The organism is Larkinella punicea, assembly GCF_003334855.1.
Lineage (GTDB): Bacteria > Bacteroidota > Bacteroidia > Cytophagales > Spirosomataceae > Larkinella > Larkinella punicea.
The window spans coordinates 57,672-148,076 of record NZ_QOWE01000023.1 but is presented as its reverse complement, the minus strand read 5'-3'; the positions used below and the strand labels follow the sequence as shown (position 1 = coordinate 148,076).

70 protein-coding genes, 1 tRNA gene and 1 pseudogene are annotated in these 90,405 nt (G+C 51.5%); 33 read left to right on the top strand and 39 right to left on the bottom strand.

Annotation, left to right across the window (positions count from 1 at the left end; genetic code table 11):
- Window positions 1-361: 361 nt before the first annotated feature.
- Complete coding sequence (locus DUE52_RS24625; protein ID WP_114408733.1) at window positions 362-934, bottom strand: DNA-3-methyladenine glycosylase I; 573 nt, start codon at window positions 932-934, stop codon at window positions 362-364.
- A gap of 182 nt (window positions 935-1,116) precedes the next feature.
- Between DUE52_RS24625 and DUE52_RS24620 the strand changes: the two genes are divergently transcribed.
- Window positions 1,117-1,836 (top strand): RluA family pseudouridine synthase, encoded by a 720-nt coding sequence (locus DUE52_RS24620; RefSeq protein ID WP_114408732.1) that lies wholly within the window; start codon window positions 1,117-1,119, stop codon window positions 1,834-1,836.
- Window positions 1,837-1,899: 63 nt separating this feature from the next.
- Window positions 1,900-2,199, top strand: coding sequence for a Dabb family protein (locus DUE52_RS24615; RefSeq protein ID WP_114408731.1), 300 nt, complete (start codon window positions 1,900-1,902; stop codon window positions 2,197-2,199).
- 53 nt (window positions 2,200-2,252) lie between these two features.
- Here DUE52_RS24615 and DUE52_RS24610 read toward each other — a convergent pair whose 3' ends face one another.
- Window positions 2,253-3,461 carry a PSP1 domain-containing protein gene (locus DUE52_RS24610; protein WP_114408730.1) on the bottom strand — a complete coding sequence of 403 codons (1,209 nt, stop codon included), beginning with the start codon at window positions 3,459-3,461 and terminating at the stop codon, window positions 2,253-2,255.
- A 465-nt stretch (window positions 3,462-3,926) separates the two neighbouring features.
- Between DUE52_RS24610 and DUE52_RS24605 the strand changes: the two genes are divergently transcribed.
- On the top strand, window positions 3,927-5,372 hold the full coding sequence (locus DUE52_RS24605) for an APC family permease (protein ID WP_114408729.1): 1,446 nt from the start codon (window positions 3,927-3,929) through the stop codon (window positions 5,370-5,372).
- Window positions 5,373-5,381: 9 nt separating this feature from the next.
- On the opposite strand, the gene DUE52_RS24600 is transcribed toward DUE52_RS24605, so the two are convergent.
- Together DUE52_RS24600 and DUE52_RS24595 are read right to left on the bottom strand one after the other, a co-directional pair.
- The gene (locus tag DUE52_RS24600; RefSeq protein ID WP_114408728.1) at window positions 5,382-6,257 is read right to left on the bottom strand and encodes a helix-turn-helix domain-containing protein; all 876 of its coding nucleotides are present in this window, start codon (window positions 6,255-6,257) and stop codon (window positions 5,382-5,384) included.
- 448 nt (window positions 6,258-6,705) lie between these two features.
- Window positions 6,706-7,920 (bottom strand): proline dehydrogenase family protein, encoded by a 1,215-nt coding sequence (locus DUE52_RS24595; protein ID WP_222930321.1) that lies wholly within the window; start codon window positions 7,918-7,920, stop codon window positions 6,706-6,708.
- 145 nt (window positions 7,921-8,065) lie between these two features.
- Between DUE52_RS24595 and pruA the strand changes: the two genes are divergently transcribed.
- From pruA to DUE52_RS24565, 6 genes are all read left to right on the top strand, one after another.
- The gene (gene pruA / locus DUE52_RS24590; RefSeq protein ID WP_114408727.1) at window positions 8,066-9,697 is read left to right on the top strand and encodes an L-glutamate gamma-semialdehyde dehydrogenase; all 1,632 of its coding nucleotides are present in this window, start codon (window positions 8,066-8,068) and stop codon (window positions 9,695-9,697) included.
- Between the two features lie 333 nt (window positions 9,698-10,030).
- Entirely contained in the window at window positions 10,031-13,186 is a 3,156-nt protein-coding gene (locus tag DUE52_RS24585) for a SusC/RagA family TonB-linked outer membrane protein (RefSeq protein WP_114408726.1), read from the top strand.
- Between the two features lie 33 nt (window positions 13,187-13,219).
- Window positions 13,220-14,743 carry a SusD/RagB family nutrient-binding outer membrane lipoprotein gene (locus DUE52_RS24580; RefSeq protein WP_114408725.1) on the top strand — a complete coding sequence of 508 codons (1,524 nt, stop codon included), beginning with the start codon at window positions 13,220-13,222 and terminating at the stop codon, window positions 14,741-14,743.
- Between the two features lie 33 nt (window positions 14,744-14,776).
- The gene (locus tag DUE52_RS24575; RefSeq protein WP_114408724.1) at window positions 14,777-17,674 is read left to right on the top strand and encodes a tetratricopeptide repeat protein; all 2,898 of its coding nucleotides are present in this window, start codon (window positions 14,777-14,779) and stop codon (window positions 17,672-17,674) included.
- Window positions 17,675-17,869: 195 nt separating this feature from the next.
- Window positions 17,870-19,357, top strand: coding sequence for a S10 family peptidase (locus DUE52_RS24570; protein ID WP_114408723.1), 1,488 nt, complete (start codon window positions 17,870-17,872; stop codon window positions 19,355-19,357).
- Window positions 19,358-19,390: 33 nt separating this feature from the next.
- A complete protein-coding gene (locus tag DUE52_RS24565) occupies window positions 19,391-20,962 on the top strand; it encodes a S10 family peptidase (RefSeq protein ID WP_114408722.1) in 1,572 nt (523 codons plus the stop codon).
- Between the two features lie 156 nt (window positions 20,963-21,118).
- Here the strand turns inward: DUE52_RS24565 and purD are convergent, their stop codons facing one another.
- On the bottom strand, window positions 21,119-22,408 hold the full coding sequence (gene purD / locus DUE52_RS24560) for a phosphoribosylamine--glycine ligase (RefSeq protein ID WP_114408721.1): 1,290 nt from the start codon (window positions 22,406-22,408) through the stop codon (window positions 21,119-21,121).
- A 101-nt stretch (window positions 22,409-22,509) separates the two neighbouring features.
- Entirely contained in the window at window positions 22,510-24,720 is a 2,211-nt protein-coding gene (gene recQ / locus DUE52_RS24555) for a DNA helicase RecQ (RefSeq protein ID WP_114408720.1), read from the bottom strand.
- A gap of 87 nt (window positions 24,721-24,807) precedes the next feature.
- On the opposite strand from recQ, the gene DUE52_RS24550 reads away from it, so the two are divergent.
- Window positions 24,808-25,785, top strand: coding sequence for a KpsF/GutQ family sugar-phosphate isomerase (locus tag DUE52_RS24550; RefSeq protein ID WP_114408719.1), 978 nt, complete (start codon window positions 24,808-24,810; stop codon window positions 25,783-25,785).
- 89 nt (window positions 25,786-25,874) lie between these two features.
- Here DUE52_RS24550 and DUE52_RS24545 read toward each other — a convergent pair whose 3' ends face one another.
- Complete coding sequence (locus DUE52_RS24545; protein ID WP_114408718.1) at window positions 25,875-26,348, bottom strand: DUF4293 domain-containing protein; 474 nt, start codon at window positions 26,346-26,348, stop codon at window positions 25,875-25,877.
- A 30-nt stretch (window positions 26,349-26,378) separates the two neighbouring features.
- Here DUE52_RS24545 and mnmC2 point away from each other — a divergent pair, with 30 nt between their 5' ends.
- Window positions 26,379-27,059, top strand: a complete 681-nt coding sequence (gene mnmC2 / locus DUE52_RS24540; RefSeq protein WP_114408717.1) for a tRNA (5-methylaminomethyl-2-thiouridine)(34)-methyltransferase MnmC2 — start codon at window positions 26,379-26,381, stop codon at window positions 27,057-27,059.
- A 27-nt stretch (window positions 27,060-27,086) separates the two neighbouring features.
- On the opposite strand, the gene msrC is transcribed toward mnmC2, so the two are convergent.
- The 5 genes from msrC to DUE52_RS24515 all read right to left on the bottom strand — a co-directional run bounded on the left by msrC (window position 27,087) and on the right by DUE52_RS24515 (window position 31,724).
- Window positions 27,087-27,572 carry a free L-methionine (R)-S-oxide reductase MsrC gene (gene msrC, locus DUE52_RS24535; RefSeq protein ID WP_114408716.1) on the bottom strand — a complete coding sequence of 162 codons (486 nt, stop codon included), beginning with the start codon at window positions 27,570-27,572 and terminating at the stop codon, window positions 27,087-27,089.
- Window positions 27,573-27,640: 68 nt separating this feature from the next.
- Entirely contained in the window at window positions 27,641-28,153 is a 513-nt protein-coding gene (locus DUE52_RS24530; RefSeq protein ID WP_114408715.1) for a hypothetical protein, read from the bottom strand.
- Window positions 28,154-28,172: 19 nt separating this feature from the next.
- The gene (locus DUE52_RS24525) at window positions 28,173-28,973 is read right to left on the bottom strand and encodes a (Fe-S)-binding protein (protein ID WP_114408714.1); all 801 of its coding nucleotides are present in this window, start codon (window positions 28,971-28,973) and stop codon (window positions 28,173-28,175) included.
- A gap of 6 nt (window positions 28,974-28,979) precedes the next feature.
- Entirely contained in the window at window positions 28,980-30,254 is a 1,275-nt protein-coding gene (locus DUE52_RS24520) for a hypothetical protein (RefSeq protein WP_114408713.1), read from the bottom strand.
- Between the two features lie 129 nt (window positions 30,255-30,383).
- Entirely contained in the window at window positions 30,384-31,724 is a 1,341-nt protein-coding gene (locus DUE52_RS24515; RefSeq protein ID WP_114408712.1) for a 4Fe-4S dicluster domain-containing protein, read from the bottom strand.
- 65 nt (window positions 31,725-31,789) lie between these two features.
- On the opposite strand from DUE52_RS24515, the gene DUE52_RS24510 reads away from it, so the two are divergent.
- The 5 genes from DUE52_RS24510 to DUE52_RS24485 all read left to right on the top strand — a co-directional run bounded on the left by DUE52_RS24510 (window position 31,790) and on the right by DUE52_RS24485 (window position 37,735).
- Window positions 31,790-31,862: transfer RNA gene (locus tag DUE52_RS24510), tRNA-Phe, on the top strand.
- A 610-nt stretch (window positions 31,863-32,472) separates the two neighbouring features.
- Entirely contained in the window at window positions 32,473-34,872 is a 2,400-nt protein-coding gene (locus DUE52_RS24500) for a TonB-dependent receptor (protein WP_114408710.1), read from the top strand.
- 35 nt (window positions 34,873-34,907) lie between these two features.
- Window positions 34,908-36,245 carry an MFS transporter gene (locus DUE52_RS24495; protein WP_222930320.1) on the top strand — a complete coding sequence of 446 codons (1,338 nt, stop codon included), beginning with the start codon at window positions 34,908-34,910 and terminating at the stop codon, window positions 36,243-36,245.
- A gap of 40 nt (window positions 36,246-36,285) precedes the next feature.
- The gene (locus DUE52_RS24490) at window positions 36,286-37,188 is read left to right on the top strand and encodes a helix-turn-helix domain-containing protein (RefSeq protein WP_114408709.1); all 903 of its coding nucleotides are present in this window, start codon (window positions 36,286-36,288) and stop codon (window positions 37,186-37,188) included.
- 106 nt (window positions 37,189-37,294) lie between these two features.
- On the top strand, window positions 37,295-37,735 hold the full coding sequence (locus tag DUE52_RS24485; RefSeq protein ID WP_114408708.1) for a hypothetical protein: 441 nt from the start codon (window positions 37,295-37,297) through the stop codon (window positions 37,733-37,735).
- 58 nt (window positions 37,736-37,793) lie between these two features.
- Here the strand turns inward: DUE52_RS24485 and DUE52_RS24480 are convergent, their stop codons facing one another.
- Entirely contained in the window at window positions 37,794-38,777 is a 984-nt protein-coding gene (locus DUE52_RS24480) for a glycoside hydrolase family 43 protein (RefSeq protein ID WP_114408707.1), read from the bottom strand.
- Window positions 38,778-39,004: 227 nt separating this feature from the next.
- Entirely contained in the window at window positions 39,005-39,295 is a 291-nt protein-coding gene (locus tag DUE52_RS32510; protein WP_165841023.1) for a hypothetical protein, read from the bottom strand.
- A 27-nt stretch (window positions 39,296-39,322) separates the two neighbouring features.
- On the opposite strand from DUE52_RS32510, the gene DUE52_RS24470 reads away from it, so the two are divergent.
- Window positions 39,323-41,794: an ABC transporter permease gene (locus DUE52_RS24470; RefSeq protein WP_114408705.1), complete on the top strand. Its 2,472-nt coding sequence runs from the start codon at window positions 39,323-39,325 to the stop codon at window positions 41,792-41,794.
- A 90-nt stretch (window positions 41,795-41,884) separates the two neighbouring features.
- On the opposite strand, the gene DUE52_RS24465 is transcribed toward DUE52_RS24470, so the two are convergent.
- A complete protein-coding gene (locus DUE52_RS24465) occupies window positions 41,885-42,739 on the bottom strand; it encodes an outer membrane beta-barrel protein (protein WP_229312292.1) in 855 nt (284 codons plus the stop codon).
- Between the two features lie 347 nt (window positions 42,740-43,086).
- On the opposite strand from DUE52_RS24465, the gene DUE52_RS24460 reads away from it, so the two are divergent.
- The 3 genes from DUE52_RS24460 (at window position 43,087) to tnpA (ending at window position 46,276) form a co-directional block, all read left to right on the top strand.
- Window positions 43,087-43,608: a gluconate 2-dehydrogenase subunit 3 family protein gene (locus DUE52_RS24460; protein WP_114408703.1), complete on the top strand. Its 522-nt coding sequence runs from the start codon at window positions 43,087-43,089 to the stop codon at window positions 43,606-43,608.
- 13 nt (window positions 43,609-43,621) lie between these two features.
- On the top strand, window positions 43,622-45,340 hold the full coding sequence (locus tag DUE52_RS24455) for a GMC oxidoreductase (protein WP_114408702.1): 1,719 nt from the start codon (window positions 43,622-43,624) through the stop codon (window positions 45,338-45,340).
- 474 nt (window positions 45,341-45,814) lie between these two features.
- Window positions 45,815-46,276: an IS200/IS605 family transposase gene (gene tnpA / locus DUE52_RS24450; protein WP_114408701.1), complete on the top strand. Its 462-nt coding sequence runs from the start codon at window positions 45,815-45,817 to the stop codon at window positions 46,274-46,276.
- Window positions 46,277-46,811: 535 nt separating this feature from the next.
- On the opposite strand, the gene DUE52_RS24445 is transcribed toward tnpA, so the two are convergent.
- Window positions 46,812-48,446, bottom strand: coding sequence for a carboxylesterase/lipase family protein (locus tag DUE52_RS24445; protein ID WP_114408700.1), 1,635 nt, complete (start codon window positions 48,444-48,446; stop codon window positions 46,812-46,814).
- A gap of 165 nt (window positions 48,447-48,611) precedes the next feature.
- On the opposite strand from DUE52_RS24445, the gene DUE52_RS24440 reads away from it, so the two are divergent.
- From DUE52_RS24440 to DUE52_RS24430, 3 genes are all read left to right on the top strand, one after another.
- On the top strand, window positions 48,612-49,670 hold the full coding sequence (locus DUE52_RS24440) for an alpha/beta hydrolase (protein WP_114408699.1): 1,059 nt from the start codon (window positions 48,612-48,614) through the stop codon (window positions 49,668-49,670).
- Window positions 49,671-49,781: 111 nt separating this feature from the next.
- A complete protein-coding gene (locus tag DUE52_RS24435) occupies window positions 49,782-51,245 on the top strand; it encodes a leucyl aminopeptidase family protein (protein ID WP_114408698.1) in 1,464 nt (487 codons plus the stop codon).
- A gap of 292 nt (window positions 51,246-51,537) precedes the next feature.
- On the top strand, window positions 51,538-52,752 hold the full coding sequence (locus DUE52_RS24430; RefSeq protein ID WP_114408697.1) for an ATP-grasp domain-containing protein: 1,215 nt from the start codon (window positions 51,538-51,540) through the stop codon (window positions 52,750-52,752).
- Here the strand turns inward: DUE52_RS24430 and DUE52_RS24425 are convergent.
- The 4 genes from DUE52_RS24425 to gldB all read right to left on the bottom strand — a co-directional run bounded on the left by DUE52_RS24425 (window position 52,749) and on the right by gldB (window position 57,985).
- Window positions 52,749-54,557 carry a MutS-related protein gene (locus tag DUE52_RS24425; RefSeq protein WP_114408696.1) on the bottom strand — a complete coding sequence of 603 codons (1,809 nt, stop codon included), beginning with the start codon at window positions 54,555-54,557 and terminating at the stop codon, window positions 52,749-52,751. The two genes, DUE52_RS24430 and DUE52_RS24425, sit on opposite strands and share 4 nt — an antisense overlap.
- Window positions 54,557-54,988 (bottom strand): Fur family transcriptional regulator, encoded by a 432-nt coding sequence (locus DUE52_RS24420; RefSeq protein WP_114408695.1) that lies wholly within the window; start codon window positions 54,986-54,988, stop codon window positions 54,557-54,559. Before DUE52_RS24420 ends, DUE52_RS24425 begins: the two co-directional genes overlap by 1 nt.
- 25 nt (window positions 54,989-55,013) lie before the next feature.
- Window positions 55,014-56,828 (bottom strand): ABC transporter ATP-binding protein, encoded by a 1,815-nt coding sequence (locus tag DUE52_RS24415; RefSeq protein WP_114408694.1) that lies wholly within the window; start codon window positions 56,826-56,828, stop codon window positions 55,014-55,016.
- 179 nt (window positions 56,829-57,007) lie between these two features.
- Window positions 57,008-57,985 carry a gliding motility lipoprotein GldB gene (gene gldB, locus DUE52_RS24410; protein WP_114408693.1) on the bottom strand — a complete coding sequence of 326 codons (978 nt, stop codon included), beginning with the start codon at window positions 57,983-57,985 and terminating at the stop codon, window positions 57,008-57,010.
- Window positions 57,986-58,059: 74 nt separating this feature from the next.
- On the opposite strand from gldB, the gene DUE52_RS24405 reads away from it, so the two are divergent.
- Window positions 58,060-58,917, top strand: a complete 858-nt coding sequence (locus DUE52_RS24405; protein ID WP_229312291.1) for an outer membrane beta-barrel protein — start codon at window positions 58,060-58,062, stop codon at window positions 58,915-58,917.
- On the opposite strand, the gene DUE52_RS24400 is transcribed toward DUE52_RS24405, so the two are convergent.
- The 5 genes from DUE52_RS24400 to DUE52_RS24385 all read right to left on the bottom strand — a co-directional run bounded on the left by DUE52_RS24400 (window position 58,914) and on the right by DUE52_RS24385 (window position 61,933).
- Window positions 58,914-59,615 carry an SCO family protein gene (locus DUE52_RS24400; RefSeq protein WP_165841022.1) on the bottom strand — a complete coding sequence of 234 codons (702 nt, stop codon included), beginning with the start codon at window positions 59,613-59,615 and terminating at the stop codon, window positions 58,914-58,916. The two genes, DUE52_RS24405 and DUE52_RS24400, sit on opposite strands and share 4 nt — an antisense overlap.
- Entirely contained in the window at window positions 59,521-60,081 is a 561-nt protein-coding gene (locus DUE52_RS32505) for a toxin-antitoxin system YwqK family antitoxin (protein ID WP_165841021.1), read from the bottom strand. Before DUE52_RS32505 ends, DUE52_RS24400 begins: the two co-directional genes overlap by 95 nt.
- 13 nt (window positions 60,082-60,094) lie before the next feature.
- Entirely contained in the window at window positions 60,095-60,862 is a 768-nt protein-coding gene (locus DUE52_RS24395; protein ID WP_114408691.1) for a YHYH protein, read from the bottom strand.
- 76 nt (window positions 60,863-60,938) lie between these two features.
- Window positions 60,939-61,610 carry an ATP-binding cassette domain-containing protein gene (locus DUE52_RS24390; RefSeq protein ID WP_114408690.1) on the bottom strand — a complete coding sequence of 224 codons (672 nt, stop codon included), beginning with the start codon at window positions 61,608-61,610 and terminating at the stop codon, window positions 60,939-60,941.
- Window positions 61,607-61,933, bottom strand: coding sequence for a hypothetical protein (locus DUE52_RS24385; protein WP_133299939.1), 327 nt, complete (start codon window positions 61,931-61,933; stop codon window positions 61,607-61,609). The genes DUE52_RS24390 and DUE52_RS24385 overlap by 4 nt, the downstream gene beginning before the upstream one ends.
- A 164-nt stretch (window positions 61,934-62,097) precedes the next feature.
- Here DUE52_RS24385 and DUE52_RS24380 point away from each other — a divergent pair, with 164 nt between their 5' ends.
- The 3 genes from DUE52_RS24380 (at window position 62,098) to DUE52_RS24370 (ending at window position 66,852) form a co-directional block, all read left to right on the top strand.
- Window positions 62,098-63,828, top strand: a complete 1,731-nt coding sequence (locus tag DUE52_RS24380) for a serine hydrolase (RefSeq protein ID WP_114408688.1) — start codon at window positions 62,098-62,100, stop codon at window positions 63,826-63,828.
- 64 nt (window positions 63,829-63,892) lie between these two features.
- Window positions 63,893-65,359, top strand: coding sequence for a TonB family protein (locus tag DUE52_RS24375; protein WP_114408687.1), 1,467 nt, complete (start codon window positions 63,893-63,895; stop codon window positions 65,357-65,359).
- 50 nt (window positions 65,360-65,409) lie between these two features.
- Window positions 65,410-66,852, top strand: coding sequence for a TonB family protein (locus tag DUE52_RS24370; RefSeq protein ID WP_114408686.1), 1,443 nt, complete (start codon window positions 65,410-65,412; stop codon window positions 66,850-66,852).
- 24 nt (window positions 66,853-66,876) lie between these two features.
- On the opposite strand, the gene DUE52_RS24365 is transcribed toward DUE52_RS24370, so the two are convergent.
- Window positions 66,877-67,779 carry a diacylglycerol/lipid kinase family protein gene (locus DUE52_RS24365; RefSeq protein WP_133299938.1) on the bottom strand — a complete coding sequence of 301 codons (903 nt, stop codon included), beginning with the start codon at window positions 67,777-67,779 and terminating at the stop codon, window positions 66,877-66,879.
- 75 nt (window positions 67,780-67,854) lie between these two features.
- On the opposite strand from DUE52_RS24365, the gene surE reads away from it, so the two are divergent.
- Window positions 67,855-68,592: a 5'/3'-nucleotidase SurE gene (gene surE, locus DUE52_RS24360; protein ID WP_114408684.1), complete on the top strand. Its 738-nt coding sequence runs from the start codon at window positions 67,855-67,857 to the stop codon at window positions 68,590-68,592.
- Window positions 68,593-68,633: 41 nt separating this feature from the next.
- Here the strand turns inward: surE and serS are convergent, their stop codons facing one another.
- The 7 genes and pseudogenes from serS to pdhA form a co-directional block, all read right to left on the bottom strand.
- Window positions 68,634-69,905, bottom strand: coding sequence for a serine--tRNA ligase (gene serS / locus DUE52_RS24355; protein ID WP_114408683.1), 1,272 nt, complete (start codon window positions 69,903-69,905; stop codon window positions 68,634-68,636).
- 5 nt (window positions 69,906-69,910) lie between these two features.
- A pseudogene (locus DUE52_RS24350) lies at window positions 69,911-70,165 on the bottom strand (HEPN domain-containing protein); the annotation flags it as partial.
- A gap of 128 nt (window positions 70,166-70,293) precedes the next feature.
- Window positions 70,294-70,611, bottom strand: coding sequence for a nucleotidyltransferase domain-containing protein (locus DUE52_RS24345; protein ID WP_114408681.1), 318 nt, complete (start codon window positions 70,609-70,611; stop codon window positions 70,294-70,296).
- Between the two features lie 88 nt (window positions 70,612-70,699).
- The gene (locus tag DUE52_RS24340) at window positions 70,700-72,034 is read right to left on the bottom strand and encodes an aspartate kinase (RefSeq protein ID WP_114408680.1); all 1,335 of its coding nucleotides are present in this window, start codon (window positions 72,032-72,034) and stop codon (window positions 70,700-70,702) included.
- A 110-nt stretch (window positions 72,035-72,144) separates the two neighbouring features.
- Window positions 72,145-72,642 carry a 6,7-dimethyl-8-ribityllumazine synthase gene (gene ribH, locus DUE52_RS24335; RefSeq protein ID WP_114408679.1) on the bottom strand — a complete coding sequence of 166 codons (498 nt, stop codon included), beginning with the start codon at window positions 72,640-72,642 and terminating at the stop codon, window positions 72,145-72,147.
- Window positions 72,643-72,830: 188 nt separating this feature from the next.
- A complete protein-coding gene (locus tag DUE52_RS24330) occupies window positions 72,831-73,532 on the bottom strand; it encodes a tetratricopeptide repeat protein (protein WP_114408678.1) in 702 nt (233 codons plus the stop codon).
- A gap of 186 nt (window positions 73,533-73,718) precedes the next feature.
- Window positions 73,719-74,777, bottom strand: a complete 1,059-nt coding sequence (gene pdhA, locus DUE52_RS24325; RefSeq protein WP_114408677.1) for a pyruvate dehydrogenase (acetyl-transferring) E1 component subunit alpha — start codon at window positions 74,775-74,777, stop codon at window positions 73,719-73,721.
- A gap of 169 nt (window positions 74,778-74,946) precedes the next feature.
- On the opposite strand from pdhA, the gene recF reads away from it, so the two are divergent.
- Together recF and DUE52_RS24315 are read left to right on the top strand one after the other, a co-directional pair.
- Window positions 74,947-76,032 (top strand): DNA replication/repair protein RecF, encoded by a 1,086-nt coding sequence (gene recF / locus DUE52_RS24320; protein WP_114408676.1) that lies wholly within the window; start codon window positions 74,947-74,949, stop codon window positions 76,030-76,032.
- Between the two features lie 89 nt (window positions 76,033-76,121).
- Window positions 76,122-77,252: an ATP-binding protein gene (locus DUE52_RS24315; RefSeq protein ID WP_114408675.1), complete on the top strand. Its 1,131-nt coding sequence runs from the start codon at window positions 76,122-76,124 to the stop codon at window positions 77,250-77,252.
- A 4-nt stretch (window positions 77,253-77,256) separates the two neighbouring features.
- Here the strand turns inward: DUE52_RS24315 and DUE52_RS24310 are convergent, their stop codons facing one another.
- Window positions 77,257-78,798 carry a YifB family Mg chelatase-like AAA ATPase gene (locus DUE52_RS24310; RefSeq protein WP_114408674.1) on the bottom strand — a complete coding sequence of 514 codons (1,542 nt, stop codon included), beginning with the start codon at window positions 78,796-78,798 and terminating at the stop codon, window positions 77,257-77,259.
- Between the two features lie 229 nt (window positions 78,799-79,027).
- Here DUE52_RS24310 and DUE52_RS24305 point away from each other — a divergent pair, with 229 nt between their 5' ends.
- Window positions 79,028-80,200, top strand: coding sequence for a galactokinase (locus DUE52_RS24305; RefSeq protein WP_114408673.1), 1,173 nt, complete (start codon window positions 79,028-79,030; stop codon window positions 80,198-80,200).
- 246 nt (window positions 80,201-80,446) lie between these two features.
- Window positions 80,447-80,671, top strand: coding sequence for a hypothetical protein (locus DUE52_RS24300; protein WP_114408672.1), 225 nt, complete (start codon window positions 80,447-80,449; stop codon window positions 80,669-80,671).
- A 48-nt stretch (window positions 80,672-80,719) separates the two neighbouring features.
- Here the strand turns inward: DUE52_RS24300 and DUE52_RS24295 are convergent, their stop codons facing one another.
- Together DUE52_RS24295 and DUE52_RS24290 are read right to left on the bottom strand one after the other, a co-directional pair.
- Complete coding sequence (locus DUE52_RS24295; protein ID WP_114408671.1) at window positions 80,720-82,168, bottom strand: Gfo/Idh/MocA family protein; 1,449 nt, start codon at window positions 82,166-82,168, stop codon at window positions 80,720-80,722.
- A 212-nt stretch (window positions 82,169-82,380) separates the two neighbouring features.
- A complete protein-coding gene (locus DUE52_RS24290; protein ID WP_114408670.1) occupies window positions 82,381-83,889 on the bottom strand; it encodes a M20/M25/M40 family metallo-hydrolase in 1,509 nt (502 codons plus the stop codon).
- 158 nt (window positions 83,890-84,047) lie between these two features.
- Here DUE52_RS24290 and DUE52_RS24285 point away from each other — a divergent pair, with 158 nt between their 5' ends.
- The gene (locus DUE52_RS24285) at window positions 84,048-86,120 is read left to right on the top strand and encodes a S9 family peptidase (RefSeq protein ID WP_114408669.1); all 2,073 of its coding nucleotides are present in this window, start codon (window positions 84,048-84,050) and stop codon (window positions 86,118-86,120) included.
- Between the two features lie 94 nt (window positions 86,121-86,214).
- Here DUE52_RS24285 and DUE52_RS24280 read toward each other — a convergent pair whose 3' ends face one another.
- The 3 genes from DUE52_RS24280 to DUE52_RS24270 form a co-directional block, all read right to left on the bottom strand.
- Complete coding sequence (locus DUE52_RS24280) at window positions 86,215-87,522, bottom strand: serine hydrolase domain-containing protein (RefSeq protein ID WP_114408668.1); 1,308 nt, start codon at window positions 87,520-87,522, stop codon at window positions 86,215-86,217.
- 77 nt (window positions 87,523-87,599) lie between these two features.
- Window positions 87,600-88,820, bottom strand: a complete 1,221-nt coding sequence (locus DUE52_RS24275; RefSeq protein WP_114408667.1) for a serine hydrolase domain-containing protein — start codon at window positions 88,818-88,820, stop codon at window positions 87,600-87,602.
- Between the two features lie 65 nt (window positions 88,821-88,885).
- On the bottom strand, window positions 88,886-90,094 hold the full coding sequence (locus DUE52_RS24270) for a serine hydrolase domain-containing protein (protein WP_229312293.1): 1,209 nt from the start codon (window positions 90,092-90,094) through the stop codon (window positions 88,886-88,888).
- Window positions 90,095-90,405 lie beyond the last annotated feature (311 nt).

Here is a 90,405-nt window from a genome sequence, read left to right as displayed (position 1 = left end):
CACATAGGTAACGGTGTCAGGCACCTAAGGCACTGCTGTTTTTATCCATCCCCTACCGCTCAGCCGAGTGACTACCAAAGATAATTCGGTTAATGGTAATCAGATAGGGTAGTGAGCAAAGGTATGAACGGCACGATGGAGCACGCGGGGAACCTGTTCTACAAACATCTCGTGCCGCTGGCACGTAATCAATTGGCGTAAACTAAACTATATTGCCTAATGGCATGATTTTAACGAGAGTACTTCAGATCAAATGTCACCGAAGTTCTCCATTGCTATACCAAAGCTAATTTGGTGTAAAAAAAAACGTAACAGCCCTGCCCTAAAGGGGGCTTAAATATCCAGATTTCAAAAGCCCCCTTCAGGGGTCGGACCGTCGCACGGTTGGGGGTAAACTCCACAACGGTTTTTTCTCCAACACTTTTTCAAACACCGGACAGTCGGGCGCGTGGGCGCCGGGCAGATAGCCGATGCTCATCAGGAACTCGTTCACGATTTCCCCACCGGTGAAGCGAAACGTTTTTTTGAACAGCTTCACCCATTCTTCCCTGATTTTGGGATGGTGGAGTTCCAGCCAGCTTTCAAACGAACCGTGTTCTTTTTGCAGTTGCAGGATGGTTTTGGCGTTTTCGATGGCGGCATTGATTTTCAGCCGGTTGCGGATGATACCCGCATCGGCCAGCAGCCGCTCTCGGTCGGCGTCGGTATAAGCCGCTACTTTGGCAATGGAGAAATTATCGTATGCTTTTCGAAAACCGGCTTCCTTTTTCAGAATCGTTTCCCAGCTCAACCCAGCCTGATTGATTTCCAGCACCAGCCGGCAAAACAGCTCGTCGTCGTCGTGGATTGGAAAACCGTAAAGATGGTCGTGGTAGGCTTTGTGGAGAGCCTTTCGTTCGGCGGGCATGAAATCGATAGCGGTGCAGTAGGACATGTTGGGTCGGTGGTTGAAAAGGAAAATACGGATGGGTTTCCCACTAATTTCAACCTTTGGGCGTTAGGTTAAGTTCTTTTCCCACGGTTCTTCCCTCCAAAATGGCGACACTATTCACCCGGTTTTTCGACAGGGAATCTTTTTGCCTTGGATAGCATTCTGTTGTTCAGGACATTTGTACTATGAAACTGAATTTTGAAGATCTGATTGTTTTCGAGAACGACGACTATATTTTAATCAATAAACCGGCGAATATCGCTTCGCTCGACGAACGGAATGCCGATAAGTCACAGAGTATCTTACGCTTAGCCAAAGCCTACCATCCGGATGCGCAACTCGGCCACCGCCTGGACAAAGGCACGTCGGGCATTCTGGCGATTGCCAAAAACCCGGCGGCCTACCGCCACCTGGCCATGCAGTTCGAACACCGGGAGGTGACCAAACGCTACCACGCCGTTGTAGATGGCATTCATGATTTCGAAGGTATTTCGGTGTATCTGCCCATTTCGCCCATCAAAGACGGAACGGCGGTGAAAATCGACCGGCAGAAAGGGAAAGAGGCCGAAACCATTTTCAATACGCTGAAAGTATACCGGATGCATACCTTGATGGAGTGTCTGCCAATTACGGGCCGGATGCACCAGATTCGGGTTCACCTGATGTGTTTGAAAGCCCCCATTGCCAATGATCCGACCTACGGCGGAAAACCGGTTTTTCTGTCGGATCTGAAGCGGAAATTCAACCTGAAAAAAGACACCGAAGAACAGTCGCTCATTCAGCGTGTGGCCCTGCACGCCCGCTCACTCACGTTTACGCTGCTGGATGGCGAACGAACGATTTTTGAAGCGCCCTATCCGAAAGATTTCGAAGTATTGGTGAAGCAGTTAGAGAAAAATAGTTAGTTTTCAGGCTCAATTTGGCGTTAACTCCTAAAACCGTACCGGCGAACCGGTCGAAAAACAAGCATGTTTGTTCATACCGTATATTTCTGGCTCACGAACCCCGAAAGCGACGACGACCGCCAGGCGCTCCGCGCCGGCCTTGAAACGCTCAAAGGCATCACGCATTTTGAAGCGTTGTACATTGGCAAGCCCGCCGACACCCGTCGGCCCGTCATCGATCATTCCTACGACTGGTCACTGACCTATATTTTCAGTGATCAGGCATCCCACGACGCGTATCAGGAAGACCCGATCCACCTGAAATTTGTGGAAACCTGCGCGCGGTACTGGAGCAAGGTTCTGGTGTATGATGCCGTGGAATAAAAACCACATTCGATAAAAAGAAAAAACCGGCCTTCCGACCGGTTTTTTCTTTATTAAGCTTTTCCGTTCTCCGGGCGGCCGTTCGAAGCCGTCGGCTCACCACCACCGGCTGACGGTTTTTTCTTCTTCCGTTTCTTCTTCCGATCGCTGCGGTCGCTGAATTTTTTGTCCAGTTTTTCCAGATCACTGTTGAGTGAACTCAGCCCTTTGGCGGTTTCTTTCCGCTCGGCCATCGGTTCCAGCAGGTCGAACGATTCGGGAATAATGCCCTTTTTGTTCAACTCCTGAATCTCCATGACGCGCGCGATGGGCAGCGGATACCAGGTGCTTTCGGTGCTGTAACCAAACCACATGATCCGCCGGAAAATGTCGGTTTTCTGGAGCGACGCCCGGCCTTTCTGGGTTTCCAGCGGTTTTTCCACCTGCGGAATATCGCGCAACGCATCCACATACGTTTCGAGTTCGTAATTCAGGCAGCACTTCAAACGGCCGCACTGACCCGATAACTTACTGGGATTCAGCGACAAATTCTGATAGCGAGCCGCCGAGGTCGTAATGTTTTTGAAATCGGTCAGCCAGGTCGAGCAGCACAATTCGCGGCCGCAGGAGCCAATCCCGCCCAACCGCCCGGCTTCCTGCCGCAGGCTGATCTGCCGCATTTCGACCCGAATTTTGAATTCGGCGGCCAGAATCTTGATCAGTTCCCGGAAATCGACACGCTCGTCGGACGAGTAGTAAAATGTCGCCTTCGTGTTATCCGACTGGTATTCAACGTCGGACAGTTTCATATTCAGCTTGAGTTCCTTCACCACTTCGCGGGTGCGGTACATCGTCGTCAGATCGCGGGCGATGGCCTGCTCGTGTTTTTCGAGGTCTTTCTGCGACGCCACGCGGTGAATCACTTTCAGGTCGTCGGAAAACGGGATGTTTTTCTTCAACATCTGCAAGCGAACCAGTTCCCCCTGGAGCGACACGCAGCCAATGTGATAGCCCGTTTGCATTTCACAGACAACGTAGTCACCCGTCGTCAGATCGATCTGGTGCGGGTTTCGGTAGTATTCCTTCCGGCCACCCTTAAACTTTACTTCTACGGCTGCATCGTACCGGCGTGTGGAGGGCGTCTCCATGTTGCTCAACCAGTCGAACACATTCATTTTATTGCAACCACCGGTGCCACAGGCCCCATTATTCTTGCATCCGCCCACGGCTCCGGTCGCGGTTTTGGTCCCACAACCGCCGGTCGTACATGATTTGCATCCCATAACTCTATCTATAGTTAAGAGTTAAGAGTTAAAAATTAAGAGTTAAAAGTGAAAAGCAGGATAGCGACCCGTTTACTTTTAATTTTCAACTCATAACTTTTAATTCATAACTCGTGATCGTGCGGGCGGCCCCGCTTCTTTTTGTGCCTTCATTCAGATCACATTTTATATAGATCCAAATTGGGCGGTGAACACTATACTCAACCGGTTCACGCCGTTCATGAACCGGTCAACCTCAAAATTATACCCTAAATTAATAAAAAAAGGCATAAACGGCTGCATGAACCCAACGACTCCGGGCAGGTTGGGCAGAAACCCCATCCATGATCACATGAAAACGGTTAAAATATGTTTAGGATTGACTAAAACCGGAGATATTTGGCGGTTGCAGGTCACTTACCTTTGGATAAATAGTTAAGACATCCACTTTATCCGGCGTCGACACCGTTTCCCCGCTTCTCTTTTATGCAAGAACATTCGGCCTTTAAGCCTTCCCTGCGATTAATCGATGCCACGATGCTGGTGGCCGGCAGCATGATCGGTTCCGGTATTTTTATTGTCAGTGCCGACATAACCCGCAACACCGGCAGTGCGGGCTGGCTGATGGCCGTCTGGCTGATCACCGGTTTCATGACCCTAACGGCCGCTTTAAGTTACGGGGAATTGAGCGCCATGTATCCGAAAGCGGGCGGGCAATATGTATACCTGAAAGAAGCCTACAATCCCCTCATCAGTTTCCTATACGGCTGGAGTTTTTTCACCGTCATTCATACCGCCACCATTGCCGCCGTAGGCGTAGCGTTTGCCAAATTCACCGCGTACTTATGGCCACAGTTCAGTGAAGACCACATTATCTTAGATCTGAATTTCCTGCAAATCTCGGCGGCACAGCTCCTTTCGATTCTGATTATCATATTGCTCACCTTCATCAACACCCGCGGGGTCAACAGCGGGAAACTCATTCAAACGACCTTCACCCTGGCCAAACTGCTGAGCCTGCTGGGTCTCATCGTATTCGGGTTTTATGCCATCAAATCCGATGTCTGGCAAACCAACTGGACGAACGTCGACATCTGGAATTTACAAAAACTCAGCCCCGACGGAAGCGTTGAATCCTACACAACGCTGGCGGCTTTCGGTGCCATTGCGGCCGCGATGGTCGGATCGATTTTCAGCAGTGATTCGTGGCATACCGTCACCTTCATTGCCGGCGAAATCAAAAATCCGCAGAAAAACATCGGGCTCAGTCTGGCCCTGGGCACCATCATCGTAACGGTTATTTACCTGCTCACCAACGTCATGTATACCGGGGTGCTGTCGTTGCAGGAGATTGCTTCGGCCGACAAAGACCGGGTGGCCGTAACGGCTTCTCACGTTATTTTCGGTAACGCCGGAACCACCATCATTGCCATTATGATCATGGTTTCCACCTTTGGCTGCAACAACGGCCTGATTCTGGCCGGAGCGCGGGTGTATTATTCCATGGCCAAAGACGGTTTGTTTTTCCGGCAAGTGGGGCAACTGAACAAAAATTCCGTACCCGGTTTTGCCCTCTGGATTCAGTGCATCGTGGCCTGCATCTGGAGCCTGAGCGGCCGCTACGGCGATTTACTGGATATGATTTCGTTCGTGGTCGTGGTTTTTTACATGCTGACGATTGCCGGGATCTTCATCCTGCGAACAAAACGCCCCGACGCGCCGAGACCCTACAAAGCCGTTGGCTACCCGGTTTTGCCGGTTCTATACATTCTGATGGGCCTCGCGTTTTGCCTCCTGCTGATTATCTACAAACCCACCTATACCTGGCCCGGACTTATCATTACCCTCACCGGCATTCCGATTTATTTCCTGATCAGAAAAAACCGGAATACCGGTGAGAAGCTCCCGGAAACGTTCGAAAAACAGATCTAAACCGTTGCCTTACTTGCTCTTGTATTCCCGAATGTAGTCGCTGGGCGACATGCCGGTGGTTTTCCTGAAAACCCGGTTAAAATTGGTGGCGCTGTTGAACCCCGTCGAATAGGCAATGCTGGAAATGCCGTCGTTGCTGCTGTTGATGATTCGTTTACAGGCTTCGTTGATCCGGATTTCGTTCAAAAACGTGTTGTACGTTTTGCGGGTGTGCTTCTTGAAGTATTTGCAGAACGCGTGCGGAGTAATGTGGGCGATGTCGGCAATTTTGTCGAGCGTGATGGGCTCGGCATAATGATCGAGCGTATACTGGAAGACGTCATTCATCCTCATGCCGTCCGAATCCGAAAACGAATAATCGGCGAACCCCGTTTGCAACGACTTCCAGCCTTTTACTTCCTTCGAAAAATATTGAAACAATTGAATAACCGCCAGCAGCCGATCCAGATTGGTCTTGTCTTCCAAAGATTTCAGGATTTTGGCAACGTATTCGGTGTGTTCGGCCGGAAGTTGCAGGCCATTCTGGATGAGGTCGAGAAACCGGCTGATCGACTCCATTTCTGGCAAAGCCAGAAAGGCTTTCGGAATCCGTTCCAGATCGAAAAAAATGTGAATCGCGTGGGCATTCCCAAGCCGTGGATTCGTAAAATGCCCCGGCTCCGATTTAAACATGTGGGGCTGGTTCGGCCCCAGAATGTAGACTTCATTGGGCCGGAAAGCCTGGCTGTAGTTACCCACCATCAAGGTACCTTTCCCTTTGAGGATGAGCGTGATCTGGAGTTGTTTATGCCGGTGAAAATGGTTGTAGAAATGGGTCAGAAAATCCTCGTCTACAATTACGGAATCCTCTTTGGGGGCAGGCGGAGTAAATTGTAGTACTTTCATACAGTCAAATCAGGTAATTGTTTAACCATTAAACATCAAAATAGTACAATTAGAGATGGCAAGGGCTTTACAATGACCGGCAAAAGGAACGGTTTTACAACTTTACTTCATTTAACGGTTGTTTTGTGAAGTATATACCAATATTATCATTATTCTATATATTTTACAAACTAGCGGATAATATTTGTTGATTATTGGTTAATACTGTTACAAAAGTTCGTTCAGAAACCGTATATCGGAATAGTGTCACAGTATCGATGATGTTCATTTTTTACTCTTGAAATGATTACAATTTTCAAAGTTCACCAGGCGTCCTGAAAACGGGAGTAAATCGCTTTGTAAAGGCGGTATTATCATACTGAGAGGGCTACGATACCGCTGACAGGGTCTTTGACCGCTGTCGGGGTATCGTAGCCCTCTCAGTATGATAATACGAAAACCGAGCCAGTTATAACTTCCTTCTGGCCACTTCTTTCCGGATCAAAAACAACTCCCGGCTGGTTTGCCCGGCCACCGAACTGTTTTCCTGCGCCCGTCTCATCAAATACGGAATAACGTCGGCGATGGGTCCATACGGAAGATACTTGCTCACGTTGCAACCCATTTTGGCAAGATTGAACGTGATGTGGTCGCTCATGCCAAAAAGCTGGGAGAAATGAATGTGCGGGTGGTTGAGCGGTAGGTCGGCGTCGAGTAGTTTCTGGACGGTGTGCTGCACGCTGTATTCATTGTGCGAGGCTACAATCAGCGAAATCCGGTCGAGATGGTCCAGGCAAAAATCAATCGCAGCGTCGAAGTCCCGGTCACTGGCCGCTTTATCGGGCTGGATCAAAACGGTTTCGTTGCGCTCTAACGCCCGTTTTCGTTCTTTCTCCATGTAGGCCCCCCGAACGATTTTGACACCCAGAATGGCGTTGCGGTTTTGGGCCAGCGCAAAGCTCCGTTCCAGAAATGAAAGCCGGTCGTGCCGGTATAGCTGGACGGTATTGAAAACGACAGCGTCCTTTTGGTTGAAAACCGTCATCACCTGCATTGTCAACGCATCGATCGTATCCTGAATCCACGATTCTTCAGCATCTATTACTATTCCAATGTTGAGATTAGCTCCCGTTTCGCAGACTTCAACCGTTCGGCTGACCACCCGCTCCCATTCCTGCTTTTCGGAAGGGGTCAGCGAACTGGTATCGATATCGACGGTCTGATCGGTTAGCCGAACCAACGGGTTCAGCTTTTCCAGTAAGGCAAACCGCGCCAGGCCCGTAATCTTGATGCCCATCAACGGCACATTGGGGCGGGTAGCGGCAAACCGAACGACCCGAATGAACTCTTCCTTCGTCCGGTCGAAGTCGGCTTCGGTTTCCTTGCCTTCCGCGCCATAATCCAAAATGGCCTGCACGTTGAACCGATCGAGCGTTTTGATGGTATCTATCGTTTGATCAAGGCTTTCCCCACCAACAAATTGCTCAAAAATGGTGGACCGGATCAGGCCTTTGACCGGCAGATTCCATTTCACAGCCAGGGAGGTAAGCCCCGCTCCCAGGCTCACCAGCCAGTTTTGATTCATCAGGGTGAACATCACCTGCGCTTTCCGCAACTGCTGATCGGTTTTATAAGCGAAGGCATCGGCAGTATTATCCAGGTCTATTTTCGTTCCGTTTTTCATCGTCGGTATTTTGTCCCCTAATGTATAACGGGAATTTCGGGTATGGCGGTTTTGGCAATTTTGGATGACATTTGGACAATTTTGGATGCAAAGGAAGAACCGGGGCATAATACCTTTGAAGGACTGATTTTATCACCTATTGTTTATGTCAAAAGGATTTTTCCGTGTTCCGGAACCACAAAACGAACCGGTTTATTCGTATGCACCCGGGACGCCCGAACGCGCTAAATTGAAGGAAGCCCTGGCAAACGCCCGAGCGCAGGAAGTGGACATTCCTCTCTACATCGGGGATCGTGAAGTCCGAACGGGTACCAAACGAGCCATTCGCCCCCCCCACGACCATCACCATATTCTGGGTTACTACCACGAAGGCGATGCCAGCCACGTTCAGGAAGCCATCGAAGCCGCCCTGACCGCCAAACCCCGCTGGGAAGCCTTGCCCTGGGAAGAACGCGCGGCCATTTTTCTGAAAGCCGCCGAACTGATCGCCGGACCGTATCGCTATAAAATCAATGCCGCCACCATGCTCGGCCAGTCAAAAAACGCCTACCAGGCCGAAATCGACTCCGCCTGCGAACTCATTGACTTTCTGCGGTTTAACGTTTCGTATATGGCGAAAATTTACGACATCCAGCCCAATTCGTCACCGGGCGTCTGGAACCGGCTGGAACAACGCCCCCTGGAAGGGTTCGTGTTTGCGCTAACGCCCTTCAACTTCACGGCCATTGCCGGCAATCTGCCAACCTCGGCAGCCATGATGGGCAATGTGGTGGTCTGGAAACCGTCTGAAAACCAGGTGTATGCCGCTCAGGTGATCATGGATGTGTTGAAAGAGGCTGGTTTGCCCGGTGGCGTCATCAACCTGATCAACGTGGATGGTCCTGTTGCGGGAGACGTTGTTTTTAGCCATCCTGACTTTGCCGGTATTCACTTCACGGGCTCGACGGCGGTTTTTCAAACGATCTGGAAAACCATTGGCAATTCCATCGCTACCTATAAAAGCTACCCGCGCATTGTGGGCGAAACCGGCGGGAAAGATTTTATTCTGGCGCACCCCAGCGCCGATGTAGAAGCCGTGTCAACCGCTCTGGTACGCGGGGCGTTCGAATACCAGGGACAAAAATGCTCGGCGGCTTCCCGGGCCTATTTACCGGCATCATTGTGGGCGGCAATCCGGGAAAAAGTGGTTCAGGATCTGAGTACCATCCAAATGGGACCGGTCGAAGACTTTGGCAATTTTGTGAATGCCGTGATCTCTGAACGCTCGTTCGACAAGCTGGCCCGCTACATCGATCAGGCTAGAAACGACGAGGGAGTTGAGATCGTAGCCGGTGGATCGTATGACAAAACCGTTGGGTATTTTATTCAACCGACGGTTTTGCGGGTCGACGATCCGCAGTACGTAACGATGTGCGAAGAGCTGTTTGGCCCGGTTTTGACAGTGTACGTCTACGACGATGACGAATATGAAGCCATGCTTGATATCATTGATAAAACGTCCATCTACGCGCTCACCGGGTCGATCCTGTCCCGCGACCGGTATGCCATCGAACTGGCAACCACTCGTTTGCGGAATGCCGCAGGCAATTTCTACATCAACGACAAGCCGACCGGTGCGGTGGTGGGGCAACAACCTTTTGGGGGCGCGCGCGGATCGGGGACGAACGACAAAGCCGGTTCGGAGCTGAATCTGCTGCGGTGGGTATCGGCCCGGACCATCAAGGAAACCTTTGATGCTCCCAAAAACTACCGCTATCCTTTTTTAAATCCCGATTGATCGCACCAGCGGTTTATTCCGGACTGCGTTACAATCTACCGGTATGACAGGATCGTCATACCGGTATTTTTTTTAGATAAAATAGGGATTTGCTTTTATATTTTTCCAATTAGTCGGGTATTTGGAAAAAGCGGGAGTTGATAAATTTTAAGCGATTCACTTTTCTAAAATAGCCGAATATTATTCTACAATAAAAGTAGTTGGTGAGCAATTCTTTGGGGGCTTAACAAAAATTATCTATTGATAAATAGATTTTAGCCGAATCCCACTACCCCTATTTTGGGAAGGAAAATGTTGCTTTTCTTTGTTTGAGACCACTAAACCGTAGTGACTATGAAGCAATCTATCCTATCAACTCGTGGCTTCCTGCCCATTCTTATCGTTTTTTTCTGCCTGCTGGCAGGAAGTAGGGCCATCGCAGGTGGGCTTCCCGCAAAATTGGCTGACATTGAAGTCAATGGTGTCGTCACCTTCAAAGAAGATGGCAACCCGCTGCCGGGGGCGTCTATTTTAGTGAAAGGCACCACTAATACCGGAACCATCACGGATGCGAACGGTAAATTCCGGCTTTCCGTCCCCGAAAACGCCACGCTGGTGGTGAGCTACATCGGTTTTCTGCCGCTGGAAATTCCTGTCAACGGACGGAGTACGATTTCCATTGCGCTGGAATCAGATGCAAAGCAACTGAGTGAGGTGGTCGTCACGTCCTTCGGGATTGCCCGCGACCGGAAAACGCTGGGTTACGGCGTAAGTGAAGTGAAAGCCGAACAACTCAGCCAGGCCCCGACCACGGATGTAACCAACTCGCTGGCCGGAAAAGTGGCCGGGGTGCAGGTCACCGGTGCGGGCGGAGGTTTTGCCGGTTCCAACGTAACCATTCGCGGTTTTTCCACCTTTACAGGCAGCAATCAGCCGCTGTACGTGGTCGACGGGATTCCACTGGACAATTCCGGGGGAGGCAACTCCGTCAATACCGGCGTGGTGAACTCCAGCCGGATTTCGGACATTAACCCGCAGGACATCGAGAGCGTCAACGTCCTGAAAGGGGCGGCTGCTACGGTTTTGTACGGTTCGCGGGCGGCTTCGGGTGCCATCCTGATCACTACCAAAAAAGGCAAGAAAGGCGTTAAGAAACAGATTTCGTTCTCAACCAATGTCGCCGTCGGAACAGTGAGCCGATTCCCGAAATTCCAGAATGAATACGCGCAGGGCAGCAACGGAAATTACATCAACAACGTGGCCGGTTCCTGGGGACCCCGGATTGCGGGACAAACCGTAACGAACTGGTTTGGCGAGTCGGAAACCCTGCAGGCCTATCCGGACAACATTCGGGATATTCTCCAAAGCTCCATTTCGTCGCAGAATAACCTCAGTTTTTCGGGCGGAACGGATAAGTACGATTACCGGGTTTCCTACGGTTTTTCGGCCGAAACCGGTCTGGTTCCGAACAACAAACTGAACCGGAACAACCTCTCGGTGAATGCCGGTACGCAATTGACCGACAAATTCAGAATCTCGACCTCGTTCTCCTACGCCAACAACGTTTCGGACCGGACGCAATCCGGGAACCAGGGAGCCAACTCACTCTGGCGGGGGATTTATACGCCCCGCAGCTACGATCTGACCAACAAACCGTTCCAGGATGCCGCCGGAAACCAATTGTGGTTTGCCGCTGAAGATCACCCCTACTGGTCGCTGGAGCACATCAAGAACCACCAGGAAGTGAACCGGTTTTTCGGAAATGTTAACCTGAAGTATGACATTCTGGACTGGTTGCAGGCCGATCTGAAAATTGGTACGGATATTTTCAACTTCACCACCAAAGGGTTCGACGATAAAGGTGTACGCAGCAACGCCAACACCAACTCGGCGGGAGCCGGTGGGGTGCTGGACCGCTCGCAACTGATCCGCAACCTGAACTCGTATTTCACACTGACCGGAAACCGGAAAATTACACCCGACATCAACTTGATTGCAACGGTCGGGAATGAAATCATTTCCAACTACAACAGCGAAATGCAGAACATCGGTCTGGGGATCGTTGTGCCGGGTTTCGACAACATCAAAAACTTCCTGACGTTCAACCCTACCTCTTCCGTTACCGAACAACGGGCCGTCGGGGTGTTTGCTGACCTTGTTTTCGACTACAAAAGCTGGCTTTCGGTGAACGCCAAAGCGCGGAATGACTTCTCTTCTACGCTGGCGCCGGGCTATCGGTCCATCTTCTACCCGGCCGTTGCCCTCAGTTTTGTGCCAACGGAAGCGTTTCCATCCCTGAAATCGAAAATCCTGTCCTCGGCCAAAATCCGGGCCAACATGGGCGAAGTGGGCAAGGGAGCCAGTCCGTACGCCATCAACACCTACTACGGCAAAGCAAGTGCTGGTGACGGTTTAGGCTCGACGGCGGTCAACTTTCCGTTTGGCGGGCTGGCGGGCTATACCTACGACAACAGCACGGGGAATCCGCAGTTAACGCCGGAATTTACGCGTGAAATCGAACTGGGCGCAGAAGTAACACTGTTTAACGGTCGTCTTTTCATCGACGGATCGGTTTACAAACGCGACAGCCGCAACCTGATCTTCTCGGTTCCGGTGCCTTCGACCTCCGGTTTCACCAGCCTGGTAACGAACGCGGGTAAGCTTTCGACCAAAGGGATCGAGTTGCTGATTTCGGGCAATCCGGTCCAGAAAGAGAACTTCACCTGGGAATCGTCGCTCAACTTCACCAGTTTCCGGTCCATCGTGAAAGAACTGGCACCGGGCGTCGCCAACATCTCGATCGGCGGATTTACGTCACCCAACATCCGGCTGGTGTCGGGCGAAGAATACGGTCAGATCTGGTCGAATGCCTATCAGCGGGATGCGCAGGGCCGCATGATCATCGGCGCCAACGGCTTGCCGAAAGTAACGACAGCAGTGCAGCGGGTCGGAAATCCGAATCCACGGTTTACGGCCGGTTTTACCAACACGTTCAACTACAAGAACTTCAGCCTGTCGTTTCTGCTCGACTACAAACACAAAGGCGATCAGCTTTCCCGCACCATCGGCGATTTGCAAATCAACGGGGTAGCGGCCGAAACGGCCGAGTTTCCCCGGTTTAACGCCGACGGTACGCCCAACCGGCCCTACATTTTCGATGGCGTTCGGGAAGATGGCACGCCAAACACCATTGGCGTAACGGCGCAGCAGTACTACAGTTTGCAGGGCAAATATGTGGCCTGGGAAGGTTACGTGCTGGACGCTACGTACCTGAAACTGCGGGAAGCGAACCTGACCTACAAAATTCCGGCATCCGTTCTGGATCATGTAAAATTCATCAAAGGGCTTCAATTGTCGGTATACGGTCGGAATCTCTTTATTCATGCCCCGAATTACCCCCACCTCGATCCGGAACAAAACCTGCTGGGTGTCAGCAACGCCCGCGGTCTGGAGTTTGGCATCCAACCCACCGCCCGGACCATCGGCGGAAGTTTGAGAGCGACGTTTTAAAGGGTGATTACGAATCGAAAAAACATTGAGATCATGAAGAAAGTACTCTATACTTCCATTCTTGCCACGGGGCTCTTTTTCAGCTCCTGCAGTTCTTACCTGGATGTCAACGACGACCCGAACAACATTCAGCGTGTTCAGGTGTCGCAGTTGCTTCCTTCCGTCACGGTCAACATCGGCTACATGGGCGCCAGTGACCTTTTCCGCTACGCCAGTCTGCTCTCGCAGCAGTTCAGTGGTCAGGGTCCCAACACCGGTTTCGGGACCTTTAAAGAATACGAGCGGTATAACATCAACGACTCCGATGTCAATAGCCAGTGGGTTCGGATTTTCGGCACAACGGTGAGTGACCTGGAGTTGATGATTGCGCAGGCCACCCGCGAAGGCAGCCCACATTATGCCGGAGTCGGCAAAATCCTGAAAGCGTATGTCTATCAGATCATTGTCGATGCCTGGGGCGATGTTCCTTATACGCAGGCCGGCAAACACAGCGAGAATTTCTACCCGGCTTTTGACGACGACGAGGTGATTTACAAGGACCTGACCCGCCTGATCGACGAAGGACTGACGGATGTCAATGCCGCCACCTCGGCGCTGTCGCCCAACCAGTTCAGCACGATTTACAGCGGAACGACCTGGGCGGTTTCCAAAGACAAATGGATCAAGTTTGCCAATACGCTGAAACTGCGGATCTTCCTGCACTATTCGGCCAAAGACCAGGCTTATGCTTCCCAGCAGATTACGGCGCTGGTGAACAGCGGAGCCAAATTCATGGAAAGCCCGGCGGATAATTTTCAGATGGCGTTTCTGGCCGAATCGCAACGGCAGAATCCACTGTACAGCATGGAAAACGGCCAGTTCAAGAACCAGTTTTTTCCGAACCGGTTTATCGTTAACCTGATGAATGGCAAGAGCGACCCCCGCCGGTCTTCGTATTTCATTCCGTTTCCGTTCAACTCCAGCCCGGCTACGTTCAAGGGGGCCAGTGTGCTTGATACCGATCCATCATCGGCCTATTCCCGGAACTATCAGTATCTTTATGGAACGGCTTCGGCACCCAATACGGCCATGATCAATCCGGACGGAAGCCTGCGGGACGGTGCCATTACATTCTCCGGGGCAGGTCCGGCGCGGTTACTGACCTTCGCCGAATACAACTTTATCCGGGCCGAAGCGGCTTTGCTCTACGGCGCACCCGGCAATGCGCAGTCGTTTTTCGAAGCCGGTATCCGGGCGTCCATGACCGACGCAGGCGTGGCCGCAGCGAATGTGACGACCTACCTGGCGACTCAGGGAACCCTGACCGGAACCAACCAGCAAAAACTGGAGCAGATCATTACGGAGAAATATGTAGCGAACCACGCGGTTTTGATGGAACCCTGGACAGATTACCGCCGGACGGGCTATCCGGCCCTGACTCCCCACAAAACACCAATGGCCATTTACGACGAAGTGCCCCGGTCGCTGTTTTACGCGCAATCGGAGATCAACAACAATCCGAATGCGAAGCAAAAGGCATCCATGCTGGATCGTGTTTTCTGGGATACCCGCAAGTAAGCTTGTTCCGATTGGACCTAAACCTTTTTTTACATGCTGAAAAAGTCTATTTCGCTTCTTTTCCTGCTCGCCATTACCACTGCGGTAATGGCGCAGCAGGTTGGTGATACACGCCGGGTGCAGGCCGATCTCGAAAAAACACGCGCGGAGTTGCTCAGTCAGGTGAACCACACGACGGGCAAGGCCAAAACCGTCAAAAAAATGCTGGACCTCGGGCTGTGGCCGCAAGCCCTGGCCGAGATGAAAACCGGAAAAGGGCTGACGGTGGTTGAAAAGCTGTTGCTGCAAGCCGAATACGACTGGTTGAACAATGACTTCAAAAAGGCCGAAAGCTCCGTCACAAAAGCCCTGTCGCTGGATAAAAATAACCGCTGGGGTCGGCAATTGAAAGCGGTTTTGGCCATTGAAGCCTGGGATTTGCAAAACGCGGTCGAGCAGTGCCGGTCTATTCTGGCCAGCCATCCGACGGATGCGGAAACGTCGATCGTGCTGGGCCGCGCGTTGCTGTTGCAGAAGAACTATACCGAGGCTATGGCCGTCGCCAAAAAGCTTCAGAAGCAGAATCCGTCGCTGGCAGCCGCCTACCAACTGGAAGCGAACGTATATTTCTGGGATCAGCACTCCGAAAAAGCCGAAGCGCCCCTGGTGAAATCGCTCACGCTCGATCCGTTCAATGCCGATGCCCGTTTCAGTTACGGCTACGCCATCTGGCGCCGGATCGATGCCACACAGCTCAACGACATGGCGGCTCAATGGCAACTCGCCCTGAACATCAATCCCCTGCATTTCCAGACGCACTGGCATTGGGGCAACGGCCACACCAACCTGACCTATGCCGACTATGCCGACAAGGATGAGAAAGAAATCCGGGAAAAACTGAAGGAAGCCGACCGACTGTTTCGGACGAACCAACTGGCCAACGCCCTGGCCGTGACGCACCGGGTCGGCAAGGAATATCCGCAGTCGGTTTTGCCCGCCATGCACCGCGCATCGCTTTATTACAGTGATTTTGACAACCCAAACCGAAAGAGCAACCTGGATTCGGCCGAAACCATTTTCCGCTCCATTCTGGCGGCCAAAACCCATTACGGCCCGGCCCACAACGGCTTGTCGGCGGTGATCAAATCCAAGCGAATTCCGTATCTGATGACGTATGATTCGACCACGAATGTATTGAAAACCACCCGCATCAGCGACCCGGAGAACTTTGTCAATGTGTTTCCCGACCTGAGCTATTATCCCGGCGACCGGGCCAAAGCGATGGTCTGGAATCAGATGTACACCAGCGTGGTGTATTTCCCCTTTCTGTCCAAACAGGATAACGCCTTTGTGGTGCCGCCCCTGCACATCGACCTGGCGCTGGCCATGCGCGCCCCCCATTTTCGGTACAACACCACCTTTGACAACCGCCAGTGGATGGACATTCGGGGCGTGGGAAGCGGGGCTGCGGCCATTGAATACGTCGAGCGGGGCGCGTATCAGGAACGGAATGTCGTTTTGCACGAATACGTCCACCTGTTCCACGGCCGCGTGTTGACCGACGCCGAAAACCGGCAGATCCGGGCCTTGTATTACAACGCCATGAAAAACGGATTGACGCTGGATTATTACTCTCAGAACAACGAATCGGAGTATTTTGCCCAGACCTACCCGGCGTATTTCGAACCCATGAAAGTGCATCCGCTCGACTTCAAGTCGATGAACACGACGGCGGAGTTGAAAAGCCGGGACCCGAAAATGTATGCTTTTCTGGATGCGCTGGTGAAAAAGGAACGGGCGTATCTCAACGGCGACAAGGCGGTGATGGCTTCCAACTGGGCGCAGGTTTACCTGAACATGAGCAACAAAGTTGTCAGAACCGATCCGGCCAAAGCCGCTGCGTTTCTGGATACGGCGTTGGTTTATGATAAAAAATACCAGCCCGCCTATCTGGCGTATGCCCGTCTGAAACAGCAGCAGAAAGCGTTTGATCAGGCCTATACATACATCAAAACCGCCGAAGAAATCGACCCGAACTACGCGCCGGTGTATGCCGCCTATGCGCAGTGGGAAGAAGCGAGCCATACGCCGGACAAAAACCACGACGAGTTGATCAAAACCCAGGCGCGTTGGCTGCAAAAGGCGCTGGATCTGGAAAAAGATTACCAGACCCGGGCCATGCTGTCCATTCAGTTGCGGGAAATGTATGTGCAAAATGCCCTGCTGGGACCGGCCATCAAAGCGGCTGAGGACTACGCAGCCAACGGGCCGGACGTTTCGACTTACCTGCGCGACCGGCGCGACGATGCTCGGGCCTTTGCTGCGGCCCGACGCGCCATGCTGGGCCATGCCGACCAGCTCGATGGGCTGAGAAAACTGGTGTTGCAACGGCCCCAGAATTATGAATTACGGGGTTTGTATGCCGACGCCTTGCTGGCGAATGGCCGCTACCAGGAAGCCATTGAAACCATGAAGCAGGTGCAGCGGATTCTGGATGCGGGGAAAAACGCGCGCCCGGATTTTGATCTGCGGATTGCGGAGGGCTATGCCAAACTGCAAAAACCGGATTCAGTATCGTACTTCCTGACAAAAATACTGGCGGACAAGCAAACCCTGACGGGGCTGTATAAACAACGCCTGGTGCGGCTACTGGCCGAATCCAACCGGTTGCCGGAAGCCGAAACGCTGTATAAAACCCTTTCGACGGAGGGCGATGCGGTTTATCGATCGGCGGCTTTGCAATCGGATGGCGTGTTACAACTTCTGAATAAAAAAACCGAAGAGGCTGTGGCTGCCTTTAAAAAGTCGCTGGCGCAAAATCCGTATAATACTGAAAGTTATGTAGCACTGGCAAAACTGTATAAGCAAACGGGCCAGCAAACCGAGTTCGACGTCCTGAACGCAACGGTCAATCAACTGGACATCAAACCCGGAAAACTGACGGGCTTATAAACATAGGACTTTCGTTTTTGCCCCTAAATCCCCTAAAGGGCGGTCGGCCGCTGCCGGACTTTTTGCATCCGGATTAAGCTGCGTCCAAGTCCCCTTTAGGGGATTTAGGGGCAAAAGCGAAAGGGTGATAGAATTATCAGACGTAAGTCCTGGAACCGTAACAACAAATAATCAGTCCTTTTAACCCACTATACCATGAAACACCTTGCTCCCATCCTGTGGGTGTATTTTCTGACTACTTTTTCTTCCTTTGCCCAAAACCGCACGCTGAAACTGGATGCGGCCGTAACGACCACCGATCAGGTTACCATTAAAGGCAAAGTAGTTCCCTACAAAGCTACCGCCGGTACGCAACCGGTTTATGACGAAAACGGAAAACCCATCGCCAGTTTGTTTTACGTCTATTACGAGCGTTCCGATGTGACCGACCGGACGACGCGGCCCTTGTTCATTTCCTTCAATGGCGGGCCGGGCGCAGCTTCCTGCTGGATGCACATTGGCTACACGGGTCCCAAACGCGTCAAAGTCGATAGCGAAGGCTACCCCGTTCAGCCGTACGGCGTTACGGACAATCCGCATTCCATTCTGGACGTGGCCGACATTGTGTACGTAGAACCCGTCAACACGGGTTTTTCGCGGCCCGTCAATGATTCGATTCCAAGATCGAAGTTTTTTGGCGTCAATGCCGACATCAAATACCTGGCCGAGTGGCTGAACATGTTTGTGAGCCGTAAAAACCGCTGGCCGTCGCCCAAATACCTCATCGGCGAAAGCTACGGAACGACGCGGGTATCGGGCCTGGCGCTGGAGTTGCAAAATGCCAACTGGATGTACCTCAACGGCGTGATTCTGGTGTCACCGACGGATCTGGGCATCGACCGGAAAGGGCCGGTGGCGGCTGCCAACATGCTGCCGTATTATGCCGCCACGGCCTGGTACCACAAGGTATTGCCCACCGATTTGCAACAGAAAGACCTTGATGCCATTCTGCCGGAAGTAGAGCAGTTCACCATCAATGAACTGACACCGGCTATCGTCAAAGGCGGTTTTCTGGAGCCGGAAAAAAGAAAGCAGATGGCAGCTAAAATCGCCCGGTATTCCGGTTTGTCGGAGAAGGTGGTGCTGGAACACAACCTCGCGGTTCCTTCGTCTTTTTACTGGAAAGAGCTGTTGCGGGATAAAGGCTTCACGGTGGGTCGGCTGGACTCCCGGTATCTGGGGATCGATCGGCAGGGAGCGGGTGAGCGGCCCGACTATGCGGCTGAGTATGATTCCTGGAAGCATTCGTTCACGCCCGCCATCAATTATTACCTGCGCGAAAAACTGAATTACAAAACCGACCTCAAGTATTTCATTTCCGGCCAAACCGGGCAGTGGGATCGCGCCGGGCAGAACACCGACCGGACGGGCGAAAACCTCCGGCAAGCCGTGGCCCAGAATCCGTATCTCCACGTGATGATTCAATCGGGCTATTACGACGGCGCGACTGATTATTTCAACGCCAAATACAACCTCTGGAACATGGACCCGAGCGGCAAACTGAAAAACCGCCTGCAATGGAAAGGCTACCGGGGCGGCCACATGATGTACCTGCGCGACGAAGACCTCGCCACCTCGACCGAAGACATCCGCGAATTCGTCAAAAAAACCTTGCCAAAACCGGATCAACCCGCCAAATACTAAACCTAACTACTTGATTTATAACCCCAACAACACATGAAACGAATTGTAGTTTTACTCCTGCTGGCTATTACCACGGGTTCCTTGTCTTTTGCACAACGCCGACAGGGCGGTCCGCCACCGGCGGCTGCGGAAGCCGCTCCCCGACCAGCGGGTGCGCCTTCGGCCAAACCCGGCCCCAATGATTTGAGGCTCCCGATGGACTCCACCATCACGACATCGCACACCGTTACGATCAAAGGCGTCAAAGTGCCTTATACGGCGATGGTGGGAACACAGCCGGTTTGGGACGAAGAGGGCAAGCCCATTGCCGGGGTGTTTTATACCTATTACGAACGGACGGACGTCAAAGACCGCACCACCCGCCCACTGGTCATTTCGTTCAACGGGGGGCCCGGAACCGCATCGGTGTGGATGCACCTGGCCTATACGGGGCCTAAATTGCTGAACATCGACAGCGAAGGCTATCCGTTGCAGCCTTACACGCTCAAAGACAATCCGAATTCCATTCTGGACGTGGCCGACATCGTGTACATTGATCCGGTCAACACGGGCTATTCCCGCCCGGCCAGCAAGGACGTACCCCGTTCGAAGTTTTTCGGCGTGAATTCCGATATCAAATATTTGGCCGAATGGCTGAACACCTTTGTAAGCCGCAAAAACCGCTGGCCGTCGCCCAAATACCTCATCGGCGAAAGCTACGGAACCACGCGGGTTTCGGGTCTGGCGCTGGAATTGCAAAACGCCAACTGGATGTATCTGAATGGCGTAATTCTGGTGTCACCGACCGATCTGGGGATTGAACGGTCCGGCCCGGTGGCGGCTGCCAACATGCTGCCTTTTTATGCGGCCACGGCCTGGTATCACAAAGTGTTGCCCGACGATCTGCAAAAGAAAGACCTGACGGCCATGCTGCCGGAAGTGGAGCAATTCACTATTAACGAGTTTATTCCGGCACTCACGATGGGCGGTTTTCTGGATCCGCAGAAGAAAAAGCAGATTGCCGCCAAAGTCGCCCGGTATTCCGGTTTGTCGGAAAAGGTGGTGCTGGAGCACAACATGGACATTCCGGCGTCTTTCTTCTGGAAGGAGTTGCTGCGTGACAAAGGCCACACCGTTGGTCGGCTGGATTCGCGCTATCTGGGAATCGACCGGGAAGATGCGGGCGAGCGTCCGGATTATTCCCCGGAGCTGACGTCCTGGCTGCACTCGTTTGCGGCTCCCATCAACTACTATTTCCGGGAATTCCTGAACTACAAAACCGACCTGAAATACTACATGTTCGGGCCGGTGCATCCCTGGGATCGGGCGGGTCAGAATGCCGACAGGTCGGGCGAAAACCTGCGGCAGGCAATGGCCCAGAATCCGTACCTGCATCTGCTGGTCCAATCCGGCTATTACGACGGCGCCTGCGATTACTTCAATGCCCAGTATAACATGTGGCAGATGGACCCCAGCGGAAAACTCAAAACCCGGATGGACTGGAAAGGCTACCGGAGCGGGCACATGATGTATCTGCGTCAGGAAGATCTGGTGACGTCCAACGAGGACATCCGGAATTTCATCAAAAAATCAACACCGAAGCCCAATCAGCCTGCGAAGTATTGAGGTTGAAGCGGTTTTATTCAACCCATCAACTGACTTCAATTCATAGTAGCTAGCTTCAGGACATTTATCTGATCAGAAGAAAGGCCTGAAGCTAGCTGAAAGCCAACAAAAAAACCGCCCCACTTTAAGGCGGTTTTTTTGTATAAACGAGTCTGATTAATCCTGATATCTAATCAGGTCCAGCCCAATATCTTTCCGGTAGTATTTCCCCTCGAACTGCACCGCACGGGCTGCTTTCTGCGACTTCATCACCGCATTTTCGAGTGAGTTGGCGACGGCCGTCAACGCCAGCACGCGCCCCCCGTCGGTCAGCACGTGTCCGTTGAAACCCGGTTTGGTGCCGGCATGAAAAGCCGTTACGTCGTCCAGCATCGTGAGTTCGGTGATCGACTTGCCTTTCTCGTACGCATCCGGGTAGCCCCCCGACACAACGACAGTGGTCACGGCGGTTTGCGGGGAAATCTGGAGCTGAATTTTATCCAGTTCGCCATCGGCCGTTGCCACCATCAATTCCACAAAATCATTCTGAATCCGCGGCAACACGACTTCTGTTTCCGGGTCGCCCATCCGGGCGTTGTATTCAATGACGTAGGGTTCTTCTTTAACATTGATCAAACCGACAAAGATAAAACCCTGATAGCGAATCTCTTCCTTTTGCAAACCCGCCAGCGTCGGCTTGACAATCTTCTCTTCAACCTTGTTTAAAAACTTGGCCGTGGCAAATTTTACGGGCGAAACGGCACCCATGCCGCCGGTGTTCGGGCCAGTATCGCCCTCGCCGATGCGCTTGTAATCTTTGGCTTCGGGCAGGATTTTGTAGTTGACACCATCGGTCAACACAAAAACCGACAGTTCAATGCCCTTCAGAAATTGCTCGATAACGACTTTATTGCCAGCTTCGCCAAAGCGTCCGCCGGTCAGCATATCGGTCAACACCGCACGGGCTTCGGCAATGGATTCGGCAATAATAACGCCTTTTCCGGCCGCCAGACCGTCGGCTTTCAACACCACCGGCAGTTGATGCGTGTCCAGATAAGCCAGCCCTTCTTCCAGCGTTTCGGCGGTAAACGTCCGCGATGCCGCCGTCGGAATACCGTGCCGCTGCATGAATTGCTTTGAAAAATCCTTGCTGCCTTCGAGTTGGGCACCGCGCTGATCCGGTCCGACAATTCGCAGTTTTTCCAGATTTTTTCGAGTCCGCAGGTTATCAACCAGCCCTTTCACGAGCGGTTCTTCCGGGCCAATAATCAGCAAATCGATTTCGTGTTGTTGAATGGCCTCCGCGATGGCATCGGCATCGTTGAAGGCAATCGGCAAATTGGTGGCGACTAAGGCTGTTCCGGCATTACCGGGTGCGACAAACAACGTGCTACACAGTGGACTTTGCGCTATTTTCCAGGCAAATGCGTGTTCCCTTCCGCCCGATCCAAGTATTAGTATATTCATTCTCTGAGTTAAGAGTTAAGAGTTAAGAGTTAAGAGTTAAAAAGCGCTGCTGCGGTTGAATGCGTCAGCCAACTCTTCACTCCTAACTCTTCACTCTTAACTTAATTAGCTACTTCCGATAAAAACTTAATACGCATTAACCGCAATTCTTCTTCTGAATAATCGTCGTTGGCAAACTCCCGCATGGCCACCCCGATGTTGTCGGTTTCGGCCCGCATGAAGTAGTCATAAATATCATCCTGCCGGTCGCTGTCCATGATCTGGTTGATGTAATAATCCAGGTTCAGGCGCGTTCCCGAATAACAGATGTGTTCGATTTCTTCAATCAAATCTTCCATCGTCAGGCCCTTCGACTCCGAGATTTCTTCCAGATCCACCTTCCGGTCGATCTGCTGAATGATGAAAATCTTGACCTTCGACTTATTGACCATCGACTTCACCACGACATCCTTCGCCGTTTCGATGTCGTTTTCTTCAACGTATTTGGCAATCAGGTCGATGAACGGTTTGCCAAATTTCACCACTTTCCCCATGCCGACCCCGTTGATCTGGGCCATTTCTTCCCGTGTGGTCGGGTAGGTCGTTGCCATTTCCTCCATCGACGGGTCCTGGAAAATGACGTACGGGGGCAGATTCTTTTCTTTGGCGATTTTCTTCCGCAGGGCTTTGAGCAGACCCAACAGGGCTTCGTCGTAGGCACTGCCCGACGACATGCCGTTGTCCTTGTCTTCGTCCTCGGCCTTTTCCTCGTCGATTTCGTAGTTGTGATCTTTCGACAGGGTGATGGAATACGGGTCTTCGATGTAGTGTTGCCCTTTGGCCGACAGTTTCAGAACGCCGTAGTTATCGACATCTTTATCCAGATACCCATAAATCGTAATCTGCCGAATGAGCGAACACCAGAACTCAACGCTTTCGTTGAACTCTTTGCCTTTGCCGTAAACGTCGAGCTTATGGTGCTCATAACTCGTAATATACTGGTTTTCAGTACCCGTCAACACGTCGGCGAGGTGGGCAGCATCAAAACGATGATCGGTTTGCAAAACCGCCTGAAGTGCCAGTACGATTTCGTCCTGTGCTTTAAACTTTTCGGTCGGTTTCATGCAATTATCGCAGAAACCGCAGTCTTTGTCCTGGTATTCCCCGAAATAGCTCAACAGTTGCCGGCGACGGCAGACGCCCAGATTCGCATACGACACCATTTCCATGAGCAGGTGTTTGGCGTTGTCGCGTTCCGTGACCGACTTGTCTTTGTTAAATTTCTCCAGTTTGACGATGTCATCGATGCTGTAGAACATCAGGCAGTTGCCTTCCAGCCCGTCGCGGCCCGCCCGACCGGTTTCCTGGTAATAGCCTTCCAGCGACTTGGGCGCATCGTAGTGAATCACAAACCGGACGTCTGGTTTGTCGATACCCATACCAAACGCAATCGTAGCCACCACCACATCCACGTCTTCGTTCAGAAAGGCATCCTGGTTGTGCATCCGCGTCTGCGAATCCAGCCCGGCATGATACGGCAGTGCCTTAATGTCGTTGACATTCAGCAGTTCGGCAATCTCTTCCACCATCTTCCGGCTCAGGCAGTAGACAATGCCTGACTTGCCTTTGTTGTTTTTGATGTAGCGGATGAGTTGCTTTTTTGCGTCGGCTTTCGGGCGAATTTCGTAGTAAAGATTCTTGCGATTGAAGGACGTTTTGTAGATGTGGGCATCCTCCATTTGCAGGTTTTTCTGGATGTCCAACTGTACTTTCGGCGTTGCTGTGGCTGTCAAAGCAATCACCGGCAGATTCCCAATGTTGTCGATGATGCCCCGGATTTTGCGGTATTCAGGCCGAAAGTCGTGGCCCCATTCCGAAATACAGTGCGCTTCGTCGATGGCCACGAACGAAATATTGGCTTTTTTCAGAAAGTCCAGGTTTTCTTCTTTCGTCAGCGATTCGGGGGCGATGTAAAGCAGTTTCAGCGTACCGTTCAGGGTATCTTTCTTGACTTTGTTCATCTCCGCCTTGCTCAGCGTCGAATTCAGAAACTGGGCGTTGATACCAAAGGCATTCATTTGATCGACCTGGTTTTTCATCAGGGCAATCAGGGGAGAAATGACAATGGCCGTTCCCTCTGAGGAAATGGCCGGAAGCTGGTAGCACAGGGATTTGCCGGCTCCAGTAGGCATAATTACAAATGAATTGATCCCTGCCAGAATATTGTGGATAATCGCTTCCTGGTCGCCCCGGAATTGGCTGAATCCGAATATATCTTTTAGCTTCTCTTTTAGAGATACCTGCACCGATGGATCTAACTGCGTCGTCGTCATCTCAAAATTGCGGAAGGTTACTACACTTTATTTGGTTGTATCTTTGCCTTTATAAAATTAGTCAAAAACCGATTGACAAAAGCAACATTGAAATTAGTTAAAAAAAATATTCAGTCTACCGCCCGAAATGTGCTGCTGGCTGAGTCGGAAGCCATTCGGCAGGCAATGGACTGCATCGACGACCAATTTGAACAAATCGTTGAAACGATTCTGCAAACTTCCGGCCGGGTGGTGGTCACCGGTATTGGAAAGAGTGCAATAATCGGACAAAAAATTGTCGCCACCCTCAACTCCACCGGAACTCCCTCGCTTTTTATGCACGCAGCCGACGCGATTCACGGCGACCTGGGAATGATCCAGGCCAACGACGTGGTGCTTTGCATCTCCAAAAGCGGGAACACCCCCGAAATCAAAGTTCTGGTTCCACTTTTGAAGCGAACCGGTGCCAAATTGATCGCCTTGGCTTCCCAAACCAGCTCGTATCTCTGTGTACAGGCCGATTTTGTTCTGAAAGCCTACGTCGAACACGAAGCCGACCCGCTCAATCTGGTTCCGACCACCAGCACCACCGTGGCCCTCGCACTCGGCGATGCGCTGGCGGTTAGCCTCCTCAACGCCCGGGGATTTACCAGTCAGGACTTTGCCCGTTTCCACCCCGGCGGGTCATTGGGCAAAAAGCTGTACCTAAAAGTTAGTGATATTTATCCACATCACGAAATTCCGACCGTTCCTCTCAACGCGACGGTTCACGAAGTGATTATCGAGATGACCTCGAAACGGCTGGGAGCCACCGCCGTGGCCGACGAAAACGGTCAACTGGCGGGTATTGTCACCGACGGTGATTTGCGACGGATGCTAAACCGCTTCAATACGCTGGATCTCGGGCATCTGCGGGCCTGTGACATCATGACCCCTTCGCCCCTCTCCATCGCCCCCGACGAATATGCTACGCACGCCCTTAAAATCATGCAGGATCGCAGCATTACGCAGTTGATTGTCGCCGTCGATAACCAGATCAAAGGCTTCATCCACCTCCACGATCTGCTGAAAGAAGGCTTGGTTTAAATTAAAAATTAAGAGTTAAAAGTTAAAAATAGGGTGACACATCACACTCTACATTACTTTTAATTTTTAACTCTTAATTTTTAACTCCTCTAGCGCAGGCGGTTCGACTCCTGGACAAGTTTTTCGTCCCGGCGGATAAACCGGTTGGCCAACATGTTGAAAATCAGGGCGGCTACGATGGCGAAAAAACCGTAACGGAAATGGCCCTGGTCATCCGGGTTGAAAAAATCCTTGCCTTTGTAGAGCGTCAGGTACAGGACAAAGCCCATCAGGGCGGTCAGCACAATGGCATTGATGGCGCAAAGACCCATTTGCAGCAACCGGTTCCGGTATTTGAAAATGGTGAATAACGATACCCCGGCCACCACCAGCGCCATGAGAGCGAGGTAATAAACCGGCGTAATTTGTGAGCTAATGCCTTGGGTATAGACCAGTTGCCAGGCCGTCAGGCTGGCGGTTTCGGTGGGAGCCGCACCGGTTTTTTCCCAGATCGGGAAGCCCAGTAGCAACGCCATTGAAACAACAATGAGGAACAGAAATATGGTTTGGATGCGTTGAAGCATAGTATTGAATTTTTGAGCTTGCGAAGATACATGAGGAATCCTGAAAAGAAAACAGAAACTCGTATCGTTCTGACCCACGACGGTTCTAGTTCGGCCTACAATTCGGAATTTAACCAGCATTATCACTCCGTTTTTGGTGCCTTGCAGGAATCTCAGCGGGTTTATATCGAACTGGGTTTATATGAAGCTTTTAAACGGTTTGAGCACATTAGCGTATTTGAAATGGGTTTTGGCACGGGTTTGAATGCTCTTTTGACGCTGTTGGAGGCCGAAAAGTCACAACGGGCCGTTACGTATACAGCCGTGGAAACCCAACCACTGTCGCTGGAGGAAGCCAGCCAGCTTAATTTTGATGCTTTATTGGGAAGTCACCACCTGAATTTGGTACACGAAGCGCCGTGGAATCGCCCGGTTGCGATCACGCCTTTTTTTCAAGTCCTGAAACACGAAGGCCGTTTGGAGGATTTTCGAACCGAAAACCGGTTCAATCTGATCTATTTTGATGCTTTTGCCCCGGAAGCACAACCTGAACTCTGGACGCAGGCGGTTTTTGAACAACTGGCCGCCATGCTGCATCCGGGCGGGTTATTGACGACCTACTGTTCAAAAAGTTCGGTGAAGCGGAATCTGAGAGCAGCCGGTTTTCTGGTTGAGAAACACCGGGGGCCAGCCCACAAGCGGGATGTGTTGCGGGCGGTTAAACTCGCCTGAACGGACGGTTTTAAACGCGGCTGTTTTTTATAAAAGCGAGGTGATGAGTGCGGCTATTTTCTCCAGCTCCCGTACGTCCACCTCGCTGAAGTCGTTCAGTTGGTCGCTGTCAACGTCCAGCACCATCGCGACAGCACCGGTTTTGTCGAAAACCGGCACGACCACTTCCGATTTTGAAGCGGAACTGCACGCAATATGACCCGGAAACTGCTCCACATCCGGCACCAGAATCGTTTCTTTCCGCGAATAACTGGCCCCGCAAACGCCTTTGTCAAACTGAATCCGGGTGCAGGCAATCGGTCCCTGAAATGGTCCCAACACGAGTTGGTTGCCTTTTTTGAGGTAAAAACCGACCCAGAAAAAACCGAAGGCTTCTTTTAATGCCGCCGAAATATTCGCCAGATTGGCGATCAGATCCGGTTCACCGTCGGTCAGGGCACGGAGTTGCGGCAGCAAACTTTCGTAGATTTCCTGCCGCTGGGCGGTTTTCGGAAGTACCAGCGTTTCGGCCATAATTCGATGGGAAAAGGAAGATGGATGAGCGGAGAAAGGAAAAAGAAATGGCTTAGTGCCTTCTCCTTTCATCCTGCTATCCTTTCCTCCTTCATGATTTTGAAATACCGTTTCAGCCACGAATCGGCGGCTTTGATCTGCCAGTTGCTGAGCAATTCCGCTTTGGTAGCCACGAGGTTGTTGAAAACCGTGGTGTCGGGCGTCAGGCGTCCTTCGGCCACTGCGGTTTTGATCTGTGGCAGGGCAACGGTTTCAATCGACCCATCAGCCGTTACAAAAGCCGCCGAGCGATCAAAAAAATCGGTATTGAGCGTCTGCCCGATTTCCCGCACCCAGCGAACGGACGAATCGATGGAGCAACCGCTCGGCAGGTGATGGCCTTCATCGACGGCAACGATCAAAAACCGGTTGTTCAGCAATTGGGCCGAACCCAGCAGCGGTGTTCCGTGAGCGGCCCAGCCATCGACGGCGGGTTGCAGATCGGTTTCAATGGCCGCCACTTCGGCGTCGGTCAGCGGGCGGGCAGACTGATAAACCCAGACGCGGGCCGTATCAGGAAGTTGGTTGAATGGAATCCACATAGCGTTTTCAAATCTTACTTTACAAACTCTGCGCCTGTGCAACGAGTTCCGCGAGGTCGTAGACTTTGACCGAATCCTCCCGGTCTTTGTTCTTGATGCCGTCGGTCATCATCGTCATACAGAACGGGCAGGCCACGGCAATGGTGTCGGCACCGGTCGAAAGCGCTTCTTCGGTGCGTTCCACGTTGATGTCTTTCCGGCCGGGTTCCGGTTCCTTAAAATACTGCGCACCTCCGGCTCCGCAACACAGCCCTTTCGTTCTGGAGCGTTTCATTTCCACCAGATCGGCATCCAGCGCCTGCAACACCTCGCGGGGCGCTTCGTAGACTTTATTGGCGCGGCCCAGGTAACACGAATCGTGGTAGGTAATCCGGCGACCTTTAAACGCCCCTCCTCCTTTCAGTGTCACTTTGCCTTCGTTGATGAGTTGTTGCAAAAACTGCGAATGGTGGATCACTTCGTAGGTACCGCCCAGTTCCGGGTATTCATTTTTGAGCGTATTGAAGCAATGCGGACAGGCCGTCACGATTTTTTTGATCCCGTAGCCATCCAGCACCTGAATGTTGGCCACGGCCTGCATCTGAAACAGAAACTCGTTGCCCGCCCGACGTGCCGGGTCGCCCGTACAGGTTTCTTCCGTTCCCAAAACGGCGAATTTGATGCCGACGTGGTTCAGGATTTTGACGAAAGCGATGGTCACTTTTTTATACCGGTCGTCGAACGAACCGGCACAGCCCACCCAGAAAAGCACTTCCGGGGTTTCGCCTTTGGCGGCCAGGTCGGCCATCGTCGGCACCTGGTAGTTGGTTTCGGTGTTCATCGTTGGTTATCGGGTTGTTGGAAACTCTGCCGGTGTATTGGCGTGCTGGAATTGATTGTGACTGATCATTTGGTAAAGGTGGTGCAGAAAATACACCAGACAGCCCATAATGGTCAACTCCATGGCGTATTCGATCAGGTTCGCCATCGACGTTAGATCGCTCCATTGGGTGAAAATCGGATTTCCCATCCGCCACCAGTACGAAGGCTGGATCACCACGAGCGCATTGAACAGGATCAGCACCGCCACCTGTCGGCGGCTTCTGAGATCGACGGTATTGAGCAGCATGGGCATCAGAAAGATAAACGCGTAATTACTGAACGAGTTTTTGTGGATAAACATCATAAAGCAAAAACACAGGGTCCACAAAACCGGTAAGGCTTTGGCATACGACATTCGCTGCTTCAATATCATGGCACCCAGGGTGGTGACTATTACGGTCAAGCCAACGCCCCCCCACAGCAACAGACTGGAATAGCTCCGGAAATCGCCGGTGATCGGACTCAACACCGTCCAGAGATTGGGCGCAAAAGGCAGCTCGGCAATCGACATGGGCGTCGTGAATTTGGTTCCCACGAGCGCCACCAGAATTCCCAGCGCGGGCAAACCGGTGATGGCTAATCCGATGATGTATCGCACCGGTTTTTCGACCAGAAACAGCAGCGGAATAACCAGTAAAACCGGCAGGGCTTTGGTGAATATCAGGGCCAGGGCCAGCACCACGCCAATCCATAAACTGTCATTGGTGCGTTGCCAGACCAGCACGGACAGCGCCCCAAAGAGCCACATCCAGATGTCTTCCTGACCCCCTAACACACAAAGTACCATCGGGCCGACCAACGTAAGATACGTCAGCATTCGCAGAAAAAGGCCCCGAATCTCAGTTCGGTATGCGCGCCAGGTCAGCCAGAGGGCCACGCCTTCCATGAGAATCATCAGCAGCACAATCGCGTTCGGGCTATTCCAGAAAGGCAGCAAAAGCGTGGTAACATACGGAAATAGCGGGCTATAGGGCGTCCAGAAATCCCGATACACCACTTTTCCCTGCATGGCCTGGAGGGCGGCATCGTAGAAAACCGGGATGTCGGAACCCGATTTCTGCCCCATCAGCATGTAGACGACGATAAACGGGAGGATTCGCAGCAGCACAAAAACCGTCAGCAGAATCGGTCCCTGCTGGCGCATGCTCACCTGATCAATCGTTTTCCGGAAACGCACGACCCCGATCGTCACCAACGAACCAGCCAACGCAATAGCGATCTTCAAAAAAAGTACGGACATACAAAAGTGGCAACGACCCCGGGAGTTGTTATTTACTCCCTAATTTTAGTTAGGGAGTAAAAGTAGCCAGTTTTTTCAGGATGGCGCAGAGGCTCCCTAAAAATCCAGCCGACGGGCAGTGTCCCTGGTCTACTGATTAACCTGATCGGCCCAGTTGAACCGGTCGCCGGGCGAAAATTTCCACGGCGCCATGTTGTTTTCGACGTTGCTGAACATGGCGTTCCACGAAGCCGGAGCCTGAGCCTCTTCCATGATTTTGTACCGCCGGAGTTGCAGAATAATGTCCAGGGGATTGATGTTGACGGGGCATTCCTGCACACACGCCTGGCAGGTCGTACAGGCGTTGATTTCTTCGGCGGTGATGTAATCGCCCAGCAACGTTTTGCCGTCGTCATGCTCAGGACCGTTTTGCTGCCAGCCGCGCTGAATATCTTCCAGCCGGTCGCGGGTATCCATCATGATTTTGCGCGGAGACAGTTTTTTGCCGGTAATGTTGGCCGGACAGGCGGCTGTACAGCGTCCGCATTCCGTACAACTGTAAGCGTCCATCAGGTTTTTCCACGTCAGATCCCGTACGTCTCTGGCACCAAACCGCCCCGGTTCGGCCGGAGTTTCGTTCGGATCGGCCTGTGTAATGCCGAGCGCCAGTTGCACCTCCTTCGTGATGTCGGCCATGTTCTTCATTTCGCCTTTGGGTTTCAGGTCGGAGAAGTACGTGTTCGGAAAAGCCAGCACAATGTGCAGGTGTTTGGAGTAGGTCAGATACACCGCAAAGAAGAGAATGCCCAGAATGTGGAACCACCACGTAAATCGCTCGAAAGCTACCAGAGCCGCATCGCTCCAGTTGGCAAACAACGGCATCAGAAACTGGCTGACGACAAACGTGCCGACGTTACTCAACTCGCCATAATGCCCCACTTCGCGTTCGCGCAGAACACTATCCGACGCATTCCAGGTCAGGAAAGCCGTCATGAGCAGAATTTCAAGAATCAGAATCAGAGCCGCATCGGTGCGGGGCCATCGGGTCATTTCGCGGTGTTGTTCCGGTTGGAAACGCGGCACTTTCGTCACAAACCGCCGGATCAGAAAAACCACGCAGACGATCCAGACGCCCAGCGCCAGGATTTCGAAGGTGTTGATCAGAAACGGATAAAGGGCTCCGGTGTAGGGCGCAAAAAGCCGATGGGTGCCCAGAATGCCGTCGAGCACAATTTCCAGTACCTCGATGTTAACAATGACGAAGCCGACATAAATGACGAAGTGCATGAGCCCGACGGTGAGATTAGTCATCATTTTTTTCTGTCCGAAGGCCACGCGCAACATGATGGAAAACCGCTCATTCGGCCGGTCGGTGCGGTTTTCCAGTTGCCCGAGTTGGATGGCGCGCCGGATCAGTCCAGCGCGTCGGATGAGAAACCAGGCCGCCGTTGCCAGGGCGGCTACAAATAAAATCTGCTGAAGAATTGCCATACTATTTGGTATAAAAGAAAAAAGCCTTACATTTGCACCCACAAAAATTACTACCGACAGTACCTGGTGATGTAGCTCAGTCGGTAGAGCAAAGGACTGAAAATCCTTGTGTCGGCGGTTCGATTCCGTCCATCACCACTTCAAAATCAGGCAGTTATGACGAAAGTTGTAACTGCCTTTTTCTTTTCGTAAACAATATTGTGAAGTGCCCATTGAAGCTTTTTCTCTTTGAGGTTAGATGGCGGCAATTTGAAAAAAAGTTATAAAAGAAAATGACCTTACAAGACCTTTTCTTTCGGACAATCTTTCTGCCAGTTACATAGATTCCGTCATTATGATGACAATCTGTGGGTTAAACGTTTTCAGGACAAGTTTATAGTTTTTTTTGCGATAAAAAGACCGATGGAAGTTATCTTTCCTGAAAAGCTGCTGAAGCAAATAAACGGATGGCGGCTCCAGGTAAAGATTCCAAGCCCAACCTCCGTGCGATATAGGTAGAGTCTACTGGCAAGAATTTTCTGCACTGCTCCGGCCGGTAGTCCGGTTCGACTTTCAAGGCGAGATCCTATTTTCGCCGTGATTCTTTGTTCGTTCGGGGCCGTATAGCCTTGTGAATGAAGCAACTTCGGCGGCTTGCAAAACCCGCCCCCCTCAAACATCCTCCCTTTTGGCTAAAACATTCCGACTTTCGGCTAAATCCATCTTCTGAAGCTATTGCAACTTTGCACTACCAACAAAAAGCAGAAAAATGGAATTAAAAAAAAGTTCGAACCGCTTTATTATCTTGCTAGCCCTGTGTTTGAGTAGTGTGCTTTCCGCTGCCCAGACAACCGGCGAATTCAAAGGGAAAATCATAGAGCAGTCGACCAAGCAGCCCATTATAGGTGCTAGTGTACGCATAGACAACACCCAACTCGGAGCGTCTACCGATACAAACGGCGTATTCGTAATCCGGAACATACCCACGGGTACACACGCTGTAACGATATCAAGTATCAGTTTTCAAACAAAAAGTATTGCTGAAATAACCATTATAGCCAATAAAACCTATTATTCAGAAATCGAGCTGCTGGAAGATGCATCCTCGCTGAACGAAGTCACCATTAGCGCGTTCAAAGGGGAAGTCAACCCGCTCACCCCGGTTTCTGCCTTTTCCTATTCGAGAGAAGAAATTTTCAGGAATCCGGGTGCGCAAGGTGATATCATGCGGGCGCTTTCCAGCTTGCCGGGTGTGGTCAGCAGTGGTTCACAATTTTCGGCCATTGCCGCACGGGGACAAGGCACGCAGGACAACATCTACCTGGTTGACGACATACCGATGTTTAATCTCTCGCATTTAGAAGCCGAGGGGTTCAACTCGGGGTTCAACGATCCAAACGGAGGGCGATACAGCATTTTCGCCCCACGAATCATTGATAATGTGCAGTTCCAGAACGGCGGGTTTGACGCGGTAAACGGACGGCGCTCCTCCTCCTACCTGAATCTCGGCGTCAAGGAAGGCAATCAGGAAACCTGGTCATTTAGCGGGCAATTTGATTTGCTGGGTGCGACCTTGATTGCTGATGGGCCGGTGTCCAAAAAAACAAGTGTGTTTGCTTCTGGCCGATATCACAACTTTGCCATGCTGCTCAATCTTTTGGGTGAAACGCCGTCAACCATTTCCTTCGGCGATTACATCCTGAAAACCACCACACAACTCAATGCGAAAAACAAGCTTTCGGTTATTGCCATGTATAATCCCGAAAGAACCAGCAAAACCAGGGATGATATAGAAGCCGGAATCAATATCAACGACGACAATAGCGGCCGTACCATCCTCTGGAATCACCGGGATAGCAAAACGGTCGTAGGCCTTAACTTGCGAACCCTCATCGATACCAGCAGCTATTTAAAAAATGTGCTTTATTACCGGGCATCGACTGTCGACAACAACTTTGGCCGGTTTAATCCATCGCTTGACCCTGAGGGCGTTATCATTGACCCTGGTTATGGCACCTACGAAACGAATTTAAGGCGTATCAAAAATAACCAACAGGAATTTGGGTACCGTTCCATCTACACCAGGCGTTTCGATAAGCTAACGCTTACGGCCGGGATCGATGCGATGGTGATCGGTTTGGATTATGCAAGAAGTTTAAGCCGTACGGACACAATGTATACGTTCCGCAGCAGAGACATCAGCACCAACCCGGCGCGCTATTATCAACTCGTAGACCCCTCCCTTTTTAATTCTGCTTTTGATGACAGGGCCTTTAACGGATCAGGTTATGCCACGCTGTCATGGCGAATTACGGAACGAATTACACTGAATCCCGGTCTGCGTTACGATTATACCGGTTTTACCCAACAACACACGTTATCGCCACGACTGAGCGGCAGCGTCGCATTGAACGACAGGCACAGCCTGAATTTTGCCAGCGGTATCTACTACCAGGATGCGGCTTACTCGGATGTTGCGGGACAGCGTGCGGCTAACAAACTTAAAAATGAACGCTCCATTCAAACGATTCTTGGCTATAAAATCCAGTTTTCAAGCGATTTGAAATTGGTGGCCGAAGGTTGGCACAAGCAATTTGACGACGTGGTCGTGCAGCCCAACCGGGCACAAAGCTATTTAACCAACGATGGAACCGGCTATGCCTACGGAGCGGATATAAGTCTGACCAAAAGGCTGTCCAAAAATTATTACGGGCAAATAAGCTATTCCTACATGGAAAGTAAAAGAGATGACCAGAATGGCTTAGGCGAATACAATTACATTTTCAATATTCCGCACACAATCAGTTTGTTGGGAAGCTATAAGCCCAGTAATAAATGGGTTTTTTCCGGAAAGTTTCGATACAGCACTGGTCGCCCAACGGACCAATTCATCGTTCATTCCAACGTGTTGAATGATCCCAATATGATGCGGTATTCTCAGGAAATAACCGCAGTAAATGGTGCAAGCCTACCGGACTTTATCAGTTTGGATTTACGAGCGGATTACAATGTGCAACGGACATGGGGTACGTTTTCAGCCTTTGTCGATTTGGTAAACGTCAGCAACCGGTTTAATGTCAACTCCGAGCAATTCGTTCCCGAAACGGGCCGAATTTCGAATGTCGGACTCGGTGTATTTCCCACTTTTGGCGTAAGGGTCGAGTTATAACAGCTCGTTAAACAGGTTTTGTTATAAGCCCTAAAATGAGCCAAATTGCGCCAGATACCCTACTTAAATTTGGACACCGGGAATTCCAGAAAAAAATGAGCCATGAAGTCACATCACTGACAACAGCGGAAAGCCAATGGGTCTATGGCTGGCGCAGAACACTACTGCTAATAACGCTGTTGCTGGTAAGCATTTTCAGTCAGATCGACCGGATTCTACCCTTTATCCTGGCCGAGTCCATCAAAGCGGATTTGGGGCTGAGTGATACCCAGCTTGGACTCATTACGGGCATGGCATTTTCGATTTGTTATTCACTCGCGTCGTTGCCTCTTGCGCGTTTTTCTGATCACGGCTGGGCCAAGCAGGTTTTGGTAGGCTGTATCCTTATTTGGAGTGCCATGACCGGTTTAGGCGGTTTAGCAACCGGATTTGCGGCTCTGGCGCTTTCTCGGATTGGGGTAGCCCTTGGGGAAGCCGGAGGAACTCCTGCCAGCCACGCCCTGATCGTCCACAAAATTCCGGAACAACTCCATGGGCGTGCCATCGGATTATACGCTATGGGGATTCCTTTGGGGACGATGTTGGGATTCGCCCTGGGCGGATGGGCAAGCGACAACGTTGGCTGGCGCAATGCGCTTTTTGGGGCAGGCACTTTCGGTGGGTTGGTGGTGATTCTGGTTCTACTTTTTACCGAAAAGAATAACGTGATAAAGCGCGATGCAGGTGAAGACTTTTTTAGATCGGCCCGCACTTTGTTGTCAAAACCGGCATTCTTTTGGCTCTTCATCGCCACGAATCTCCTGGGATTCGCATCCGCTCCTTTTTACACATTTGCCGCTCCCTTTTTGATCCGAACGCATGGGCTGACGGCGAGCGAAGTCGGTATTTCGTTCGGGCTCCTGCAGGGATTAATGGGTATTGCCGGGACACTCCTCGGAGGCAGGCTGTTTGATAGGGCTGTAAACCGTGGGAGCCTTACGTTGCTGAACCCGCCTGCCATTGTTTTCGGCCTGTCAGCCATAACGACCCTGGCGGGACTGTTCGCACCGGTAAGCTGGATGTCTATTGCCCTGTTTGTGCCCGGCATGTTTTCATTCGCATTCCTGTTGCCATACGGTTTTGGAGCCGGGCATCTGGTTGCGGGGCCCGGAAAACAAGCCCTGGCTTCAGGGTTATTGATGTTGGGTTCAGGGCTGTTTTCAGCAACCTTATCCCCGCTTTTAGTTGGCATGATCAGTGACGCAGCAACAGCAACAGGGGTTGAGAATGGTTTACAAGCAGGCCTGCTGGTAGCACCTGTTTTCATTCTGTTTACGGCTGCTGCCTGTTTCGTAGTAAGCAGGCGGTTAGCAGTATATCATAGTTGGCATTGATCCGGCTGAAATATCCCTTTTAATTTTAATCTTTAAAAAGATGAATAAACCCCTGATAAGAGTCAGTTCAATATCCCAGGCTCATAAAATGCGGGAATTGCCGCCACCCCTACATCCGCTCATCAGCATTGTAGAAACCAGCGAACTCAAAAGTACGCCGAATATTAGTGCGGTTCTCGATTTCTATATGATCTCCGTAAAGAGAAACTGCGATACGTTAGCCTATGGGCAACAGAAATACGATTTTGATGGCGGGGTGATGTCTTTCGTTGCACCCAACCAGATCATAAGTGGCCAGGAGCACGAACCCGATAATAAGCCCACAGGTTGGATTTTGTTGGTACACCCCGACTTTTTTTGGGGCACCCCGCTTGCAAAAAAAATAAAGAAGTATGACTATTTTGGGTACGCTGTAAATGAAGCTTTGTTTCTTTCAGAAAAGGAAGAATCGATCATTCATGCAATAGGAGAAAACATCAAGCTAGAGTGTAATTCAAATATTGACAAATTTAGTCATGATATTATTATCTCGCATCTTGAAACGTTTCTGAATTATGCAGAACGCTTTTACCAACGTCAATTTCTGACAAGAAGAATAACAAATCATCAACTATTGGACCGATTGGAGAAGCTGCTTAATGACTACTTCAATAGCGATGATTTAGCGCAAAAAGGCTTACCGACCGTTCAGTACATCTCCGATAATCTGAATATTTCCAGCAAATACTTAGGCAGTATGTTGAAACAGCTTACAGGCCTGACAACCCAGCAACACATTCATGAAAAGTTAATTGATAAAGCAAAAGAAAAATTATCATTAACCGACCAATCCGTTAGCGATATTGCCTACGAACTAGGCTTCGAGCATTTGCAATCATTTAGTAAACTGTTCAAGGCAAAAACCAAACGCTCTCCGTTGGAATTCAGAGATTCCTTTAATTAATTATCCTACCCTTTGGTATTCTGTTTTATCAGTCCAGCCTTTTTTATTTCCGACACTTTGTTCTTGCTGTGTGCGTAAGTATAACGTGTAGCAGACGTATAAATCTATGAAATTCCCAAAGCAATATATTGCTTTACTGTCTACATTGATGATTGTATACTTGTATACAGTATTTAAACACCAAACGGAGAGCCCTAAAAAAGAATTTATTAAAACAGATGGTGTGCAGGAAAAAAAATATTACGAGAATTTAAAGAAAATTGATGCGCTGTTATTAAATTTAACTAAGGAAGCGATTGGCAATGAGGATGGTGCTATTATCCAAAATACATTTCTTGATTTAAGACAGGAATGGATATTCCAAGACGTTCTAGCCGAAACAACAAAAAGTAAAAAAATACAATCAGGACATTATCCATCTGACAGTTTAAAAACTATTTATCATTTGTTATTTCCGGAATACAATTACTCAAATAAAGAAAAATTAATCTCCGAGATTAAAAGAATCAAAAAGAGAATTTTAGAGCATTATAGATCCGCGAGTTAATCCGTGATAAATCCCATTTCTTTCTTGCGATGGCTGGTCGAAGCGACAGAAAAGCCCCTTATTTTTCGGCCAGTACAGGTACAATTACCTCGTTCCCTTTTACACTAAACGTATAAACTCCGGCTTTTTTGGCCCATTGTTTTACGACCGGCACGATGCGGGTTCTGCGCGGGCTTACTTTGTCGGATGAGTTGTGAATGTGGTATACATAATACAATTGCTTGTCTATCCCTTCAAACAGGTCACCATGGCCAGATCCATTCTCGCCAACGATAGAGCGATGCACGATGGGGTTGTTCTTATATTTTACCCAGGGCCCGTAGGGAGAATCGGCCACGGCATAGCCAATGGCATAATCGATGTTCTGGAAATGGTTGGCCGAATAAAACAGGTAATATTTATTTTTCAATTTTAGAACGGTTGGACCCTCCATAATGGGTGCTGATTTATAATTGGGCGTTGCCTCCCAGGGCTCCGTTTGGTCAAAACATCGTTTCAGGGTTTGGGGATTTATCTTGCCGGTTTTCATATCAAACTCGGCGACATACAGGTAATTGCCTTTATCGAAACGGACACAGTAGAGGTAATGTTTACCATCGGTATCCTTGAAAATATAGGAATCGATATTTTTCTCAGACCCATCAATCGGCCCAACTTCTTTCTGTCTGTAGGGGCCCAATAACGATTTTGACTCTGCCACTGCGGTTTGCTCATCGGCCGTATAGGTAAGATAATACGTGCCCTTCTCTTTGAGGATTTGTGGTGCCCAGAAGCCCCTGGTGCCGAAGGTGTGGTCGCCTTTGGTCAGGATCATACCCAGCGAATCGTTTGACCTGGCAGGTACTGCCCATGTTTTGAGATCCTTTGACTCTAAAAAGGCAAATCCCTGCGGCCCACCGCTCCCACCTTTAGACCCGGTAAGGTAATATTTGTCTCCCTCAACATACATGGTTACATCGGCAAAAAAAATCTCTCGCTTTGCCTGTGCTGATGCGTGCAATGCCGAGAATAAAAGGATTGAATAAATCAGAATTGATTTCATTTTTCAGGTTATAATTTTTTATCGATTAAACAAAGTTGTACCTCTAAAAGCAGTTGACATGACCTATCTAACCGTCAGTTAATGTCCTCGATCGCAGGAGCAAAAATCCTCCAGACAGATTAGCCGGTCATCATCCAGAGAATGACGGCTATCAAAACGTTCAACGATCAGGCTCACTTGCCGAAACATGGCCAGCCAAGTTGGAAGGACCTGGACGGAAGATGCTGTTACTGAAAGATTTCCCGCTGAAATACGACCGAAAAAACCTGCCAGGATTGTCTATTGGCGGTTCCGTTTTCAGCAACGTTCTTCTTCTTTTCAAGGCTTTCCCCGTTAGACAAAGTCGGGATTTCCATCCAAGCGTTCATCCCATTTTTGGCTTGGTTTACATCATTTTTCCATTCGGCTTCAACTACTTTCGTATGCTTGCCACAGGAAATGATTGCATCGCGGAATAACGCCTGAAAAGATGAAAACCGGGCATTGAATTCAATGCCTAAACAACACAAAGACCCCAATCTATTAACCTTTTTATCAACCGGATCATGATCGGAAGCTACCTCAAAACATCGGGACGCGGCCTAATGCGCAACAAGCTCTTCTCGTTCATCAATATGGTTGGCCTGGCCATCAGTATGTCCGTCGGATTATTGCTGATTGCGTTCGTGCTCGACCTGCATTCGTACGACCGGTTCCATAAAAACGGGGAAAGAATCTATCGCATCACCAGCGTACTCACTGAAAACCGTGAACAAAGCCGATCGCGGCCCGACCGTTCGCGGCCGGGCGACAAGTTTGCAACCACATCCATAAAAACCGGAAAGCTGATCCGGCAGAAAGTGACCGGCATCGACGAAGTGGCGATTGTGCGCAACGACTTTTCGCAGGACGCGAAGATTGGCTCCGCGATTGTTCCCATCAAGGGCTTCTGGGCAGATCCGTCACTGTTCAAAGTCTTTACATTTCCGATGCTGGAAGGCAATCCCGAAACGGCGCTGAAAAATCCTTACTCGATCGTTCTGACGGAGACGGCAGCCAAAAAGTTATTCGGCAACCAATCGGCGCTTGGCAAAGCCATCCGATTCGATACACTCGATTACCAGGTGACCGGTGTCATGAAGGACGTTCCCTTTTTTTCGCACATCAACTTCGAAGCCTTGGTATCGCTGTCGACGGCCGAGCAGCTCAACAGGCACAACGACAGCTTCTACAACTGGACAAACATGTCGTCGAACTACGTATACCTCCGGCTGGCTCCAACGGCCGACCCCGCTTCCATCCAGTCGCAGCTCGACGCCCTCGCAAAGGAGGAAAACCGCGCCGAAAAAAAGACAACGATTCAACTCGAGTTGCTTCCTTTATACCAGATTGTGGTCGGAGAGTCGCTCAGTCGCTCCGAAGGAGGGCCTGGCTCCCTAGGCCCTCACATGCCTCCGGTTGTGCTTTGGATACTCGGCGGGCTGGCTCTCGTGGTGATCCTGTCGGCGTGTTTCAACTACACCAACCTCTCGATGGCACGAGCCATGCGACGCTTTAAAGAAGTAGGTATTCGCAAAGCGATCGGTGCCGGAAAGAGCCAGGTATGGCAACAGTTTCTGGTAGAAGCGATCCTGATCTCCCTGGCAGCCCTTCTTCTTTCGTTCTTTATTTTTCTCGTATTGCGGCCGCTGCTGATCAATCTGGCTCCGGAGATGCAGGCCACGGTAAAACTTGAGCTTACTCCTTCGATGATCGTGGCTTTTATTGTCTTTTCGGTTACCGTTGGTGTGATTGCCGGTTTCATGCCCGCCCTATTCTTTTCAAAAGTCAGCGCGATCAATGCGCTCAGGAATGTAGCCTCGGTGAAACTATTGAAACACGTCACACTGGGGGCCGCGCTCGGTCGACGCGCTTTGGTGGTGATTCAATACACACTCACCCTGATCTTTATCACAACAACCGCCGTTGGCTATGTGCAGTATAAAAATATACTGGCATTCGACCTGGGATTCAACACGGAAAACATCCTGAACATTACGATGCAGGGGAACAAACCCGATGGGTTTCTGAAGGAACTGAGCGAGATGCCGGAAGTAACCGCAGTGTCCCGGTCGTTAATCATTACCAGCGTTGGGAATGCCTGGGGCGGTTTTATGAAATACAACGATTCGCGTGACTCCGCCTTGATCATGACCAACCACGTCGACGAAAACTACTTGTCGCTGCATGAATACAAGCTCATTGCCGGGGGAAATTTTAAAGCCCGACCCACTACAGCCGAAGCCGTCACGGAGGTGATCGTGAACCAGCAACTGCTAAAAAGATTTAACATTGGTAACAACGACCCCGAGAAAGCAATCGGGAAGGAGATCACATTTACCCGTTTCAAATTGCATGGACGCAGGATGAACATTGTTGGCGTGATGAAAGATTTTCACTACGGCAAGGTCGACAACCTCGTCGGACCGGTGGCCTTCATGCCCTGGACACCTGAAGACCGGGCGGTCATTAATGTTAAAATACAAAGCACGGACCTGCTGGCGACCAGGGCCAGAATCGAAGCCGCCTGGAAGAAGTTCGATCGGGTTCATCCTTTTCAGGCTGAATTCTATGACGAAGCCATAGAAGATGCCTACAGCGAATTTTCCATCCTGATCAAAATCATCGGTTTCCTTTCATTCCTCGCCATTTCGATCGCATCAATGGGATTGTTCGGGATGGTGGCCTATACAACCGAAACCAGGCTGAAAGAGATCAGCATCCGCAAAGTGATGGGCGCCACTTCCGGCAACCTGATCTACTTATTGAGCCGTGGTTTTCTCCTATTGCTGTCCATATCGGCTCTCATTGCGCTGCCCGTAACGTACTTTTTCTTCGAAAACGTCGTACTCACCAATTTCCCGTATCACACCCCCGTGCAAATCGTCGAGCTATTCGTTGGCTTGCTGGCGGTTTTACTGATTGCCTTCATCATGATCGGATCACAGACGATGACGGCGGCAAGGCGTAATCCGGCGAAAGTTCTGAGGAGTGAATAAAAGAAAACCCACGATCCTCCCCTACAAAAAAATAACCTAAAGCGTCCCTTTCGGCACACTTTAGGTTACAGAAAAAAGTTGCTCGGTTACTTAAAAGCGGAAACCGAGGTTAACAGCAAACGTCCGGCGCTTGGCATCGGCATCATCGAACACATTCTGAAAACCGTGGTTATACACCGCATCCAGTGTCAAAGGGCCCAGATTGATACCCGCTCCCAGCAGACCGTTCAGAATCGTGCGATTCAGATCGTCTTTCTCCAATTGAAAATTGTTGTCGCCAATGGCCACCAGCGAAGACAGTTCAGCCCCTGCCTGAACCCGCAAGCCCAGTGCGCTGCCAATTCGCAGACCGACATAGGCCGGAATTGCCAGAAAATGCTGGTCAATTTTGCCACGAATTTCACCGGAAACCGATCCCGGCGTGGTGCCTTGACCCGTCCGGATCAAATCGGTGGTTGAATTCCGGTATTCAAGGCCAATTTGTCCAAAAACCGTTCCGCCCGTACGACCGTAAAGGCCGGCCTGCCAACCAACCCGGTAGGCGTCAGAGGGAATGGGTTCGTTCATAAAACGGGAAAAGTTCACCCCCGCATAGATTCCGAATTTACCATCTTTCCCCGCCGGTCTGTCCGCCTTATTCCGGTTGTTGCGACTCATCTGGTCGTCCGTCGATGAAGTGGTCGTCGTGGTCGTGGTCACGGTATTGGCACTGTTCGCAGCGGGAGTCGTTGAGTAGGTCGTACCGGTTGTCTGCGTTGCATTATTATCCGTCGACACGGTGCTTGGCGTCGTAGAATAGGTCGTACCGGTTGCCCGGGTCGTGTCGGTTGCCGGTGCGCTATAGGTCGATGTGCTCGTTGTAGACGTCGTGTTGGTAGTGTTCTGACCAATCGCCAGTTGCGCCCCCAAAAGGCAGCTTGCCATTAATGTGAATTGTGCTTTCATAACGGTTTGGATAACGTTGATTAATAGTAGGTGCAATATTCATTGCGCCTAATTAAACCGTGTTCGCATCAACAATGTTTTTCTACCTACACTTTAACCCGCAAATCCGGATAAGCAAACCACATTAATACCCACATAATCAACAACTTACAAATTATAACATTGTTTTGGTAAAAAAAATTACAGGGTAAAATTTGTACAAGACACTCGCTTTGCCGGGCCAAACGTTCTTTTTATTAAATAGAGCACCGGTATTCGGCCCCAAAGACAAAGCCGGTATCAGAAAATCCGGCGCAGTTCTGATTCCCGAAAAGGTTTAATACTTTTGTTGCATAAACCCATACTTCATGAAACGACGTACCGCCTTAAAAAGCCTGATGATGGCAACGGGGAGTCTGGTGACGCTACCCGCCTGGGCTACCGGCTGGACGCCCGAAACCGTTGGTCAGACCACGTTTGCCTCCCGCGCCGAAGAAACGATGCTGGCCGAACTGGTCGAGACGTTCATTCCCGAAACCACCACGCCCGGCGCCAAATCCCTGAAAGTGCATCAGTTCGTCATGCGCATGATCAATGATTGTTACGATCAACCGGCGCAGGAACTCTTGAAAACCGGACTGGCCAAAACCGACCAGTTTGCCCAGCAGACCTACAGCAAACCGTTTACGGCCTGCGACGCCACCCAACGCACCGACCTCCTGCGGCAACTCAGCGCGGCAGTCGAACCGGAAACGCAACAATTCACCAATCTGATCAAAGGCCTGACCATCCGGGGGTATACCAACTCGGAATATTACCTCGTCAACGTCCGGAAATACGTCATGGCACCCGGTTTTTATCACGGCTGCGTAGACCTTATCAACAACTGACCCTTCCTCTCCTATGTCATACTTCAATATCGATTCGGTAAAAGACCGCACCTACGATGCCATTGTCATCGGCTCCGGCATCAGTGGCGGCTGGGCGGCTAAAGAACTGTGCGACAAAGGCCTGCGCACGCTGGTGCTGGAACGCGGCCGCGACGTCAAACACGTGACCGACTACCCCACCACGATGATGAATCCGTGGGAATTTGAACACGCAGGACAGATTCCGAAGGCGCTGAAAGATGCCAATCCGATTGCCAGCCGCTGCTATGCCTTCAACGAAGACGCGGCCCATTTTTTTGTCAAAGACGCCGAACACCCTTATGTTCAGGAAAAACCGTTCGACTGGATTCGGGGCTATCAGGTCGGCGGGAAGTCGCTGATGTGGGCGCGCGGTACCCAACGCTGGTCGCAATATGATTTCGAAGGTCCCGCCCGCGACGGTTTTGCGGTGGAATGGCCCATCAGCTATGCCGACATTGCGCCCTGGTACAGCCACGTAGAGCGGTTTATTGGGGTGGCCGGCAACAAAGACGGTCTGGCGCAATTGCCGGACGGCGAATTCCTCCCTCCCCACGAGCAGTCGTGCGTGGAAAAACACTTCACCGATCAGATGGCAACGCATTACAAAGGCGCGCGACCCATCATCATCGGCCGGTGTGCGCACCTGACCCAGCCCAAGGAAATTCACCTGAAGCAGGGACGCGGACAGTGTCAGAACCGGAATCTTTGCCAGCGGGGCTGTCCTTTCGGCGGGTATTTCAGCAGCAACTCGTCGACGCTGCCCTGGGCCGCCAAAACCGGCAAAATGACGCTCCGACCCGATTCAGTGGTCCATTCGATTCTGGTTGACGGCAAGAAGAACAAGGCGACGGGCGTGCGCGTGATCGATGCCAACACCAAACAGGAGACGGAGTATTTTGCCAAAATCATCTTCGTCAACGCAGCTTGTCTGAACTCCAACCTGATTCTGCTGAATTCCAAATCCAGCCGGTTTCCGAACGGTTTGGGGAATGACAACGGTTTGCTGGGCAAATACATGGCTTTCCACAATTTCCGAACAACCATCTCGGCAGAATACGAAGGCTTGCTCGACAAAACCACCGACGGTATCCGGCCCAATGGCAGCTACATTCCGCGTTTCCGCAACGTCTTCAAGCAGGAAACCGACTTTCTGCGGGGCTATGCCGCCGGTTTCAGCGGCAGCCGGATTACCAGCAACGACACCGCTGGCATCGGTGAAGAACTGAAGGCAGGTTTGTTCAACCGGAAATACGGCAACTGGCGCGTCGGCTCGCACATGATGGGCGAGACCATTCCCAAAGAAGAAAGTTTTGTGGCACTCGATTCGGAGTTGAAAGACGCCTGGGGCATTCCGCAACTGCGGGTGTCGGTAGGTTACGACGACAACGACGAAAAGATGATCCGGGATTTCCACGAGCAAATGTCCGAAATGCTGACGCTGGCCGGTTTCACCAACATCCAGACCCACGACAAACCCGACAAAGCCCCCGGCCTCGACATTCACGAAATGGGCGGTGTGCGGATGGGCAAAGACCCAAAAACGTCGCTGCTCAACAAGTGGAACCAGTTTCACACCTGCAAGAACGTCTTCGTCACCGACGGCGCCTGCATGACCTCTACCTCCACCCAAAACCCGTCGTTGACCTTCATGGCCATCACGGCTCGGGCAGCCAATCATGCGGTGAGTGAGTTGAAGAAGGGGAATTTGTAGGGAAATGGGTGGTAGGGAACAGTTAGTCTACCACCTTTTTTTTAGAATTTTAAATGTTTGAACAAGCATTTAAATATCCTATAGAGACACATAACTAAAGACATCGATAAAAAACCACCGCAATCAGTAAATCATCCCGTAGGGATACAACAGCCAAAGGCGTCTGTAGAAAAAAAACATTCCCATCATTTATCATCCCGTAGGGATACAACAGACGAAGGCGTCGGTAGAAACAACCACCCCCGCAATCAGTAGATCCTCCCGTAGGGATGCAACAGACGAAGGCGTCGGTAGAAACAAAAACATTCCCATCATTTATCATCCCGTAGGGATACAACAGCCGAAGGCGTCGGTAGAAACAAAAACATTCCCATCATTTATCATCCCGTAGGGATACAACAGCCGAAGGCGTCGGTAGAAACAATTGTCCCCGCTCCGCCCGGTGTCCCGTAGGGACAAAACTTTTACACCACCATGCCAAACACCTACACCCAAATTCACCTGCATTTGGTCTTTGCGGTGAAACACCGAACCGCCGTCATTTCGCCATCGTGGAAATACAAACTATACCATTATATGACGGGCATCATCCACAACCATACGCACAAACTCCTCGCCATCAACGGCATGCCCGATCACGTTCACCTGTTAATGGGGATGCGCCCGACTCAATCATTATCCAATTTGATGCAGCAACTCAAACAGGACTCGTCAAAATGGATCAATGAAAACCGCCTGACGGCCAACCGATTTGCCTGGCAGGAAGGTTACGGCGCATTTTCGTACGGCAAAAGCCAGCTACCCGCCGTCATTCACTACATTGAAAACCAGGAAGAACACCACCGAACCCGAACGTTTTTAGACGAATACCGCCGATTTTTGGATGCGTTCGACGTCGACTATGACGAACGGTATTTGTTCAAGCCGTTAGAATGAGAATTCACCCCAAAGTAATAACCAGGAACGAGCCCAACCATTTGTCCCGAAGGGACGTAACAGCGCAGCGTCGGTAGCAACGCCGATTCTCCCAACGCTCCCGCGTGCCGTGAGGCACGCAACAAATTCCCATCAATCAGCCGGTTGTGTGCCTGACGGCACACGGGGAGGACGGGGAATAACCGAATCGGCTACCGACGCTACGCTGTTCAGCGCCTGACGGCGCAAAAAAGCGGCACAACAGTCCCGGCTTTTCGATAGATTTATCCTGCTATAATTTACCTTGACAATAACGCCACGGATCGACCCCTAATATGAAAAATACTGATTCATAGTTTCCTCGCCTGCTAGTTGGTTTACCACTGTGGAATTTAGTTCCTAGTACAAATGTCTTCTTAGAATAGGCGATTCAACATTGGTCTGTTAGTAGTCTACGGTTTTTCAGGGGTTTATCACTACCCTAACCCTTTCCAAAAAAACAGGGGCCAGTTCCCAAAGAACCGCCCCCGCTTTCACCCAATAACAATTCCGAAACCTACTGCTTCGTATAATACGGATCTAAAAACAGATACCGCGCCCGGTTTTTCTCCGTCTCCAGGCGGGTGTTCACGTCAATTTGCATAAACTGCACGCTGTTGCCGCTGTTGATGGCGGGCCAGTTGGGTAACCCGGAACCGTTCGGATTCCCGGTTTTGACGAAATTAGCGAAATACTTCTGCATCACGTCGGACACTTTGTAATCATCGGGTGTCCAGGCGTAAACCTTGTTTTTCGGCAGGTTCCCCATCGCATATTCGATCTCGGCCGAATGGACCGCCCCCCGCGCGGGCGGCACTTTCACCGCATTGGCATCCGTCGACTTCACGACGCCACCCGCCAGACCGGGAGCGGCATTGCCCATTTCGGGTACCATCGCCGGACGCGGACGTGAATAATAATACCGGTACACCGGTTTACCACCGCCCGTTTTGCTCTGCAAATCCGCCCATTTCCAGGTGCTGTAGGCCAGAAAACGGTCGCCGGCCAGCGCCGTCGCCGATTCCAGCACTTCTTCTTCCGTCGAGCCGGGATACAGTTTCAACACCTCCTCGGCGCGGTCGTTGTAGAGTCGTTTCACGGCATTGGCATAGCCTTCGGGCGTCGGTTTTTCCTGTCCCAACACCGCCCGGGCGTTCATCTCCTCCGAATTCCAGCCCGCCAGCAGCGGCACCTGCGCCTGTTCGCCAGCGGCAAAAATTTCCATCGGCGGTTTCGGGAAGAAATACCCGTCCACCGTCGCGCTGAACCGGGGCGTGCCGGGTTTGCCCGTGGCTTCGAGCAGTTTTTCTGCCGGCATGGCCCGTAGATCCGCCAGGGAACTGGCGCCTACGCCCTTCGCAAAAGCCGCTCCGGCTTCTTCGCCTTTCGCCAGTGGAACCGGTGGCAACCCGCCCAGCAACGAACCGCTTTCGCCAATGGCTCCGGCAATCAGGCCTTTCGACAAAGGCGACGCCATCAGGCCGCTCACCGCAATCGACCCCGCCGACTCCCCGGCAATGGTCACCCGTTTGGGGTCACCGCCAAAAGCCGCAATGTTTTGCTGCACCCATCGCAAAGCCGCAGCCATGTCCAGATACGCATAATTCCCCGACGACTGATGGGCTGACTCTTTCGTCAACTCGGGATGCGCCATAAAACCAAACACGTCGAGCCGGTAGTTGACCGTCAGGGCCACCATGCCCTTGGTTGCCATGCTCTCGCCGTCGTAACGACCTTCCGAACCGTCACCCGCAATAAAACCGCCCCCGTAGAAATACACCAGAACCGGCAGTTTCTCCTTGTCCGACTTCGCGGGCGTCCACACGTTCAGGTACAGGCAATCCTCACTCATGCCATTCGACCGGAATCCCATATCGCCGAAAACCGCGCGTTGCATGGCCCGGGGTCCAAACTGAGTGGTTTTCCGGACGCCCTGCCAGTTTTTGACCGGCTGCGGTTCTTTCCAGCGTAACTCACCAACCGGCGGCTGGGCAAACGGAATGCCTTTAAAAGCCCGGATTCCACTGGGTTCAGTAATACCCTCGACCACGCCGTTGGCGGTTTTGGCTTGCGGGGGCGTCTTGTTCAATTGCGCATTTGCCATCTCGGCTACCTGAATCGTCAATACCGTCAGGATTAAAAAGGTTTTCATAGTGTTTCGTTTCGTATAAAAATGAGAACTTGCAAAGCATCCATCCAAAGCACACGACTTAGGAATAAGCGAATCTTTTATTGTCTCATTTTGTGAACAATAATAGAGATTTACGCCAACCTTTACAACGGCAGGGCGCAAAGACCTTGATTAGATCAACCCTGCATGGCTTCCATCCGCTTTGAACTCACCACCCCCGACGACGACCGACCGGTATTTATCTCCGGGCCGTTTTGCCAGTGGTATCCGGATGTGGAGCGGTTTCAACTGACGAAAACCGGGCCGGGGAAGTACTGCATCGAACTTCCCGCCGGACTTGCTCCGCTGGAATACAAATACACGCGCGGAAGCTGGGATTCGGTGGAACTAAGCGCGGCTGGCGAAGGCGTGCCGAACCGGGTTTCCCGTCGCCAGATCGGCACCCGCCGGGATATGGTTCCTCACTGGCGATGGTTTGGCCTGCCGTTCAATCCGGCTTTTCTGCCCAAAATCAGCCTGGTCAGCGACGCATTTGACGCTCCGCAACTCGATACGACGCGCCGGATTCGGGTGTTGCTGCCCCACGATTACAACACCTCCAACACCCATTACCCGGTTTTGTATTTGAACGACGGGCAAAATCTGTTTGGCGAAGGCTCGTCGTTTGGCAACTGGACCATCGACCAGAAACTGGCGATTCTGGCGCACCGGCATCATCAAAAAATCATCATCGTCGCCATCGACCACGGTGACAGCGAACGTGTTGCGGAATTTCTGCCCTACAACACCCGGCTGGCCGATGGAAAAGGACATCATTACCTCGACTTTATCGTTCACACGCTAAAACCGCACATCGACGCCCGGTATCGTACCTTGCCCGACCGAACTCACACCGGTATGGGCGGCAGTTCGATGGGCGGTTTAATTACCGTTTACGCCGGTTTGCTGCATCCGTCGACCTTCGGAAAGCTACTGGTTTTCTCGCCTTCGCTTTGGGCGGCTCCCAAAGTGTACGCCGACGCGCTGCGGTTTTATCATCCCGAACCAACGAAAGTGTATCTGTACGGCGGGAAACAGGAGTCGGCTTACATGGTTCCGGCCATGCAGCGTTTGCAGGAATCCTTGTTGCGGCAAAAAAGCAGCTCAAACCTGAAAATCCATCGATCCGTCGATCCAAAAGGAAAACACACCGAAAGCCGCTGGGGCCGGGAATTTCCACAGGCCGTAGAGTGGTTGTTTTTTTGATCGTTACCTTTGTTATTGTTCAAATACACCTAATCCCCTAAAGGGGACTTTAACATCCAGATTAACCGTGTTTTAGTCCCCTTTAGGGGATTAGGGGCATTATTCCTTACTATGCAAATCCAACTCACGACCACCCAGCCGCTGTCTGCCGACACGCTCATTCTACCGATTCAGCAAACCGATGATTTACCGGAAGTGCTGAACGCCCTGGCCAACCGGTTTAACCTGACACCGGCGGCTTTGCAGCACGATTTCAAAGCCGACTTCCGGGAAGTCCTTCTGCTCTATCAATCCGAAGGCCGAAAAACGTATCTGCTGGGTTTGGGAAAAGAACTCACGGCCATGATCTGGCTGCGGGCGTTTCGGGAGTTGTTTTTCCGCCAGAAAGACCGACTGACCCCAACCGTCGGCGTCGATCTGAGCGGTTTTGATGCCGATGTCATCGAAAGCGTGGTGCTGGGCATTCGCTGGGGTGGTTATGACCTGAAACTGCACAGTACGGATAAACCCAAAACCACTGAGTTTTATTCGGAAGAAGGAGTTCTGGAAATCTATATCGCTGATCAACAGCAGGGTATCGCCGAAGAAGTTCTCCATCGCGCAGAAGCCATTGCGGCCACGCATCGCCAGATGCTGGATCTGATGAATTCGCCGTCCAACTACAAAATTCCGCAAGTCCTGGCCGACTGGGCCATTGCTTCGGGCCGACAACACGGTTATTCGGTGACGGTTTTCGACAAGGCCGAAATCGAGCGACAAGGACTTTTGGCTCTGTTGAGCGTCAACAAAGGCAGCGAACATCCACCGGTTTTCATCATCGCGGAATACAAACCCGACAATCTACCGGACGCTAAAAAAGTGGGACTGGTGGGCAAAGGTGTTACGTTCGATACGGGCGGTATTTCTATCAAACCGTCGACCGGGATGCACCTGATGAAGAGCGACATGGGCGGGGCGGCAGCGGTTTTGGGAACGATGGAAATAGCCGCCAAACTCCGATTGCCGGTTCACCTCATCGGTATTATTCCGGCAACGGAAAACATGGTCGACGGCCACGCGACCAAACCCGGCGACGTCATTGGCTCCTACCTCGGAAAAACCATCGAAGTGATCGACACCGACGCAGAAGGCCGCATCATTCTGGCCGACGGCCTGGGTTACATGGTCCGTAATTTCCAACCCGACGTCCTGATCGACCTCGCAACGTTAACGGGCAGTGTCATCGGCACGCTGGGGTATCATGCCGCCGGTTTGTTCAGCAACAACGACGATTTGACCAGCCAACTCCTCAAATCCGCTACCCAAACCGGCGAACGGTTGTGGCCGCTGCCGCTCTGGGATGTCTACAAAGAAGACATTCTATCGGATGTGGCCGACCTGAAAAACTTCAGTGGAAAACCGCTGGCCGGTGCCATCAGTGCCGCCAAATTTCTGGAAGTCTTCACGGAAGCCCATCCCGCCTGGGCGCACCTGGACATCGCGGGCATGGCGTTCACCGATACAGAATTTGGAACGCAGAAGAACGCAACCGGTTTTGGGATTCGGCTGTTGATTGATTTTTTAAGAAATGGTTAATAATAGATGGTTTGATGGTTAAAATGGTTTTGATGGCTAAATTGTTAAAAATGGTTAGATTGGTAAGGGGCATCGTGAAAAAATAGCCCCGGATTAAAATCCGGGGAAAAGAAATCGCGAAATTGACGATGAACCGTTTCAACGGTTTAAGCGCTCCAAAACCGTTAAAACGGTTGATAAACCGGGCACTTCCATCACGCGCCCCACGGTTAAAACCGTGGGCTAATTATCAACCATTCAACCACCAAACAATCATTATAACCATTCAATCATCAACAACCATCCCATCTTCATGAGCCAGAAACTGTCCTTTCTCTGCATCTCAACGTATTTCAAAGGCGAAGCTTTCCTGAAAGCCTGCAAGGAAGCGGGCAACACCGTGTATCTGCTGACTTACGAGAAACTGGCCGATCATCCGTGGCCGCGGGAGGCTGTCGACGAATTCTTTTATTTGCCGTCGCAGGATAATTCGTCGCAGAATCTGGATGTGATGATTAACGGACTGGCGCATACGATGCGATCGCATCAAATCGATCGGGTGGTGGCGATGGATGATTTTGACGTTGAAAAAGCCGCCCTGGTGCGCGAAACGTTCCGTATTCCCGGTATGGGGCAAACCACAGCCCGGTTTTTTCGGGATAAACTGGCCATGCGGATGCGGGCGGCTGCCGATGGCATCCGGGTTCCGGCGTTCAGCAGTCTGTTTCACGACGAAACCATCACCGACTTTCTGCGAAATACGGAAGCGCCCTGGCTCATCAAACCGCGGGCCGAAGCATCGGCGACCGGGATCAGAAAAGTGCATTCGCTGGACGAAGCCTGGCAGGTGATTCACTCGCTGGGCGACCTGCGGCACACGTTTTTGATCGAGCAGTTCAAACCGGGTCGCGTTTTTCACGTCGATTCGCTGTCGCAAAATGGGAAAACGATTTTCACCCGCGCCAGTCAATATCTGGCTACGCCGATGGACGTGGCCCACGGCGGGGGCGTTTTCCGAACGGCTATTTTACCCTTTGACTCCGACGAAGCCCAGAGTCTGTATGAACTGAATGATGCGGTTTTGAAAGCATTTCGGATGCAGTCGAGTGCCTCGCATTCTGAATACATCCGGGGTGATCACGATGGGGAATATTATTTTCTGGAAACGTCGTCGCGCGTGGGTGGGGCCAACATTGCCGAACTGGTCGAAATCTCGTCGGGCGTCAACCTTTGGGCCGAATGGGCTAAACTCGAATCTGCCATGGCGCGGGATAAACCGTATGAATTACCGGACGTTCAACACCACTATGCCGGGCTGATTATTTCGCTCGCCCGCCAGCCGTGGCCCAACACCGACGGTTTTACGGACAGCGAAATCCAGTGGCGCATGAACAAGGAACACCACGTCGGTTTCATCGTCCAATCGCCCAACCGCGAGCGGGTTTTGCAACTCCTCGACAACTACATGGCAAGGATTTATCAGGAATACCACGCGTCGGCGCCCGTTCCCGACAAACCGACGAATTAATCCTCCTGAAACTTGTGCATTTCAATGCCAATGGATTCCATTAATTGGCTGGCGTTGAAGCTCCGGCAAACGCCGGTTTGCAACTGGTAATCGAAGTGCAGTTTTCCATCGATCACGTCGGACCGAAAACTGTAATTGTGGACAAACGGGTGCGCGGCCGCCAGTTCGCCCAGCTCGACATCGTGGGTGGACACAAAACCGGAGGCCGAGGTTTCGTGCAGTTGGAGAATCAACGCCCGCGCCCCCCGGTGGCGGTCGGCGGAGTTGGTGCCTTTCAGAATTTCGTCCAGAAAATATAAAACCGGCCAGTTGGACGTTTGGCGCGTTCGGTCGATGAGCGTTTTCAGGCGTTTCAGTTCGGCGTAGAACGACGAGGTATTTTCTTCCAGCGAATCCTGCGTCCGCATGCTCGTAAACACCTGCACCGGTGAACAAATCAGCTTTTCTGCCGCCACCACCGAACCCGCCAGGGCCAGCACGACGTTGGTGCCAATCGTCCGGAGAAACGTGCTTTTCCCCGACATGTTCGAACCGGTAATCAGAATCGTTTGCCCGTTCCCGTCGATTTTCAGCGAGTTGGCAACGCCTTTGTTGGCCATCAACATCGGATGCCGGGCCTGCTGCGCATCGAGTTGCAGCGATTCCTCTCTAAACTCCGGAACGGCGTATTCAGGATGGGCGTAGGCCAGACCCGCCAGGCTGTTCAAGGCTTCGGCTTCGGCCAGTGCATCGAGCCAATCGTTCAGGTGTGGGCCGTAGGTGCGCTGCCAGCGGTCGAGGGCCTGCAAATAGTGAATATCCCAAAGGGTAAAAATACCGACGAGCAGAAAGAAATACGGATTCCGGCGAAAATTGAGGTTCTCCACCAATTGGCTCAGCTTGCCAATGGCAGCCGCTGCCGACCGGTTTTCAAGATTCGTCACGGCCTGCAACCGGTGCAAAATAGCCGATTCAAAGCGCGGATTTTCGAGGTGCTTCAACAAATCGTGGTACGTTTTCAGGGCCTGCGACATCGCAAAGGTCTGTTCGCTCACATTTTTCGCCAGTTCAGCCGCCTGCCCCAGCAACACCCCATGCACCAGCAGCGAAGCGGTGACGGCCCAGCCCGGCAAATAACCGGTCATCCAAAGCACCAGCAAGGTCAGCGTGATGGCAGGAAAAAGCCAGCGGGCGATGGTTAAATACACCGGCAGCGGTTCGGTCGGTTTGGTCGCCCAGTTTTTCAGGGCCTGCGGAGATTCGCCAACGGACGGATTGAGGTACGCCAAAGCCGCCAGTTCCTGTCGCCAGTCGAGCAGGGGCCGCAATTCGGCCACGGCATCCTGACGAAGCAATACCTCGTCGACGGGAACGGGCGACCGCAGATAAGCCGCCAGTTTACGGCTCCCTTCGTAGGTATACGTCCGGTTTAGCAATCGGAAAATGGAATGATTGCCGAAAATATCGAGATCACCGGCATAGGGATGGTTGGCGTCGGCAAACTCAAGGCCGGTTTCCGGGCGCAGGAATTTGCGCTCCAGCCGGGCGGTTTCGTCGCGGTTGATGAAGGCCAGCCAGCGGACGCGATCGCGTCGGCGCTGAACGGCCTGATGACGTTTCAACAACACCAGAAAACCGATAATGCCCACCAACCCAACGCCGATGGCCAGACCGTCATGCCCGCGATCCATTAAAAACCAGGCCAGAAAAGCCACGCCAACAAACCAGATTACCCGGATGATGGAAAGGCGGTTGTAGCCCGCACGGGCTTTCAGTTCTTCCTGTAAAAACCGGGTTTCACGTTCCGCAAAAATCGAATGGGGCATTACAACGCGATATTTTTATTACAAAGCGAACACACGCCCTGAATCAATAGATTGGTTTCTTTGCGACTATATCCGGAGGGTAAGCTGACCGCCGGAATCAGGGTATTTTCCAGACAGGTCGTTTGTCCACACTGTTCACACTTGAAGTGAACGTGGTCGTGGTGGTGGTGATCGTGGGCGCAGGCTTCGCGGCAGAGGGCGTATTTCAACCCGCCTTCGTCGTCCAGCACTTTGTGCAGAATGCCTTTGTCGACAAACGTTTTGAGCGTCCGGTAAATCGTCACCCGGTCGAAGTCGTCTTTCAGGCTTTCTTCAATATCGTGGTGCGCCAGGGCATAATTGGCGGTAAAGAACGTATCCAGAACCTCCTCCCGACAACTGGTATGCCGCAGGTGAAAGTCATTCAAAGTCTGTTTAATGGCAGTGTTCATACGCTTAAAAAGCCGGTGTGGCTCATTAACTATCCGTCGTTTCAAACTGTAATTTAACCAAATTCGCGTACAAACCGTCTTCCAGCGTGCTCAGTTCGTCGTGCGTACCGGTTTCGGTGATCTGCCCTTCGCGGATCACGTAGATGGTGTCCACCTTCCGAATGGTTGCCAGCCGGTGCGCGATGATGACGGTCGTGCGGTTTTGCATCAGCACATCCAAAGCTTCCTGTACCAGCCGTTCCGACTCGGCATCGAGCGAACTGGTGGCTTCGTCCAGAATCAGAATGGCCGGGTCTTTCAGAATGGCCCGGGCAATGGCGATCCGTTGCCGCTGACCTCCTGAGAGTTTAACGCCCCGCTCGCCCACAATCGTCTGGAATTTTTCGGGAAACGATTCGATAAAGTCCAGCGCATTAGCTTTTCGGGCGGCTTCCATCACCTCGGCGTCGGTCGCACCCGGTTTTCCGTACGAGATATTTTCGAGAATCGTCCCGCCAAACAGAATCACTTCCTGCGGCACGACGGCAATATTCTGGCGCAAATACCGGATGTCGATGTCCTGAATGGGTCGCCCATCAATGGTGATCGAGCCACCCGTCGTGGCATAATACCGCAACAGCAACTGCACAATGGTCGATTTACCGGCCCCACTCTGGCCCACCAGCGCAATTTTATGACCCGCCGGAACCTCCAGCGAAACGCCTTTCAGCACTTCGACGTCGGGGCGCGATGGGTATGAGAAATGAATGTTGCGGAACCGGATGTCGCCCTGCAACGGAATGCCCAGTTGAATCGGCTCCGTCTCGGGCAGCTCCACTTCCGATTGTTCTTCCAGAATGTCCAGAATCCGTTCCGAGGCCCCAATTGTCCGCTGAATCTGGGCGTATAGGTCGCCCAAACCGCCGACGGCCCCGCCGATGTACATGGTATAAATGACAAATGTTACCAGTTGTGCAAACGTCAGTTCGCCCGCCAGCATGAGTTGGGCACCGTACCAAACCACGCCGACAATGCCGCCAAACAGCGCAAAAACGATGAACGACACAAAACCGCCCCGGTAATTCGCCACCCGAAGTGAGTTCTGCACCACTTTATCGAGCGCCGTCGAATACCGCCGGACTTCATACGGTTCGTTCGTGAAGGCTTTCACCACACTGACCGATTGCAGCGTTTCTTCTACCACGACGTTGGCCTGGGCCAGTTCGTCCTGCGCTTTCCGCGACAGTTTACGAATAAATCTACCGAAGAAAATAGCCGCCACGATCACCACCGGCACCGTGGCCAGCATGAATCCGGTCAGTTTTAGCGACGTGAAGGAAATGAGGGCTACCCCAGCCAGTAACGTAATGATCTGGCGGAGAAACTCGGCCAGCGTGGTCGATAACACGTCCTGCAACTGGGTGACGTCCGATGAAATGCGGCTGGTCAGTTCGCCGACGCGCCGTTGTTCGAAGAAGAAAATCGGCAGGGTCACAATTTTCTTGTAAACCGCCCGCCGAACATCGGCCATCGACCGCTCGCTCACCTGCGCGAACAGGTAGACCCGCGCAAACGAAAACGCCGATTGAATCACCAGCAACCCGAACAAAAGCAGCGTCAACTCGTTCAGTGAACCCGCCGACAGCTTATTTTCGACCACTTTCAGAATATCGCCCAGCAGTTTCGGGAACACCAGCGTGGTGGCCGACGACAGCAACAGGAATACCAACCCCGTGATGAAATAGCCCTTATAGGGTTTGATAAACCGGAACAGCCGCAACGATTTTTTCAGCGCATCCCGGTTCACCTTCACTTTTTTATCTTCTTCGTTCTCGTCAGAACCCCTTCCTCTCTTTGCCATTCTTTTTTTCCTTAGGACTTACGTCTGATAATTCTGTTACACTTTCGCTTTTTGCCCCTAAATCCCCTAAAGGGGACTTGGACGCGGCTTAACCCGGATGCTAAAAGTCCCCTTTAGGGGATTTAGGGGCAAAAAGCGAAAGTATTTTCCTGTAAAGTCGGCGAACCGATCATTTTATTTTACTCCTTGTCGTCTTTGAATCCTTTGTAGCCGGATTGCTCAAAAATCTGCCGGGCGTTCGCGTTGTCCATCAGCGCTTTAATACCGGGTTCTTTTTCGTCATAATATTTCCTGACAATCCGCCAGCCCAGCCAGCGGCCAATCGCTCCGGGGCTTTTTGAGCTGATTTCGGCCGTAAAAGGCCGTTCGCTCAGGTACCGGTTTTTAATGGCCGGACTCACTTCATACAGCAACTGGGCGTCGATGAAATAGGCCCAGATATCCTCCTGAACGTTGTTGGTCTGCGTCAGTTGCTGGTCGGTGTAGCCGATGATGAGGCTGTCGGGTGTAGAGGGCAGCATGGTTTTCGTGAACACGTAGCTTTTCCCGTAATAAACCATGTCGGCCAGCAAGGTCTGGTCCTGCTGATTGGTCTTGTTAAACCGTTCAGACAGCGCAAAGAGGACGGTTGGCACAATGAATGCTTTCTGATACCGCCGTAAAATATAGGCCGGTAATCCTTTGGGGCGGTATTTGGCCTCGGGTCCCGCAAAATAATCCAATCCAATCACCACCAGCGAGTCGCTGATGATCAGATCCGGCCCCATGAAACCGGAGACCATCGTAACGACCCTCGGCGGCCTGAAATCCGGGAAGTTTTCGTGCATTCGGTTGAAGGCTTCCGACAGTTGATCCTGCACGTCGCCGAGCGTTCCAAACTCCGCATTAACCTGCTTATACAATACGTCAAGCTCCTTATCGTTAACTCGTTTGAGCAATTCGTTCACCAGAGCCGTATCCTTGCCGAAGGTGGTGGTTCCGAAATAGACTTGAGCAATATCTTTGTGATCGTCCAGCCACGCGCGGATGGCTTCCGGCTTTCGGGAGCCAAAAAGCGTCTGTTCCGGCCGTTCAATCGTTACCAGTTCCTCGGTTTTGGAACACGCATTGAAAATGAGTATACTTACTAAGCAAAAAACAATGGGTGAAATCTTCATCCTTCCTAATGGGCGTTCTCTTGGAAACATACAAATTTATGAAAAAGTTGGGTTCAAACCGGTGTTCCGGGCAGATGATTGCGGTAGTCGTTCTGCTTTTGGGCTTGGTGGGGAACGCCCATAGTCAGGGCCGGGTAACGGTGCAGGAGCCCAATAAATCGAACAAAACGGCCGATGACGACGGTTGGGGACAACCGGCACCCCGAAAAAATAACCGCCGGACCAACACCCAAAACCGCCCCAGTCGCGAAACAGAGAAGGTATTTCGCCGGATTCAGGAGGAAGAAATCGACTATGCGCCCCCGCAAAAGCTGATCGAAATGAGTTTTCGCGTAGCCCCTTCGGTGACACTCAATACCGCCGAAGGCTTCAATTCGTATGCAGGGTTCCGTGACAACGGGGCCGCCCTGCGCATGAGCATCGGTCCCAGCATCGATTATTTCTTTTTTAAAGACCGGTATTCACTCAGTTCCGGCATCTGGTATACGATTCAGCGGTCGGGGTATCGGATTCCGGGGCAATTCGGGCAGACGGTGTGGGACCCCGGTGCCAAACTTCAGCATTCTTCCTATAATTTGCAGTATATCCAATTGCCTTTGGCGGTTAAAATGTACGCCAACAACCTGTTTCCCAACGCCCGTTTCTACATTCAGACCGGTGGTTTGATCAACATCAAACTGGCCGAAAAACCGCTCGATTCTGTGCATAACGCCCTGTTTCAGAATGCCGAAGATGGTGGTAACTACAGCCGTCAGTATAGCCGGGGCAGTCTTAGCCTGTTGCTCGGAACAGGCATTCAGTACCGCCTGAACCAGAGTCAGGCTTTGATCATGGGCGTCAGCTACCAGCGCGGATTGACGGATGTGGCCCGGGCGCGCGATCTGGTTTCAAAAAACCACGTCGTTTCGCTGGATCTGGGGCTGAAATTCTAACGGTTCCGGTTTTCTTTCAGCAACCAGTCAATGTCCTGAATGATGCGGTCGGCTTCCACAGCCAGCGTGCCGTTGTAGAGTCCACGAATGTGACCCCGTTGATCGACCAGAATCAGATTCTCGGAGTGTAAAAACCGGGCGGAATCGGCGAGAAACCCCTGCTCTTTCTCCACAAAATAACTCAGACGCGCTACGGTATTGATCGATTTTCGTTTACCGGTTACTAAATGCCACTGATGCCCCCCGATGCCTTTCCGGTCGGCGTATTGCTTCAAAACGGCGACGCTATCCCGCTCGGGCGTCACGCTATGCGACAGGAATTTCACCGCCGGATTGCCCTGGTAATGATCATAGACGACGCGCACGGTTTCCATCATTTTCGGACAAATGGACGGGCAGGCCGTAAAGAAAAAGTTGGTGAGGTAAACCGTGTTCGCAACGGTTTGTTCCGTGATCGTATCGCCAAACTGGTCGGTCAGCCGAAAAGGAAAAACCGTATGCAGGGTGTCGATCTGGTTTTGGTTCGTTGTCCAGATGGGCGTAAAATCGGCCGTGTGGTAATACGGAACGCCATCCGGTTTTGAACAACCCGCCAGCCACAGGCTACTCAGTAGCCCCCCGAACCGAATCGTTCTGCCAACTCGACTGGCAGTTTTTCCGGCCAATATTCCCGTAATTCCGGCCGTTTCGGGCGTCATAATTCGCAAGGAGGGTACCGTCGGTGTCCCAAACCCGTTGCAGCCCCCGTTCGTAGCCCGCCTGATACTGTGATTGTTTGAACAGCCGCCCGTTGGCGTGCCATTCGTGCTGAACACCGCTCCATAAATCCTGCTCAAACAGGTAATCAAACCGCTTGTTCCCATTTTCCCAATAGCCGATATGCCGGCCTTCTTTTTCTCCCTGGTCAAAAAGCCGAACCTCCCGCAACCGCCCTTTCGCATACCAGGTCTTCTGAATGCCGTGTTCCAGTCCGTTCCGGTAGGTGCCAAGAAAAACCGTATCTGCCCACTCGTTCAGTTGGTAGAACTGGCCGGTAAACGGTTTTTCATTCAGGTAATACCGTCCATTTTTCACGGACACAGTGGCCGTATCGCGGTTCATAACCAACCGGTTTTGGGTGGTCAAATCCGCGCACGAAGCCAGTCCCAGAAGGGCAACAGCCAACAGCGCAACCCGGTTATTTGGTATACGTCCCCGGCGTCCCATAATAGTCGTTGCCGTTGATGTAGGGATCGGTGGCCGTGATGTGGTAATGGTAAATGCCTTTGGGATAATCCGCTGTCGCGTGTGAATGGCCGTGGTATTTATCCAGATCACTGTTTGTGACGGTTTTGCCATTTTCAACGGGACCGTAGACCGGAAAACCGTCGAGCAGGAAACCCAGCAGGGCTTCTTTGCCTTTGTTGGCTGTCAGAAAGGTTGGTTCGGCGTGGTAGTGGTAATCCCCAGCCTGGGCGGGGTGGCCGTTGTATTGATCGAAGCCGTTGATTTCATCCGTAAGCGGAGCCTGCATGGCGGCATATTGGTTGAAGAACGGAACACCGTTGAGCGAAACACCAATGGGGCCGCCCGCTGTCGCCGACTTGGTGGTCGCTTCTTTCGGCGAAACCGGCAACCGGAAGGTATAGCTAAAGGACACGATTTTGTTCGGATTCTGCTTCCAGGCGGTATTGGTCCCGGTATAGGCTTCGTATTGCGTCGTGGCCCAGCGGGTATTCTGAAAATACGGGCTTTTATGGTCGGGAATGCCCGTTGTTTTGATCGTTACGTATTCGCCGGAACGCGTGACGCTGGTGGCACCGTAGATTTTTTGATACACCTCCGGCACGTCCGTCAAAATAATTTCGGACTCGGGATCAGGATCATTCTGGCAGGAAACGATTATTCCGGCAGCGGTTAGCAGAATCAGGCCCGTCAGGAAGACGGCCAGGTTTTTTTTTCTCATCGGTCAGTTTGCGGAAGGCTTTTTCTTTAGACGCGCGGAATCGCCAAAGGCACATTTTTCCGGCAAAAACTTTTCATCACGACCCCAGATAGCCCCGGTCTTTCAAATCCTGTTCCGGCGACGCCAGCCGGATGGTCCGTCCTCCGGTATTGAGAAAGTAGACGGAATCGCTGAGCTCCAGCACGGAGCGATAGAGATGATCGGACAAAAGAATGCCTTTGCGTTGGGATTCCTGCCGGATCGTCGCGTGTAGCTGCTCAATCTGAACCGGCATCAGGTGTGAGAAAGGTTCATCCAGCAAGACAAAAACCGTGTCGGATTTCAGGACCAGCAAAATCTCCGCCAGCCGCTTTTCGCCCCCCGACAAACGGCCCATCCGCTGGTTTTTCAGGGCAGCTATGGTTGGATAGTCTCCGGCGATTTCGTCCAGGTTTACGCCGTACCACTCGAAAGCGGCCCGGATGGTCAACGAGGGCGGAACGAACGAATGCTGGGGCAGATAGCGGATCACATCAGGCCGCTGATACGGTTTGTCAAGATAGTGACCATCGACTCTTACGGACCGGGTTTCGGTCGGCATCAGGCCCATCATGCTTTTCAGGAGACAGGATTTGCCGCTCCCGTTGCGACCCAGCAAACCCGTCAGGTGCCCGGTTTGCAGTTTGATGTAAACACTCTGGAGAATTTTCCGACCGCCGAATTGCAGCCAGATTCCGTCTGCTTCCAACACAGAGGGTTGGCGGTTCATAGAAAGCGCATGAGTTGATACGCCAGGCCGATCAGCAGAAAGGCGATCAGCAGATCGATTGCAAAAGCCCCAGCGAACAACGCGGTTTCTGACAAACCCAGATTGTGGTAAAACCAGAACCGTGGTTGGTAATTTTTCCGTACCAGATACCAGACCGCCACCTCGGAAAGCAGCTTGAACCAAAGAAAATAAACCAGAAAAAGCGGGAAGTAATCCCTTATTCGCATCAGACTCACGCCGATCAAACCCACGGTTACGGCGTTGCTGAATACCCAAAACGTTCGGTAAAAGAGGAAAATGGCCTGTAATTTTAAAAGGCGCATACGAAGCTGATTTTGGGCAAAATAGCGGAATTCTACGACCTGTCGGAATGCCTTAACAAACTTTAACAGCGACCAAAAAAAGGCCCGGCGAACGGCGTTTAAAACAGTGCGCTCCTTCTGTTTTTTGCCAAACAAATGCTTAATTTGCCAAAAATAGCCAGCCTATGAAGCCGCACCTCCAACTCCTCTCCTCCTTGATCCTGCTCGTTCTTTCTAGTTCATTCACCCTGGCCCAATCGCCCAAACTGGCGGCCCGGGCCGATTCGCTTTTCCGGGAATGGAAAAAAGCCGGTAGCCCCGGAGCCGCTGTCGGGGTCGTGCATCAGGGGAAGCTGATTTATGCGAAAGGATTTGGTGAAGCCGACGTGGAAACCGGGGCGCCGATTGGCCCGGAAACCATTATCCACGTGGCTTCTTTGTCGAAACAGTTTACGGCCTTCGGGATTGTGCTGCTGGCGCAGGAAGGCAAACTATCGCTGGACGATGACATTCACAACTACCTGCCGGAAGTGCCCGACTTTGGCAAAAAAATAACCATCCGGCACCTCATCCACCACACCAGCGGATTGCGCGACCAGTGGAATCTGCTGGCGATGGCGGGTTGGCAACTGGACGACGTCATCACCAAAGAACAGGTCTTCAACCTCGTCAAACGGCAGCAGGAACTGAATTTTGAGCCTGGTTCGGCCTACGCCTATTGCAATACGGGGTATACATTACTGGGTGAAATCATCGCCCGCGTAACGAAACAACCGTTTCGGGAGTGGATGCAAGCGCGCGTTTTCAAGCCGCTGGGCATGAAGAACTCCCTGTTCTACGACGATCATGAACGCATTGTCAAAGGCCGGGCGTATTCGTTTTCCAAAGGCGACGGGCCGAATGCCTACAAAAAAAGTGTGCTGAGTTACGCCAACGCCGGAGCCACCAGTTTATTCACGACGGTAAACGATCTGGCGCGCTGGATTGACAATTTCCGCTCGCCCGTCGTCGGCAATCAGGCCACCATGACACAGATGCTGGAACGGGGGCGGCTTACCAAAGGCGACACCCTGCCCTATGCTTTTGCGCTCCTGCATGGCAAGTACAAAGGATTGTCGCACATCAATCACGGTGGCAGCGACGCCGGTTTTCGGTCCTTTCTGTGCTATTTTCCGAAAGAAGACTACGGTTTTATCGTGTTGAGCAACCAGGCCGAGTTTGATCCGGCCAAAAAAACCTTCGAGCTGGCCGATATTTATCTGGCTTCGCAGTTGAAAACGGATCAAGTGGTGAAAGCCCCGACGGCTTCGACTCCCGCCAACGTGCATGCCATCGACCCCGCGCTCTTCGATACCTATGCCGGTGAGTATGAGCTTTCCGAAGCACCCGGTTTTATTCTATCGTTCAAGCGGGAGGGCAACCGGTATTTCACGCAGGCCACGGGGCAGCCTCAGGCCGAGCTATTTCCGTCGTCCGACACCACGTTCTTTTTAAAAGTCGTGGACGCCAAAGTAGTCTTTCATCGCCAGCAAACCGGAAAAGTGAGCCAAATAACGCTTATCCAGAATGGCAATCATCCGGGAAAACGGGTCAAACCGTTTGAGGCTACCGCGGAGCAGAAAAAGCAACTGACCGGCAAATACTACAGCCCGGAACTGGAAACCATTTATACCATCATTCAGAAGGACGATACGCTGAAACTAAGGCATGTCCACCACGGCGAAGTCACTATAAACGCCGTGACAAAGGATCGTTTGCAGGTTCCCTGGTGGTATGTGCAGACCATCGATGTGATTCGCAACCCGGCGGAGCAGATTGTGGGCATCCGGATGTCGAACGGGCGGGTTCGCAATCTGTGGTTTCAACGACTGCCCGATGATTTCGGCACCGGAAAACCGCCCATGACGGGCAAATAGATGACAAAAGGAAGTTATTGACATTTCTCTTCATAAATTGGGTGCTGAATTTCCATATCCACCCATGAAACGTTGCTTCTACGTCCTGTTTGGGCTGTTAATGTCGTTGGCGGTTCGCGCCCAGACGATTTACAAAGAGTACGAAGTTGACTCCATCGCGCGACCCATTGGCGGATTGCCGTTGCTCGAAAAATTCATCAACGTCAATCGGCGTATGCCGTACGCGGCTGAGGTGAGCCAGACAAAAGGAGTTGTTATTTTATCGGCGATTGTGGAACCCAACGGCACGGTTTCGGCAGCCAGGGCACTCCGCAGCCTCCACCCCGATTGCGACCGGGAAGCTATTCGGGTTCTGAGTCTATTCAAAGCCTGGAAACCGGCCTTGAAAGACGGGAAACCGGTTCGGCAGGAGCTTACGTATACGATTCGGTTTACCCCAGGCGAGTGGGAGTGTAAACCCGATCAGACAATCCGGTATTTCAATCACAAAGGGGATTTAACTATAAATAGAGCAAAAGCAAAATATCAACTGAGAATACCGGTCGACTCGCTTGGTTATCCCAGCGGAAGTCCGGTTGTTTATCAGAAGTCCGGCAAAAACTGGAAAGAATTTGAACGGCTTCAGTTCAGAAAAGAACCTTTCACTCACTTCAATTATGATAATCCGGCTCAGACCGATTCAGCAGATGCCTACCGGTTGAAAATTGTGGATAAAACGGGGGCTAATCAAGATATTCATTACGCATTCCTAACCGACGGGAGATTACTTGAGACGGAGCCGTACAGCGATGGAAGACGCATCAGATCATCATACTATTATGGCCGGGATGGGATAGTTAAACGCCTGGAAGAACGCACTCAAAATCATACCTTCATGCAGTGGCTTTGGTATCCGAACGGGCAGCTTTATCAAATTGCTTTGCACGAATTTGACGTCCAGGCGTATGGTTATTACCGGCTGATCAACCAGTGGGATTCGACCGGCACGCCCACGGTTGTCGATGGAACTGGAATCGCTAGCGAGATCTCCCAAAGAGACGGTAGAATGTTTCGGGAACGGGGTGCCTTGAAAAACAGCTATAAAGAGGGCGAGTGGACTGGCCGGTTTCAGGATGGACCGTTATTTTATCGGGAAATCTATAAAAATGGCAAGTTTATGTCCGGCAAATTTTACAAAGAAAATGGTGAGATCATAACGTATAATGAACTGAGTCACCCACCCGAATTTCAGGGCGGTTTGACAGCACTCGCCAAGTTTCTGATTACGAACATTCAGTATCCGGCGGAGGCTTCCCGCGCCGGTATTCAGGGTAGAGTAACGGTGAGCTTCGTGGTCGATACCGAAGGCAATGTGGACGATGTTACGGTTTTGAGAGGCATTGGACACGGCACCCATGAAGAAGCGGTACGGGTTGTGAAGGCTACCAGTGGAAAGTGGACACCCGGTGTTCAGCAAGGTCGTACAGTGAAAGTAAACTATGCCCTGGCAATCTATTTTACGGGACAAAAAATACTTTTTCTCGCAAACTGAAATTGGTGATGATTTTTATAAATTGAGTGCCAAAATTCCCACATCCACCTATGAAACGTTGTTTTTACGTTCTGGTTTTGCTGGTATCATCGCTGGCAGTTAGCGCCCAGACCGCTTACAAAGAGTTTGAAGTCGATTCGGCCGCCCGGCCTATTGGCGGTATCGCACTGCTGGAAAAGTTTATCGATGTCAACCGGCGAATGCCGTATTCGGCCGAAGTGAGCCGGATCAAAGGTATCGTCATTTTGTCGGGTGTGGTTGAACCCAATGGCACGGTTTCGGAAGTGAAAACACTCCGCAGCCTCCGCCCCGATTGCGACCGGGAAGCCATGCGGGTTCTGAGTCTGTTCAAAGCCTGGAAACCGGCCCTGAAAGGTGGCCAGCCGGTCCGCCAGCAGTTTACGTATCCGGTTCGGTTTGCGCCCAGTCTGGCAAAAAGCGAGCCCGGAGCCAGAACCGCTTACTATACAAACGACGGCGAACAAACCGGTGATGAAACCCAGGCTCTCTTTCGGCTTGTGACACCCGTCGATACAATGGGTATTCCCAATGGCAATCCGGTTTTTTCTAAACGGGAAGGTGCTAAATGGCAAAAGGCACTCGAAAATACGTTCGAAAGAAAACCGCATACCTTCACGAATGAAGACGACCCGGCTTTACCGGACTCCATCAATGGGTATCGCTTGGTTATCAAAGATATACTCCTCCAACTCGACGGCACGATTTATTCATTTTACCCGGATGGAACCCTCCTGTCGCGCGAACAATACGCAACAGGCCAGCGCGTGGGAGAATCGGCTCATTATTATCCAAACGGGATGGTGAAACGGGTTACGGAATATCCGGAGAAAGATCAAACCCGCACATGGGTATGGTATCCGAACGGGATGCTCCGGCAGGTATCTGAGCGAAGAATAATTGCGATGACGGGCGAAGATAACCAGTTGTTGAGTCAGTGGGATGTAGCCGGAAACCAGGTGGTGCAGAACGGCAACGGGAAGGCCAGTTTTTTATCCAGACAAAATGATGGGTGGATTACCGAAACCGGATCTGTCAAAGAGACGCGGAAAGAAGGCACCTGGCAGGGGCACTATGCCGATGGAAAGCTTGCTTATCGGGAGTCCTATCAGAACGGAAAGTGTGTTTCCGGCGTGGCTTATTACGGTCAGGATTCAGTAGCCTATCAGAATCCCATAAAACACCCCGAATTTGACGGCGGACTATCCGGTTTAGGGCGGTTTTTATCCACCAACCTGCATTACCCGGAATATGCTGCCCGATCCAACATCCAGGGTAAGGTTTTTATCAGTTTTGTGGTTTGCGAAGACGGTAGCCTTTGCAATTACGATGTCATCAAAAGCGTCCATTCGACCGTCGACAAAGAAGCGTTGCGGGTTGTGAAAGCTTCCAACGGCAAATGGAAACCGGGTTCCATCCGGGGTCGGCGGGTACGGGTCAAATACAACTTGCCGATCAATTTTGCTCTTGAATAAGACGTTAGGGGCTAGCTGATCCCATCAGCCAGCCCCTAAAAAAGAAAGAAGTCCTTCGCTTAGCGTCATTTGCAGCGACCGGGGCTTTTTGGATTTGATCAATTGGTCGTCCAGGTGCATTTCGACATCTTCCCACTGCATGTGGATGGATTTTCCTTTCAGAGCCGTTCCCCAATAGTCGCCTTCAACGCCCTGAAGTCGATTCTGCACGTAGGTCACCAGCCCGTCGCGTTGGCTTTCCGAAACCAGCACCACCTCGAATAATCCATCGCCGGGATCGGCGGCCGGAGCCAGCACCAGATTGGGGCCGATGGAACGAATGTTCATTACCTCGACCAGCAAGTATTCACCCGAATAATCGACGCCATCCACTTCAATCCGACACGATTGGACCTCGTATGTCTGAACGATATTCGAGAGAATTTCCAGCGCTGTACGGAGCTTGTCTTCCGGTGAATCAGACGAATTGACCGGATGATCTTTCATTTCTTTCATCAGTTGGGGAAAAACGCCGTACCCGATTCCCTCCAGGAAAAACTGCTTTTTGGGCAACCCCTCCACCAGCCCGACATCGAACTTTTTCCGCCGGTCCGTATGCCAGCTTTGAACCACGGGCCGTGGATCGGTGGTCGGAATGTTCAGGGTTCCGGCAATGTTGTTGGCCGTTCCGCTGGGCAGCAGCGCAACCGGCAGCGGTTTTTCAATCAGCTTTCGGGTCAAAAGCCGTTTGGCCACCTTCCGCACGGTGCCGTCTCCCCCCGCAACGACCAGGAAATCGACATCGGATTTCAATTCTTTCCAATCGTCTTTTTTCGTTGAAGCATACCGGCACGTAAATCCTTCCGATTCAATGAGTGCCATGAGGTCTTTTCGGGAATGTTCCTCATCACCGGCACCGGGGTTATGTAAGAGCTGAGCAATTTTCATAAAGTCCGTTCGAATATTCCAGTAAACATCCCGAACGGTTTTTCTGTTGGAATAAGAAGACAAAATGGTACTGCCATGAGAATATTAATCACCAACGATGACGGCATTTACAGCCCGGGCATTGCGGCCCTGGCCCAAATAGCCTCCCGATTCGGAGAAGTGCGGGTTGTCGCTCCCGATGTAGAACAATCGTCAATGGGCCATGCGGTCACGCATTCCCGACCGCTTTCCTATAAAACGTCACCCATCAAGTTTGAAGGCATCGACGCCTACCGCGTCAACGGCACCCCTGCGGATTGTGTTGCTTTGGGAATGCACTTGTGGGGACATACCGATGTGGTGCTGTCGGGGATCAACATGGGGCCGAATCTGGGCAACTCCATGTGGCATTCGGGAACGCTGGCGGCTGCCAAGCAGGCGGTTTTGCTCGGCATCAAGGGAATTGCCTTCAGTACGCCGGTTGGCAAAACCGAACCAGATTTCAAGGCACTGGAACCGTTTGTGGCTAAAACGCTGGAGTTGTTACTGAAAGATACGGAGTTGTCGCTCTACAACGTCAATTTCCCCCAGCAACCGACCGAAATCCGGTGGACCCGGCAGTCGGTTCGGCTATACGATGGCACGATTGTACCCGGTATCGACCCGATGGGCCGCAAACATTACTGGTTTACAGTAAGTCCGCTGGAACCAGCCGAAGAAGGAACCGATCGATGGGCAATGGATCAGGGATACGTGTCCATCACGCCCTTACGGCTTGATCTAACCGACGAAAAAGTGCTCCAGAAAGCACTGGAGCAACCCGCTATTGTCTAGAAAAAGCGTGCATAGCTTCCGGCTGGCCGGAAGCTATGCACTTAGTTAATGACTTCAAACCCGCAATACGGCACCAGCACCTTCGGAATCCGAACCCCTTCCGGCGTCTGGTTATTTTCCAGAATGGCCGCCAGAATCCGGGGCAATGCCAGGGCCGAACCGTTCAGGGTATGCAGTAATTGCGTTTTCCCCTCAACACGTGAGCGGAGTTTCAGGCGGTTGGACTGATAGGTTTCAAAATTGGATACTGAACTCACTTCCAGCCAGCGTTGCTGAGCCGCCGACCACACTTCCATGTCGTAGGTTAGCGCGGACGTAAAGCCCATATCGCCCCCGCAAAGCCGCAGAACGCGGTAGGGCAGTTCCAGTTTCTGCAACAACATCTGGACGTGCAGACTCATCTCTTCCAGCGCCTGATAGGATTCTTCCGGTTTGCGGATTTGCACAATCTCCACTTTATCAAACTGGTGCAATCGGTTCAGACCCCGGACGTGTGCGCCCCAGGAACCGGCTTCGCGCCGGAAACAGGGCGTGTGGCCGACGTTTTTGACCGGTAATTGATCGTCCGATAAAATGACGTCACGGTAGAGGTTCGTAATGGGTACTTCCGCCGTTGGAATCAGGTACAGTTTGTCCTCCGTGGCGAAATACATCTGGCCTTCTTTGTCGGGCAACTGACCCGTACCAAACCCCGAATCTTCGTTGATCAAAATCGGCGGTTGGATCTCGAAGTAACCGGCTTTCAGGGCTTCGTCCAGAAAGAAATTGATCATCGCCCGCTGAATCCGCGCGCCTTTTCCCCGGTAGACCGGAAAACCGGCGCCGGTGATTTTATTACCCAGTTCAAAATCGATGATCTCGTACTTTTTGATCAGTTCCCAGTGCGGCAACGCGCCTTCATGCAAAACCGGAATGTCGCCGTGCTGTAAAACCACCTCATTGTCCTCGGGCGTACGACCTTCCGGAACACTGCTATGGGGCAGGTTCGGCAACGTTACCAAAACCTCCTGCAACTGCTGCTCGGCGGTTTTCAGGCTTTCTTCCAGTTCTTTAGAGCGCGTTTTGAGTTCGGCGGTTTCGGCTTTGGCGGCCTCCGCTTCGGCTTTCTGACCGCCTTTCATCAAAGCCCCGATTTCTTTGGCTTTGGCGTTGGAGCGGGCCAGGACGTCTTCCAGTTCTTTTTGGGCATCGCGCCGTTGCTGATCGAACGCCAGCACCTGCTCGACGGCGGTTTCCGCATTGGCAAACCGTTTCTTTTTCAGCCCCGCCAGCGTGGCTTCTTTATTATCGCGGATAAATGGAAGTAAAAGCATGATAATTAGATCAATAAAGCTCTAACAGCTATAATGAATTGGTTTGTTTTGTCGAGAAGTGGCATAATCGCTTCCGATGTAAAGTAGATAAAGTCTTCATAATCGCTTCCTTGGCGAGCATTAAATAAGTCGCCGTAGAATTTACCCAACTCCACTGATAACTTGCCCGTTTTAACAAAATGAAGATCAAGCATATGCTTAGCTCCGGAATGTGATTTTATTCGAATCCCTTCTTGAGTCATTAAGGCGGTTACAATCTGAAATGCCGCATATTACAGACGGTTCGCAACTCCATTCCAACTTTCAGCAGTAATTAAAATTTCTGCCTCTTTTAATGTTGCAGCAGACTTTGTGGCTCTGTATTTAACGATGTCCTCCTTGGTCTGCTTCATAACTGTCTGCCGTCGTCCTTTATGTTTTGGTACAAATCAGTCACCTCATAATCATCCCACTCCTCTTTGGAACGAATAATTGTGCTAATGACTTTTTCAGCGTCCAATTCTAGCTCAAAAAGCTGATCCCGGATCGTACTTTTTAAGTCTCTTGTCACTTTTCCAGATGTTAATACCAAAAAGTCCCAATCCGAATCCTTGCGATGATTACCCCGCGCCCGTGAACCGAACAGATAGACATCAGCCTGTGGATCAATCGAATGCACCGATTCTTTGACCTTTTGCAGAAATGCTTTATTGGTAAGGCGGTTCATGCCGTAACGGTTTGGGGACAAAATTAGCCAGACCTGTAAGGTTTTTAAAACCGCTCCGGCGGCCCGGCTTACAGGTCTTTTGCTCTTTTCAGGCTTCTTTCAGTTCAAAAAGTCCTTCGTTCAGCGCATTCAGGGCTTCGGCTTTGTAGCTACCATGAACGAGCAGCGAAATATTGTGCTCGGTACCGCCGTACGAAATCATCCGGATCGGGATGCCTTCCATCGCTTTCAGAACCTGCAGGGCAATTCCGGCCTGATCGGCACTGAAATTACCGACAATACAGATAATGGCCTGGTCGTAATCCGGTTCTTCCAGTTCGCAGAACGTCCGCAACTCCGCCATCAGTTCCGTCAGGTTGTCTGTTTTGTCAATCGTTACCGAAACCGATACTTCCGAGGTTGCGATCAGATCGACCGGCGTTTTGTATTTTTCAAACACTTCAAAAATCCGGCGCAGAAAACCGTAGGCATTCAGCATCCGCAGCGAATGAATGTACAGCGCTGTAATGCTGTCTTTGGCCGCGATCGCTTTGAACACCTGATCGGACGTTTTGTTGGCAATCAGCGTTCCTTCCGCCGTCGGGTCCATCGTATTTTTCAACCGAACCGGAACGCCAAACATTTTGGCCGGCGTAATGGTGGACGGGTGCAGGATTTTTGCGCCAAAATAGGCCAATTCAGCGGCTTCTTCAAACGTCAATGCCCGGATCGGGAAGGTTTTCTTGACAATCCGGGGGTCGTTGTTGTGCATGCCGTCAATGTCGGTCCAGATCTGGATTTCGTCAGCGCGAATGGCCCCGCCAATCAGCGAAGCCGTGTAGTCCGAACCACCCCGTTTCAGGTTGTCGACTTCACCGCGCGGATTCCGGCAGATGAATCCCTGCGTCACAATGATTTTTTTATCACCGTGCGCCCGCAGCAATTCCCGTAATTTGCGTTCCGTATAATCCAGTTCCGGTTCGCCATCGGCGTCGATTCGCATAAACTCCAGCGCGGGCAGCAGAATGGAGTCGTGCTCCAGTTCTTCCAGATACGCCTGAAAGATTTGCGTGCTCAGCAACTCACCTTCGGCCACCAGTTCTTTCTCCTGTTTCAGCGTAAACGGCTTGATGCGCGTCAGCGACCGAATGAACGAAAATTCGTTTTCGATGATCTTCTGTCCCTTCGTCAATCCCTCGCTGGTTTTGTACAAGTCGCGAACGAACGAATCGTAATGCGCCTTCAGGTGCTCGATTTTCTCGGCCGCTTCGCCCGGCTGATCCGATTTCAGGGATTCGCCGATGGACAACAGGGCGTTGGTGGTGCCGGACAGGGCCGACAGGACGATGATTTTTTGCTGATCATCGGAGGTAATCAGGTTGCGAATCGAGTGCATCCGTTCGGGCTTGCCAACGGATGTTCCGCCAAATTTCCAGACTTGCATAATTAATGAGTGAATGAGTGAATGATAGAATGAGTGAATAGCTCCGCGAAGACCAAAATTTGGGAACGCTATTCACTCATTCTATCATTCACTCATTCAAAATTAGATGATTATAAACTATACACTTGTTGCTGTAATCCTAACATTTTGATGGCGGTCATGGCGGCTTCGTCGCCTTTGTTGCCGTGAACACCGCCCGCCCGGTCGAGAGCCTGTTGCTGGTTGTTCGGCGTCAGAACCCCGAAAATAACTGGTTTTCCGGTTTGCAGGCCAACGTTCGTCAATCCCTGCGCCACGGCGTGGTTGATGTAATCGTTGTGTTTGGTTTCACCCTGAATCACGCAGCCCAGCGCAATAACCGCATCGATTTCCGTGCGTTGGGCAAACCATTGCGCACCCAAACTGAGTTCGAAACTCCCCGGAACGTTACCCCGGACGATGTTCTCGGCTTTCGCGCCGTAGTTGATCAACGTCTGGTAGGCACCCGAAAACAGGGCTTCGGTTACTTCTGCATTCCACTCGGCCACCACGATGGCAAACTGGCGATGACTGATGTCGGGCAGGTGATCGGTTGAAAAAACACTTAAGTTCTTTAATTCGGATGCCATTCTGAACCAGGATTTAACTGATTAAAGGGATTAATTATGATTACAATAAGTGAGTACAGTTGCCGGGACTAGCGAAACGATTGACAGGATAAATCAGAGTTCATCATTCCAATCAGTTAAATCCTGGTCAAAAAAAAGGACAAAACCCGGTCGGCTTTGTCCTTTCGCAATGGTTGAATTAACGCTGCTTACGACTCACCGACCGTGCTTTCCAACACCGATTTATACTTCTTGGCGTTAGCGGCTTCCGAAGAGGTAGGGTATTTGTCGATAATCGAACTGTATGTATCAATCGCATCCTGATTTTGCTTGTTTTGCTCGTAGGCCAGTGCCAGCTTCATCAGGTAAGCAGGTGTAAAATAGGGGTTGGGCTTGTAATCAGCCGCTTTTTTGTAATACTCGATGGCGTCGCCGTAGGCTTTCTTTTCCATGTTGGCATCACCAATCAGGGCGTAGGCACGGGCTTGCACCAGCAAATCCGACGATTTGAAATTTTTCAGTTTTTCAATGGCTTGGTCGTACTGGCCTAACTTCAGAAAAGCGACTCCAGCGCGGAAACTGGTGACGTTACCGGTAGGGGTGGCACTATATTCTTCGGAAATGGCGACCAAACCTTCATTGGCGCCGTTACCATTCAATGCTTTTTTCAGTGAATCGGCCTCCCATTCGTAAACCGACGGGAACACGGCCGTTTGCGCTTCCTGGTCCTGGCTGCTCACCCAGTAGCGATAACCGATAAAACCGGCCACCACCAGGACAATACCGCCCAGCAGACCCAGAATCAGCTTCTGATTTTTTTCAAAAAACAACTCCGCCTTCCCTAACGAACCCGCCAGAGCAGCGGGATCTTCCAGAAACTCCAGTTTGGAGTTTGTTTGTGTCTTACTCATTTATAATTATCCAAAATTTCGGACTGCAAATTTAGTAAATCTCTGGATAATAGAAAGAACAAAGACAAAGTTTTGCTACCAAAGCCCGAACAATCGACATGAAAAAGGGAAGAAAGCGTAGAAAGAAATAAGCTGACAGCCCTTTCTTTCCTTCCTCCTTCCCTTTCACCTTTATGCGGCTCCTGATTATTCCATGATAAATGGATAATCTTTCTGCATGTAGACGTCCCGGAAAGCCTCTTCCGGTCCCGGATAGGGCGACTCTTCGGCAAACTTCACCGACTCATCCACGATGCCTTTGATTTTCTGATCGATGGCCGCCAGATCTTCTTCGGTCGCCAGCTTCTCTTTCAAAATCGTCGCCCGGACGTTCTCGATCGGGTCGCGTTGCTTGTATTGCTCCAGCTCGTCCTTTGTGCGGTATTTCTGCGGATCGGACATCGAGTGACCCCGGTAGCGGTAGGTCCGGAATTCCAGGAACGTCGGACCGTCGCCTTTGCGGGCGCGCTCGGCAGCGCGGCTCACGGCTTCGTGAACGGCTTCCACATCCATCGCATCGACGGGTTCCGACGGCATGTCGTAGGCTTCACCCAGCGTATACAGATCCGTTACATTGGACGTACGGGCCACGGACGTTCCCATCGCGTAACCGTTGTTTTCTACCACAAAAATAACCGGCAGTTTCCACGTCATGGCCATGTTCAACGTTTCGTGGAACGAACCTTGCCGAACGGCACCGTCGCCCATGAAACACATGCACAGGTTGGTGGTTTTGTTGTATTTCTCGGCAAAAGCAATACCGGCTCCCATCGGAATCTGGCCGCCCACAATGCCGTGGCCGCCCATAAAATTCACCGATTTATCGAAAATGTGCATCGAACCGCCTTTGCCTTTCGACGAGCCGGTTTGTTTGCCAAATAACTCGGCCATAATGGCTTTGGGATCAGAGCCCAACGCCAACGGAATACCGTGGTCGCGGTAGGCCGTAATCCATTTATCATCTTTGGTCAGGGCTGAATACGACCCTGAAGAGCAGGCTTCCTGCCCAATATAAAGGTGACAGAAACCCCGGATTTTCTGCTGTCCGTAGAGCTGACCGGCTTTTTCTTCAAATTTACGTTGCAGCATCATCGACTCATACCAATACAGGTAGCGTTCTTTCGGATGCTTGGTTTTTGCAGCGGCTGGCGATGCGTCGCCCGGCGAAGCGTCGCCCGGCTTAGATTTTTCCTTTACACTTGCCATAGAGTTCGTTGGGCGTAAAAAAAGGATAACCGAATAAAACGGAAATCGTTGTGCGATACAGGTAACCGGTCATTACGTAACAAACGACCTGTATCTTTGTTGCTTAAACACGCGGCTGTTACCACCACGATGCCGCGAAAATACGCAATTCCTGCTAACAACCATACCGATGTATTTGGAAAAACTCAACCTGACCAACTTCAAAAACTACGAGGAAGGGAGTTTTACATTGAGCGAACAGATTAATTGCATCGTTGGACCGAATGGAAGCGGGAAAACCAACCTGCTCGACGCCGTTTATTTTTTGTCGCTGAGTAAGAGTGCGTTTCACAACCAGGATGCGTTGAGCATTCACCACCAGAGCGATTTCTTCATCATCGACGGCATTTTCCGCCACGACGATAAACCGACGCAGATTACGTGTAGCCTGCAACGCGGGCAGCGGAAAGTGTTGTTGTCGGACAAAAAACCGTATGAGCGCATTAGCGAACACATCGGGCGGTTTCCGGTGGTGATGCTGGCGCCCAACGATACGGATCTCGTGCGGGAACACAGCGAAGAACGGCGGCATTTTTTCGATGGCGTTCTGTCACAACTGGATGCCGACTACCTCCGCGATTACCTGTTCTACCAACAGATTCTGAAACAGCGAAACGGAACCTTAAAGCTTTTTGCCGAACGAAACTACCTGGATGAAGAACTGCTGGAAACCTACAACGAACCGCTGCTGCAACTGGCCGATCGGATTTACCAGCGCCGAAAGCAGTTCATCGGCGACTTTCTGCCCATCGTTCAAAAACATTATGCCTACCTGAGCGACGCCCGCGAAGCCGTCGACATCATTTACGAATCGGAGGTGGGCAATGAGGAGTTTCCGAAGGATTTCCGCCGAAACCGCCAGCGCGACATTCAGTTGCAGCGCACCAACAAGGGCGTTCACAAGGACGATTACGTGTTCGAAGCCAACGGCGTGGCGTTGAAGAAATTCGGTTCTCAGGGGCAACAGAAAACATTTGTCATTGCTTTAAAACTCGCGCAGTTCGAGCAATTACAAGCCGAGAAAGGCGTAAAACCGATGTTGCTGCTCGACGACATTTTCGATAAACTCGACGACCGCCGGATCGGCAAGCTCATCACCTTGATGGAACACCACACCTTCGGCCAGATTTTTATCACCGACGCCCGGCCCGACCGCACGCGCGAACTGCTGACGTCGGTAAAAGCCGATGTGGCGTATTTTCGGACGGAAGGGTAAATTATTGCCAAATCCCAAAATGTTATGATATTTTGGGATTGAAATCCTGTGATATTATGATATTTTTAGGATTCAAATCCAGAAATAGTATGATTGAGCGAATAATACAGAAAAAGATAGAGCAGCGACTTTTTAAAGGTAAAGCCATTCTACTTTTTGGACCCCGTCAATCAGGCAAGTCTACACTGGTTGAATCGATGCTGGCCAAAAAGGATCATGTGTACCTCAATGGAGATGACTACGATGTTCGCGAAATACTAACGAATACAACGGCTACAAAGTTAAAAACCGTAGTTGGTAACAAAACCATCTTATTCATTGATGAAGCGCAACGGATTCCCAACATTGGGCTTACGCTTAAATTATTCACCGATCAGATAAAAACCGTTCAGGTGATTGCGACCGGTTCTTCCGCATTTGAGCTATCGAGCCAAGTGAATGAGCCGTTGACCGGGCGCAAGTATGAATTCATGCTTTACCCGCTGAGTTTTGCTGAAATGGTTCAACACAATGGACTGGTTCATGAAAAAAGACTGATCGAAAACCGATTGATTTATGGTTGTTATCCCGAAATCGTTACCAAAGTTGGAGAAGAAGCAGAATTGCTGAAACTCCTGGCAAGCAGCTATCTCTATAAAGATTTATTAATGCTGGAACAGGTCAAAAAACCGCTGCTTCTTGAAAAACTGCTCAAAGCACTTGCCTTGCAGGTTGGTAGTGAAATCAGTTACCAGGAGATCGGACAAACCATTGGTAGTGACTACAAAACCGTTGACAAATACATTGATTTATTGGAAAAGACTTACGTCGTTTTTCGATTGCCGGCGCTCAACCGGAATGTACGGAACGAAATTAAAAAAGGCAAGAAGGTCTATTTCTATGATTGCGGTATACGAAATGCCATTTTGAATAATTTTAAACCACTTCAGTCCCGAACGGATGTGGGCGCTTTATGGGAAAATTACGTCATTTCTGAACGTATGAAGTTCCTGCATTATCAGGATTTGGATGCAACTCAGTATTTCTGGCGTACAACGCAGCAGCAGGAAATCGATCTGATCGAGGACTACGGTGAACGTCTGGAAGCTTATGAATTCAAATGGAATAAACGGGATAAAGTGCGGTTTCCTCAGACCTTTACCGAAAACTATGCGGGGTCAGGAACATCGGTTATTTCTCCCGAGAATGTTGAGGAATTCTTATTGAACCCGCCTGCGTAGACAATCACCCCGCCCAGTTCTCCCGATCCAGACTCCGGTATTGAATGGCCTCCGCCAAATGCTCAATCTCGATGTGTTCAGTACCCGCTAGATCCGCAATCGTGCGCGACACTTTCAGAATCCGGTCGTAGGCGCGGGCCGACAAGCCCAGCCGTTCCATGGCGGTTTTTAGCAACGCCAAACCCGCCGGGCTGATGACGCAAACTTCCTTCACCATCTGCGACGGCATCATGGCGTTGGAATAAATACCGGATTGCTCACCAAACCGTTTAGTCTGAATTTCCCGCGCCCGGATCACCCGCTCCCGAATAGTTTCACTGCCTTCCGACGGGCGGTTGGCGGTCATCTGATCGAACGAAACCGGCGTCACTTCCACGTGCAGGTCGATGCGATCCAGCAACGGCCCGCTGATCTTGTTCAAATACCGCTGCACGACGCCCGGGCCGCAAACGCACTCTTTTTCGGGATGGTTGTAATAGCCGCACGGACACGGATTCATGCTGGCGATCAGCATAAAATTGGCCGGAAATTCCACTGCCCATTTGGCGCGCGAAATGCTCACTTTCCGTTCTTCGAGCGGCTGACGCATCACCTCCAGCGCCGTTCGCTTGAACTCCGGCAATTCGTCCAGAAACAAAACGCCGTTGTGCGACAACGAGATCTCGCCGGGCTGCGGAAAACTGCCGCCACCAACCAAAGCCGCATCGCTGATGGTGTGGTGCGGTGATCGAAACGGACGCGTGGCAATCAGCGTGGCCCGGCTGCCCAACTTGCCGGCCACGGAGTGAATCTTGGTGGTCTCGAGTGCTTCATGTAACGTCAGGGGCGGCAAAATACTGGGCAACCGCTTTGCCAGCATGGTTTTTCCAGCCCCAGGCGGACCAATCATGATCACATTATGACCACCGGCAGCCGCAATTTCCATCGCCCGTTTGATGTTTTCCTGCCCCTGAACGTGGGCAAAATCGGCATCGTAGGCATTTTGAGTATTCGTAAACAGTTCTCGTGTGTCGGTTACCAGCGGTGTTATTTCTTTCTTCCCCTCAAAGTATTCCACCGCATCCATTATCGTTTCGACCCCAATCACATCCAGATTGTTGACGATGGCGGCTTCCGGTGCATTCTCGGCGGGCAACACAAACCCTTTAAAACCGCGTTTCCGGGCCTCGATCGCAATGGGCAACACGCCTTTGATGGGCCGCAACTTGCCGTCGAGCGACAGTTCGCCCATGATGACGTAGTCTTCCAGGTTGCGCACCAGGGTAATTTGTTCCGATGCCTGCAGCACGCATAGGCCGATCGGCAAATCGTAGGACGAGCCTTCCTTGCGGATGTCGGCCGGAGCCAGGTTGACAACGACCTTTTGCCGGGGCATCCGGTAGCCGAAATATTTCAGGGACGATTCGACCCGTTGCTCACTTTCTTTGACGGCACTATCGGGCAAACCGACCATGAAAAAGTGTAATCCCTGAGCCACCGTGATTTCAATGGTAATGATGGTGGCACCAACACCGTGAACGGCGCTTCCAAAGGTCTTTGCCAGCATAAAAGCAGGTTTTGGATGATGATTGTTACTCTGCTTAGACGCATAACCAACCGAAAGGACACAGGAAAACCGGGACTTTCTTTGCCATAGCCGTTCGAAGACGTAGCAAAGTTTTTTTGTCTGAATCGACAGATTTCCCACGGGCTTGTTTGTAAACTGTAAAAAGGCAGCAAAATTTGGAACAAAATTGACATCGCTGTCAGTAAAAAGATCCCTTAACGCTCATACTATGATTGCTCAGCGTCCTTATATTCACCAGATTGAGGCTGTTTTTCGGAAGGAATTTAACCGGCAACCCGAGTTGCTGGTGCGCGGGCCGGGGCGGATCAACCTGCTGGGCGAACACACGGATTACAACGGGGGACTGGTCTTACCGGCCAGTATCGACAAAGAAATTATTTTCGCCATTTCCCGGCGGGATGACCGAACCGGGCGCATTTTCGCCGAAAATGTCAGTCAATCGTTTTCCTTCCCGCTCGACGATTTTACGCAGTCTCCGCTGGGTTGGCCCAATTACCTGATGGGCGTGGTCGATCAGTTGCAGAAAGCCGGGTATCAGCCGGGCGGTTTTGACCTGGTTTTTGGCGGAAACATTCCCTCCGGGGCGGGTTTGTCGTCGTCGGCCGCGCTGGAATGCGGGCTGGCGTTCGGCCTGAATGAACTGTTCGGTCTGGGCCTTTCGACCATCGACATGGTGAAATTCAGCCAACGCGCCGAAAATCAGTTTGTTGGTGTCAATTGCGGCATTATGGATCAGTTTGCCTCCATGTTCGGGCGCGAACAGTCGGTAATTCAACTGGATTGCCAATCGCTGCACCACGAATATTTCCCGTTCCAGACCACCGATTACGCCCTGATTTTGTGCGATACGGGCGTAAAACATTCCCTCGGCGACAGCGAATACAACACCCGGCGGGAAGAATGCGAAACCGGTGTCAGTATTTTGCAAAAATACCAACCCGACATCCGCCTGCTGCGCGACGCCACCACAGAACTGGTGGACGCCCACCGCGACGAAATGCCGGGCAAGGTTTACCAACGTTGTCGGTACGTTACCGAAGAAATTCAGCGCGTCCGGGAAGCCTGCGAATTTTTACTGCAAAACGATCTGGCTGCTTTTGGAAAGAAGATGTACGAAACCCACGACGGTTTGCAGCACGACTACGAAGTCAGTTGCCCGGAACTGGATTTTCTGGTCGATCAAACCCGCCAGGACGCTGCGGTTTTGGGCGCACGGATGATGGGGGGCGGTTTTGGCGGCTGCACCATCAACATTGTCGAACGCGAAGCGGTCGATGCGTTTATTAGCCGCATGAGTACGGTTTATCAGGAAGCCTTCAACATTGCGTTGAAATGTTATCCGGTGCGGATCACGGATGGGACTTCGGTGCTGGCGTTGTGAAATTCATAAAATAACGTGAGTTATTGATAAATTGAGCGCTGTTCCAATGCCGTTAGGCATCTGATGTTTGTCGTATGCTACCACCCGCCTGCCGTAGGTAGGCAACGGTTGCCTACCTACGGCAGGCGGGTGGTAATCAGGCTATTAATCTATAAACATTCCGTCTCTACGAGACGACACTAGGCATCACTCACGTTAAAATAGGACTCCGTTCAAAATATTATCTTTGTAAAAAAAGAGAACGTTATGGTCATTGAGCGGCAAAATAATGAAATCGGCATCCGGCTCAACAGCTCCCTGATCGATATGGAGGAAGTGCAGAAGTTTGTCAATTATTTTAGATTCCTGGAATCTAATGCCACCAATCAGGGAACGAAAGAACAAGCCGCAGAGTTGGCGCGGGAAGTAGACACGAAATGGTGGAAAGAAAACCGGTACCGTTTCATTCTAGAAAATGTTAAACCAGCCTGAGAAAGAAAACGGATTGCGCTCTTTCTCAGACTGGCATTGACAAAATATCTACACCACCAAACTCCAGCCCTCCCGATACTCCCGCTTCACGTACTGATTGGCCAGGTCGTAATTCGTGATTTTCATGTTGGCGGCATCCCAAAGCAGTTTTTTCCGGCCATTGTACCGATCCGCCGAGCGTTTCGCCGTCGGGTTGTCGCGCAGCATCCAGCTTCGCAGAGCCAGATTCCCGATCAGAATGCTTTCGGCAAACGGCGCGGCATATTCGAACGGCGAGCTGGTGGTTCCTTTGCCATACCCGGCAATACAGGCATCGACCCACTGTAAATAATGGTCTTCGTTCGGAACGCGGGCAATGGTTTCCGGAATATTGATGGTTTCGTTGGCTTTCAGCGGCAATAACCGCGGATTGGCACCGTAACAGTCGGCCATTAGTTTCCCTTTCGAGCCAATGAACAACACGCCCCCGTCAGAATTCCCGAAGGCTTCTCCCGGCTGGAGTTCTTCCGGGAGTTCGGGCAAAATGCCGCCATCATACCAGCTTAGCTTAATGTCGCCCTTGTTGTCTTTCCGGGGATAATTCAGGTGAATCGACGATGAGAAGGGGGTCCAGTCGGGGTTGTGATCCTGCTCCCGGAGCGTAAAGGTCCAGGTTCCGGCCACACTGCATTCTACCGAATTGGGATAATCGAGCGGCAAAATCCGGAAAACCGGGTCCAGAATGTGACAGGCCATGTCGCCCAGCGCACCCGTTCCATACGGCCACCAGCCCCGCCAGTTCCACGGCAGATACGACTGATTGTAAGGCACTTTCTTGGCAGGACCCAGCCACAGATCAAAGTCCAGTTCTTTTGGTATCTCGTAGGATTGATCGGTTGGAACGGCCTGTGGCCAAACCGGGCGGTTGGTCCAGGCCAGGACTTTATGCACCTCGCCAATCGTGCCGGCATCGTAGATTTCCTTCATCCGCCGAACGCCGTTGCCCGAACCGCCCTGGTTGCCCATCTGGGTGATTACCTTGTATTTTTTAGCCGCCTGCCCTAGAATCCGGGATTCGTAGATATCGTGCGTCAGCGGTTTTTGCGTATAAACGTGCTTGCCCAGTTGCATCGCTGCCAGCGTGGCCACGGCGTGGGTGTTGTCGGGGGTCGAAATGGAGCAGGCATCGATGTTCTTGCGCTCTTTCGACAGCATTTCCCGGAAATCCTTGTAATACGTCGCTTTCGGATATTTGGAGCGGGAGTCAACCGCCTGACGGTCATCGACATCGCAGAGCGCGACAATGTTCACATTAGGACTTTTGGCAAAAGATGCCAGGTCGCTTTTCCCCTTTCCGCCTACACCAATCCCGGCAATGTTCAGTTTATCGCTGGGGGCAATGAAGCCTTTTCCCAAGACATGCCGGGGAACGATCAGAAAAGAAGTAGCCGCCAGTGACGACGTTTTCAGAAAACTCCGGCGACCGAAATCTTCCGCAGTAGAGTGGTTGTCTTCCATAAAAAGAGGGTTTAGAAAGAAGAAAATTCAGGCTTGTACGCACGTCAATGCGCTAAGGCTGAAATCAATACGACAAAAGGGCGCAATTGGGCTAGTGCAACCCCAAAATAGTGGTCAAAATTTTGATCGCATAACCAAAAAAACGCCCCCGTTAAACCGGTTTCGGTTTAACGGGGGCGTCTCAATCTGATGCGTTTTATTGGAAAGGGAAATTACTCCTTCCAGCGCCATTCGTTCGCGATTTGCAGGGGCGTCCTGAGGCCCTGGGCAATCAGGAAATCGCGGGTTTTGGTGTCATCCATGCGTTGCGTCGGAATCGCATCGGCGTTGGCGAGCGCGTAGAGCAACATCGCCGAATAACGGACGGTATTTTTCAACTGGTCTTTGTTGACCAGATTCATGTTGTCACAATTGGCGTGGTAACAATCCAGCACGTTCCGGTCCAGATGACCGCTCATGCCGACCACCGGCACACCCTCCATCATAAACGGCTGGTGATCACTGTGCAACCCGGCCTGATTCGATACCGTATTCTGGAAAGCCGGTTCGATCAGCTTGACGGTTTCGCCGATTTCGGTTAGGAAAGGCACCATTTCGCTCCGGCCAAACGCATTAAAACCGCTCGGGTCGTTGGTCATGTCCAGATTCAGGATGTAGCGGACGTTGTCCAGTTGGCCGCTTTTTTTCAAATCGTCCACCAGACTGCGGGAACCCAGCAAACCTTGTTCCTCGCCCATGAACATCACAAACTCGATGGTGCGTTTCGGCTTTATTTTCAGGGCTTTGAACGTGCGGGCAATGTCGAGAATGGAGAACGAGCCAATGCCGTTGTCGATGGCGCCCGTGGCCAGATCCCAGGAGTCGAGGTGACCACCGATGATGATTTTTTCGTCGGGAAACTGTGACCCTTTCAGCGTTGCGACGACGTTGCGCGCCCGGATTTTTCGGCTCACGTTGGTCATGTCGATCACCGCCTGCAGGTTTTTCTGATCCTGCATCCACTGGCGGATTTCCTGACCACTTTCCAGAGAAATGCACACTGATGGAACCGGAATGAGCTTGCCGGTTACGGAGGCCGTTCCGGTCAGCAGCACATTGCCCGGCACCAGATTGACCATAATCACGCCGATGGCACCGTGCTGAATGGCGAGGGCGGTTTTTTCGGAGCGGTGGAGGTTCCGGGCGCCCTTCGTAGGAGCCGCCAGACCGATGTTCACCAGTGCAACTTTCCCTTTGATCCGGTCTTTCAGTGCCGCAAAATCGCCTTCCAGACCGTTGCCGATGTCAATGATTTCACCCTGAACATGGGCTTCGACGGGCGAATGCGCCAGGGCAACCACTTCGACATCCCGGAAATTATCGCTTTTTCGGGGCACCACCGCCAGCGTTACGGTGTCGCGCATCCACGATTCTACTTCGAAAGGGGCGTATTTCGTATCCGAATAGCCGTATTGTTTCAGCAGGTTATAGGTATATTCCTCCGCGCGGCTTCCGTTGGCGCTGCCCGTTAGCCGGTGACCAATTTTCTGCGTGGCATCGGTGAGGGTTTCAAAAACCCGGCTGTTTTGCAGTACTTCCTGATTGATTTTGGCAAAAACTTTTTCCAGCGTTGGGCGGGATTGTCCTTCGTCGATCCGATCACCCTTTTTCTTCAGTGTGTAGGCACTCAGCAAACAAATACCGCCAGAAAGCAGCAGATAAACGTAGACTTTTTTTCGCATAGTGAGGATAACCGTATAACTCCTCAAAATAACAAAAAAGCGAGGGAATGCCGCGTAAGTGGGGAAAAAACTTTAAGTTTCTTCCCCAAATCGAAACACCTCAACGAATCCTGAAAAAAAGGTGTTATTGGGTTTCGTATTCAGTCCCATCGAATTCTATGACAAACGCGCAGACGACATCGGTTTTGCCCCAGGCGGCCATCAAACCGACCGAACTGACCACTCACGGCCACACCCGGATCGACAATTATTACTGGCTCAACGAACGGGAAAATCCCGAGGTGATCGACTATCTGAAAGCCGAAAATGCGCATCTGGAGGACGTATTGGCACCTGTCAAAGACTTTCGGCAAAAGCTGTTTGAGGAGATGAAAGGCCGTATGAAACAGCAAGACGAATCGGTTCCGTACAAAGAAGGCAATTATTACTATTATACTAAATTCATCGAAGGGGGCGAATACCCGGTGTATTGCCGGAAACCCGGTTCGCTGGATGCCGAAGAGGAAGTGATGCTGGATGTCAACGAAATGGCAAAACCGTATTCGTATTACAACATCGGCGGTCTGGAAGTATCGGACAACGACGAACTGGTGGCCTACGGCGAAGATACCGTCAGCCGTCGGATGTACACGCTGCGGATCAAAAACCTGAAAACCGGGGAGATTTATCCCGATGCCATTCCGGACACCGAAGGCGGCAGCTACGCCTGGGCGGCTGATAACCAGACCCTTTTCTACATCCGGAAAGACCCGCAAACGCTGCTGGGTTATCAGGTATACCGTCACGTGCTGGGTACTGATCCGGCGCAGGATGTGCTGCTCTATGAAGAAACGGACAACCAGTTTTACATGGGCCTGGGTCGCATGAAGTCGAAAAAATACATCGCCGTGGTGTCTGACCACAACGGCGTGGCGACGGAATACCGGCTTCTGGAAGCGAGCAATCCGACGGGCGAGTTTGTCGTTTTTCTGCCCCGCGAAAAAGGCCACGAATACGACATTCAGCACCTGGAAACGACTTTCTATGTTCGGACAAACTGGAAAGCCGAAAACTTCAGGCTGATGGAAGCGAAGGAAACCAAAACCAACGACCGGTCGGCCTGGAAAGAAGTCATTCCGCACCGCCATCATGTCTATCTACAGCAACTGGATGTCTTCAAAAACCACCTGGTTCTGGGCGAACGGAAAGAAGGACTGATTCATTTGCGGGTGATTGATCGCCGGAACAAAGAAGAACATTACCTGGATTTTGGCGAACCGGCTTATGTCGCCGGGATTGGCTACAACCCGGATTTCAACACCACCACCCTGCGTTTTGGTTATTCGTCGCTGACGACGCCCAGTTCGACCTTCGATTACAACATGGAAACGAAGGAAAAAACGCTGATAAAACAGCAGGAAGTGCTGGGCGGTTTTGATCCGGCAAACTACACGTCAGAGCGGTTTTTCGTCAAATCCCGCGATGGTGCCCGAATTCCGGTTTCGGTTGTGCGCCGAAAAGACACCCCCAAAGACGGTTCGGCTCCGCTGCTGCAATATTCCTACGGTTCCTACGGTTATTCGACCGACCCCGGTTTTAGCTCTACGCGCCTGAGCCTCCTCGACCGTGGTTTTCTGTTCGCCATTGCCCACATTCGGGGTGGGCAGGAAATGGGCCGGAAGTGGTACGACAACGGCAAAATGCTCAAGAAGAAAAACACGTTCAACGACTTCGTGGACGTTTCGGATTATTTGATACAGCACAACTATACCAGCGCCGACAAGCTGTTTGCGATGGGCGGCAGCGCGGGCGGTTTACTCATGGGTGCCGTTGTAAACCAAAAACCGCAACTGTACCGGGGCGTCGTGGCGTCGGTGCCGTTTGTCGATGTGGTCACGACCATGCTCGACGAAAGCATTCCGCTGACGACCGGCGAGTTTGAAGAATGGGGCAATCCGAAGATCAAAAAATACTACGACTACATGCTTTCGTATTCACCCTACGACAACGTGAAAGAGCAGGCCTATCCGAACATGCTGGTGATGACCGGTTTACACGACTCGCAGGTACAATACTGGGAACCCGCCAAGTGGGTTGCTAAACTCCGTACCATGAAAACCGACACCAATCAATTGCTGCTGCACACCAACCTGGAAGCCGGACACGGCGGGGCGTCGGGGCGGTTTGAAGCCTTGAAAGAGATTGCTCTGGAATACGCGTTCATGCTGAATCTGGTGGGAATCCGGCAATAACTGAAGTAATTTCATAAATAAATCCCCCGGTTGCTGTGACAATCGGGGGATTTATACTTCCAAAGGGTATGTCCCCGGCGATTTTACCTGTATTTCAGGGCTTACCTGGGTAGCCTAAAGCCGTTCGGGCGGCATAGGCTGCGTCATACATGGCGTTGAAGCATTTCCCAAAAGAAATATCGCCATTCGGCCCCTGGGTAAGATCCCAAAACGGCAGCATCGCCACGAGTGACACTTCTGTGGTCGGGTCATAAACCATCAATGTCAAATAACCTGCAATGGCCCCGTTGTGGCCGTAGCCCAGGTTGGCATACAGGGAGGTACCCAATGCATAAGTGGGTCTGGCTACCGACCCGTCGGTTTGCAATAGCGTCACCGTCTGAGGCTGCAAAATGTTCTCACCACGCATCAACGTACGGACAAAAGTGTTCAGGCTCGCCATGCTGCTATACCCATTCCCTTCACCCACATGGGCACTCATATTGACCTGGCCGAAACGCTCCAGTAGACCCGATGGCCGCCAGAGCAGACTGGCTACGTTGGGTTGTGGTAGCTGAACATCGTCGGCCCGGTAGGGAAACGAAATGGCAAGGGGCACCCGGCTAGACGGCCCGGTAATATGGTCGTAGAGGTAATCGGCGAAAGTCTTCGCGCTACCGCTCCGGGCCGAGTAAACCCGTTCGATGATCCGGCTCAGGATGACGTAGCCCGTGTTGCTATAATGATGACCGGTGCCGGGCGTGAAGTAGTAAAGCTGGTTATCGATGATTGGCTTGAGCATTTCCTCCGTAGTAAACTGGTGGGTCGAATCACGAGACAGGACGTAATTAACGTAGCTCTCCCCATTGAAACCCGGCACTGGATCATTATCGACATCGAACACCCCGGCGCTGTGCTGGAGCAACTGCTCAATCGTGATCACACTCTTGTTGGGAATATTCCAGTCGGGCGTGGCTGGTACGTAGGGTTGATCCGTACCCGGAATCAAATCGTTGATGTAGGCTTTGTAGTCGAGCCAACCGTCCTGAAACATCTTCATAACCGCCGTGGCCGTAAAGTTTTTGGTAACGCTGGCGAACCGGTAAATGGTGTTGGGCGTGACGGGTTGTTGCCCCGCAGCGGCCGACGATGCGAAGTAGGTTTGGGTAGGAGTCTGAATCAGCACATTGAGTGAAGGAACCTCTTTCTGAAGCTCTTTTTCCAGATCGGTCCGTACTTTGTCGACGGCTTCCTGCATTTTAAGGGTGGCCAAATCCCGGTGATCGTCCAGATTGGTGAAGCTACAGCCGGACAACAAACCGGTCAGCCCTCCCGTCACCAGGCATCGAACGATACCGGTAAAACTCGTTGCAAGCGAGAAACTGAACCGCTTACTCAGGCGCGTAAAAGAAAAAGAGTTCATCCTGACTTATGGCGAGATTTATGAAAAAGAAGGGTATTTGACTGTTGTGGGAGAAATTATTTATCCTCACCAATACCTTATTTATTCGCGACTTGAGCCGCTCGTAAAGCCGTATTCCGTACGCCCAAAGCCAGTTCCAGAAAATCGTTGAAATTGGTCTCCGGTGTGGTGTTGGTTTTGATGAAATTAGCGACCATCAGCACCGTCGTCTTCGTAACCGGGTTGTAACGCAGCGTCGATATGTAACTTAGGTGGGCACCATCATGGCCAAAACCCATGCCGTCGTTGAAGGTCAGCCCCAGGCCATACACTCCATGTGATGCGTCGGCGATTTCCATTTCTTCCATCAGGGCTATGCTTTGGGGCGTTAGACCCGCTTTGCCCGTTAGCAGTAATTCGATCCATCTGGTGATGTCATCCGGCGATGACACCATATCGCCCTCCGTTACATTCATCGACATGTTATCTTCCGGCGTATCGATCGGACTTTGGCCGGGCACAAGGAGGTAGGAATTAACAAATGGATCTTTCATCCGTGTGTCGGTTCCTTGCCACACATTATAGGTATTGGTCAACTGCAAGGGTTCCAGAAATCGCGTCCGAATAAAATCACTGTACGACACCCCCGAGGCCTTTTCAATAATTTTGCCCAGCAGATTATAGCCTGTATTGGAGTATTGGAACGTGGTGCCCGGAGCGAAGTTGGACAACTGGTTCTGAGCGACCACCCCAACCAATTCGTCGAAGGTGAAGGTATGGGTTTCCTGGTTGAGGTCGTCCCGAATATAATCAATGTACCGTTTGCCTGCGTAGGGTTGACTGACCGTAGTGGGAATGTCCTGATTGGTTATGTCGAATACGCCCGCCCGGTGCTGGAGCAATTGCTTAATCGTGATCTGGTTCTTATTCGGTATGTCGTAGGCGGGGGTAACAGGCAGGTAATCCGGGATATAATCGGTAATGGTCAGCTTCCCTTCCTGCTGAAGGAGCAGAATGGCTGCCGAGGTAAATATTTTGGATAAGCTGGCAATTCGGTAATGGGTATTTCCCTGAACACCCGGCTCAATGTTCGTGGAAACCAGCGTCGATCCGGACGGATTGTTGACCTGGAGAAAAAAACCGCCTTTGTTTTTCTCCAGGTCCCATTTTTCGTTAAAATGCTGGTAGAGACTATCGGTCAGTTGCTGAAGTTGGGCACGGGCCGGATCAGGTTGCAGATGATCTTTAAAACAGGACTGAAGCGTTGTAACGCCCAGAACAAGGATGGTAACCAGGGTAAACAGTGACGTGCGTTTCATGGTAACGTGCGTTGAGGAAAATGACTAAAAACCGTTCTTCAATAAGCGGGAGCTACACGCAATTCCTAGGGCCTGCCCGGATAGCCTAAGGCCTTTCGACCTCCATATGCCGCATCGTATATCGCGTAGAAACACTTGATAAATGTGTTTTCCGGGCCATTTGTAAGGTTTCTATTGTCAACCAGATTGATAAAGGCCACGACCGATACATCCGTAGCGGGGTCATACATGGCAAGCGACAGTGTCCCACAACGCTCCCCGTTATGACCATACCCCAGATTCTGCGTGAAGAAGCATCCCAGAGCATACTGGTTCCCGCTTTTCGGGTTACTATCGGTTTGCATGAGCTGCACGGTTTCGGGGGTCAATACGTTCTCGCCTTTCATCAGCGACCGCACGAACGCATTGAGTGAGACTGGCGTGCTGTAGCCATTACCCTCCGCTACCTGGGCACTCATGTTATAGTCACCGAATATAATTGTTTGTCCTCCGGGTGTCCGCTCATTGCCCCCCAGAAAGGGAACCGGCATCTTGGTATCCGTGGCCAGAACCGGAAACCGAATAGCCAAAGGGACCTTCGTGCCTGGCCCTACAATATGATCCAGTAGGTAATCCTGGTAGGTTTTGGCGCTGCCACTTTTCACCGAATAGACCTGGGCAATGATGGAGCCGAGAATGGAATAGCCGGTATTGCTATAATGATAACCAGTCGTTGGAGCAAAATAGGATAACTGGTGTTTGGAGAGTTGAAGCACCATTTCTTCGGTAGAGAATTGATGATTCGGATCGGCATTTTGAACAAACGCCGTATAGGATAATCCATTGAAGCCGGGAACCGAATCATTATCAACATCATAAACCCCGGCAGCGTGTTGCAGCAGTTGCTCAATTGTAATTTCATTTTTATACGGAAAATCCCACGCTGGCGTATTGGGTACATAGGGAATGGCGGTGCCGGGAATATTGTCCGTGATCTTCGCCTTAAAGTCCAGCCATCCATCCTGGTACATCTTCAGAATAGCGGTAGACGTAAAGGTTTTTGTATTGCTGGCAAAGCGGAAGTTGGCATCTTCGGTGATCGGAAAATAACCCGCTGGCACTGAAGAGGCAAAGATTTTTTCGGTAGGCGTCTGGATATACAGGTTCAGTGAGGGGACCGAATCGCCCAGCGATTTTTGCAGAGCGACGCGAACACTATCAACCGCTTTCTGCACCCGGCTCTGGCTACCAGAACCAAGCGGGCGATGGTCCTGAATTAGCGACGAACAGTTCACCAAAAGTACGCAGCTAATTGAAATCAGACTCAGGCGTACTATACCTCTTGAGATATATGAATTATTTAACATATTTGTTGTGATAAAAGGAAGATATTCGTTGAATGAGTTTAGGCTTACATCTGATAATTATTTACACTTTCGCTTTTGCCCCTAAATCCCCTAAAGGCCAGGCGGCCGGAGCCGGACTTATAGCATCCAGATTAAGCTGTGTCCAAGTCCCCTTTAGGGCAGGGCTGTTAAGTTCTGGAAATCAGGAGCGTTAAAGTTGGCAATTTCGAGCCGCTTTTCGCCCCCAACCCCCTAAAGGG

What these genes read in the sequence shown, in the direction of transcription:
- DUE52_RS24625 (WP_114408733.1), bottom strand. Translation starts at nt 934, where the DNA reads ATGTCCTACTGCACCGCTATCGATTTCATGCCCGCCGAACGAAAGGCT.
- DUE52_RS24620 (WP_114408732.1), top strand. Translation starts at nt 1,117, where the DNA reads ATGAAACTGAATTTTGAAGATCTGATTGTTTTCGAGAACGACGACTAT.
- DUE52_RS24615 (WP_114408731.1), top strand. Translation starts at nt 1,900, where the DNA reads ATGTTTGTTCATACCGTATATTTCTGGCTCACGAACCCCGAAAGCGAC.
- DUE52_RS24610 (WP_114408730.1), bottom strand. Translation starts at nt 3,461, where the DNA reads ATGGGATGCAAATCATGTACGACCGGCGGTTGTGGGACCAAAACCGCG.
- DUE52_RS24605 (WP_114408729.1), top strand. Translation starts at nt 3,927, where the DNA reads ATGCAAGAACATTCGGCCTTTAAGCCTTCCCTGCGATTAATCGATGCC.
- DUE52_RS24600 (WP_114408728.1), bottom strand. Translation starts at nt 6,257, where the DNA reads ATGAAAGTACTACAATTTACTCCGCCTGCCCCCAAAGAGGATTCCGTA.
- DUE52_RS24595 (WP_222930321.1), bottom strand. Translation starts at nt 7,920, where the DNA reads ATGAAAAACGGAACGAAAATAGACCTGGATAATACTGCCGATGCCTTC.
- pruA (WP_114408727.1), top strand. Translation starts at nt 8,066, where the DNA reads ATGTCAAAAGGATTTTTCCGTGTTCCGGAACCACAAAACGAACCGGTT.
- DUE52_RS24585 (WP_114408726.1), top strand. Translation starts at nt 10,031, where the DNA reads ATGAAGCAATCTATCCTATCAACTCGTGGCTTCCTGCCCATTCTTATC.
- DUE52_RS24580 (WP_114408725.1), top strand. Translation starts at nt 13,220, where the DNA reads ATGAAGAAAGTACTCTATACTTCCATTCTTGCCACGGGGCTCTTTTTC.
- DUE52_RS24575 (WP_114408724.1), top strand. Translation starts at nt 14,777, where the DNA reads ATGCTGAAAAAGTCTATTTCGCTTCTTTTCCTGCTCGCCATTACCACT.
- DUE52_RS24570 (WP_114408723.1), top strand. Translation starts at nt 17,870, where the DNA reads ATGAAACACCTTGCTCCCATCCTGTGGGTGTATTTTCTGACTACTTTT.
- DUE52_RS24565 (WP_114408722.1), top strand. Translation starts at nt 19,391, where the DNA reads ATGAAACGAATTGTAGTTTTACTCCTGCTGGCTATTACCACGGGTTCC.
- purD (WP_114408721.1), bottom strand. Translation starts at nt 22,408, where the DNA reads ATGAATATACTAATACTTGGATCGGGCGGAAGGGAACACGCATTTGCC.
- recQ (WP_114408720.1), bottom strand. Translation starts at nt 24,720, where the DNA reads ATGACGACGACGCAGTTAGATCCATCGGTGCAGGTATCTCTAAAAGAG.
- DUE52_RS24545 (WP_114408718.1), bottom strand. Translation starts at nt 26,348, where the DNA reads ATGCTTCAACGCATCCAAACCATATTTCTGTTCCTCATTGTTGTTTCA.
- mnmC2 (WP_114408717.1), top strand. Translation starts at nt 26,379, where the DNA reads ATGAGGAATCCTGAAAAGAAAACAGAAACTCGTATCGTTCTGACCCAC.
- msrC (WP_114408716.1), bottom strand. Translation starts at nt 27,572, where the DNA reads ATGGCCGAAACGCTGGTACTTCCGAAAACCGCCCAGCGGCAGGAAATC.
- DUE52_RS24530 (WP_114408715.1), bottom strand. Translation starts at nt 28,153, where the DNA reads ATGTGGATTCCATTCAACCAACTTCCTGATACGGCCCGCGTCTGGGTT.
- DUE52_RS24525 (WP_114408714.1), bottom strand. Translation starts at nt 28,973, where the DNA reads ATGAACACCGAAACCAACTACCAGGTGCCGACGATGGCCGACCTGGCC.
- DUE52_RS24520 (WP_114408713.1), bottom strand. Translation starts at nt 30,254, where the DNA reads ATGTCCGTACTTTTTTTGAAGATCGCTATTGCGTTGGCTGGTTCGTTG.
- DUE52_RS24515 (WP_114408712.1), bottom strand. Translation starts at nt 31,724, where the DNA reads ATGGCAATTCTTCAGCAGATTTTATTTGTAGCCGCCCTGGCAACGGCG.
- DUE52_RS24500 (WP_114408710.1), top strand. Translation starts at nt 32,473, where the DNA reads ATGGAATTAAAAAAAAGTTCGAACCGCTTTATTATCTTGCTAGCCCTG.
- DUE52_RS24495 (WP_222930320.1), top strand. Translation starts at nt 34,908, where the DNA reads ATGAGCCAAATTGCGCCAGATACCCTACTTAAATTTGGACACCGGGAA.
- DUE52_RS24490 (WP_114408709.1), top strand. Translation starts at nt 36,286, where the DNA reads ATGAATAAACCCCTGATAAGAGTCAGTTCAATATCCCAGGCTCATAAA.
- DUE52_RS24485 (WP_114408708.1), top strand. Translation starts at nt 37,295, where the DNA reads ATGAAATTCCCAAAGCAATATATTGCTTTACTGTCTACATTGATGATT.
- DUE52_RS24480 (WP_114408707.1), bottom strand. Translation starts at nt 38,777, where the DNA reads ATGAAATCAATTCTGATTTATTCAATCCTTTTATTCTCGGCATTGCAC.
- DUE52_RS24470 (WP_114408705.1), top strand. Translation starts at nt 39,323, where the DNA reads ATGATCGGAAGCTACCTCAAAACATCGGGACGCGGCCTAATGCGCAAC.
- DUE52_RS24465 (WP_229312292.1), bottom strand. Translation starts at nt 42,739, where the DNA reads ATGAAAGCACAATTCACATTAATGGCAAGCTGCCTTTTGGGGGCGCAA.
- DUE52_RS24460 (WP_114408703.1), top strand. Translation starts at nt 43,087, where the DNA reads ATGAAACGACGTACCGCCTTAAAAAGCCTGATGATGGCAACGGGGAGT.
- DUE52_RS24455 (WP_114408702.1), top strand. Translation starts at nt 43,622, where the DNA reads ATGTCATACTTCAATATCGATTCGGTAAAAGACCGCACCTACGATGCC.
- tnpA (WP_114408701.1), top strand. Translation starts at nt 45,815, where the DNA reads ATGCCAAACACCTACACCCAAATTCACCTGCATTTGGTCTTTGCGGTG.
- DUE52_RS24445 (WP_114408700.1), bottom strand. Translation starts at nt 48,446, where the DNA reads ATGAAAACCTTTTTAATCCTGACGGTATTGACGATTCAGGTAGCCGAG.
- DUE52_RS24440 (WP_114408699.1), top strand. Translation starts at nt 48,612, where the DNA reads ATGGCTTCCATCCGCTTTGAACTCACCACCCCCGACGACGACCGACCG.
- DUE52_RS24435 (WP_114408698.1), top strand. Translation starts at nt 49,782, where the DNA reads ATGCAAATCCAACTCACGACCACCCAGCCGCTGTCTGCCGACACGCTC.
- DUE52_RS24430 (WP_114408697.1), top strand. Translation starts at nt 51,538, where the DNA reads ATGAGCCAGAAACTGTCCTTTCTCTGCATCTCAACGTATTTCAAAGGC.
- DUE52_RS24425 (WP_114408696.1), bottom strand. Translation starts at nt 54,557, where the DNA reads ATGCCCCATTCGATTTTTGCGGAACGTGAAACCCGGTTTTTACAGGAA.
- DUE52_RS24420 (WP_114408695.1), bottom strand. Translation starts at nt 54,988, where the DNA reads ATGAACACTGCCATTAAACAGACTTTGAATGACTTTCACCTGCGGCAT.
- DUE52_RS24415 (WP_114408694.1), bottom strand. Translation starts at nt 56,828, where the DNA reads ATGGCAAAGAGAGGAAGGGGTTCTGACGAGAACGAAGAAGATAAAAAA.
- gldB (WP_114408693.1), bottom strand. Translation starts at nt 57,985, where the DNA reads ATGAAGATTTCACCCATTGTTTTTTGCTTAGTAAGTATACTCATTTTC.
- DUE52_RS24405 (WP_229312291.1), top strand. Translation starts at nt 58,060, where the DNA reads ATGATTGCGGTAGTCGTTCTGCTTTTGGGCTTGGTGGGGAACGCCCAT.
- DUE52_RS24400 (WP_165841022.1), bottom strand. Translation starts at nt 59,615, where the DNA reads ATGACGCCCGAAACGGCCGGAATTACGGGAATATTGGCCGGAAAAACT.
- DUE52_RS24395 (WP_114408691.1), bottom strand. Translation starts at nt 60,862, where the DNA reads ATGAGAAAAAAAAACCTGGCCGTCTTCCTGACGGGCCTGATTCTGCTA.
- DUE52_RS24390 (WP_114408690.1), bottom strand. Translation starts at nt 61,610, where the DNA reads ATGAACCGCCAACCCTCTGTGTTGGAAGCAGACGGAATCTGGCTGCAA.
- DUE52_RS24385 (WP_133299939.1), bottom strand. Translation starts at nt 61,933, where the DNA reads ATGCGCCTTTTAAAATTACAGGCCATTTTCCTCTTTTACCGAACGTTT.
- DUE52_RS24380 (WP_114408688.1), top strand. Translation starts at nt 62,098, where the DNA reads ATGAAGCCGCACCTCCAACTCCTCTCCTCCTTGATCCTGCTCGTTCTT.
- DUE52_RS24375 (WP_114408687.1), top strand. Translation starts at nt 63,893, where the DNA reads ATGAAACGTTGCTTCTACGTCCTGTTTGGGCTGTTAATGTCGTTGGCG.
- DUE52_RS24370 (WP_114408686.1), top strand. Translation starts at nt 65,410, where the DNA reads ATGAAACGTTGTTTTTACGTTCTGGTTTTGCTGGTATCATCGCTGGCA.
- DUE52_RS24365 (WP_133299938.1), bottom strand. Translation starts at nt 67,779, where the DNA reads ATGAAAATTGCTCAGCTCTTACATAACCCCGGTGCCGGTGATGAGGAA.
- surE (WP_114408684.1), top strand. Translation starts at nt 67,855, where the DNA reads ATGAGAATATTAATCACCAACGATGACGGCATTTACAGCCCGGGCATT.
- serS (WP_114408683.1), bottom strand. Translation starts at nt 69,905, where the DNA reads ATGCTTTTACTTCCATTTATCCGCGATAATAAAGAAGCCACGCTGGCG.
- DUE52_RS24345 (WP_114408681.1), bottom strand. Translation starts at nt 70,611, where the DNA reads ATGAACCGCCTTACCAATAAAGCATTTCTGCAAAAGGTCAAAGAATCG.
- DUE52_RS24340 (WP_114408680.1), bottom strand. Translation starts at nt 72,034, where the DNA reads ATGCAAGTCTGGAAATTTGGCGGAACATCCGTTGGCAAGCCCGAACGG.
- ribH (WP_114408679.1), bottom strand. Translation starts at nt 72,642, where the DNA reads ATGGCATCCGAATTAAAGAACTTAAGTGTTTTTTCAACCGATCACCTG.
- DUE52_RS24330 (WP_114408678.1), bottom strand. Translation starts at nt 73,532, where the DNA reads ATGAGTAAGACACAAACAAACTCCAAACTGGAGTTTCTGGAAGATCCC.
- pdhA (WP_114408677.1), bottom strand. Translation starts at nt 74,777, where the DNA reads ATGGCAAGTGTAAAGGAAAAATCTAAGCCGGGCGACGCTTCGCCGGGC.
- recF (WP_114408676.1), top strand. Translation starts at nt 74,947, where the DNA reads ATGTATTTGGAAAAACTCAACCTGACCAACTTCAAAAACTACGAGGAA.
- DUE52_RS24315 (WP_114408675.1), top strand. Translation starts at nt 76,122, where the DNA reads ATGATTGAGCGAATAATACAGAAAAAGATAGAGCAGCGACTTTTTAAA.
- DUE52_RS24310 (WP_114408674.1), bottom strand. Translation starts at nt 78,798, where the DNA reads ATGCTGGCAAAGACCTTTGGAAGCGCCGTTCACGGTGTTGGTGCCACC.
- DUE52_RS24305 (WP_114408673.1), top strand. Translation starts at nt 79,028, where the DNA reads ATGATTGCTCAGCGTCCTTATATTCACCAGATTGAGGCTGTTTTTCGG.
- DUE52_RS24300 (WP_114408672.1), top strand. Translation starts at nt 80,447, where the DNA reads ATGGTCATTGAGCGGCAAAATAATGAAATCGGCATCCGGCTCAACAGC.
- DUE52_RS24295 (WP_114408671.1), bottom strand. Translation starts at nt 82,168, where the DNA reads ATGGAAGACAACCACTCTACTGCGGAAGATTTCGGTCGCCGGAGTTTT.
- DUE52_RS24290 (WP_114408670.1), bottom strand. Translation starts at nt 83,889, where the DNA reads ATGCGAAAAAAAGTCTACGTTTATCTGCTGCTTTCTGGCGGTATTTGT.
- DUE52_RS24285 (WP_114408669.1), top strand. Translation starts at nt 84,048, where the DNA reads ATGACAAACGCGCAGACGACATCGGTTTTGCCCCAGGCGGCCATCAAA.
- DUE52_RS24280 (WP_114408668.1), bottom strand. Translation starts at nt 87,522, where the DNA reads ATGAACTCTTTTTCTTTTACGCGCCTGAGTAAGCGGTTCAGTTTCTCG.
- DUE52_RS24275 (WP_114408667.1), bottom strand. Translation starts at nt 88,820, where the DNA reads ATGAAACGCACGTCACTGTTTACCCTGGTTACCATCCTTGTTCTGGGC.